Origin of the sequence: Pseudomonas sp. Nvir, from assembly GCF_963778085.1 — a bacterium.
Taxonomy (GTDB): Bacteria; Pseudomonadota; Gammaproteobacteria; order Pseudomonadales; family Pseudomonadaceae; genus Aquipseudomonas; species Aquipseudomonas juntendi.
In genome coordinates, this window is sequence record NZ_OY970405.1 from 3,807,052 (window position 1) to 3,922,394 (window position 115,343).

The window sequence follows — 115,343 nt, forward strand, 5'->3', positions numbered from 1 at the left end:
AGGTCTCCACTTCCTCTTCATTGAAACCTGGATAGAGGCTTCGAATGCGGGTACGCAACACGCGCTGGCTGAAGTTTCCCGCTGTGCCCCTGCCGCTGAGCACGTAGCCGACCCGGCCATCGGGCAGGCGCCGAACAGGGTTTGGCGGCACGCCAACGTCACTGGCACCCAGTAATTTCAACAGCGCAGCACGCCCCTGCGGTAGCCAGCGTTGCAGGGCCAGGCGCAGTGCACTGTACGCCTGGTCGCCCTGCCAACCCAGGCGTTGCCTGTCTGCCGTGGGCAGGCAGGCCAGCAGCGCTTCGTAGAATTCAAGCGGCCGCTGCGCGCTGGCCTGTAGCTCTGTACCGGCCACGTCATACAGGCGGTAGTGGCCCTCCTGCCGGACCATCACCACGTTGGCGGCGGTTTGTTCCGGCCCAGGCAGTTGCGCCAGCCGACGCCCCGCAAGCGACCCCTCACGCAGCTCCACCTGCGCTGTTGCCGGCCACTTGGCATGCTCGCGCAACAGGCTGAACACCAACTCGTCCAGGCCGGGGTGATGGCTGCCAGCCAGAAACAGCCCTTCACGCATGCGCGTCAGCCTGGCCACCTGCAACAGCTCGCGGGCCTGCTGCGCCACCGCCAACGGCAGGCGCGCCTGGGTGCGCAGTATGACCCGCTGCTCGGTCGAGATATGCCGCAGAACCTCCAACACGTAGGCGTCTGGTAAGCCCGGAAAATCGCGGCGTATGAGCCAGGCCTGGGCGTCTGCCTCCAGATAGCGGCCGCCCAGGTAGTCCAGCAGCCGTGGGCGCAGGCTGGCCGCATGCCGGGTAACCTGCACCACCTGCTCATCCCGCGGCAGGGCTTGCAGGCCGAGGGCGTCCAGGCACCATTGCCACAGCTGACCGTCCGCACTGCCCACCTGGGCGAAGAAACGCTCGATTCTTTCACCTGCAGCAAAGCGCTCCAACGTGTCACGTAACGCGACCGGCATCGGTCGCTTCTCTACCAGCAAACCGCGCAAGTGCTCCACGGATACGTCGGCAACCCTGAGCACCTGCGCAACCCGCGCCGAGCCCAATGATGATGATGCAGGCCACAGGCGCTGCAACAGCCTCTGGGCGCCTTGCCATTCCAGCGGCCGTTCGCTGGCCAGTTGCCAGGAGGCTTCAGCGTTCCACTCCAGGGCAGGGCCGAAGGCCGTATCATCGGTGACGTCCTGCAAGCGCCAAGGGCCATGCTCACCCTGCGCCCGTACCCGCCAGTAGCTACCGTCGTGGTACCACCAGTGCCGAACCCCATCGCTCAGCAGGCCATTTTCCAGTTCGCGGAGCGTTCCGCTCGGCCGCGCGCTCTGGTAACGCGTCAGGTCGTTCGACCAAAGCCGTTGCTGCCCTGCATCGTTGGTGACGGGCTCCAGGCCATCGACAAAAGTGCTGCGCACGAAGCCACGCGCCACCACCGTGGCGCCGCCGGCAACCGCGGCCGTTACCGCCAGGTTCTCCGCCACCCCCAGCAAATGCTCGATAGCCTCATGCTGATGGCCCAGGCTCCAGTGCCTGGCCCCTTCGTAAACCTCCGACAAGGTCTGCACGACCATGTCGGCAAGCAACAATGCGCCAACCGTCGGCACGAACAACCCCGCCAGGTTGAGCAGTGCCAGCCCTGCCGACGCCAACGCGTGCTCACGTGCCAGCGTCTGGCTGGAATCGGCATCAGCGGTGGGCACCGCCAGGAACCGCGCATCCTCGCGAATCCGTTGCAACTGCTGTAACGCCAGGCCTTCGAACCGTCCCTGCGGCAAGTTGGCGAAGGTCGGCTCCAGGTCAGGTTCATCATCGGCCAGCCGCTTGGCCAGGGTGGCGACGAACCTTGCCCGCTCATGCAAGGCAATGCGTTCCACCAGCGCCGCATACCGAGCGGGATCCTTGAACATCTCGACCAGCTCGAAGTTCACCACACGCCAGGAAACCAAGTGCCGGAAGGCAGCGTGGGCATCGTCCGACAGCACCAGTTGCACACTGCCGGCATACCGCTGGTTGCCGTTGGCAACCTCAACTACCAGTGCCCCGTGCACCGTGCAACCCAGCACCTGCAACGGGCCGCAGCGCACGGTGCGGCCGTTTGAAAGGGCAGTTCTGCGGCCTGCCACTATATCGCGCACTATCTGTACATCCTCTGCCGGCAGAAGCCCGCGTGTGGCGGCTATCTCCAGTTGCAAGGCCAGGGTTCGGCGCAGGCTGGTGGCCAGTGTTTGCTCAAAGGCAGGGGTGAACAACCGGTCCAGGTGTTCCTGGTAGCGTGCGCCCACATCGGTACTGCGGCAGGCCTCTACAATCCGTGCCGCATCATCGAGGGCCACCCGTTCCGGCACGTCGGTAGCGGGGTCTGCGGGGTATACCAGTGCAGTCTCCAGATAAAAGGATTCGCCGCTGGCAAAGTTTTGCATCAACCTCTGCAACGCCGGCACCCTCACGAAGTAGGACTCATCCGTGGGCAATTTTCCTGGCTCGACCTTGAACCTGCGCCGCTGCTCGCGCCATTCCAAGCGGTCAAGATCCAGCAGCGCGCCGCCTTCCCGGTGAAGGCCCTGGGTCAGCAAGCGGCGGGCAAACGCATCGATCGGCTGCAACTGCCGGAGTACAGCCGACATTTCAGCCTGGCTTGTGAGGTAGGCGCTATAGGCATCGCGCAGCGCCATGATTTGTGAGGCGCTGGCCCGCCTCAACCAATCAGGCAGTATCTGGCTGATGAAATCATCCGTCGCGCGTTCGAGCTTGGGGTGCAGGGGTGCCTGTGGCATGAAGGGGTGCTCCTTTGGCTGGAAACCCCCGACGCTGACGCATTGGCGCTGTGTGCAGCAGACGGAATCAGTTGCCAGCGTGGCGAGCCTGGACCACCGCGCGATATTGCCCCGGGTTGCAGCCAAACCACTTGCGAAAGGCCTTGTAGAACGAACTGGCATCGGCAAAACCCAGCCGTTCGGCAACTTCGCCCATGGTTGGCTCGGCGCCGACCAGCCAGGTGGTGGCAAGCTCGCGCCGCACACTGTCCTTGAGCCCCTGGTAGGTCTGCCCCTCTTCGGCCAGGCGCCTGCGCAGCGTAGAAGCAGACAGGCACAGCGTTTGCGCCAGGTGCTCCAGCGCTGGCCATTGTGCAGGTGCCTGGCGCAGCAGATCGGTACGAATGCGCCGCGCCAGGCTGGACGGGTCACGGTAACGCACCAGGATGTTGGCGGGCGCTTCGGCAAGAAAACGCTGCAATTCCTGCTCGCTGCGCCGCACTGCCAGGCCAAGGCAATCGGCGGGGATGATCATGCGCGTACGCGGGCGGCCGAACTGCAGGCTTTCGGAAAACATCACCCGGTAATCATCACAGAACGGTGGCTCGGCGCAGCGCAGGTCGATCGCCAGGATGGGGATGCGCCGCCCGGCCAGCCAGCAGGCCACGCCATGCACGATCATCCAGAAGGTGAAGTAGGTGAAGGCACGGCGCGGCTCCGCGCGCGGTTCGTTGATAACGATCTCGGCCAGGCCCGGTTGGCGCACCAGGCACGGCTGCAGGTCTTCGAGCATCAGTGCCAGAAAGCCCAGGGCCGTTTCCAGGCCCTGCCCCAGGGTTGGCTGAGCCATGCTCGCACGGCACATGAACGCCAGGCTGCCAGTGCGCAGCCCGCGAGGGTCCATGGCAAAGAACTCGTCATTGCAGCGCCGGGCCAGCAAGCGCCACAGGCGCGCATAGGATTGCGCGGCAACGCGCGCCTCGGGCAACTCGAGGCAACTGGCATCGATGCCGGCACGCGCCAGCAGGGCGACATTGGCTTCGCCCGCTGGGCAGGTCTGCATCAGCGCCTCACGCACCAGTTGCATGGAGATCGTATCTTTCGTGCTCATCGGTTGTTCCGGGCCCAGTCACCGGCCATCTTAGGCCGCTGGCGCGAAAACACCAGCCCTTGGGCACACCGCGCAACTGCCATGGCCGGCCGTCACTGCGGCAATTGCACCTGTGGCTTGGCCTCGGCGAAGATCGCCCAGCTGGACATGAACAGCGCCGCGATCAACGGCCCGATAACGAAGCCGTTGAGCCCGAACACCGTCAACCCACCCAATGTGGATACCAGGATCAGGTAGTCCGGCATGCGCGTGTCCTTGCCTACCAGAATCGGCCGGAGCAGGTTATCCACCAGGCCGATCACCAGCACCCCGAACGCGGTCAGGATGATGCCCGGCAATATCGCCCCGGTCAGCAGGAAGTAGACGGCCACGGGTGCCCAGACAATGCCCGCGCCCACCGCCGGCAGCAGCGACAGCAACGCCATCAGCACCCCCCAGACCAAAGCACTGGGAATATCCAGCACCCAGAAAATGAAGCCCCCCAATGCACCTTGGGTCACGGCCACCAGCACGTTGCCCTTGACCGTGGCCCGCACCACGCGGTTGAACTTCAGTTGCAAGCGGCGTTTCTGGTGCTCGGGCAGCGGCACTGCCAGGCGCACACGGCGGGCCACATCGGCGCCTTCACGCAGGAAGAAGAACAGCAGGTACATCATGATGCCAAAGCCGATCAGGAACTCGAACGTACCCTGGCCAAAGCTGAAGGCCTGGCTGGCCAGCACCTGGCTGCCCTGGGTCGCCCACTTGGTGATCTTGTCGCGCAAACCATCGAGGTTGCCCACGCCCAGGTGGTCCAGCCCGTTTTGCGCGAACGCCGGCAGCATGTCCTTGCCCCGTTCGACGTAACCGGCAATGTCCAGCTGCCCGCTTTCGATCCGCTGGTACAGGGTCGCGCCTTCCTGCACCAGCAGCAGGCTGGTGATGATCACCGGCAGCACCGCCACCAGCAGGCAGATCATGGTCGTGGTGATCGCTGCCAGGTTGCGCCGGCGACCAAAACGCATCACCAGGTTGCGCTGCAGCGGGGCAAACAGGATAGCCAGCACAACCGCCCAGAATATCGCGCCGTAGTACGGCAGCAGGATCCACACGAAAGCGATGGTCACCAGCGCCAGGAGTACCGCGAGGGCTTTGTTCTGTAGGGCAGTTTCGTTCATTACAGGTCCTCGAATGGCGTATGCGATATTAGTTCGCGCCGCTTGGCCAAAAGTGCCGCTACATCCGTTGATATATATCAAAACATGCATCAGCCCCGTGCCTTAGCATCCGCGCCCTTTGCCCCGGTGCGCACCATGACCCTGATCAGCAAGCCCGAACTCCTGGCCCCTGCCGGCACCCTCAAGACCATGCGCTATGCCTTTGCCTATGGCGCCGACGCGGTCTATGCCGGCCAGCCGCGCTACAGCTTGCGGGTGCGCAACAACGAGTTCGACCACACCAACCTGGCACTGGGCATTGCCCAGGCCCACGCGCTGGGCAAGCGCTTCTACGTCGTGGTCAACATCGCCCCGCACAACGCCAAGCTGAAGACATTCCTCAAGGACCTGGCACCGGTGATCGCCATGGCGCCGGACGCGCTGATCATGTCCGACCCCGGTTTGATCATGCTGGTGCGCCAGCATTTTCCGGACATGCCGGTGCACCTGTCGGTACAGGCCAACACGGTAAACTGGGCCAGCGTGCAGTTCTGGCAAGGCATGGGCCTTGGCCGGGTGATCCTGTCACGCGAGTTGTCACTGGAAGAAATCGGCGAAATCCGCCAACAGGTGCCGGGCATGGAGCTGGAAGTGTTCGTGCATGGCGCCCTGTGCATGGCCTACTCCGGCCGCTGCCTGTTGTCGGGTTACCTCAACAAGCGTGATGCCAACCAGGGCACCTGCACCAACGCCTGCCGCTGGAAGTACGATGCCACGCCCGCCACCGAGAACGCCGTGGGCGACATCGTTCGCCAAGTGCAGCCCACCCTGGGCCTGGGCGCCCCTACCGACCAGGTGTTCCTGCTTCAGGAAAGCAACCGCCCCGGTAGCGAAATGCCGGCGTTCGAAGATGAGCACGGTACCTACATCATGAATGCCAAGGACCTGCGCGCCATCCAGCACGTGGAACGCCTGGTCGGCATGGGCGTGCATTCGCTGAAGATCGAGGGCCGCACCAAGTCGCATTTCTACTGCGCCCGCGCCGTGCAGGCGTACCGCCAGGCAATCGATGACGCAGTGGCCGGGCGCCCCTTCGACCGCGCGCTGATGGACAACCTGGAGTCGCTGGCACAACGGGGCTACACCGAAGGTTTTCTGCGCCGCCACGTGCACGACGAGTACCAGAACTACCAGCGTGGCAACTCGGTGTCCGAGCGCCAGCAGTTCGTTGGCGAGCTGACCGGGGTGCGCGTCGACGGCCTGGCCGAGGTCAAGGTGAAGAACCGCTTCAGGGTGGGCGACCACCTCGAGCTGATGACCCCGCGCGGCAACTACCATTTCGACTTGCAGCGCCTGTGCAACGGTCAGCGGCAGGCCATCGAGGTCGCGCCGGGTGATGGCCACGTGGTCTACCTGCCGATTCCGGAACAGGTCGCCCTCGACCACGCGTTGCTGATGCGTGACCTTGCCCCCGAAGCAGCCACCCGCTGAGAATCCTGTACTATGGACCGGTTTGCTCTGAAGGAGTGTTGCGACATGCTGCGTAAACATCTGTTGACCCTGGGCCTGCTGGCCATGAGCGGCCTGGCCCAGGCTGGCGACACCATCGACGTGTACCGCGACCCCAACTGCGGCTGCTGCAAGGCCTGGATCAGCCACCTGCGCGATAACGGTTTCACCGTCAACGACCATGTCGAACCGAACATGAGCGCGGTCAAGCAGCGCCTGGGCGCGGCCCCACGCCTGGCTTCGTGCCATACCGGTGTGATCGACGGCAAGTTCGTCGAAGGCCACGTGCCGGCCGAACAGGTACGCCTGTTGAGCCAGCGCAACGACCTCAAGGGCCTGGCCGTGCCGGGCATGCCGATGGGCTCACCGGGCATGGAAATGGGCGACCCCAAGGATGCCTACCAAGTGATCGGGGTGACCCAGGGCGGCCAGGACACCGTGGTCGCCAACTACTGATGCTCGGCCTGTGGGCGCTGTTTTTCAGTGCCTTTGGCGCCGCCACCCTGCTGCCGCTGCAATCGGAAGCCGTGCTGGTCGGGCTGTTGCTGGGCCAGCCCGAGGCCTGGGCCACCCTGCTGCTGGTCGCCACCTTGGGCAACGTGCTCGGTTCGGTGGTGAACTGGCTGTTGGGCCGGGCCATCGAGCACCTGCGCGACAAGCGCTGGTTCCCCTTCAGCACCGCGCAGTTGGCGCGTGCGCAGCAGCGCTACCAGCGCTGGGGCCAATGGTCGCTGCTGCTCAGCTGGATGCCGGTGATTGGCGACCCCTTGACGCTGATTGCCGGGATCATGCGCGAACCGTTCTGGCGCTTCCTGCTGCTGGTGAGCGTGGCCAAAGCAGGGCGCTATGCAGTGCTCACCATGATCACCCTGGGCTGGTTTCACGCTCGGTAACACCTTTCGCCCTCTCCTTGGTCCATGGGCTGTTACAGTGCTTTTTTCCTACAAGGTTCTACAGGGAGTTCCCCCATGCTGCGCGCAACAGCTCTGGCCTTGGCGTGCCTGGCCGGCGGTTCGGCCGTCGCTGCCGAATCGCCCACCTTCGGCCCCCAGCTCGAAGGTTTCCGCTACCCGCATCCGCTCCAGCATTTCGACTTCAAGTCCCAGGGCCAGGCCCTGCAGATGGGCTACATGGACGTGCCTGCACAAGGCCAGGCCAACGGCCACAGCGTGGTGTTGATGCACGGCAAGAACTTCTGCGCCGCTACCTGGGAAACCACCATCGAGGCGCTGAGCAAGGCCGGCTACCGAGTGATCGCCGTCGACCAGGTCGGCTTCTGCACGTCCAGCAAACCGGCGCACTATCAGTACAGCTTCCAGCAGCTGGCAGACAATACCCATGCCCTGCTGGAGCGCCTGGGGGTCAAGCGTGCCAGCGTGCTCGGCCACTCAACAGGCGGCATGCTCGCCACCCGCTACGCGCTGATGTACCCGCAACAGGTCGAGCGGCTGGCGATGGTCAACCCGATCGGCCTGGAAGACTGGAAGGCGCTTGGCGTGCCCTACCGTACCGTGGACCAGTGGTATGCCCGCGAGCTGAAGCTCAATGCCGAGGGTGTACGCGAGTATGAGCGCAAAACGTATTACGCGGGCCGCTGGAAGCCGGAATACGAGCGCTGGGTGCAGATGCTGGTGGGGCTCAACCAGGGCCCCGGGCATGAAGCGGTGGCGTGGAACTCGGCATTGATCTACGACATGATTTTCACCCAGCCGGTGTACCACGAGTTCAAGGACCTGCAGATGCCCACCTTGCTGTTGATCGGCGACAAGGACAGCACGGCGATCGGCAGTGATATCGCGCCGCCGCAGGTCAAGGCCAGGCTGGGCAAGTACGCCGAACTGGGGCCGCAGGTGACCAAGCTGATCCCCAAGGGTGAGCTGATCACCTTCGAAGGCATGGGGCACGCGCCGCAGATCGAAGAGCCGGTCAGGTTCAACCGCACGCTGATCGAATGGTTGGGGCGCTGAGCGCTGAGCGGCTGTCGGGCTTAGCCCCCTCCAAACCGCTGCAGTTGCATCTCCCGTAGCCGGCTCAGGGTGCGTTGAAAAGGGAACGCCAGGTAACCCTGGGTGTAGAGGGCATCCAGCGGTACGTGCGCTTCCAGGTACAATGCCACCCGGCGGTCATAACACTCGTCGACCAGGGCAATGAACCGGCGCACCGCGTCGTCCTTGGGCGACAAGGCGGGTAGCTGACGATCGCCCGCCGCTACCCGCAGCGCCGCATCCTCGGTGCCACGGGCAATGCGCCCCGCCCGCTGTTCACCGCCCAGCGCCGGCACTGCCGATAACACAATGGCTGCAAAACGGTCGCACAAAGCCATGAAATCCACAGCTGCCAGTGGTTGCTCGCACAGGTCGGCAAAACGGCACCAGATGGCGTGGTCATTGCGGCGCACCACCTGGACTTGCCGGGTGCCGATCGGCAACGGCCGGTCGGTGCCGCCACCGTCGGGGCCAAGCTGGCGGAACACCTCGCCCAGCCGGCTGGCCTGCCCCGCCTCTACCACCCAGTAGCGCTGCTGCGCTGCGCCGGGGTGCAGGCGGTGATCCTGCCCGCCAGCCACCGGCAGCACCTGCATGTGGCGCTGGATTGCGGCGATAGCCGGCAGGAAGCGCTCGCGGTTGAAACCGTCGCTGTACAGTTGCTCGGGTGGCTGATTGGACGTGGCGACAACCACCACACCCTCGTCGAACAGCACCTGGAACAGCCGGCCAAGAATGATCGCATCGCCAATGTCATTGACGAACAGTTCGTCGAAGCACAACACCCGGATCTGGCCGGCGAGCTCCCGGGCCAGCGCTTGCAATGGGTCGGCAGTGCCGTTCAGCTGGAACAGGCGCTGGTGGACCCAAGCCATGAAATGGTGGAAATGCTGGCGTCGGCTGGGCACGGTCAGGCAGCGATGGAACTGGTCCATCAGCCAGGTCTTGCCACGGCCGACCGGCCCCCATAGGTAGATACCCTGGGCCGGGCGGCCCTGTTCAAGGGCCTGAAAACAGCCCTGCAAGGCGTCAACGGCGCGCGCCTGGGCGGGGTCGGCGACATAGCCCTGGGTAGCCAGGGCTTGCTGGTAAAGGAATTGCGGGGTCATGGCCATGCCGCATTCTACACGGCCTAGGGCGCGCCAGGTTCAGGGCTACTTGCTCAGGCCGACCTTGAGCAGCGCGCCATCCTTGTCATCGGTGAGTACGTACACATACCCATCCGGCCCCACCCGTACATCGCGGATGCGCGCTTTCAGATCACCGAGCAGGCGCTCTTCATGCACCACCTTGTCACCCTTCAATTGCAAGCGGATCAGTTCCTGCGTGGCCAGCGCACCAATGAACAGGTTGTGGTCCCACGCCTTGAAGGTGGGGCCGTCGTAGAACGCCATCCCGCTGATGCCCGGCGACTTCTCCCAGACATGGTGCGGGTCGACCATACCCTTGACATGCTTGCCCTTGGCCTCGGGAATCGGCAACAGTGAATAATTGATGCCATGGGTGGCGACCGGCCAACCGTAGTTCTTGCCGGCCTCGGGAATATTGATTTCATCACCACCGCGCGGGCCGTGTTCGTGGGTCCACAGCTTGCCAGTCCAAGGGTTGAGCGCAGCACCTTGCTGGTTGCGGTGGCCATACGACCAGATTTCCGGCCGCACATTGTCCCTGCCGACAAACGGGTTGTCCTTGGGCACCTTGCCGTCCGGCCAGATTCGCACCACCTTGCCCTGCGGTTTGTCCAGGTCCTGCGCGGTAGCGCGCTGGTTGTTCTCGCCCAGGGCGATGAACAGGTAGCCATCACGGTCGAACACAAGCCGCGAGCCGAAATGGTTACCCACCGACAGCTTGGGCTGCTGGCGGAAGATCACGTTGAAGTTCTCCAGCCGGGCGCGGTCTTCGGACAATTGCCCGCGGCCGACCGCCGTGCCGGCCTTGCCGTCACTGCCCTCCTCGGCGAAGGACAGGTAGACCGTGCGGTCTTTGGCAAAGTCTGGCGACAACGCCACATCCAGCAGGCCACCCTGGCCCTCGGCCCACACTTTCGGCACGCCATTGATGGGCGGGCCGACCTTGCCCTCGGCGTTGACCAGGCGCAGGTTGCCGGCACGCTCGGTGAGCAGCATGTCCTTGCCACCCGGCAGGAAAGCCAGTGCCCATGGGTTGCGCAGGCCATCGGCCACGGTGCTGACGGTCAGGCTGCCTTCTTCACTGGGAAACTGCTGTTCGGACGCGGCCTGGGCCAGCAGGGGCAGCAGCGCAGCGGCGGTCAGGGTGGCTAGCCAGGGTGCTCGGAGCATGCACAATTCCTTTCAAGTGGGCTTATGGCGCACGCGGGTTGTCGCGCGCTGGCCGGGACGGTTCCAGGTTCGGGGTTTGCTGCTGGCGACGCAGGTTGTCGCCATTGCCGATGCCGCGGTTGTCCAGCGTGGGCACACGCTGTTGCGGCTCGGTAGACGGGCCGCGCACCGGCGGGGTGGCCGGCAGGCTGCCTTGGCGGCTGTTGGGGTTGGCGCGCTGAATCGGACTGTTGTACGAGTTGCGGTAGTCGGCAGCGAGCTGCAACGGTGGCTGCGGAGCCGCGTGCACGGGCAGGCACAAGGCCAGGCCAAGGGCCAGCGTGGGCAATGTCGGACTCATGCTTCACCTCCTGTACGAAAACGCGGCGCCTGCTGGCTTTGATAGCCTGAGGCGCCAGGGGTTCGCGGCCAGATGTGTGAAAGCATGTGGAGTTGCATCCTGATGTTTCAGCAGGCGCCGTGGGGGCCGCTGGCGGCCCCGCCCTCATTGGCCGGTATCGACCTTGTGCCGCGCGGCATACAGGCACAGCATCTCCATCGCCAGGGTTGCCCCGGCCAGGGCGGTAATGTCGGCATGGTCGTAAGCCGGTGCCACTTCCACCAAGTCCATGCCTACCAGGTTGATGCCGCGCAGCCCGCCGAGAATCTCCAGTGCCTGCACCGTGCTCAAGCCACCACACACCGGCGTGCCGGTGCCAGGCGCGTAGGCCGGGTCCAGGCAGTCGATATCGAAGGTCAGGTACACCGGGCGCTCGCCCACGCGCTGGCGAATCGCCGCAATGACCGCCTCGGTGCCCTGCCGGTGCACCTGCCTGGCGTCCAGGATGGCGAAGCCCTGGCTGTCGTCGTTGGTGGTCCGCAGGCCGATCTGCACCGAGTGGGCGGGATCGACCAGGCCTTCACGGGCGGCATGCCAGAACATGGTGCCATGGTCGATGCGTTTGCCCTCCTCGTCCGGCCAGGTGTCGCTGTGCGCATCGAAATGCACCAGCGCCAGCGGGCCATGGTGGCGGGCATGGGCCTTCAACAGTGGGTAACTGATGAAATGGTCGCCGCCCAGGGTGAGCATCGCGCAGCCGGCTTGCAGAATGTGTTCGGCATGGGCTTCGATGCTATTGGGTACCGACTGCGGCGTGCCGCTGTCGAAGGCGCAGTCGCCATAGTCGATCACCGCCAGGTGGTCGAAGGGGTCGAACGCCCACGGCCAGTGGCGGGCCCACGCCTGCTGCACCGAGGCGGCACGAATGGCCCTGGGGCCGAAGCGTGCGCCGGGCCGGTTACTGGTGGCGGTATCGAAAGGTACGCCGCTGACCACCACATCCACCCCATGCAGGTCGCGGCTGTAGCGGCGGCGAGCAAAACTGGTGATGCCGGCATAGGTACTTTCGGCGGCAGTGCCATACAGGCTGTCGCGGGTAATGGCCTGGTCGTTGTTCAAGGCTTGCTCCACGGTCGGGCTCCTCGGTCTGCAGGGTTATTGGCGGCTGCGAAAGGCGGTCCACAGGCGGTTGCGCTGGCGCAGGTCGGCCAGGGCCATGCTGCGGTCGGCGAACAGCCGCTGACGAACTTCGGCCGGTGGGTAGATATCCGGGTCGTTGCGCACGGCTTCATCCACCAGCGGCGTGGCGGCCTGGTTGGCGTTGGCGAAAAACAGCGTGTTGGTCAGCGCCGCCACCGACTCGGGCTTAAGCATGAAGGCGATGAACGCCCGCGCCGCCTCCGGGTGAGGTGCATCCTTGGGGATCGCCAGGTTGTCTTGCCACACCAGCGTGCCCTCGCGGGGGATGCGGTAGATCAGCTCGAACGGCTTGCCGGCACGCCGGGCCTGGTCGGCGGCCATGGCGGCATCGCCGTTGTAGGTCAGCGCCAGGCACACGCTGCCGTTGGCCAGGTCGCTGATCTGCCGGCCATTGGCAACGTAGCTGATCGACGGCTGCAATTGGCCCAGCAGCTTCTGGGCAGCTGCCAGGTCATCCTTGCTCTGGCTGTACGGGTCCTTGCCCAGGTAGTTCAGGGCCACGCCGATCACTTCCTGCGGCGAGTCCGGCATGGCGATACCGCAGTCTTTCAGGCGGCTGGCGTACTCGGGCTTGAACAGCAGGTCGAGGCTGTCCAGCGGTACCTCGCCCAGGCGCTGGCGCACCGCCTGTACGTTCACCCCCAGGCCCAGCGTGCCCCAGGTGTAAGGCACCGCGTAACGGTTGCCGGGGTCGGCCTCGGCGAGCTTGGCCAGCAGGTCGCGGTCGAGGTTGGCATAGCCGGGCATGGCCTGGGCCTGCAACGGCTGCAGGGCATTGGCCTTCAGCGCCCGCGCCAGCACCGTGGCGGACGGCACGACAACGTCGTAACCGCTGCCCCCGGTAAGCAGCTTGGTTTCCAGCACTTCGGTGGTATCGAAGGTGTCGTAGCGGACCTTGTAGCCGGTCTCCTGCTCGAAGCGCTGGAGGGTCTGCGGGGCGACATAGTCCGCCCAGCTGTAAAGGTTCACGACTTTCTCTTCGGCTTGCAGCGGCAAGGCCAGTACCAGCGACAACAGGCACAACGATGAACGCATGACAGACACCTCGGCAAATGGGTGGATGCCGCGAGCATGTCAGCCGGGTTACATTGAAGAAATGGCAAGTTTGCAAAGCTGACATTCACCAGGAGCAATGCAATGCTCGGACAAGTGCATGACCCCGACCTGCACCTACTGCGGCTGTTCGTCACTGTAGCCGAGGCCGGTGGTTTCAGCGCTGCACAGGGGCTGCTGGGCTTGAGCCAGCCCACCATCAGCCAACGCATGGCCCAGCTGGAAACACGCCTGGGCTACCGCCTGTGCAGCCGGGGCAAGGGTGGTTTCCGGCTGACCGAGAAAGGCCGGATGCTGTTGGAAGCCACGCGCGCGCTGCTGCTGAACATCGAGCAGTTCCGCCAGCAGGCCAACGGTGTTGCCGGGCGACTGCTGGGCACCGTGCGCATCGGCCTGGCGGAAAACCAGGACAAGCAGGTGAGCCTCAAGCTGGCGGCGGCGATCGCGGCATTTCGCCGCCGCGTCGAGTCGGTGCAACTGGAACTGATCAGTGCTCCACCGGCGGAGCTGGAGCGGTTGTTGCTGGAGCAGCGGCTGGACTACGCCATCAGCTATTTTTCCGGTAAACAGGCGGCGTTCGACTACCAGCCCTTGTTCGAGGAACGGCAGCGGCTGTATTGCGGCAAAGGGCATCCCTTGTTCGGCGTGCCGCAGGTGCCGCGCCAGCGTTTGCTGGAGCAGGACCAAGTGCGCCACCCGTACCGTTTCATCGAAGGCGACGAGCCGTTCCAGAGCAGGCACGGCATGGCGGTGGCGGAACAGATCGAGAGCGTGCTGACGTTCATTCTTTCGGGCAGGCACATTGGTTATCTGCCGTGTCACAGCGCCCTGGCCTGGGAGGCCGAAGGGCAGCTGTGGGCACTGGACCCGGGGCTGGATTTTGTCGTGCCGTTTACCCTGGCCCGGCACCGGGCGCAGGTGGCCGGCGAGGCACAGCAGGCATTTGCCGAAGATGTATTGGCGGCCTTCGCCTGAAAGCCAAGCACGGTGCCTGTAGGAGCGGCCTTGCGTCGCGAAGGGCCGCAAAGCGGCCCCGGCAACCCATACTGAATGCTCAACCCAAAGGGTCCCAGGCACCCCTGCCCTGCGCCCAGGCTCAGTAAGCCAAGCTCCAGGTCAGCGTATAGGTGCGCCCGCGCCCCTGGTAGTCGTACAGGTACGCCGGCCCGTAGGTCGGCGAATAGAACAGCGTCGCGCGCTGCCCCCAGACCGTACTGTACTGCTTGTCCAGCAGGTTCTGGATACCCGCGCTGAAAGTGCCGAAACCGGTGTCCTGGCTGGCCAGCAGGTCGAAGGTGGTGTAGCCGTCGATCTCATGGTCGGCGTCGTCCTTCAGGCTGAAAGCGTGGTTGGCCTGCAGCCGCGCGCTGCGGCCGTCACCCTTCCAGCCAACGAAACCGGTGGCCTTCGACAACGACGCATAGCGGGCATCGCGTTTGATCCAGCCGCCGTCGACCGCCTCTTCCTCGGAGCGGGTCAGGTGCAGCGTGCCGCCTGCTTCCCAACCACTCTGGAAGTGGCGGGTCAATGCCCCTTCAAAGCCGAAGTCACGGCTCTTCTGCTCTTCGACATTGATGGTCAGCGTTTGCGAGTCGACGTTGATGATCTTGTCCGACCAGATGTAGTACAGCGCTGCCTGGGCGTCCCAGTCCAGGTCGGCATAGCGCCAGCCCAGCTCCACCTGACGGCTCTTGATCCCGGCCAGGGGGTTGTCTGCCACGCTCAGGCCCGGCTTGCCGTAGTACTTGGCCGGGTCTGGCAGGTCGAAGCCTTCGCCATAGTTGGCCCACGCCTGATGGCCATTCTTGAAGTCGTAAATGGCGCCGACGTTGAACAGGTTGACCTGGTAATCGTTACTGCCGCCGGGCACGCCCTTGAAGTCGCTGACATCCACGTCCATCTGCTGGCGCCGGGCGCCGCCAGACAAGGTCAGGTTGTCGGTGGCGCGCCAGTCCAGCTGGCCATACAGCGAAACGCCATCCACCCGATAGCTCGGGTAACGTGCGGCCTTGCTCTCCTTCTCCAGGTCCAGGCCACCGGATTCGGACGAGGTCTGTGCGTTGAAGGTGGTCTGCTCGGCACTGAAGCGCTCGCGGTCCAGGTCCACACCATAGGTCAGCTTGAGCGTGTCCCATTGCTTGGCGAACAACCCCTTGAGGCTGGAAACCTCGAAGTTCTGCTGCGAGGCAGCAAAATACACCCCCCGCGAGCCTGTAGGGGTGGCCCGGTTGTAGTACGGGAACGGGTAGAAGTTGTCGTCTTCCTTGCGGTACGACGCTTGCAGGTAGAAGTCCTGGCCGAGCACGTCGCTGTGGTGGTAGTTGGCGTTGAGCAGCAGGCGCCGGGTGCGCGGCTCCAGGCCGGCTGAATAACCGCTGCGCAGCTCGGCGTCTTCCAGGTCGGAGGGCGCGTTGTAGTTCAGGTTGGGGAAGTAGATACCGGTGCTGCCGTGGTTGCCCGAGTCGTAATACTGGGCCAGCAGGTCAAGGCTTTGCTGCTCGTTCAACTGCATGCCCAAGCTGCCGAGCACATCGACCGTGCGGTTGTACTGCAGGTCGGTCTGGGTGTTGTCGATGAATATCTGCTCGCCGGCCCCGTCGTAGAACGCTTCGTTCTGCTCGCCGGAGATACCCAGGCGGGCATTGACCCGCTCGTTGCCGCCGCTGATCGACTGGGCAAAGCGGGTGGCCAGGTCGTCGCTGTTGTTGAAGCCGCTGCTGGCACCCAACTGGGTCTCGAAACGGGCCGGCCCGGGTTCGCCCTTCTTGGTGACGATGTTGATGATACCGCCGGTGGCGCCCCCGCCGTAGATGGCGCTGGCACCAGACAGCACTTCGACGCGCTCGATATTGAACGGCGAAATGCTGTCGAACTGGCGTGACAGCCCCCGCGAGCTGTTCTGGCTGACCCCGTCGATCATCACCAGCACATTGCGCCCACGCATGTTCTGGCCGTAGTTGGTGCGCCCTTCCGGTGCCAGGTCCAGGCCCGGCACCAGCTTGCCGATGGCTTCCTTCAGGCTGACGCCACTGTCGATCTGTTCGCGCAGTTGCTGTTGGTCGACCACCCACACGGTCCCGGGGATTTCGCTGATTGCCGTACTGGTACGCGAAGCCACACTGACTTCGATCGGCTTGAGGTTGACCGCCTGCGGCGCAGCTTCGGCCTTGCGCAGGGTCACCGTGCGGGCATCGCTGAATTGCCAGCCCATGCCACTACCGGCCAGCAATTGTTGCAGCGCCTGCTCGACACTGTAGCTGCCGCGCAGGGCCGGGCCGGCCAGGCCGGCGACATCGCCGGTGGTGTACAGCAAGTGCAGGCCGGCCTGGTCGGCAAACGAGGTCAGGGCTTGGTCCAGCGGCTGCGCAGGCAGGTCGAGCTGAACCTGCCGGGCCTGCAGCTGGGCGTTTTCGGCGGTGGTCGAAGCAGCCGCCTGCAGCGGGCCGGTCAGCATGGCCAGGGCACTGCAAGACAACAGGGCATGGTGAAGTGAACCGCGGCGGCGGAGCAAAGGCTTGAGCATCAGAGACACGTAGGCGCTTCCTGGCAAGTCGTAAATGAGAATGAGTTGCTGATCAGTCCCACTACGACGATCTGGCTTGCAGGAACTTGCAGTGGCCACTGCAAATTTTTTCTGCGCTGGCCGCTCAATGCACCACGGCCAACCAAGGCAGGTAGGTCACCTTCAGCCCATACCGCTGCTCCAGGGTGCGCAACAGCGCCTGCGGCTCATCCAGGTCGAAGACCCCACTCACCTCCATCGCCGCCAGCTTGCTGTCGGACAGCACGATGCGCCCGTGCCGGTAACGCTCCAGCTCTTGCAGCACCTGCCCCAACGGCTTGCCATTGAAGATCAGCTTGCCGCGCTGCCAGGCCAACTGGGCACCGGCATCCGCCGCTACTGCCAACGGCTGCTCGCCGACCTTGGCCTCGCCCCGTGCCAGTACCACGCGCCCATCACGGCGCACGCTGAAGGTGGCGGCACGGCCCTGCACCGCTGCACCGGCCGTGTCCACCACGAACGGCCGGGCATCATCGGCCATTTCGAACAGTGCCTCACCTGCAGCCAGCACCACGCGCCGCTCATGCTCGCTGAATACCACACGCAAGGCGCTGGCACTGTTCAGGGTGACCCGCGTGCCATCGGCCAACGTCACGACCTGCCGCTCACCCACGCCAGTGTGGTAATCGGCCAACAACACCGGCGCCTGCTGCCAGGCGACCAGGGCAGTGACCAGCAATACCCCGCAGGCCGCTACGCCCGCCTGCTGCAGCCACCGGCGGCAATGGCGCAGGGCCTGGCCAATGTACTTGGCCACCATGCTTTCCGACACGCCAAGGCGTTGTGCGACCTGCTTCTGGGTCAGGCCGTCGACGCGGTTCAGCAACAAGGCCTGGCGGGCCTTGCAGGGCAACTGCAAAAGCGCCTGATCGAGCAGTTGCAGGCGCTCACGCGCCAGCAACACCGCCTCGGGCGCTGGCGCTGGGCAGGCTAGCTCGCCTGCCCCGTCGCAATCATCGTGGCTGGCCGCGATGCGTTGCTCGCGGCGCAGGGCGTCGATGGCCAGGTTACCCGCCACGCGGAAGATGAAACTGCGCGCGTGCAGCACCGGCAACGCCTGCTCGTCGATGTTCACCAGCTTGAGGTAGGTTTCCTGCGCGACGTCGGCGGCACGCTGGCGGTCGCTCATGCGCCGGGTCAGGAACTGCAGCAAGTCGTCGTAGTGCTCCTGGAAACTCGCCAGCAGGCCCGACACAGGTGAAGTCAGCATGGGTTTGGGAACGACCAGTAAGAGAAGTTATCGACTGTTAATGAGAAACAGTATCTTTCATCTGACCCAACACTTTCAACGCCGGCGCGCATTTGCCACACTGACGGCTCGTTCACTTAGGCAAGGTCGTACCCATGGTTGCCCGACTGCACCGCTACACCCGCCTGCTCATCGCCCTGTGCCTGACCAGCAGCCTGGCGGCCTGCGCGCTCCTGCAGCCACGCGACCCGCTGAACATCAGCGTGATCGGCATCGAACCGCTGCCGGGGCAGGAACTGGAGCTGCGCATGGCCGTGAAAATGCGGGTGCAGAACCCCAACGAAGAGGCAATCGACTACAACGGCATCGCCCTCGACCTGGAGGTGAACGGCCAGCCACTGGCTGCCGGGGTCAGTGACCAGCAGGGGCACATTGGCCGCTACGACGAGGCGGTGATCGTGGTGCCGGTGAGCATCACGGCGTTCTCTTTCCTGCGCCAGGCCTACGGGCTGGGCCAGGTGGGTACCCTGCAGGGCCTGCCCTACAAGCTACGCGGCAAGCTGGCCAGCGGGCCACTGGGCACCGTGCGCTTCACCGACGAGGGCAAGCTGGACCTGCCCAAAGGGACCACCTGGTAAACAGCGGGCGCTCAGCGGTTGGCGCTGGCTGCTGCCATCAGCTTGTTGACTTCGCTGCGGACCATGCTGGCGTATTCGGGCGGCGACATGCCCTCCAGCTCAGCGCGTACCCACTCGGCCCACTTGCCTTTGCGCCGTGGCTTCTCGGCGATCAGCCGGGCGGCTTCGCCCTTGGCCTTGCCCAGGTTGGTCTGCCACATTTCGAACAGCCGGGCCTTCTCTGCCTCGATCTGCGCCCGTTCCTCGAAGCTCATGTTGGCCAGATTGAAACTCATGCATCACCTGCTAGACCGTAAATGGCGGCTATCTTACACCAACGCGCCAACCTCACGCCGACGCAACTTTTCCGGCGCGTAAGTATCCATTGTTCAAACCACCCATCGACGAGGACACTTTAATGGCCCGGAAAAAAGCCACGCTGGCCGACAGCGATCAAATCAAGGACCAGGTCTTCAGTGAGTTGCAGGCGCTGATCGAAGAATCGGAGAAGCTGCTCAACGACAGCGCTGACCTGGTTGGCGAAGAAGCCGACAGCCTGCGCGCGCAGGTCAGCCTGAAGCTGAAACAGGCACGCCAGGCCGCCGCAAACATGCGTGACAAGGCGCAGCCCATGGTCAACGCCACGCAGGACTACATCGGTGGCCACCCGTGGCAAACCGTGGCCATTTCCGCCGGCCTCGGCCTGGTGGTGGGCCTGCTGCTGGGCCGGCGCAACTGACCGAGCGGCCGCGCCGGCGGCACGCTTCAGGCGGCTTGCGCCAGCGGAATCCCGCTGTGGAAGCGCAGCTCCTGGTCGGGTGACTGGATAAGCTCCGCTTCCGCCGCGCGCACCAGTTCAATGCGGCGGGCAATGTCCGCCGCATCCCCATAGTGGTGCGCCAGTTTCAGGTAGCCTTGGTAATGGCGCGCCTCGCTTTTCAGCAGGCCATGGTAGAAACGGCCCAGCTCTTCATCCAGGTGCGGCACCAACGCGGCAAAGCGCTCGCAGCTGCGCGCTTCGATGAACGCCCCGACCACCAGCGTATCCACCAGCTTGACCGGCTCATGGGCGCGCACCAGCCGGCGCAGCCCCGATGCGTAGCGCCCCGCCGACACCGGCCGCAGCGGTACGCCACGGCGTTTCATCAGGCGCAGCACCTGCTCGTGGTGCACCAGCTCCTCGCGCGCCAGGCGCGACATCATGTTGATCAGGTCAAGGTGGGTGTTGTACTTGGCGATCAGGCTCAGGGCTGTGCTGGCGGCCTTGAATTCGCAGTTCTTGTGGTCGATCAGCAAGGTTTCCTGGTCGGCCAGTGCTGCTTCGATCCAGGCGTCTGGCGTCGGGCAGCCCAGGAAGGCATCGATTTCGGGGGTCAGGGACATGAGCATGCAACCACACGGAACAGGCAGGGCTGGCGATTATACCGGCGGTGGCGGTCGGCGCCAGTGGCTATGCTTGATGTGTATCAAGCACCCGCGCGGGCAGCGGGGACTATAGTCAGGCATTGGTCGCCCCCCTTTGACTGGAGTTAACGCCCATGCAAGCCATCCGCAGCATTCTCGTGGTGCTCGACCCCGAACACGCCCACAGCCGGGCACTGACCCGGGCCAAGCTGATTGCAGGCGTCACCGGCGCGCGCCTGCACCTGCTGATGTGCGACAAACGGCATGACCACAGCGCGCTGTTGAGCGTGCTGAGCCGCCAACTGCACGACGACGGTTATGACAATGTCTCCCACGAAGAGGCCTGGCGCGATAACCTGCACGACACCATCATCTACGTGCAGCAGGCCGAAGGCTGTGAGCTGGTAATCAAGGAACACCGCCCCGACAACCCGCTGAAAAAGGCCCTGCTCACCCCCGATGACTGGAAACTGCTGCGCCAATGCCCGTGTGCCGTGCTGATGGTCAAGAGCGAGCGGCCGTGGACTGGCGGCAGGATTCTGGCCGCGGTGGACGTGGGCAACCAGGACGAGGATCACCGCCGCCTGCACGCCAGCATCATCGACCATGGCCATGACATCGCCGCGCTGGCCAAGGGCGAGCTGCATGTCATCAGCGCGCACCCGTCGCCCATGCTGTCGGCGGCCGACCCGGTCTACCAGTTGAGCGAAACCATCGAGGCACGCTACCGTAAAGCGTGCGAGGCGTTCCAGGCCGAGTACGGCATCAGCGAGGAACGCCTGCACGTGGCTGAAGGACCGGCAGATGTGCTTATCCCCCATACCGAGCAGCGGTTGGATGCGGTGGTGACCGTGATCGGTACGGTGTGCCGCACAGGGATTACCGGGGCGTTGATTGGCAATACTGCAGAGGTGGTACTCGATGAGCTGAAGGGCGACGTGCTGGTGCTCAAGCTTGAAGAAACCAGCACCAAGCTGGCCGAACGGGTCCGGGGTTGACGCCCCCTGCAGGCGCGCCACAGCGGCGCGCCTGCACAAGGCCGCAGGTACCCGTCAGCCCAATGCTTCACGCACCTTCGGGTCCAGCCCCTCCCCGTCGTTGGCTGCAATCCACTCCAGCAGTTGCCTGCGCATGGCCGGCGTCCAGAAGCTTTGCAGATGCTGGCGTACCCCTTGCACGGCCAGCGCTCGGTTAGGCTCGCTGTCGAAGTAATGGGCAATCTGGTTGGCCATCTTGACCAGGCTGGCGCTGCTCATTGGCGTACCTCGGCTTTCTCCGCTGTGCGGCGCTCCTGCAGCAGGCGCCGCTGTTCATCACTGAAGTCCTGATAGCGCTGCTGCCATTGCGAAGGCTGGAACACTTTGACCACCTCCACCGCCGTGACCTTGTACTCAGGGCAGTTGGTAGCCCAGTCGGAGTTGTCGGTGGTGATCACGTTGGCCCCCGACTCGGGGAAGTGGAACGTGGTGTACACCACCCCCGCGGCCACCCGCGCACTGACCTTGGCGCGCAGCACCGTCTGCCCGGCACGGCTGCCAATGCCGACCCAGTCGCCGTCCTGGATACCCCGGCTTTCGGCATCGGTGGGGTGGATTTCCAGGCGGTCGGCGTCGTGCCAGGCCACGTTGCCGGTGCGCCGCGTCTGCGCGCCGACGTTGTACTGGCTGAGGATGCGCCCGGTGGTCAGCAACAGCGGGTAGCGGCTGTTGACCTTTTCGTCAGTCGGCACATAGCCGGTGAGCATGAAGCGGCCCTTGCCCCGTACGAACTGGTCGATGTGCATGGTTGGCGTGCCATCCGGCGCGGCCTCGTTGCAGGGCCATTGCAGGCTGCCATGGCGTTCGATTTCGGCGTAGCTGACCCGGCGGAAGGTCGGGGTCAGGCGGGCGATTTCATCCATGATCTCGGACGGGTGGCGGTAGTGCATCGGGTAGCCCAGGGCGTCGGCCAGGGCGATGGTAGCTTCCCAGTCAGCCTTGCCGGCCAGCGGTTCCATGACTTTGCGCACCCGTGAAATTCGCCGCTCGGCGTTGGTGAAGGTGCCGTCTTTTTCCAGGAACGAACTGCCCGGCAGGAACACGTGGGCGAACTTGGCGGTTTCGTTGAGGAAGATGTCCTGGACCACCACGCACTCCATCGCGAGCAAGGCAGCGGTAACGTGCTGGGTGTTGGGGTCACTTTGGGCAATGTCTTCACCCTGGCAGTACAGCGCCTTGAAGCTGCCGTCCAGCGCTGCCTCGAACATGTTGGGAATACGCAGGCCCGGGTCGGGCTGCAAGGTCACGCCCCAGGCCTGCTCGAACTCTTCACGCACCGCCTGGTTGGAAATATGCCGGTAACCGGGCAACTCATGGGGGAACGAACCCATGTCGCACGAACCCTGCACGTTGTTCTGGCCGCGCAGTGGGTTGACCCCTACCCCTTCACGGCCGATGTTGCCGGTGGCCATGGCCAGGTTGGCGATGGCCATCACCGCGGTGCTGCCCTGGCTGTGCTCGGTCACCCCAAGGCCGTAATAGATGGCCGCATTACCGCCGGTGGCGTACAGCCGGGCGGCGGCGCGGATCTGCTCTGGCGCTACGCCACACACCGGGCCAAGCACTTGCGGGGCGTTCTCGGCACGGCTGACGAAGTCGCGCCAGCGGGCGAAGTCTTCGGTTTCGCAGCGGGCATCGATGAAGCCCTGGTCCAGCAGGCCCTCGGTGACAATCACATGGGCCAAGGCGTTGAGCATGGCCACGTTGGTACCAGGGCGCAGTTGCAGGTGCAGCTCGGCACGGGCGTGCGGCGCGTCGACCAGGTCGATACGTCGTGGGTCGATCACGATCAGCCGCGCGCCCTGGCGCAGGCGGCGCTTGAGCTGCGAGCCGAACACCGGGTGGGCGTCGGTAGGGTTGGCACCGATCACCAGTATCACGTCGGCCTGCATCACCGAGTCGAAGCTTTGCGTACCTGCCGACTCGCCGAGGGTCTGCTTCAGGCCATAACCGGTCGGTGAATGGCAGACCCGGGCACAGGTGTCGACGTTGTTGTTGCCGAACGCCGTACGCACCAGCTTCTGCACCAGGTACGCCTCTTCGTTGGTGCAGCGGCTGGAGGTAATGCCGCCAATGGAGTCACGCCCATACTTGAGCTGGATACGGCGCAATTCGCTGGCGGCGTAGTTCACCGCCTCGTCCCAGCTGACCTCTTGCCACGGGTCCTCCAGGCGCTTGCGGATCATCGGTTTGGTGATGCGGTCCGGGTGGGTCGCGTAGCCCCAGGCGAAACGCCCTTTGACGCAGGCGTGGCCATGGTTGGCGCCGCCGTTCTTGTCCGGGACCATGCGCACCAGCTTGTCCCCTTTCATTTCTGCGCGGAACGAGCAACCCACACCGCAGTAGGCACAGGTGGTGACCACCGAACGCTCGGGCTGGCCCAGTTGCACCAGGCTTTTTTCCGTCAGGGTCGCGGTTGGGCAGGCCTGCACACAGGCGCCGCACGACACGCACTCCGAAGCCAGGAAATTGTCTCCGCCGGCCGCCGCCACCCGCGACTCGAAACCACGCCCGGTGATGGTCAGGGCGAAGGTGCCCTGGATGTCCTCGCAGGCGCGCACGCAGCGGCTGCAGACAATGCACTTGCTCGGTTCATAGTCGAAATACGGGTTGGAAACGTCCTTTTTCTCAGCCAGGTGGTTGGCGCCGTCATAGCCATAGCGCACCTCGCGCAGGCCAACCTGCCCGGCCACGGTCTGCAGCTCGCAGTTGCCGTTGGCCGAACAGGTCAGGCAGTCCAGCGGGTGGTCGGAGATGTACAGTTCCATCACGTTGCGGCGCAAGCCGGCCAGGCGCGGGGTTTCGGTGCGCACCACCATGCCTTCGCTGACCGGCGTGGTGCACGATGCCGGGTAGCCGCGCATGCCTTCGATTTCCACCATGCACATGCGGCACGAGCCAAAGGCTTCAAGGCTGTCGGTGGCACACAGTTTGGGGATGCTGGTGCCGAGCATGGCCGCGGCGCGCATCACCGAGGTGCCGGCCGGCACGCTGATGGCACGGCCATCGATGCTCAGGCTGACCTGCACGTCGCTGTCGCGAGCCGGGGTGCCCAGGTCGGTTTGCGGGTCGAAGAAGTTGATCACTGTGCGGCCTCCGTGGTGGTCAGCCCGAAATCGGCGGGGAAGTACTTGAGGGCGCTGGCGACCGGGTAGGCGGTCATGCCACCCATGGCGCACAGCGAACCGTACTGCATGGTGTCGCACAGGTCGCGCAGCAACAGGGCGTGGTCATGGCGCTCGCCCGTTTCGCTGCTGGCGATCAAGCGGTCGACCACCTCCATGCCCCGTGTCGAGCCGATGCGGCACGGGGTGCACTTGCCGCACGACTCCTCGGCGCAGAACTGCAGGGCAAAACGCGCCATGCTGGCCATGTTCAGGGTGTCGTCGGCGACCACCACACCGCCATGGCCAAGCATCGCGCCCATGGCGGCGAAGGCTTCATAGTCCAGCGGCGTGTCGAAGTGGCTGGGTGGCACCCAGGCGCCAAGCGGGCCGCCGACCTGCGCAGCTTTCAGCGGCCGGCCACTGGCCGTGCCGCCCCCGTAGCCCTCTACCAGCTCGCGCAGGGTCAGGCCAAAAGCCCGCTCCACCAGGCCGCCGTGGCGCACATTGCCGGCCAGCTGGAACGGCATGGTCCCCAGTGAGCGGCCCATGCCGAAGTCACGGTAGAACGCGGCGCCCTTGGCCAGGATGATCGGCACCGAGGCCAGGGTGAGCACGTTGTGGACCAATGTCGGCAAGCCGAACAGGCCTTGCAGCGCGGGCAGTGGCGGCTTGGCGCGGACGATGCCGCGCTTGCCCTCGATCGATTCGAGCAGTGCGGTTTCTTCACCACAGATGTAGGCGCCGGCCCCCACCCGTACCTGCAGCTCGAAAGCCCGGCCGCTACCAGCCACGTTGACCCCCAGGTAACCGGCCGCACGGGCGATGGCAAACGCCTGCTCGAGCACACGGATGGCATCGGGGTATTCCGAGCGCACATAGATGTAGCCCATGTCGGCGCCCACGGCGAGGCCGGCAATGATCATGCCTTCGATCAGCAGGAACGGGTCGCCCTCCATCAGCATGCGGTCGGCAAAGGTGCCGGAGTCGCCCTCGTCGGCATTGCACACCACGTACTTCTGGCCTGCGCCAGCGTCCCGCACGGTGCGCCACTTGATACCCGCCGGGAAGGCCGCACCACCGCGGCCGCGCAAGCCAGAGTCCAGCACGGCAGCGACCACTTCGGCGCCGTCCAGCGCTACCGCGGCTTCAAGGCCGGCGAAACCGCCGTGCGCCCGGTAGTCGTCCAGCGACAACGGGCGGGTAATGCCGGCGCGGGCAAACAGCAGCCGTTGCTGGGTCTTGAGGTAGGGGATCGCCTCGACCGGCCCAAGCGCCAGCGGGTGCTCGGCGGGCTCACCGGCCAGGGCATCGAGCAGCGCCGGCACGTCTTGTGCGGTGACCGGGCCAAAGCCGCGGCGGCCTTGCGCACTGTCGCACTCGACCAGCGGCTCCAGCCAGTACAGCCCACGCGAGCTGGTGCGCTGGCTCTCCAGCGGCAACTGGCGCCGCTCGGCTTCGCGCTGGAAGGCCTCGGCGACCTGGTCGGCGCCCACGGCGCGGGCGACCGAATCACAGGCAATGAACAGCTTCAGCATGCTGCATCCTCCTGGCAGGCATTGACCAAGGCGCGCAAGCGCTCGGGGGTGAGCCGTGCATGCACCTGGCCGTCGAGTTCCAGCGCGGGTGAGCAGGCGCAGGCGCCCAGGCAATACACCGGGCGCAGGCTGATGGCGCCGTCGGCACTGGTGCCATGGTCGTCGAGTGCCAGCTGTTCACGCAGCTGCGCCGCGAGTGCCTCGGCGCCACGGCTCTGGCACGACTCGGCGCGGCACAGGCGCAAGGTATGGCGTGCCGGCGGCGCAGTGCGGAAGTCATGATAGAAACTGATTACCCCACGCACCTCGGCCAGGCTGAGGTTGAGGGCATGGGCCAGTTCGGGAACGGCGGCATCGGGGATGTAGCCCAGGTCATGCTGGATAGCATGCAGCATCGGCAACAGGGCGCCGGGGGTGTCTTTGTCGCGCGCCAGAATGCGCTGGATAACGGGCAGGTGGAGCAATTCATCAGGCATACAGCGGACCTCGGCATCACGGACCCTGCCTGTGTTGTTGTAATGGCAGGTATCCAGCGTGTTCTGCTGCGGCACGCCGGCAACGTCACGGTTGCGCGATGGCGGCGGCCTCCTCGCCGACGGCCGCGCATCTGCGTGCGCTGGTCCGACGGCATCCTGCAAGCATGGCACTTATGCCGCCGAAGGGTTGCGTACGAGCGACCAGGCGCATCCTGAAACCGACGCTGGTCAGCCCTGGCCGTGGGCCTTGAGCTTGAGTTTCTCGGTATCGACGCGGACGAACACCGAGTCCGCCGTCACGGTCAGCACGTCGCCAGCCCAGACTTCACAGATCACCCGGCTTTTGCGCCCTACTTCGCCTTCTACCCGGGCCTTGAGCAGCAATTCGAAGCCCATCGGGGTGGGCTTCAGGTAGGTCAGGTTGAGCGTACCGGTCACGCAGTCGATGCGCGGCAAGCTGCCCGGCGCGCGGCCTTCGTGCCGGTAGTGGTAGGCCATGGCGGTCCAGTTGGAATGGCAATCCACCAGCATCGCCAGCAGGCCGCCGTACACCAGGCCTGGCCAACCGCTGAAGGTGCTGTCCGGGGCATGCCTGCAGACCAGGTGGATACCATCGGCATGCCAATGGCTTTGCAGGTGCAACCCGCTGGGGTGGGAGCAACCGCAGCCGTAGCAGGTACCGTCTGGTGCCGCCATGGCCTGGAGTGAAAGGGGCTGGTCGTTCATACGCTTCCTGTGCTGATGAAAAAGGGGGCGCGCAACGCCCCCATTAAAGCAGAAACATCAGGCGGCCTGCGCAACCACGCGGCCACGCCGCTGGGTCAACGACACCAGCAGGATGAACACGGTCACCGCGGCGGTCATCAGTGTTTCGTAGCGGTAGGCATCGCTGAACAGCATGTAGCCCAGCACCATGACAATGGTGCCGATCACCAGCCAGGTTAGGTAAGGGAACAGCCACATTTTCAGCTCCAGCGGGCGCCCTTCGCGTTCAGCGCGCGCCCGCATGCGCAGTTGCGACACGGCGATCACCAGGTACACCAGCAACGCGATGGCACCGGTGGTAGACAACAGGAAGCCAAACACCTTGCCAGGGAACACATAGTTGACCAGGCAACCGGCGAAGCCTGCCAAGGTGGAGAACAGCACGGCCACGGTCGGCACCCCAGAGCCGGAAATGCGCTTGGTCATGCTCAGCGCCTGACCACGCGCGCCCAGCGAATAGAGCATGCGCGAGGCTGTGTACAGGCCCGAGTTCATGCAGCTGGTCACTGCCACCAGCACCACCAGGTCGACCAGCAGCTTGGCCCCCGGCACGTTCAGCACTTCCAGCACCCGCTGGAACGAACCCACCGCTTTCAATGCCGGGTCGTTCCAGGCCACCAGCGATACCACCAGGAAGATCGAGGCCAGGTAGAAGATGGCGATGCGGTAGACCACCAGGTTGGTGGCACGGCGGATCTTGTCTTTCGGGTTGGCGGTTTCGTCAGCGGCGATGGTGACGATTTCGGCACCGAAGAACGAGAAGATGGTGATCAGCACGCCACCCAGTACGGTGCCGAAGCCGTTGGGCATGAAGCCGCCGTGGTCCCACAGGCGGCTGACCCCGGACACCTCGGCCAGCGGCCAGAAACCGAACACCGCCAACCCGCTGACCACGATGAACGCAATGATCGCCACCACCTTGACCAAGGCGAACCAGTACTCGAACGCACCGAAGTTCTTCACGCTGACCAGGTTGGTGCCCGCCAGCACCAGCATGATCAGGAAGGCGAACAGCCACGAGGGCACGCCCGGGAAGTAGGCATGCAGGATGTCGGCGCCGGCGATGGCTTCGACCGGAATGATCAGTACCCAGAACCACCAGTACAGCCAGCCGATGGTAAACCCGGCCCACGGGCCGATGGCCTCGCTGGCATAGGTCGAGAACGAGCCGCTGTTGGGGTTGGCGATGGCCATTTCACCCAGCATGCGCATGACCAGCAGCACCAGCAGGCCGGTCATGGCGTAGGAGATGAGGATCGCCGGGCCAGCGGTGGCAATGGCATTGGACGAGCCGATGAACAGGCCGGCGCCGATGATGCCGGCGATGGAAATCATGGACACCTGGCGCGAGGTCAGGCCGTGCTGCAAGGAGCGCTGTTTCTTGTTGTCGTGAGAAGCCATGAAGAACCCTCGAATGGGTCGGCCGCGGCATGGCGGCTGAAGGTCGGAGCAGAATTCTTTTAAATTTCTGATGCGCGTTGTTGTTGTTTTGCAAAGACCAAAAGCGGGTTAACGACCTCCTCTTTACATGACCGGTTGTCATTGTTGATCCAGGTCAGTATTAATCTATAGGCCGGGGTCAACAAACGACCTTTTCGAAACACATGATTCCGTTTTGGAATGAACTCCTTACTTTTTTGCTCGGTATTCGCCCGTCATGTCCAAACGCCTGATGCCCTCGACCACCGCCCTTCAGTGTTTCGAAGCGGCCGCCCGCCATCTCAGCTTCACCCGTGCGGCGCAAGAGCTGCACCTGACCCAAAGCGCCGTCAGCAAGCAGGTGGCGCAGCTTGAAGACATGCTCTCGCACTCGCTGTTCCAGCGTATTCGCCGGCGCCTGCACCTGACCCCGGCCGGCGCCCTGTACCTCACCGAAGTGAACAAGATCCTCACCCAGATCGATATTTCCAGCCGCTACATCCTCAGCTATGGCGACGAAACCGAAGTGCTGCGCATCGCTACCCAGCCCACCTTCGGCGCGCGCTGGCTGGTGCCCAGGCTCAAGGGCTTCGGCGACCGCTACCCGCGTATTCACCTGGACATACGCAACGAGCTGGAGCCGTTCGACCTGGTCCAGGCCAAGGCCGACATCGCCTTTTTCTTCGGCCAGGGCACCTGGCCCGGGGCAACCTGCATCGAATTGTTCAGTGAAGAGGTCGTGCCGGTGTGCAGCCCGCAGCTAGTGGCCAGCCACCCTTTCGACAGTGCCCAGGCGCTGACCGAGCACCGCCTGTTGCAGTGCGTGTCGCGGCCCGAAGCCTGGCATGAGTGGTTCCTGGGGCTGGGCTTGCACAGCCAGAACAGCTACCACGGGCCGCGTTTCGACACCTTCTACCTGTGCATCCGCGCGGCCATCGCCGGTTGTGGCATCGCCCTGATCCCGCGCTACCTGGTGGCCGAGGAATTGAGCGAAGGCAAGCTGGTGGTGGCCTGGGACCACCCGGTGCCGAGCAATGGCCGGCACTTCATCGCGCATGCCGAACATGCCGCCGAAGTGCCCAAGATAAGGGCTTTTGTGCAGTGGATACGGGAGCGGGTAGCTGAGGGGGATTGATTTGAATGGCGAAGTATCGGCCAGATCACGAATCCATGGAATGACCGCAATCGAATAATTCGTTTGCGGAATAACCTGCGAACACGTTTGGATAATAAGAAACTCGAACAAGGTCCGCGTGCGTCATGAACCAGGAAAGTATCAGCCAGTCGATTGCCATCGTTCACCCAATCACACTTTCCCATGGCCGCAATGCCGAAGTCTGGGACACTGACGGCAAACGTTACATCGACTTTGTCGGCGGTATCGGCGTGCTCAACCTGGGCCACTGCAACCCGGCCGTGGTCGAGGCTATCCAGGCCCAGGCCACCCGCCTCACTCACTATGCCTTCAACGCCGCCCCCCATGGTCCGTACCTGGCGCTGATGGAGCAACTGAGCCAGTTCGTACCGGTCAGCTACCCGCTGGCCGGCATGCTCACCAACAGCGGCGCGGAAGCCGCGGAAAACGCCCTGAAAGTGGCCCGTGGCGCCACCGGTAAACGGGCCATCATCGCCTTCGACGGGGGCTTCCACGGCCGCACCCTGGCTACCCTGAACCTCAACGGCAAGGTCGCCCCGTACAAGCAACGGGTCGGCGAGCTGCCCGGGCCGGTCTACCACCTGCCCTACCCGAGCGCCGACACCGGGGTCACCTGCGAACAGGCACTCAAGGCCATGGACCGCCTGTTCAGCGTCGAGTTGGCCGTGGAAGACGTGGCGGCGTTCATTTTTGAGCCAGTGCAGGGAGAAGGTGGTTTCCTGGCCCTCGACCCGGCCTTCGCCCAGGCCCTGCGCCGCTTCTGCGACCAGCACGGCATCCTGATCATCATCGACGAGATCCAGTCAGGCTTTGGCCGCACCGGCCAGCGCTTCGCCTTCCCGCGCCTGGGGCTCGAGCCCGACCTGCTGTTGCTGGCCAAGAGCATTGCCGGCGGCATGCCCTTGGGTGCGGTGGTCGGGCGCAAGGACCTGATGGGGTCATTACCCAAGGGCGGCCTCGGCGGCACCTACTCGGGCAACCCCATTGCCTGTGCGGCAGCACTGGCCAGCCTGGCGCAGATGACCGACGAGAACGTGGCTACCTGGGGTGAGCGCCAGGAGCAGGCCATCGTCAGCCGCCACCAGCGTTGGACGGCCTCGGGCCTGTACCCGTTCATCGGGCGCCTGACCGGGGTGGGCGCCATGCGCGGCATTGAATTCGTCAATGCAGACGGCAGCCCGGCGCCGGCGCAACTGGCCAAGGTGCTGGACGCGGCGCGCGCCAAAGGCCTGCTGCTGATGCCCAGCGGCAAGGCGCGGCACATCATCCGCCTGCTGGCACCGCTGACCATCGAGGCCGAGGTGCTCGAAGAAGGGCTGGATATCCTCGAGCAGTGCCTGGCGGAGTTGAACTGAGCGTTACAGGCCCAGTTCTGCCGGGGTGAGCATGTCGGACTCGAACGCGATCCAGCCGCCTTCGAGTTCGGCATGGCCATTGACGATCGGGCCGTAGTAGGTCAGGCCGTTCTCCAGGGTGACGCAAATGTGCGTGGCATTCTTTTCAGGCGCCGCGAGCGTACCGACGAAATGCACCTTTTTCAGGGTTTCGGTCACCGCCTCCAGGCCAACGCGCATACCGGGGTTTTCCGATGCCTCGGTATCGCCCCCACGGTCCTCGGCGCTGATGGTGACGGTGGCGATGTACGGGTACTGGGTGCTCAAGCGGGGTTACCTCAATGGGTGGGTAGGCGTATGGGCGCGTAGAGTACGGCAGGCGTTGCCTGTTGTCTCTACCGGCCTCATCGCTGGCAAGCCAGCGCCCACAGGTATACAACCCTTGAATACGCTGCAGCCCCTGTAGGAGCGGGTTCACCTGCGAACAGGCCAGCCCTGCAACAGGTGATCTGGCTGCCCCGATCTGTTAGGGTGCCCGCCGATGCACGCCACACCACACGAGGATCCCGAGTGAGCGCCGAAGAACCCCTGATCGCCGACCTGTTCGATGTCGACAAACGTCTGTCCCTCAAGCCGGTGGTGGACTTCAACAGCTACCTGCGCAACGCTTTCGGCGAGGGCCCGTGCCGCTGCCACCGCTGCGTCGAAGGTGCCGACCCCAGCACCTATAGCCACGCGCACACCTTCACCTTCGACGGCCGCCCGTGGCACCGCCGTTTCGCCAGCACCGCCGGCAGCGATGTGGCCCAGGTGCTGAAGAAAGCCTGGCTGTCCTATACCAAGGCCGACCTGAACCTGATCGGCGCGCTGGACCTGGCCACGCTCAAGACCTTCACCGAAGCCGGCCTGCACCCACGCTTGCTGGCTTTGCTACCGGCGTGTGGCCTGGCTCGCGAAGTGGATGGCCAGTGGCTGCTGCAGGCCCAGGCCGACTGACAGCCCGGCGGCACGGCAGGATTCCACGGGTCTGCTAACGTGGTGGAATCCGCCCAGCCGCAGGTAGTCCGCCATGGCCCGCACAACGCCCATCGAGCTGTACCGCAACATCGGCATCGTCGCCCACGTCGACGCCGGCAAGACCACGACTACCGAGCGGATCCTGTTCTACACCGGGGTCAACCACAAGATGGGCGAGGTGCACGATGGCGCCGCGACCATGGACTGGATGGCCCAGGAGCAAGAGCGCGGCATCACCATCACCTCGGCGGCGACCACGGCCTTCTGGCAAGGCTCGACCAAGCAGTTCGCCGACAAGTACCGGTTCAACATCATCGACACCCCCGGCCACGTCGACTTCACCATCGAAGTGGAACGCTCGCTGCGCGTACTCGATGGTGCCGTGGTGGTCTTCAGCGGCGCCGACGGGGTCGAGCCCCAGTCCGAAACGGTCTGGCGCCAGGCCAACAAGTACCATGTGCCGCGCCTGGCCTACATCAACAAGATGGATCGCCAGGGCGCCGACTTCCTGCGGGTGGTCAAACAGATCGACCAGCGCCTGGGCCACCACCCGGTACCGATCCAGCTGGCCATTGGCAGTGAAGAGCATTTCATCGGCCAGATCGACCTGGTGAAGATGAAAGCTATCTACTGGAACGATGCCGATAACGGCACCAGCTATCGCGAAGAAGAGATACCTGCCGAGCTCAAGGCGCTGGCCGATGAATGGCGCGCGAAGATGGTGGAGGCCGCGGCTGAGGCCGATGACGAACTGACCGAGAAGTTTCTTGAGGGCGAAGAACTGAGCATCGAAGAAATCAAGGCCGGCCTGCGCAAACGCACCCTGAACAACGAAATCGTACCCACCATCCTCGGTTCCTCGTTCAAGAACAAGGGCGTGCCGCTGATGCTCGATGCGGTGATCGATTACCTGCCTGCCCCGTCGGAAATCCCGGCAATCAAGGGCACCGACCCCGACGACGAAAACAAGCACCTGGAACGCCACGCCGACGACAAGGAGCCGTTCTCGGCCCTGGCCTTCAAGATCGCCACCGACCCGTTCGTCGGCACCCTGACCTTCGCCCGGGTGTACTCCGGGGTGCTCAGCTCCGGCAATGCCGTGCTCAACTCGGTCAAGGGCAAGAAAGAGCGCATCGGCCGCATGGTGCAGATGCATGCCAACCAGCGCGCGGAGATCAAGGACGTATGCGCCGGTGACATCGCTGCCCTCATCGGCATGAAGGACGTGACCACCGGCGACACCCTGTGCGACATGGACAAGCCAATCATCCTGGAACGCATGGACTTCCCCGACCCGGTGATTTCCGTGGCCGTGGAACCGAAAACCAAGGCCGACCAGGAAAAAATGGGCATCGCCCTGGGCAAACTGGCCCAGGAAGACCCGTCATTCCGCGTGCGCACCGACGAAGAAACCGGCCAGACCATCATCTCCGGCATGGGCGAGTTGCACCTGGACATCATCGTCGACCGCATGCGCCGTGAATTCAACGTCGAGGCCAATATCGGCAAGCCGCAGGTGGCCTACCGCGAGAAAATCCGCAACACCTGCGAGATCGAGGGCCGCTTCGTCCGCCAGTCCGGCGGCCGCGGCCAGTACGGGCATTGCTGGATCCGCTTCGCCCCCGGTGACGAAGGCAAGGAAGGCCTGGAGTTCGTCAACGAGATCGTCGGCGGCGTGGTGCCACGCGAATACATCCCGGCTATCCAGAAAGGTATCGAAGAACAGATGAAGAACGGCGTGCTGGCCGGCTACCCGCTGATCAACCTGAAGGCAGCGGTGTATGACGGCTCGTACCACGATGTGGACTCCAACGAGATGGCCTACAAGATCGCAGCGTCGATGGCCACCAAGCAACTGTCGCAAAAAGGCGGCGCGGTACTGCTGGAGCCGGTGATGAAGGTGGAGGTGGTCACCCCCGAGGAATACCAGGGCGACATCCTGGGCGACCTGAGCCGGCGCCGGGGCATGATCCAGGACGGCGACGAAACCCCGGCAGGCAAGGTGATCCGCGCCGAGGTGCCGTTGGGCGAAATGTTCGGCTACGCCACCTCGATGCGCTCGATGACCCAGGGCCGGGCCAGCTTCTCGATGGAGTTCACCCGCTATGCCGAGGCCCCAGCCAGCATCGCCGATGGCATCGTCAAGAAGAACCGCGGGGAGTGATTCATTCGCCTGTACCGGCCTCTTCGCGGGCACGCCCGCTCCCACTGGGGCAGCGCCTGCGCCATTCCTGTGGGAGCGGGCGAGCCCGCGAAGAGGCCAGCACAGACAATAACCTTTCTCAGTGCTGCTCCCCTGCCCGCTTCAACAGCTTCTTGCACCGCTCCGACAGATGCACCACGCGCAGGTGCTTGCCCGCCTTGGCATAACGCTCGCGCAAGGTCTGCAGTGCGGCAACCGCCGAGTAATCGACAAAGCTCAGGTGCTGGCAGTCCAGCGTGACCTGGGCCGGGTCGCTGGCGGCATCGAACTGGTCGAGAAATGAAGTGGTCGAGGCGAAGAACAGCGTGCCATGGACCTGATAGTGTTTGCCGCCATCGGCGTCTTCATGGCTGTCGGCGTACAACTCCCGGGCATGCTGCCAGGCAAAGTTCAGCGCCGCGATCACGATGCCGAATAGCACTGCCATGGCCAGGTCGGTAAACACCGTGACCACGGTCACCGCGATGATCGCCAGCACATCGTTGACCGGCACCTTGTGCAACACCCGCAAGGACGCCCAGGCAAAGGTCTGCTGGGCCACCACGAACATCACGCCAACCAGCGCCGCCAGGGGAATACGCTCGATCAAAGGCGACAGGAACAACACGAACAGCAGAATCATCACCCCGGCTACCACACCCGACAGCCGGCCACGGCCATTGGAGCTCAGGTTGATCACCGTTTGCCCGATCATCGCGCAACCCCCCATGCCACCGCACAGGCCCGACACCATGTTCGCGGCGCCCAATGCCACGCACTCGCGGTCCGGGTAGCCGCGGCTTTCGGTGATTTCGTCGGTCAGGTTCAGCGTGAGTAGGGTTTCCAGCAGGCCGACCATGGCCATCAGCACCGCGTAGGGGGCGATGATCTTGAGGGTTTCCAGGTTCCACGGCACATCCGGCAGCGCCAGCCCCGGCAAGCCGCCAGCGATGTGCGCCATGTCACCCAAGGTGCGGGTGGGCAAGCCGAGCAGGTACACCAGCAAGCCAACGCCAAGAATCGCCACCAGTGCCGGCGGTACGGCGCGGGTGAGCTTCGGCAAGAGGTAGACCACCGCCATGGTCAGCGCCACCAGGCCAATCATCAGGTACAGCGGCGTACCACTGAGCCAGTGCTCACCGTTTTTGAAATGCTCCAGCTGGGCCATGGCAATGACAATGGCCAGGCCGTTGACGAAGCCCAGCATGACCGGGTACGGCACCAGGCGCACCAGCTTGCCCAGGCGCAGCAGGCCGAACAGAATCATCACCACCCCGCCCAGCAGCACCGTTGCCAGCAGGTATTGCGCGCCGTGCTGCACCACCAGCGCCACGATCACCACCGCCATCGAGCCGGCAGCCCCGGAAATCATGCCCGGCCGACCGCCGAACAGTGCGGTCAAGGTGCAAATGATGAACGCACCGTACAGGCCCATCAGCGGGTTAAGGTGGGCCACCAGGGCAAAGGCGATGCACTCGGGCACCAAGGCGAACGAAGTGGTCAGGCCGGCGAGCAGGTCGGCGCGTAGTCGGGTGTGTTTCATGGGCATCCTGTAATTAGCCGGACAACAGCTGGGGCACCTGTACGGCCTTTAGAGCGGGCAAAAATCGAAGGCGGGATGTTACGGAATTTGTCTGAAAGCAGCCACCGCGCAATGTAGCCGAAGGGCTCTCAGGCTCCCTGGCAAGGCCTGTGGAGGGCGATTATCTGCAATTATCTGGCTGACTATAATTTATAGTTTCCTGGATAAAGCCAGGATAAAAGGCAGTTTTTGATGTGCATCCAGCACAGGCAGGACGCCTTTGCCATCATGGCAACCCCACCTGCGGAGATCATGGACATGCCGCTACGCCCCCTATGCGCCGCCCTGCTGCTGGCCGCCAGCCTCACCGCCCAGGCCGCCACCGAGGTATTGCCGCTGCAGCACCGCAGCAGTGCCGAACTGCTGCCTGCCGCACAGGCATTCATCGCCAAAGACGGCACGGTCAGCGCCTTCGAGAACAAGCTGATCGTCAACGCCAGCCCCGAGCGCATCGACGACCTGCGTGCCTTGCTGCAGCAGCTGGATACCGCGCCCAAGCGCCTGCTGATCAGCGTTGACAACAACGACAGCAACTTCCAGGACAACCGGGGCAACGGCCAGGTCATTCGCTACGGCACCAGCAACCGCGACGGTGGCATGCAGCAAGTTCAGGCCAGCGAAGGCCAGCCAGCACTCATCCAGGTTGGCCAGAGCATCCCGGTTACCAGCACCAGCACCGACGGCTACGGGCGCCTCCAGAGCAACACCGAATACCGCAACGTGACCCAAGGTTTTTATGTAACCCCAAGCGTGAGCGGCGATACGGTCCGCCTGCAAATCAGCAGCAATAATGACCGCATGAGCAACGAACGTGCAGATGTAGTGAAAGTGCAAAGCACCGACACAACTATCACCGGCAAGCTCGGCGAGTGGCTCACACTAGCAGGCTACAACCAGCAGAGCCAAGCCGACCGCAGCCCCGCTAACCGCAGTTACAGCACCCAGCGCGGGGAAAACATGACTGTGCGGGTAAAAGTCGACGTAATGGACTGATCCCAGGCAGTTCAAGGCCTCGACCAAAGGCCTTGAAACTGACTGACAAGTCGTATTAGACCAAAGATGTAGTAAGCACAAAAAACCACTACAAAACATTTGACAGGGTGTTTTTCCCAAGGGCATGATGGCCTCGCTCCCGCTAATCAGGGGCCCTGGCAAGGGCCTTCGAGGCGCGCTCCTCCCACCCCCGGAGGCGCCTTGTGTCTATACGGCCCACAAGGCGGTTCGACGGGATTGCGACTGCAACGAAGAAGTTGTCCCGAGGGACGGAAGCGCATCACCGCAGTACTGGCAATCGCGTAGCACCGCAGTTAGGCATCCACGAGCCGACCTGCCGGGGCGCCTCTGCCTGGCCTGCACTCTCCTTCCCCTTCGAGCCTTCGCGTTCGCCGCCGCACACCTGCGAACAGGACAGCCGCCAGGCACCTGATCTGCTCCGAGCATCAGCACAATTAACTCAAGATCGATGCGACGAGGTTTATTTCCATGGCACTGACACGCGAACAGCAAATTGCAGCCCTCGAGAAAGACTGGGCCGAGAACCCGCGCTGGAAAGGCGTGACCCGTACCTACACCGCCGCTGATGTCGTTCGCCTGCGTGGCTCCGTGCAACCCGAGCACACCTTTGCCCGCCAGGGTGCAGAGAAACTGTGGAAGCTGGTCACCGAAGGTGCCCACCCGTCCTTCCGCCCTGAGAAAGACTTCGTCAACTGCATGGGCGCCCTGACTGGCGGCCAGGCAGTCCAGCAGGTAAAAGCCGGCATCCAGGCCATCTACCTGTCCGGCTGGCAGGTTGCCGCCGACAACAACTCGGCCGAGTCCATGTACCCGGACCAGTCGCTGTACCCGGTCGACTCGGTACCGACCGTGGTCAAGCGCATCAACAATGCGTTCCGCCGCGCTGACCAGATCCAGTGGAAAGCGGGCAAGAACCCGGGCGACGAAGGCTACATCGACTACTTCGCGCCGATCGTGGCTGACGCTGAAGGCGGTTTCGGCGGCGTACTGAACGCCTACGAGCTGATGAAGAACATGATCGAAGCAGGCGCCGCCGGCGTGCACTTCGAAGACCAGCTGGCCTCGGTGAAAAAGTGCGGCCACATGGGTGGCAAGGTACTGGTACCGACCCAGGAAGCCGTGCAGAAGCTGGTGGCCGCGCGCCTGGCTGCTGACGTGTCGGGTGTGCCGACCATTATCCTGGCCCGTACCGACGCCAACGCCGCCGACTTGCTGACCAGCGACTGCGACCCGTACGACCAGCCGTTCGTGATTGGCGAGCGCACCCGCGAAGGCTTCTACAAGGTACGCGCCGGCCTCGACCAGGCCATCGCCCGCGGCCTGGCCTACGCGCCGTATGCCGACCTGATCTGGTGCGAGACTGCCAAACCGGACCTGGACGAAGCCCGCCGCTTCGCCGAAGCGATCAAGAAGGAGTACCCGGACCAGATCCTGTCGTACAACTGCTCGCCTTCCTTCAACTGGAAGAAGAACCTGGACGACGCCACCATTGCCAAGTTCCAGCGCGAACTGTCGGCCATGGGCTACAAACACCAGTTCATCACCCTGGCCGGCATCCACAACATGTGGCACGGCATGTTCAACCTGGCGCACGACTACGCCCGCAACGACATGACCGCCTATGTGAAGCTGCAGGAGCAGGAATTCGCTGACGCCAGCAAGGGCTACACCTTCGTGGCGCACCAGCAGGAAGTGGGTACTGGCTACTTCGACGACATGACCACTGTGATTCAGGGTGGGGCTTCGTCGGTGACTGCACTGACGGGTTCGACCGAAGAAGAGCAATTCCACTGATAGTGGCTTGCGGTTGAAAGAAGGCCCGGCGCTTGTAAAAGCGCCGGGCCTTTGTTTTTGCCGGTACCGGCCCTTTCGCGGATGAACCCTGTAGGAGCGGCCTTGTGTCGCGAAAGGGGTGCGTAGCGCCCCCGGGATCTGTGCGCCACCGCAAAATTGCCGGGGCCGCTCTGCGGCCCTTTCGCGACACAAGGCCGCTCCTACAGACGAATCGTGCCTATCAGGGGTGCCTCTGTGCTGCATGCCAGTTCAGCTTGCCGGCTCCCACATCTGTTTCGGGCCAGTCCATCCTGGGCCAGCGCAGGCGACCGCCTAGCACATACGGCGCGGTATCGAGCCATGCGCCAGAGGGGGCGCGCGCAAATCACACAGGCATCATTGGCTCGAAACAGATGTGGGAGCCGGCTTGCCGGCGATGCGCCGCGCGGGCGGCGCTCGATCTCACAGGCGCTGCATTCCTTTCGCCATACTAATGGCAGCCCTCACGCGACCCACACCAGCCCAACAAACCCCACAATCACGTCTATGCTTGTGGCAGCACCGCACCCAGGGCAGCACTGGCCGGCCGCTTCATCAGCCAGTCATGACCCAACCACTAAAGTATTGACCCAGAGCGGTGCAACCGCCGCGCAAAGCTGCTAGAACACGGCCCTTTCGCATTTACAAGTAGGGGGACTCGCCAGATGAACTTTACAAGGCTCAGAACAGCCCAATTAAATGGCATCAGGTCAAATGATATTAATTATCATTACGAAACTTGTAATTCGTTACCACTCGCAAGAAACATAATTAACAAAAGCGCACGCAATGCCCGAATTTCAAGGCTTTCAGCCATTTACGCGCTGCTGTTGCACTAAATCCTACGGATAAATTTGCTACAGAAATTTTACTTGCACCAGGTTTACCCATAAAATCAGCGCGATTGATTCAGCTGCGACATTTGGTCACTGCATGTGCGACACCAGGTCGCCGCTCTACACTTATTTCAGACTGCAGAGCTGGGTCTCTGTATAAGGATTTCTAGCATGTCCGATTCGGCAGGACTCATCGCCCACAACTGGGGCTTTGCCATCTTCCTCCTGGGTGTCGTCGGCCTGTGCGCCTTCATGCTCGGCCTGTCCAGCCTGCTCGGTAGCAAGGCATGGGGCCGCGCCAAGAACGAACCCTTCGAATCCGGCATGCTGCCCGTCGGCAGCGCCCGCCTGCGCCTGTCCGCCAAATTCTATCTGGTCGCGATGCTGTTCGTGATCTTCGATATCGAAGCCCTCTTTCTCTTTGCATGGTCTGTGTCCGTCCGCGAAAGCGGCTGGACCGGGTTCGTCGAAGCACTCGTTTTCATAGCAATTCTGTTGGCAGGTCTTGTCTACCTATGGCGCGTCGGGGCACTTGATTGGGCTCCCGAAGGTCGCCGCAAGCGGCAAGCGAAGCTGAAACAATGAGGCTTTGGCATGCAATACAATCTCACCAGAATCGATCCGGATGCGCCCAACGAGCAGTACCCGGTCGGTGAACGGGAAACCGTCACCGATCAGCTGCTGGAGGACCAGGTCCACAAGAACATCTTCATGGGCAAGCTCGAAGATGTGCTGCGTGGCGCGGTCAACTGGGGTCGCAAGAACTCACTGTGGCCGTACAACTTCGGCCTGTCCTGCTGCTACGTGGAAATGACCACGGCCTTCACGGCACCCCACGACATCGCCCGCTTCGGCGCCGAAGTCATCAGGGCTTCGCCGCGTCAGGCCGACTTCATGGTCATTGCCGGTACCTGCTTCGTGAAAATGGCGCCGATCATCCAGCGCCTGTACGAGCAGATGCTCGAGCCCAAGTGGGTGATCTCCATGGGGTCGTGCGCCAACTCCGGTGGCATGTACGACATCTACTCGGTCGTTCAGGGGGTCGACAAGTTCCTCCCCGTGGACGTCTATGTGCCTGGCTGCCCGCCACGCCCTGAGGCTTTCCTGCAAGGCTTGATGCTGCTGCAGGAGTCGATCGGCCAAGAACGACGCCCGCTTTCCTGGGTTGTTGGTGATCAAGGTATTTACCGTGCCGAGATGCCAGCCCAGAAAGACTTGCGTCGTGAGCAGCGCATTGCCGTAACCAACCTGCGCAGCCCCGACGAAGTCTGATCCAGCGACCTGCCGCCCGCTCCCCATGGAGCCGGCGGCCTGGCTTCATTCTTAACGTTGACCCAAAGCGACCGAGACCATGACAGCGGACAACGCTATTTTCATTCCGCCCTACAAGGCTGACGACCAGGATGTGGTCGTCGAACTGCACAACCGTTTTGGCGCCGAAGCATTCGTCGCCCAGGAAACCCGCACCGGCATGCCCGTGCTGTGGGTCAAGCGCGCCCAACTCAAGGAAGTGCTGAGCTTCCTGCGTGGCGTGGCCAAGCCGTACAGCATGCTGTACGACCTGCACGGCGTCGACGAACGCCTGCGTACCCAGCGCCGCGGCCTGCCAGCCGCCGACTTCAGCGTGTTCTACCACCTGCTGTCGGTCGAGCGTAACAGCGACGTGATGATCAAGGTGTCGCTCAGCGAAGGCGACCTCAACCTGCCGTCGGTGACCAGCATCTGGCCGAACGCCAACTGGTACGAGCGCGAAGTCTGGGACATGTTCGGCATCGACTTTGCCGGCCACCCGCACCTCAGCCGCATCATGATGCCCCCCACCTGGGAAGGCCACCCGCTGCGCAAGGACTACCCGGCGCGTGCCACCGAGTTCGACCCGTACAGCCTGACCCTGGCCAAGCAGCAGCTCGAAGAGGAATCGGCGCGCTTCAACCCCGAAGCCTGGGGCATGAAGCGTCAGGGCGCCAACGAGGACTACATGTTCCTCAACCTCGGCCCCAACCACCCTTCGGCGCACGGTGCATTCCGTATCGTGCTGCAGCTGGACGGTGAAGAGATCGTCGACTGCGTACCGGACATTGGCTACCACCACCGTGGCGCCGAGAAAATGGCCGAGCGCCAGTCCTGGCACAGCTTCATCCCCTACACCGACCGTATCGACTACCTCGGCGGGGTGATGAACAACCTGCCGTACGTGCTCGCGGTGGAGAAGCTGGCCGGCATCCAGGTGCCGCAGAAGGTCGACGTGATCCGCATCATGCTCGCCGAGTTCTTCCGCATCACCAGCCACCTGCTGTTCCTGGGCACCTATATTCAGGACGTGGGTGCCATGACCCCGGTGTTCTTCACCTTCACCGACCGCCAGCGCGCCTACACCGTGATCGAGGCGATCACCGGTTTCCGCCTGCACCCGGCCTGGTACCGTATCGGTGGCGTCGCCCACGACCTGCCGCGCGGCTGGGACAAGCTGGTCAAGGACTTCGTCGAATGGCTGCCCAAGCGCCTCGACGAGTACACCAAGGCGGCCTTGCAGAACAGCATCCTCAAGGGCCGTACCATCGGCGTCGCTGCCTACAACACCAAGGAAGCACTGGCCTGGGGCACCACCGGTGCCGGCCTGCGCGCCACCGGTTGCGACTTCGACCTGCGCAAATCCCGCCCTTACTCCGGCTACGAGAACTTCGAGTTCGAAGTACCGCTGGCCCACAACGGCGATGCCTACGATCGCTGCATGGTCCGTGTCGAGGAGATGCGCCAGAGTATCCGCATCATCGACCAGTGCCTGCGCAACATGCCGGAAGGCCCGTACAAGGCGGATCACCCGCTGACCACGCCGCCGCCGAAAGAGCGCACCCTGCAGCACATCGAAACCCTGATCACGCACTTCCTGCAAGTCTCGTGGGGCCCGGTGATGCCGGCCAACGAGTCGTTCCAGATGATCGAGGCGACCAAGGGCATCAACAGTTACTACCTGACGAGCGATGGCGGCACCATGAGCTACCGCACCCGGATCCGTACCCCGAGCTACCCGCACCTGCAGCAGATCCCATCGGTGATCAAAGGCAGCATGGTCGCCGACCTCATTGCGTACCTGGGCAGTATCGACTTCGTTATGGCTGACGTGGACCGCTAAGCATGAACAGCACGCTTATCCAGACAGACCGTTTCGCCCTGAGCGAAACCGAGCGCTCGGCCATCGAGCACGAAATGCACCACTACGAGGACCCGCGCGCGGCGTCCATCGAAGCCCTGAAGATCGTTCAGAAGGAACGCGGCTGGGTGCCGGACGGCGCCATTCACGCCATCGGCGAAGTGCTGGGCATTCCGGCCAGCGACGTCGAAGGTGTAGCCACCTTCTACAGCCAGATTTTCCGCCAGCCAGTCGGCCGCCACATCATCCGCGTGTGCGACAGCATGGTCTGCTACATCGGCGGCCACGAATCGGTGGTCAGCCAGATCCAGAGCGAACTGGGCATCGGCCTTGGCCAGACTACCGCAGACGGCCGCTTCACCCTGCTGCCGGTATGCTGCCTGGGCAACTGCGACAAAGCCCCGGCGCTGATGATCGACGACGACACCTTCGGTGACGTGCAGCCGGCTGGCGTTTCCAAACTGCTGGAGGGTTACGTATGACCATTACTTCCTTCGGCCCGGCCAATCGCATCGCGCGCACGGCCGAAACCCACCCGCTGACCTGGCGCCTGCGTGACGACGGCGAACCGGTATGGCTGGCCGAGTATGAATCGAAGAACGGCTACGCCGCCGCGCGCAAGGCGCTGGCAGACATGTCCGCCGACGATATCGTGCAAAGCGTCAAGGACTCCGGCCTCAAGGGCCGTGGTGGCGCCGGCTTCCCCACCGGGGTGAAGTGGGGCCTGATGCCCAAAGACGAATCCATGAACATCCGCTACCTGCTGTGCAACGCGGACGAAATGGAGCCCAACACCTGGAAGGACCGCATGCTGATGGAGCAACAGCCCCATCTGCTGGTGGAGGGCATGCTGATCAGCGCCCGCGCCCTGAAGGCCTACCGCGGCTACATCTTCCTGCGCGGCGAATACACTACCGCCGCGAAGAATCTCAACCGCGCCATCGATGAAGCCAAGGCCGCAGGCCTTTTGGGCAAGAACATCCTGGGCAGCGGTTTCGATTTCGAGCTGTTCGTGCACACCGGTGCCGGGCGCTACATCTGCGGTGAAGAAACCGCGCTGATCAACTCGCTGGAAGGCCGCCGCGCCAACCCGCGCTCCAAACCGCCCTTCCCTGCTGCCGTGGGTGTATGGGGCAAACCGACCTGCGTGAACAACGTCGAAACCCTGTGCAACGTGCCAGCCATCGTCGCCAACGGCAACGACTGGTACAAGTCGCTGGCCCGTGAAGGCAGCGAAGACCACGGCACCAAGCTGATGGGCTTCTCCGGCAAGGTCAAGAACCCGGGCCTGTGGGAGCTGCCGTTCGGCGTTACCGCCCGCGAGCTGTTCGAGGACTACGCCGGTGGCATGCGTGACGGCTTCAAGCTCAAGTGCTGGCAGCCAGGCGGCGCCGGTACCGGCTTCCTGCTGCCCGAGCACCTCGACGCGCAGATGTACGCCGGTGGCATCGCCAAGGTCGGCACCCGCATGGGTACGGGCCTGGCCATGGCGGTAGACGACAGCGTCAACATGGTGTCGCTGCTGCGCAACATGGAAGAGTTCTTCGCCCGCGAGTCGTGTGGCTGGTGCACCCCTTGCCGTGACGGCCTGCCGTGGAGCGTGAAAATGCTGCGCGCACTGGAAAACGGCCAGGGCCGCGCCGAAGACATCGAGACGCTGCTGGGGCTGGTCAACTTCCTCGGCCCAGGCCGTACCTTCTGTGCTCACGCACCGGGTGCCGTCGAGCCATTGGGCAGTGCCATCAAATACTTCCGTTCGGAGTTCGAGGCCGGTGTGGCGCCTGAAAGCGCTGGCACCCTGCGCCCGAACCTGGCGAAGCCGATTGTGGTCGGCGCATAAAAAGATAGAACGCGGGTGGTCCGTGCCACCCGCCAGCCCGCCGGCAGGCCCGAATGACTCGTGGCGTGCCGCAGGCTCACCGATTTCCATTAGCCACGCCCGCTCACGCGGGCCAACGAAGAACTTTGAACAATGGCCACTATCCACGTAGACGGCAAAGCGCTCGAAGTCAACGGTGCTGACAACCTGTTACAGGCGTGTCTGTCACTCGGCCTCGACATCCCTTATTTCTGCTGGCACCCCGCGCTTGGTAGCGTGGGTGCCTGCCGGCAGTGCGCGGTCAAGCAGTACACCGACGAGAACGACACCCGTGGTCGTATCGTTATGTCCTGCATGACCCCTGCTTCCGACGGCACCTGGATCTCCATCGACGATGAAGAGTCCAAGGCGTTCCGCGCCAGCGTCGTCGAATGGCTGATGACCAACCACCCGCACGACTGCCCGGTGTGCGAGGAAGGCGGTCACTGCCACCTGCAGGACATGACGGTAATGACCGGCCACAACGAGCGCCGCTACCGTTTCACCAAGCGTACCCACCAGAACCAGGACCTCGGCCCGTTCATCGCCCATGAGATGAACCGCTGCATCGCCTGCTATCGCTGCGTGCGCTACTACAAGGACTACGCCGGCGGGACCGACCTGGGTGTCTACGGCGCCCACGACAACGTGTACTTCGGTCGCGTCGAAGACGGCGTGCTGGAAAGCGAGTTCTCCGGCAACCTGACCGAAGTCTGCCCAACGGGCGTGTTCACCGACAAGACCCACTCCGAGCGCTACAACCGGAAGTGGGACATGCAGTTTGCCCCGAGCATCTGCCATGGCTGCTCCAGCGGCTGCAACATCAGCCCAGGCGAGCGCTATGGCGAGCTGCGCCGTATCGAAAACCGCTTCAACGGTTCGGTGAACCAGTACTTCCTGTGCGACCGCGGCCGCTTTGGCTACGGTTACGTCAACCGCACGGACCGCCCGCGCCAGCCACAACTGGCCGACGGCACCAAGCTGGGCCTGGACGCCGCCCTGGACAAGGCCGCCGACCTGCTGCGCGGCCGCACCATCGTCGGCATCGGTTCGCCACGTGCCAGCCTCGAAAGCAACTACGGCCTGCGTGAGCTGGTCGGTGCCGAGTACTTCTACTCGGGCATGGAAGCTGGCGAGCTGGCCCGGGTACGCCTGGCCCTGGACGTGCTGAACAACAGCCCGCTGCCGGTGCCGACCCTGCGCGATATCGAAGACCACGACGCCGTGTTCGTGCTGGGTGAAGACCTGACCCAGACCGCTGCCCGCGTCGCCCTGGCTGTGCGCCAGGCGACCAAGGGCAAGGCCGAGGCCATGGCCGAAGCGATGAAGGTGCAGCCTTGGCTCGACGCTGCCGTGAAGAACATCGGCCAGCACGCGCTGTACCCGCTGTTCATCGCTTCGCTGGCGCAAACCAAGCTGGACGACGTGGCGGAAGAGTGTGTACACGCAGCCCCCGCCGACCTGGCCCGCCTCGGCTTCGCCGTGGCTCACGCCATCGACCCGAGCGCCCCGGCTGTCGAAGGCCTGGACGCCGAAGCCAAAGCCCTGGCCCAGCGCATCGCCGACGCCCTGGTGGCCGCCAAGCGCCCATTGGTGGTAGCGGGCACTTCGCTGGCCGACCCGGCCCTGATCGAAGCCGCCGCCAACATCGCCAAGGCCCTGAAGCTGCGCGAGAAAAACGGCTCCCTGAGCCTGGTGGTGCCAGAGGCCAACAGCATCGGCCTGGCCATGCTCGGTGGCGAGTCGGTGGATGCCGCGCTGGACGCCGTCATCAGCGGCAAAGCCGATGCGATCGTGGTGCTGGAAAACGACCTGTACGCCCGCGTAGCGGCTGCCAAGGTCGACGCAGCCCTGGCGGCCGCCAAAGTGGTGATCGTCGCCGACCACTCGAAAACCCCGACGGTCGACCGCGCCCACCTGGTGTTGCCGGCCGCCTCGTTCGCCGAAGGCGACGGTACCCTGGTCAGCCAGGAAGGCCGTGCCCAGCGCTTCTTCCAGGTGTTCGACCCGCAGTACCTGGACAGCAGCATCCAGATCCACGAAGGCTGGCGCTGGATGCACGCCCTGCGTGCCACCCTGCTGAACAAGCCGGTCGACTGGACGCAACTGGACCACGTCACCAGCGCCTGTGCGGCTGCCGCGCCGCAACTGGCCGGCATCGTCAATGCCGCGCCAAGCGCCGCGTTCCGCATCAAGGGCATGAAGCTGGCCCGCGAGCCGCTGCGCTACTCCGGCCGTACCGCCATGCGCGCCAACATCAGCGTGCACGAGCCACGTACCCCGCAAGACAAGGACACCGCGTTCGCCTTCTCCATGGAAGGCTACTCGGGTTCGGCCGAACCGCGCCAGCAGGTGCCGTTCGCCTGGTCGCCGGGCTGGAACTCGCCGCAAGCCTGGAACAAGTTCCAGGACGAGGTCGGTGGCCACCTGCGTGCTGGTGACCCGGGCGTGCGCCTGATCGAGTCGCAAGGCGACCGCCTGAACTGGTTCAGCGCCATTCCGGGCGCCTTCAACCCGGCCCGTGGCACCTGGACGACGGTGCCGTTCTTCCACCTGTTCGGCAGTGAAGAAAGCTCCTCGCGCGCCGCCCCGGTGCAACAGCGTATTCCGGCGGCCTACGTGGCCCTGGCCAAGTCCGAGGCCGACCGCCTGGGCGTCAACGAAGGTGCGCTGCTGAGCCTGACCGTTGCCGGTGTGGCCCTGCGCCTGCCGCTGCGTATCAATGAAGAGCTGGGCGCTGGCCTGGTCGCGCTGCCGAAAGGCCTGGCCGGCATTCCGCCTGCCATCTTCGGTGCACCCGTCGAAGGTCTGCAGGAGGCAGCACAATGAGCTGGTTCACCCCCGAAGTGATCGATGTGATCATCCAGGTCGTCAAGGCTATCGTGGTGCTGTTGGCCGTGGTGGTCTGCGGCGCGCTGCTCAGCTTCGTCGAACGCCGCTTGCTGGGCTGGTGGCAGGACCGCTACGGTCCGAACCGTGTCGGCCCGTTCGGCATGTTCCAGATCGCAGCCGACATGCTGAAGATGTTCTTCAAGGAAGACTGGAACCCGCCCTTCGTCGACAAGATGATCTTCACCCTGGCGCCAGTCGTGGCCATGAGCGCCCTGCTGATCGGCTTCTCGATCATCCCGATCACCCCGGGCTGGGGCGTCGCCGACCTGAACATCGGCCTGCTGTTCTTCTTCGCCATGGCCGGCCTGTCGGTCTACGCGGTGCTGTTTGCCGGCTGGTCGTCGAACAACAAGTACGCCCTGTTGGGCAGCTTGCGGGCTTCGGCACAGACCGTGTCGTACGAAGTGTTCCTGGGCCTGGCGCTGATGGGCGTGGTGGTGCAGGTGGGTTCGTTCAACATGCGCGACATCGTCGAGTACCAGGCGCAGAACCTGTGGTTCATCATTCCGCAGTTCTTCGGCTTCTGCACCTTCTTCATCGCTGGCGTGGCCGTGACTCACCGTCACCCGTTCGACCAGCCGGAAGCGGAACAGGAACTGGCCGACGGCTACCACATCGAGTATGCCGGCATGAAGTGGGGCATGTTCTTCGTCGGTGAGTACATCGGCATCATCCTCATCTCGGCGCTGCTGGTAACCCTGTTCTTCGGCGGCTGGCACGGCCCGTTCGGCATCCTGCCGCAACTGCCGTTCCTGTGGTTCGCATTGAAGACCGCGTTCTTCATCATGCTGTTCATCCTGCTGCGCGCCTCGATCCCGCGCCCACGCTATGACCAGGTGATGGACTTCAGCTGGAAGTTCTGCCTGCCGCTGACCCTGATCAATTTGCTGGTGACCGCTGCGCTCGTGCTCTACAACACGCCAGCCGTCGCGGCCCAGTGAGGATTTGACCCATGTTCAAGTATATCGGCGACATCGTTAAAGGCACCGGCACCCAGCTGCGCAGCCTGGCCATGGTGTTCTCCCACGGGTTTCGCAAACGCGACACCCTGCAGTACCCCGAAGAGCCCGTGTACCTGCCGCCGCGCTACCGCGGCCGCATCGTGCTCACCCGCGACCCCGACGGCGAGGAGCGCTGCGTAGCGTGCAACCTCTGCGCGGTGGCCTGCCCGGTCGGCTGCATCTCGCTGCAGAAAGCCGAAACCGAGGACGGCCGCTGGTACCCGGAGTTCTTCCGCATCAACTTCTCACGCTGCATCTTCTGCGGCCTGTGTGAAGAAGCGTGCCCGACCACCGCGATCCAGCTGACTCCGGATTTCGAAATGGCCGAGTTCAAGCGTCAGGACCTGGTGTACGAGAAAGAAGATCTGCTGATCTCCGGCCCCGGCAAGAACCCTGACTACAACTTCTACCGTGTTGCGGGTATGGCCATCGCTGGCAAGCCGAAAGGCGCTGCACAGAACGAAGCCGAGCCGATCAACGTGAAGAGCTTGCTCCCATAAGGACAGAAAGATGGAATTCGCTTTCTACTTCGCATCCGGGATCGCCGTGGTGTCCACCCTTCGGGTGGTGACCGGCACCAACCCCGTGCACGCCTTGCTTTACCTGATCATTTCGCTGATTTCCGTGGCCATGATCTTCTTCTCCCTGGGTGCACCGTTCGCCGGTGCCCTGGAAGTGATCGCCTACGCCGGCGCCATCATGGTGCTGTTCGTGTTCGTGGTGATGATGCTCAACCTCGGGCCGGCTTCGGTGGCCCAGGAGCGCGGCTGGCTCAAGCCCGGCATCTGGGCCGGGCCGGTCATCCTTGGCGCCCTGCTGCTGGCAGAGCTGCTGTACGTGCTGTTCGTCACCCCGAGCGGCGCCGGCATCAGCGGTACCACCGTGGGCCCGAAAGCCGTGGGGGTCAGCCTGTTCGGCCCCTACCTGCTGGTGGTCGAACTGGCGTCGATGCTGCTGCTGGCGGCAGCTGTGACCGCCTTCCACCTGGGCCGCAACGAGGCGAAGGAGTAAATCATGGGTGCTATCCCTCTCGAACATGGCCTGGCAGTCGCCGGCATCCTGTTCTGCTTAGGTCTGGTTGGCCTGATGGTCCGCCGCAACATCCTCTTCGTGCTCATGAGCCTGGAAGTCATGATGAACGCCTCTGCCCTGGCGTTCGTCGTCGCCGGGGCCCGTTGGGTCCAGCCCGACGGCCAGGTGATGTTCATTCTGGTGATCAGCCTGGCAGCTGCCGAGGCCAGCATTGGCCTGGCCATCCTGCTGCAGCTGTACCGCCGGTTCCACACTCTCGACATCGATGCTGCCAGTGAGATGCGCGGATGAACCTTCTCTTCCTGACTTTCGTCTTTCCCCTCATCGGCTTCCTGCTGCTGTCGTTCTCGCGCGGACGGTTCTCGGAGAACCTGTCCGCGCTGATCGGCGTCGGCTCGGTAGGCCTGTCGGCGGCCACGGCCGCCTACGTCATCTGGCAATTCAACGTCGCCCCACCTGAAGGCGGCGCTTACAGCCAGTTGCTGTGGCAATGGATGTCGGTGGACGGCTTCGCGCCGAACTTCACCCTGTACCTGGACGGCCTGTCGGTCACCATGCTCGGCGTGGTCACCGGTGTCGGCTTCCTGATCCACCTGTTCGCCTCCTGGTACATGCGTGGCGAAGCCGGCTACTCGCGCTTCTTCTCGTACACCAACCTGTTCATCGCCAGCATGCTGTTCCTGATCCTTGGCGATAACCTGCTGTTCATCTACTTCGGCTGGGAAGGCGTGGGCCTGTGCTCGTACCTGTTGATCGGCTTCTACTACAGCAACCGCAACAACGGTAATGCCGCGCTCAAGGCATTCATCGTCACCCGCATCGGCGACGTGTTCATGGCCATCGGCCTGTTCATCCTGTTCGCCCAGCTGGGTACCTTGAACGTGCAGGAGCTGCTGGTGCTGGCACCACAGAAATTCCAGGCGGGCGACACCTGGATGGTGCTGGCAACGCTGATGCTGCTGGGCGGTGCGGTGGGTAAATCGGCCCAGCTGCCACTGCAGACCTGGCTGGCGGACGCGATGGCCGGCCCGACCCCGGTTTCGGCACTGATCCACGCCGCGACCATGGTGACTGCGGGCGTGTACCTGATCGCCCGTACCAACGGCCTGTTCCTGCTGGCACCCGACATCCTGCACCTGGTAGGCGTAGTCGGTGGCGTGACCCTGGTACTGGCCGGCTTCGCTGCGCTGGTGCAAACCGACATCAAGCGTATCCTCGCCTACTCGACCATGAGCCAGATCGGCTACATGTTCCTGGCCCTGGGCGTCGGTGCCTGGGACGCCGCGATCTTCCACCTGATGACCCACGCGTTCTTCAAGGCACTGCTGTTCCTGGCCTCCGGTGCGGTGATCGTGGCCTGCCACCACGAGCAGAACATCTTCAAGATGGGCGGCCTGTGGAAGAAACTGCCCCTGGCCTATGCCAGCTTCGTGGTCGGTGGCGCCGCCCTGGCCGCCCTGCCGATCGTGACGGTAGGCTTCTACTCCAAGGACGAGATCCTCTGGGAAGCCTTCGCCAGTGGCAACACCGGCCTGCTGTACGCCGGCCTGGTGGGCGCGTTCATGACCTCGCTGTACACCTTCCGCCTGATCTTCATCGCCTTCCACGGCGAAGCCAAGACCGAAGCGCATGCCGGCCACGGCATCAGCCACTGGCTGCCGCTGGGCGTACTGATCGTGCTGTCGACCTTCATCGGTGCCTGGATCACCCCACCGCTGGCCGGCGTGCTGCCTGAAAGCGCCGGCCATGCCGGTGGCGCCGCCAAGCACGCGCTGGAAATCACCTCGGGGTCGATCGCCATTGCCGGTATCCTGCTGGCAGCCCTGCTGTTCCTGGGCAAGCGCAGCTTCGTCAGTGCGGTGGCCAACAGCAGCATCGGCCGCGTGCTTTCGGCCTGGTGGTTCGCTGCCTGGGGCTTCGACTGGATCTACGACAAGCTGTTCGTCAAACCTTACCTGCTGATCAGCCACATGCTGCGCAAGGATCCGGTTGACCGCGGCATTGCCCTCATCCCTCGCCTGGCTCGCGGCGGCCACGTCGCCATGAGCAAGACCGAGACAGGCCAACTGCGCTGGTACACCGCCTCGATCGCCGTTGGCGCAGTGCTGGTACTCGGCGCTGTGGTAGTGGCTGCGGTATGACCATGAACTTTGCGAACCTTGCGACCCTGCAAAAGGAAACGAACCCGTCATGATTTTGCCTTGGCTGATCCTGATCCCCTTCATCGGCGGCTTCCTGTGCTGGCTGGGTGAGCGCTTCGGCGCCACCCTGCCGCGCTGGATCGCGCTGCTGACCATGTCCCTGCTGCTAGGCATCGGCCTGTGGCTGTGGGCTCACGGCGATTACACCCTCGCCCCCGCACCTGGCGCCGAACCGGCCTGGGCCCTGGAATACAAAGTCCAGTGGATCCAGCGCTTCGGCATCAGCATCCACCTGGCCCTCGATGGCCTCTCGCTGCTGATGATCCTGCTTACCGGCCTGCTCGGTGTGCTGTCGGTCCTGTGCTCGTGGAAAGAAATCCAGCGTCACGTCGGCTTCTTCCACCTCAACCTGATGTGGATCCTGGGCGGCGTGGTCGGTGTGTTCCTGGCACTGGACCTGTTCCTGTTCTTCTTCTTCTGGGAAATGATGCTGGTGCCGATGTACTTCCTCATCGCGCTCTGGGGTCACAGCTCGGCAGATGGCAAGAAGACCCGGATCTACGCGGCGACCAAGTTCTTCATCTTCACCCAGGCCAGCGGCCTGATCATGCTGGTGGCGATCCTTGGCCTGGTCCTGGTCAACTACAACACCACCGGCGTGCTCACCTTCAACTACAGCGACCTGCTCAAGGCCCAGTTGCCTGCGGGCGTGGAATACCTGCTGATGCTGGGCTTCTTCATCGCCTTTGCGGTGAAGCTGCCGGTGGTGCCGTTCCACTCCTGGTTGCCTGACGCTCACGCCCAGGCGCCCACTGCAGGTTCCGTGGACCTGGCCGGTATCCTGCTGAAGACTGCGGCCTATGGCCTGCTGCGCTTCGCCCTGCCGCTGTTCCCGAACGCCTCGGCCGAGTTCGCGCCGATTGCCATGACCCTGGGCCTGATCGGCATCTTCTACGGTGCGTTCCTGGCCTTCGCGCAAACCGACATCAAGCGCCTGATCGCCTTCTCCAGCGTCTCGCACATGGGCTTCGTGCTGATCGGTATCTACTCCGGCAGCCAGCAGGCCCTGCAAGGCGCGGTAATCCAGATGCTGGCCCACGGCCTGTCGGCTGCCGCGCTGTTCATCCTGTCGGGCCAGCTGTACGAGCGCCTGCACACCCGTGACATGCGCCAGATGGGCGGCCTGTGGCACCGTATCGCCTACCTGCCCGCCATCAGCCTGTTCTTCGCCGCTGCCTCGCTGGGCCTGCCCGGCACCGGCAACTTCGTCGGCGAGTTCCTGATCCTGCTCGGCAGCTTCGTGCATGTACCGTGGATCACCGTGATCGCCACCACCGGCCTGGTATTTGGCTCGGTGTACTCGCTGATCATGATCCACCGCGCCTACTTCGGCCCGGCCAAGAGCGACACCGTACTGGCCGGCATGGACGGTCGCGAGCTGATCATGGTGCTGGGCCTGGCGGTCCTGCTGATCCTGCTGGGCGTGTATCCGCAGCCATTCCTCGACACCTCTGCCGCCACCATGAGTGGTGTGCAGCAGTGGCTCGGCTCCGCTTTCACTCAACTCGCTTCGGCCCGGTAAGAGCGCTATGGAATTCACCACTCAACACTTCATCGCATTGGCGCCGATGCTGATCACCACCATCACCACGGTGGTGGTGATGCTGGCGATCGCCTGGAAGCGCAACCACTCGCAAACCTTCCTGCTGTCCACCGTGGGCCTGAACCTGGCGCTGCTGTCGATCCTGCCGGTGCTGAAGGTGGCACCGTTGGCGGTCACCCCGCTGCTGACCATCGACAAGTTCGCCTGCCTGTACATGGCGATCATCCTGGTGGCCACGCTGGCTTGCGTCACCCTGGCCCACGCCTACCTGGGCGAAGGCTCCAAAGGCTTCCCGGGCAACCGTGAAGAGCTCTACCTGCTGCTGCTGATGTCGGCACTCGGTGGCCTGGTGCTGGTCAGCGCCAACCACCTGGCGGGGCTGTTCATCGGCCTGGAGCTGCTGTCGGTGCCGGTCTACGGCCTGGTGGCCTATGCGTTCTTCAACAAGCGCTCGCTGGAAGCCGGTATCAAGTACATGGTGCTGTCGGCCGCCGGTTCAGCGTTCCTGCTGTTCGGCATGGCCTTGCTGTACGCCGACGCCGGCAGCCTGAGCTTCGACCAGATTGGCAAGGCCCTGGCGGCTACCAGCATGCCAAGCCTGGTGGCCCAACTGGGCCTGGGCATGATGCTGGTCGGCCTGGCCTTCAAGCTGTCGCTGGTACCTTTCCACCTGTGGACCCCGGACGTGTACGAAGGCGCCCCGGCGCCGGTTGCCGCATTCCTGGCAACCGCAAGCAAGGTCGCGGTGTTCGCCGTGGTCGTGCGCCTGTTCATGCTCTCCCCTGCTGCCAGCAGCGGCGTGCTGAGCACCGTACTGGCGGTCATCGCCGTTGCCTCCATCCTGGTCGGTAACCTGCTGGCGCTGACCCAGAGCAACCTCAAGCGCCTGCTTGGTTACTCGTCCATCGCCCACTTCGGTTACCTGCTCATCGCCCTGATCGCCAGCAAGGGCCTGGCCCTGGAAGCCATGGGCGTGTACCTGGTCACCTACGTGATCACCAGCCTGGGCGCCTTCGGGGTCATCACCCTGATGTCCTCGCCCTATGGCGGCCGTGACGCCGATGCCCTGTACGAATACCGCGGCCTGTTCTGGCGCCGCCCGTACCTGACTGCAGTGCTGACCGTGATGATGCTGTCGCTGGCGGGCATCCCGCTGACCGCCGGTTTCATCGGCAAGTTCTACATCATCGCCACCGGTGTCGAGTCGCACCTGTGGTGGCTGGTTGGTGCCCTGGTGATCGGCAGCGCCATCGGCGTGTACTACTACCTGCGTGTCATGGTCACCCTGTACCTGGTCGAGCCGAACCTGCGTCGCCACGACGCACCGCTGAAGTGGGAGCAGCGCACCGGTGGCGTCATGCTGCTGGCCATCGCCATTCTTGCTTTCGTACTGGGTGTATACCCGCAACCCCTGCTGGAAATGGTCCAGCAAGCCGGCCTGCAACTGATCGGCTGATTACCCTGGCAATGAAAACACCCCGCTGATGCGGGGTGTTTTTTTATGTGCGCGTTTTATGTCGCTGAGCATGCCAGCTCATTCACCAGGGCTACCCAGCCCTGCGCCCGGCAGGGCCGCCTTGCGCAAATCACCATTGGCAGAAGGCAGGTAGACTTCCGGGTTGGGCATGCCGCTGGGCGACAGTTCATGGGTCATTTCGAATTCGGCACGTACCGACCAGCCACAGGCCTCGGTTGTGCATTGCAAATAAGCAATGCGCAGGAAAATATGGCGACCTTCACTGGTGCGGATGCGCATCCTGCTGTGGCAGTGCGGGCAGACAAGCTTGTAAGTACTCACGGCAAGTACCTGCAAGCACTGTTCAGGTTCAACTTCAGTGAGAATGCTCGCCGGAGTGTGTCAGTATTGGCCACAAAATCGGGACTATTCTTCAGTTTGGTGTTTCTCATTGCAGAAATGCTCCTTAAAACGCAGGGCTGTATTCATAACGAGTAGTTTAAGCCCATGGAATATCATTAAACCAGTCATGGATATTTGTTATGAGTACTCACGTACTGGCTGCGGTGCTCACGCGGCTCAAGCTTCTAACTGGCGCGCAGTCCGACGCCGATCTTTCGCGCGCACTGTCGGTGAGCCCGCAGACGCTCAGCAGCTGGAAGGTGCGCGATAGCATTCCCTATTCCCTTTGCATCGAGATCGCCAGGCAACATGCCTGCTCGCTGGACTGGCTTCTGCTCGGCCATGGCGAGCAGGCCCCGGCAAGCCGGGGCCTGACGGGTTGGGAAGCCGATGTGCTCGAGCGCCTGCGCACCTTGTCCCCCAGCGACCGCCAAGCCATCTTGCTGTTCATCGAAGACAAGCAGCGAATCCGGCAACTGGAACAGCGGTTGAGCGAGCTGGCGGGTTAACCCCGCTTACGCCAGCGCTGGATCAGTTCACGCGGGTCGAGGGTGTCGACCAGCACCATGACCTTCAGGCTGACCGGAATGACGATTACCGCTGCCACAAAACCGGCCATGCCACGTGACAGCAAGGGCACCGACTCCGAAATCAGCGGCTCGAACAAATGGCCCACGCCTACGGTGACAAACACCAGCAAGAGTTTCTTGGCCAGTGTCAGCCGCTTGGCGGTGTTGGTGATCAACCGGTCGCGTGCGGCACTGACCAGCAACGCCCCCAGCAACGCGGCGAACAACACATTGCCATCCACCCCCAGCATCTGCGCCAGGGTTGAACCCAAGTGGTCGCAGAACCATTGTTCAGGCATGTTTCAGCCCTCGTCGCGGTCCAGCAAGGCAAGGCGCGGAACCCAAGGTATGCAGGATCGCGGCTTCGACAAAACGGGTGTAACACACGTGCAAGGCGCGCCCATGGTCATGCCCGGCCACGTCCTCGAGGCGTTGGTAGCCCCGCTCACGCAGCGCAGCTCGCCAGCGGGCGAACTCGCTTGCCGCGGCAATCACGGCACAGCGCGCGGCCACCTCCAGCGCCGCATCACTGACTGGCTGCTGCAGCTTCAGCCGTTCATGCAACCTGCCCAAGTCCACCCGCGGCCAGAACGGGTCGTGGCTATCGGCAATGCGTGGTAGGCGATCGGTACTCATGCGTCACCTCCTCATTGCTCGGCCAGCATGCCGTAACGAATAGCCTTGATCACTGCAGCTACCCGGGTGGGCACATCGAATTTGCGCAGGATGTTGGACACGTGGAAATTCACGGTCGACTCCTTGCACGCCAGGATCTGCCCGATTTCCCAGGAACTCTTGCCATAGGCGCACCACAGCAGCACCTGCTGTTCACGTGGTGTCAGGCGCACCGGGGCGTCCGCCAGAGGGTGCTGCGAATGTCGAGCGTTGTCGGTCATGTTTGAACTCCACGGGTGAGTGAGCACGGCACGCTTGCCGATCTGCGTTCACCTTACGAAGCCCGGGCGGCAGCCTCCATCGCCGCCGCTTGTAAAGAACTTTCGTACAAAAGCGTCTGACGAAAGCAGCGGGAAAATGAGTGCTTTTCTTCGTGCTCCCGGCGGCATTTCGCTCGTCTCAACGCCGTTGTCCATTCGCTTTTCGCCTGGAGTCGTACAATGCGTCGCGTTATGCCCCTGTCATCCTGCCTGGGCCTGCTGGCTGCCATGGGCGCCACCCAGCCCGTCGTGGCGGCACCCTCGGTCGAGCTCGACCAGGTTCTGATCACCGACGAGGAGCAGACCGAACTGACGGCCGCCACCCAGCGCCTGCGCGAAATACCGGGCGCCAGCAACCTGGTGGACATGCAACGCGTCGGCCAAGGCCGGGTGGCCAGCAACCAGGACGTGCTGGCCTACCAGCCCGGTGTGTTCGCACAATCGGCAGGCAACGACGGGATCAAGTTGTCGATCCGCGGCTCAGGCCTCAATCGTGCCCCGGGGGCACATGGCTCTGGCATCTACACGATGTTCGACGGGCTGCCATTGACCGGCCCGGGGGGTACCCCCTACGAGCTGTTCGAACCCTTGTGGCTAAGCCGCGCCGAGGTGTTGCGCGGCGCCAACGGCTTCGATCAGGGCGCGCTGGCACTGGGTGGCGCGATCAACTACGTCACCCACACCGGCTATGACGCTGCACCGCTGCAGGTACGCTATGAGGTGGGCAGCCGCGGCTACCAGCATCGGCATATCAGCTCGGGCCAGGTGCTGGGCAACCTCGACTACTACGTCGCGTTGACCGATGCCGAATACGACGGTTACCAGGCTCACAGCAGCGGCAGTGCCAAGGGCGTGGCTGCCAATGTCGGCTACCGCTTCAACCCCAACCTCGAAACGCGCTTCTACCTGCGCTACCGGGAAACCGAGAACGAACTGGCCGGGCGCCTGACCAAGGACCAGATCAAGCACCACCCTCGGGCGGCCAACCCGGCCTACCTGGCCCGTGACGATAGCCGCCCGCAACCGGGCAGCACCCGGGTAGGCAACAAGACTACCTTCTACCTCGACGATGACGCGCGGGTGGAAGCCGGCCTGGTCTACCACGACTACCCCATGGACCTACGCGAAGGGCCGATGCGCTTGAAGGTGGCCTATACCGACGTCAGCGGCACGCTCAACTATTCGCGCCGCGACAGCCTGTACGGCCACGAGAGCAAGACCACCCTCGGCTGGCGCACCACCAAACACCTGCCCAACAGCGGCGCCTCGCAGTTCGCCCGCACTGGCGACGTGTTCGGTGCAAGAACGCGGGACTTCACCTACCAGGGCTCCGATACCGTGCTGCATGCCGGCAATGACCTGGAACTGGTGCCCAACCTGTGGCTGACCACCGGCCTGGCCATGATCTACACCCGGCGTGAAAGCGACGTCACCTACCCTGCCGAGGGCGGCAAAGTGAGCATGCATGACTGGGATTACGCCCCCCGTGTGGGCTTGCGCTACGACCTTCGGCCGGACCTGCAGGTGTATGGCAACCTCAGCCGTTCGGTGGAGCCGCCACACCCCTGGTCGCTGATCTGGAGCGCACCGAGTACTGGCGGCAAACAGATCCAGCCGATCGAAATGCAGAACCAGACTGCAACCACCCTGGAAGTGGGCGCACGTGGCGATTCGGCCATCGGCCGCTGGGACCTGGCCTGGTACTACGCACAGGTGCGCCACGAACTGCTCGCCGTGGAAGTGGTGCCGAACTTCACCTCCGAGTTCAATGCCAGCACCACAGTGCACCAAGGTGTGGAAGCCGGCCTCGTCAGCACCTTGTGGGAACGCGCAGGCACGGGCAAGTTGAGCCTGCGCCAGGCCTATACATTCAGTGATTTCCACTACCGCGATGACGAGGCGTTCGGTGACAATCGCCTGCCTGGCATCCCCATGCACTATTACCAGGCCGAGCTGCGCTACGACTGGTCGAACGGTTTCCATGCCGGGGTGAATACCCAGCTGGCATCCAAGGTTCAGGTGGACTACGCCAACAGCTACCACGCTGATGAATATGCCCTGCTCGGCGCGCGTATCGGTTGGGATTCACCCCGCCAGGACTGGCAAACCTGGCTGGACCTGCGCAACCTCACCAACCAGCGTTATGCAGCGACGGTGACGCCCGCCTACAACGATGCCGGTAATGACAATGCGCGCTCCACCCCGGGCGAAGGCTTTAGCGTATACGCCGGGGTTTCCTACAGCTTCCGCTAACGCATGGCGCCCCTTGCAGCAGCGGGCCAGGCCACTGCGGCAAGGGGCATCCCACGAGTGGGTTGGCGGTTCAGACCGACCGGTTCAGCTTCACCCATGAAGCAAACTTGTCGATGAAGGCCTGCAGGAATGGCCGGGTCTTGTCGTTGAGCTTGCCCGACTCGTCGAACAGGTTGGCGGCACCGCCAATGTAGGCTTCGGGCATCTGCATGCACGGCATGTCCAGAAATACCAGCGCCTGGCGCACGGCATGGTTGGCACCAAAGCCGCCGATAGCCCCTGGCGAAACGCTCACCACCGCAGTGGGCTTGCCGCTCCAGGCACTGTGCCCGTAAGGCCGCGAGCCAACGTCAATGGCGTTCTTCAGGCAGCCGGGGACCGAGCGGTTGTATTCAGGGGTGACGAACAGCACGGCATCGCTACGGCGGATCTCCTCGCGAAACCGTGTCCAGGACTGAGGAGCGCCTTCGGCCTCGACATCCTCGTTGTACAGCGGCAGATCGCCAATTTCGACGATTTTCAGGGCAAGACTGGACGACGCCAGCTCCGCAAGCGCGCGGGCGACCTTACGGTTGTAGGACTCCTTGCGCAAGCTACCTACAACAACCGCAACCGAATACACCTGGCTCATGGCAATTTCCTACCTATACGGGTTAAAGGACGTTGTAGTTATAGATGACCGTTTCTCGCCGCTTTGGTTTTTTTTCATCGACGCGAAAACTTCCAGCCCTCCTGCACGGTCTATGACTACAGACATTTCCTACGTATTTCAGAGGTTTCCACCCAAATGGCAGCAGTAATGGTCGGCCAATTCCACGCCCGTGACGCCGAAGGCCGCATCTACCCCGTGCACGAGTTCCAGGAGTCGACCCTGCAACTTGACGGCAGCACACTGGGCGCCCCCATCACCACCTACCGCCTGGCCATCGGCGACAAGGTCAATTACCTGGGTGAAAACCGCTTCGAGCTGGCCCGCAGCGGTGTCGAGCTCATTCGCATTCCGTGAAGCAAGCCGTGGCGCATGGCCGGTGATGGATGACCGGCAGCAGAAAGACAGATAGCCACAATCAGCCGGCAGATGCCTCGGTCAGCAGCTGCCACATCGAAGGCCCGCCTGCCGATTTGGCTATGGCTGCCAACCGCTCGGCATGCGCTTCCAGCTCTTGGGCATTGGCCATGATCACGCGCCCCGGCGCTCGCCCGGTGATCCGGCGGATTTCGCTGCCGCCGCCAGCCTGCCCGTCACCCTCGGCATCCGCCCCATGACCGGCCAGCGACAGGCTGGTCTGGCCACCGGTCATCGCCAGGTAGACGTCGGCCAGCAGTTCCGAGTCGAGCAGTGCGCCGTGCAGCTCGCGGCCCGAGTTGTCGATATCGTAGCGTTTGCACAGCGCATCGAGGCTGTTGCGCTGCCCCGGGTGGCGCGAACGCGCCAGCAACAAGGTGTCGAGAACGGTGCAGTACTGCGACACGTCCGCGCGATGCTGCTGGCCCAGCAAGGCGAATTCGTTGTTGATGAAGCCTACGTCGAACGCCGCGTTGTGGATGACCAGCGTGGCGCCCTGGATGAACTCGAAGAATTCATCGGCCACATCGGCGAAGCGCGGCTTGCCGACCAGAAACGCGTCGGTGATGCCGTGGACGTTGATCGCCCCCTCGTCACTTTCGCGGTCCGGCTGCAGGTAGACATGGAAGTGCCGCCCGGTCAGCCGCCGGCCGATCACCTCGACACAGCCGATTTCGATGATCCGGTGACCTTCGCCAACCGGCATACCCGTGGTCTCGGTATCGAGAATCACGTACCGTTTATCTTGCTGCTGCTCCACGCCGGGCGCTCCAACTTGCATCAGTTACAAAGCGGCGATTGTACCCCAGCTCAACGCTGGGCGCGCACCTCATCGACCCCACGGTTGGCCAACTGGTCGGCCCGTTCGTTGCCGGGGTGGCCGATGTGCCCGCGTACCCACTTCCAGGTGACCTTGTGGCGGTTGACCTGCTCATCGAGCAGTTGCCACAGGTCGGCGTTTTTTACCGGCTCCTTGGCCGCGGTTTTCCAGCCGCGCTTCTTCCAGTTGACCATCCACTCGTTGATGCCCTTCATCACATATTGCGAGTCGGTGGTCAGCACGACTTCGCATTCACGCTTGAGCGACATCAGCCCCTGGATCGCCGCCATCAGCTCCATGCGGTTGTTGGTGGTTTCACGTTCGCCGCCCCACAGTTCCTTCTCGACGCCCTTGTAGATCATCAGCACCCCCCAACCACCCGGGCCAGGGTTGCCCTTGCAGGCACCATCGGTAAACATTTCGACGCTATCGCTCATGTACCACTCTTGAATTCAGTGCTTGTCAGTTTCAGGGTTGGCTGCCGTGCGGTTGACCTTGGCCAGCGGCAGCGGCAGCAGCTTGCCCATGGGCTCGCGACGCTGCTGACGCAGGGGCCGCAGCCCGACAACCATCTTGCGCGCCACCAGCAGGTAGACCCCACCACCGGCACCTTGCCAGCCGCCGGCCAGCCGCTCCCAGCCTTGCAGGCGCTGCTGCCAGGCCGGTGAGGCAAGCGGCGGACGATAGCACCCGAAGCGGCGTTTCTCCAGCGCGAAGCCCAGCAGGTTGAGCCAGTCGCCAACCCGCGACGGCGAGATGCAGCGCGCCTTGCGCAAGGCGCCATGGCTGAAGAAATGGCGCATGCCCCAACTGCTCCACGGGTTGATGCCCACGATCAGCAAATGCCCGCCCGGGCGCACGGCACTGGCTGCCTCGCGCAGCAGGCCATGCGGCGACAGGCAGAAGTCCAGGCCATGCTGCAGCACCACCACGTCGGCAGCATGCTCGCTCAGCGGCCAGGCCTGTTCCTCGCAGACAATTTCAACCCCAGGCAACGGCGCACCAAGGCGCACATTGCGCTGCACCTGGGGTGCCTGGGGCGGTGCTTCGGCGCAGGGCCCGTAATGCACCAGGTAACCGCCAAAAAAGCGCCCCAGCTCTTCCTCCAGCAGTTGGTCTTCTTCCTTGAGCATCAGTTGGCCGAGTGGGCCATTGAACCACTCACGGGCCAGGCTGATCAGCTCGACCCAGTCCGGATCGGCCTGGGCAAAGGCTTGGTCGGTCATTGCGCTCTCCCTCGAAGGTTCTCCCGCCGCGCCATCGCGGCTAAGATGCCTTCATGTGCCACGCTAGGTGAATCGGATCCGCACCATGATACAGATCGATGCTCTTCCCGCTTTCTCCGACAACTACATCTGGTTGTTACAGGATACTGCCAAACGCCGTTGTGCGGTGGTCGACCCCGGCGACGCCGGCCCGGTGGAGCGTTGGCTGGCCGCCAACCCCGGCTGGGCGCTGAGCGACATCCTCATTACCCACCACCACACCGACCACGTCGGCGGCGTGGCACGGCTCAAGCAACTGACCGGCGCGCGGGTCTGTGGCCCGGCCAACGAGCAGATTCCCTGCCGTGACCTGGCGCTGGACGAGGGCGCCGAGGTCGAAGTGCTGGGCGTGGTGTTCCAGGTGCTGGCGGTGCCCGGCCACACCCTGGGCCATATCGCTTTCTTCAGTGACCAGCCGTCGGAAACCCCGCTCCTGTTCAGCGGCGATACCCTGTTCGCGGCCGGTTGCGGGCGCATGTTCGAGGGCACGCCCGAGCAGATGCAACCCGCCTTGGCCCGCCTGGCGGCCCTGCCCGCGCACACCCAGGTGTACTGCGCCCACGAATACACGCTTGCCAACCTGCGCTTCGCCAAGGCCGTCGAGCCCGACAACCCGCATGTGCAGCAGCGCTTCGACGAGGTGACCCGGTTGCGCGCCGACCAGCGCATCACATTGCCGTCGACAATTGGCCTGGAGCGCCTGACCAACCCTTTTTTGCGCACCTCTGAAACATTAGTTAAACAAAAAGCAGACGAATGGAAGGGACATTCAAACGCTACGCATGTCGCTGTTTTTGCTGCCTTGAGGTCTTGGAAAGACACCTTCTGATAACCGCAAGATATATCGCAATCTGTGCTCAACGGTTGACCCGGCCCGGAGCGGTTTCTAGAATCGCCGAAATTTTTTGCCCGGATACCTGTCTCAGCCGATGTCTTCCCGTAGCCGCAGAACCTCTCATTCAGTCGCCCTGACGCGCCTGGCCCAAATCAGTGCGCTGGCTCTGGCCGCCACTCTGGTGGGTTGCCAGAGCAACCGTCAGCTCGACGAATCCGATAGCGTTCGCGCGCACAACTACCAGGCGCGGATCAAGCACAAGCCCGCGCCGCTGCTGGTCAAGCCGGCCGAGCAGGCGCCACAGGACGTGTGGGAGCGAATGCGCCAGGGCTTTGCCCTGCAGGACAGCATCGACGTCAACCCGCGCATCGAGCAACAGCGTTTGTGGTTCGCCAGCAACCCCACCTTCATCGAAAGCGCTGGCGAGCGCGGCAGCCTGTACCTGCACTACATCGTCGAGCGCCTCGAGGAGCGTGACATGCCCCTGGAGCTGGCGCTGCTGCCAGCCATCGAAAGCGCCTACAACCCGATGGCGTATTCGCGGGCCAGCGCCGCAGGCATGTGGCAGTTCATGCCGGCAACCGGTCGCCACTTCAACCTGCGCCAGACCAATTTCTATGACGGCCGCCGCGACATTACGGCCTCGACCAATGCTGCGCTGGACTACCTGACCCGCCTGCATGACATGTTCAACGGCGACTGGCTGCTGGCGCTGGCCGCCTACAACGCCGGCGAAGGCACGGTCAGCCGCGCCATCGAGCGCAACGAGAAGCTTGGCCTGCCGACCGACTACTGGAACCTGCCACTGCCGCAGGAAACCCGTGACTACGTACCCAAGTTGCTGGCGCTGTCGCAGGTGGTGTCCACGCCTGAAGCCTATGGCGTCAATCTCACCCCGATCGCCAACGAACCGTACTTCGAAGCAGTGGCGATCAACGAACGCTTGGACCTGACCCGGGTTGCCGCCTTCGCCAACATCGACGAGGACGAGCTGATCCAGCTCAACCCGGCGTTCAAGAAACGCATGACCGTCGATGGCCCGAAACAGCTGCTGGTGCCAACCGCCAAAGCACAGCTGCTCAGTGCCAGCCTGTCCAACCTCAACCCCGAGCAACTGGTCAGCCTGCAACCGCCAAAAGCCGCATTCGCCCGCGCCGTGGCCGAAGCCAAGGCACCGGTGGCCACGCGTAGCTACCGGGTCAAGCGGGGTGACAACCTCGGTGCCATCGCCAAGGCCAACCGCGTATCGATCAAGGACATCAAGCGCTGGAACCGCCTGTCCGGCAACAACCTGCGCGCTGGCCAGGTCCTGGCCCTGCGCGGCGGCAACGCCCCGAGCGCCGCCGGCAATCGCGTAGCGGCGTCGGCGCAGCGCTCTACCCAGTACAAGGTGCGCAAGGGTGACTCGCTGTACCTGGTGGCCAAGCGCTTCAACGTGGAAATGAAGCACCTCAAGCGCTGGAACCCGCGCAGCGGTCATGCCCTCAAGCCCGGGCAGACCCTGACCGTCTACGTCGGGCATTGAAAGTCGCAAGCTGCAAGCTGCAAGAAAAAAGCAATTCGCGTACACCGCCGCTTTTTCTTGAAGCTTGAAGCTTGCCGCTCTCTTTTTCCCACCCCCCCAAGCTGTTACTGTACGCCGACAAAAGCCCAACGTCTCTGGATCGGATGCCGACTTGATACGTCCCCTCCTGCTGTCAATCAGCCTGGCCTTGAGCTTTCCCGCAGTCGCGATGGTGAGCGAAAGCCACGGATACGCGCAGTTCGGCACGCTCAAGTACCCAGCCACGTTCACCCACTTCGACTGGGTCAACCCGCAAGCGCCCAAAGGCGGCACGTTGCGGGCAATGGCCTTTGGCACCTTCGACACCCTCAACCCCTATACCTTCAAGGGGTCGAGCCCGGTTACCACGCCCAACTTCCAGCAGTACGGTATCAGCGAGCTCAACGAGCCGCTGATGGTCGGTACCGGCCAATACGACCCGTCCGGCGACGAGCCCACCTCCAGCTACGGCCTGATTGCCCGCTCGGTGGAGTACAGCGAGGACCGTAGCTGGGTGGTGTTCAACCTGCGCCCGGAAGCCCGCTGGCATGACGGCAAGCCGATCACCTCGGCAGACGTGGCCTTCTCCTACCGCACGTTGCTCAAGGACGGCCACCCGATCTACCGCACCAACCTGCAGGAGGTGCAGCGGGTCGATATCCTCGGCCCGCTGCGCATCCGCTTCGTGTTCAAGCGCGCTGGCAACCCACTGCTCATCCTGCGCCTGGGCGAGATGCCAGTGCTGCCCAAGCACTACTGGCAGCACCGTGACTTCAAGGCCACTACCTTCGAGCCGCCATTGGGCAGTGGCCCGTACCGCATCACCGAGGTGCAGCCGGGGCGCCGGCTGGTGTTCGAGCGCGTCAAGCGTTACTGGGGCAAGGACCTCGCCGTCAACCGAGGCAAGTACAACTTCGATCGCGTGGAGTACGAATTCTACCGTGATGCCACCGTGGCCTTCGAAGCGTTCAAGGCCGGTGAATTCGACATCTATATCGAACACCAGGCGAAGAACTGGGCCAACGGCTACAACTTCCCGGCCGTGCGCCGTGGCGAGGTGATCAAGGCGCAGATCCCGCACCGCATCCCCACGCAAACCCAGGGCCTGTTCATGAACAGCCGCCGGGCGACCTTCAGCGACCCGCGGGTACGCCAGGCACTGGGGCTGATGCTCGACTTCGAGTGGACCAACCGCGCCCTGTTCAGCAACGCCTACCGGCGCTCGACCAGCTACTACCCCAACAGTGATTTCGCCGCCAGTGGTGTGCCCACCGGCAAGGAATGGCTGCTGCTGGCCCCATTCCGTGACCAGTTACCCGCCAAACTGTTCAGCGAACCGTACCAGGTCAGCCACACCGCCGGCCGTGGCGTCAGCCGCGAAACCTTGCGCCAGGCACTGGCCCTGCTCGCCGAGGCGGGGTGGAAGCTGAACGGCCAGCGCCTGGTCGACAGCAAAGGCCAGCAGTTGCGCATGGAGCTGTTGCTGGTAAACCCCAACCTTGAACGCATCCTGCAACCTTATGTCGAAAATCTGTCCAGCATCGGTATCGATGCGCGCTTGCGCACCGTGGACCGTGCCCAGTACAAACAACGCCTGGACCAGTTCGATTTCGACATGATTCTGATGACCCTCAATCAGACCCTGAGCCCCGGCCTGGAGCAGTGGTTGTACTTCCATTCGAGCCAGGCCGGCACCAAGGGCAGCAAGAACTATGCAGGGGTCAAGGACCCGGTGGTCGACCACCTGCTCGACACCCTGTTGGCCGCACGCACCCGCGACGACCAGGTGGCTGCCGCCCGCGCCCTGGACCGCGTCCTCTCATGGCAGTACTACATGATCCCCAACTGGTACCTGGACAACCATCGCCTGGCCTACCGCAACCGGTTCGCCTTCGTCACCACACCGCCCTATACCCTTGGGCTGAACAGCTGGTGGATAAAGACTTCGGAGAAAGCCCAATGATGCCAACGCACCGCCTGCGCCGGCTGGCTGGCAGCCTGTTGCTCGCCTGCCTGAGCCTTCCCGCCCTGGCCGCACCGCAACATGCGCTCACCCTGTACGACGAGCCGCCCAAATACCCTGCCGACTTCAAGCACTTCGACTACGTGAACCCCGAGGCGCCCAAGGGTGGCACCTTCCGCCAGTCCAGTTTCGGCGGGTTCGACAGCCTCAACCCGTTCATCAACAAGGGCGTGCCGGCCGAAAACATCAGCATCATCTACGACACCCTGATGCGCCAGAGCCAGGACGAACCCTTCACCGAATATGGCCTGGTCGCCGGCAAGATCGAGAAAGCCCCGGACAACAGCTGGGTGCGCTTCTACCTGCGCCCCGAAGCACGTTTCCACGATGGCCACCCCATGCGTGCCGACGACGTGGTGTTTACCTTCAACGCCCTGATCAAGGATGGTGCGCCGCTGTATCGTCAGTACTATGCCGACGTCGCCGAGGTGGTCGCCGAAGACCCGTTGAAAGTGCTGTTCAAGTTCAAGCACCGGAACAACCGTGAACTGCCGCTGATCCTCGGGCAGTTGCCCGTGTTGCCCAAGCACTGGTACGAGAACCGCGACTTCAACCGCGGCAACCTGGAAATTCCGCTGGGCAGCGGCCCGTACAAGGTGGCCGAGGTCAAGGCCGGGCGCTCGGTACGCTACGAGCGGGTCAAGGACTACTGGGCCAAGGACCTGCCGATCAACCGTGGGTTCTACAACTTCGATGTCATGACCTTCGACGCCTACCGTGACACCACCGTAGCCCTGCAAGCACTCAAGGCCGGCGCGTTCGACTATGGCCTGGAAGTCAGCGCGAAAAACTGGGCCACCGCCTACGACGTGCCCGCCGTGCGCGAAGGCAGGCTGATCAAGGAAGAGCTGCCCAACGGCAACCCCACTGGCATGCAGGGCTTCATTTTCAACATCCGCCGGCCGGTATTCCAGGATGTGCGCGTACGCCACGCCTTGAGCCTGCTGCTGGACTATGAATGGACCAACAAGCAACTGTTCAACGGTGCCTACACCCGTACCGGCAGTTACTTCGAAAACTCGGAAATGGCCGCCCGTGGCTTGCCCAGCGCCAGCGAACTGAAGATCCTCGAGCCGCTGCGCGGCAAAGTACCCGACCAGGTGTTCACCGAGGCCTTCCACAACCCGGTCAGCGACGGCAGCGGCATGATCCGCGAGCAGCAGCGCCAGGCCTACAAGCTGCTGCAGGAGGCCGGCTGGAAAATCGTCGACGACAAGATGGTCGATGCCCAGGGCAAACCGGTAAGCATCGAGTTCCTGCTGGCGCAGACCGAGTTCGAACGCATCCTGCTGCCGTTCAAGCGCAACCTGGCTGACCTGGGTATCGAGCTGAACATCCGCCGGGTCGATGTTTCGCAGTACATCACCCGCCTGCGCTCACGCGATTTCGACATGATCGTCGGCGGCTATCCGCAGTCCAACTCGCCCGGCAACGAGCAGCGCGAATTCTGGTCCAGTGCCGCCGCCGACAACCCCGGCAGCCGCAACTTCATCGGCCTGCGCGACCCGGCCATCGACCAGCTGGTCGACCAGCTGATCAATGCCGACTCGCGCCAAAGCCTGATCGACCATTGCCGCGCCCTCGACCGGGTATTGCTGTGGGGCTATTACGTGATCCCCAACTGGCACATCAAGACCTGGCGGGTCGCCTACTGGAACCACATCGGGCACCCGAAGGTGTCGCCCAAGTACGACATCGGCATCGACACCTGGTGGATCAAGCCCGGGGTAAGCCCGGCCGTCAGCGCAGCCCCTGCGGACGAGGCCAACTGAGATGCTGGCCTACATCCTGCGCCGCCTGCTGCTGATCATCCCGACCCTGTTCGGCATCCTCATCATCAACTTCATCATCGTCCAGGCTGCCCCCGGTGGCCCGGTCGAACAGATGATCGCCAAGCTCGAAGGCTTCGAGGGTGCCACCAGCCGCATTGCCGGTGGCGGTGCCGAGGTGTCCGTGGCGGGCTCCAACTACCGTGGCGCCCAAGGCCTGGACCCGGCGCTGATCGCCGAAATCGAGCGCATGTACGGGTTCGACAAATCGCCGCCCGAACGCCTGTGGATCATGATCAAGAACTACGCCCGACTGGATTTCGGCGACAGCTTCTTCCGCGATGCCAAGGTCATCGACCTGATCATCGAAAAGATGCCGGTGTCGATCTCGCTGGGGCTGTGGAGCACCCTGATCATGTACCTGGTGTCGATCCCGCTGGGCATCGCCAAGGCGGTACGCCATGGCAGCCACTTCGACGTGTGGACCAGTTCGGCGATCATCGTCGGCTATGCGATCCCCGCCTTCCTGTTCGCCATTCTGCTGATCGTGCTGTTCGCCGGCGGCAGCTACTTCGACTGGTTCCCGCTGCGCGGCCTCACCTCCAACAACTTCGATGAGCTGAGCACCACCGGCAAGGTGCTGGACTACTTCTGGCACCTGGTGCTGCCAATCACCGCGCTGGTCATCGGCAACTTCGCAACCATGACCCTGCTGACCAAGAACAGCTTCCTCGACGAAATCAACAAACAATACGTGGTGACCGCCAAGGCCAAAGGCCTGAGCCGGCCACGGGTGCTGTATGGCCATGTGTTCCGCAACGCCATGCTGCTGGTGATTGCCGGCTTCCCTTCGGCGTTCATCGGTATCTTCTTCACCGGCTCCCTGCTGATCGAGGTGATCTTCAGCCTCGACGGCCTGGGCCTGATGAGCTTCGAGGCGGCCATCAACCGCGACTACCCGGTGGTCTTCGGCACCCTGTTCATCTTCACCCTGCTGGGGCTGGTGGTGAAACTGATCGGCGACCTGACCTACACCCTGGTCGATCCACGCATCGACTTTGCCAGCCGGGAGCACTGACATGGCCTTGTCCCCCCTCAACCGACGGCGCTTCGAGCGCTTCAAGGCCAACCGCCGTGGCTGGTGGTCGCTGTGGTTGTTCCTGATCCTGTTCGGCCTCAGCCTGGGTGCCGAACTGATCGCCAACGACAAACCGATTGCAGTGCGCTACGACGGCCAGTGGTACTTCCCCGCCTTCAAGCGCTACCCGGAAACCACGTTCGGCGGCGAGTTCCCGCTGGAAGCCAACTACAAGAGCCCCTACATCCGCGAGCTGCTGGCCAAGAAAGACAGCTTCGTGCTGTGGGCGCCGATCCCGTTCAGCTACCAGAGCATCAACTACGACCTGCGTGTTCCGGCCCCGGCACCGCCCTCGGCGGACAACTGGCTAGGCACCGACGACCAAGGCCGCGACGTGCTGGCGCGGGTAATCTACGGCTTCCGCATATCGGTGCTGTTCGCCCTGACCCTGACCGTGGCCAGCTCCATCATCGGCGTCCTCGCGGGGGCCTTGCAGGGGTTTTATGGCGGTTGGGTCGACCTGGCCGGGCAACGCTTTCTGGAAATCTGGTCGGGGCTGCCGGTGCTGTACCTGCTGATCATTCTTGCCAGTTTCGTGCAGCCGAACTTCTGGTGGCTGCTGGGCATCATGCTGCTGTTTTCCTGGATGAGCCTGGTCGACGTGGTGCGCGCCGAGTTCCTGCGCGGCCGCAACCTGGAGTACGTGCGTGCCGCCCGAGCCCTGGGCATGCGCAACGGCGCAATCATGTACCGGCACATCCTGCCCAACGCCATGATCTCGACCATGACCTTCATGCCGTTCATTCTCACCGGCGCCATCGGTACCCTCACGGCCCTGGACTTCCTCGGCTTCGGCCTGCCCGCCGGTTCGCCCTCGCTGGGCGAGCTGGTGGCCCAGGGCAAGTCCAACCTGCAGGCACCCTGGCTGGGCATCAGCGCCTTCGCGGTACTGGCGCTGATGCTGAGCCTGCTGGTATTCATCGGCGAATCCGCCCGCGACGCCTTCGACCCGAGGAAGTGACATGAGTGAACAGAACCTGATCGAAGTGCGCGACCTGGTCGTCGAGTTTGTAACCGGCGACCAGGTCAACCGGGTGGTGGATGGCATCAGTTTCGACATCCGCAAAGGCGAGACGCTGGCGCTGGTCGGTGAAAGCGGCTCGGGCAAGTCGGTGACTGCGCACTCGATCCTGCGCCTGCTGCCCTACCCCTTGGCCCAGCACCCCCGCGGCAGCATCCGCCATGAAGGCAAGGACTTGCTGCAGCAGAACGAAAAAACCCTGCAGCGCATTCGCGGCAACCGCATTGCGATGATCTTCCAGGAGCCGATGACGTCGCTGAACCCGCTGCACTGCATCGAAAAGCAGATCAATGAAATCCTTCTGCTGCACAAGGGCCTGACCGGCAAGCAAGCCACTGCGCGCACCCTGGAGCTGCTGGAAATGGTCGGCATCCCGGAGCCGCGCAAACGCCTCAAGGCCCTGCCCCACGAGCTGTCCGGCGGGCAACGCCAGCGGGTGATGATCGCCATGGCCCTGGCCAACGAGCCGGAACTGCTGATTGCCGACGAACCGACCACGGCGCTGGATGTGACCGTGCAGCTGAAAATTCTCGACCTGCTCAAGGAACTGCAGGCACGCCTGGGCATGGCGCTGCTGCTGATCAGCCATGACCTGAACCTGGTGCGGCGCATTGCCCACCGCGTGTGCGTGATGCAGCGCGGGCAGATTGTCGAGCAGGCGGACTGCGCGGCCCTGTTCAGCGCGCCGCAACACCCCTACACGCAGATGCTGATCAATGCCGAGCCCAGCGGGCTGCCGGCGCATAACCCGGTAGGCGCGCCGCTGCTGCAAGTCGATGAGCTGAAGGTCTGGTTCCCGATCAAGAAGGGCCTGCTGCGGCGTACTGTCGACCATGTCAAGGCGGTGAACGGGGTCAACTTCAGTTTGCCGCAGGGGCAAACGCTGGGCATCGTCGGGGAGTCCGGGTCGGGCAAGTCGACATTGGGCCTGGCGATCCTGCGGCTGATTGCCAGCCAGGGGGGTATCCGCTTCCACGGGCAAGACCTGCAGGGGATGAACCAGAAAGCCGTGCGCCCGTTACGGCGCGGGATGCAGGTGGTGTTCCAGGACCCCTTCGGCAGCCTCAGCCCGCGCATGTGCGTGGCAGACATCGTTGGGGAAGGCTTGCGCATTCACGGTATCGGCAATGCCCAGGAGCAGGAAGCGGCCATCATTGCGGCGCTGGAGGAGGTAGGGCTCGACCCGGGCACCCGGCACCGCTACCCGCATGAGTTTTCGGGTGGGCAGCGCCAGCGCATTGCCATCGCCCGGGCGCTGGTGCTCAAGCCGGCGCTGATTCTGCTGGATGAGCCGACCTCGGCACTGGACCGCACGGTGCAGCGCCAGGTGGTCGAGTTGCTGCGTAATCTGCAGCAAAAATACAACCTCACTTACCTGTTCATCAGCCATGACCTGGCGGTGGTCAGGGCACTGAGCCATCAGTTGATGGTGATCAAGCATGGGCAGGTGGTTGAACAGGGGGATGCGCAGGCAATCTTCCATGCACCGCAACATCCGTATACCCGGCAGCTACTGGAGGCGGCGTTTCTGGAGGTGGAGCCTTCGTGAAGCCGCGCCCGGGCAGTTTGCTGGGGTGATGCGAGCCTGGGCGGCGCGTTGCCCGCTGCCTGGCTACAGGTCTTCGCTCACCCGGCCAACGGCCGCCACCACTTGCCTGGCACCGGCCTGAATACCGCCTATGGCCGTACTCGCCTGGGTAACGAAATCCACCGCATTGGCCGCTTCCTGGCGGCTGCGCTCGACCTCGCTGACCGCCTGGTTGGCCAGCAGATGATTGTGCGCGACCACCGCATCGATCTCGGCCGTGGCGGTGCTGGTGCGCCCCGCCAGCTTGCGCACTTCATCGGCCACCACGGCGAAGCCCCGCCCCTGGTCGCCGGCGCGCGCAGCTTCGATCGCGGCATTCAGGGCCAGCAGGTTGGTCTGCGACGCAATGGCCCCAATGGTCTGCACGATCGTACTGATGACCGTCGACTGCTGGCCCAGGGCAGCAATGGTATCGCCGGCGCAGTGTAATTGGCTCGCCACGTTCTGCATGGCCTGCTGCATGCCCTGGATCACCGTGACACCATCGCTGGCACTGGCGTCCGTGCGCCGGGAAATATCCAGCGCCATGTTGGCCGCCTGCCTTACCGCCTGTTCACGCTCGACCTGGGCGGTCACCACCGTGGCGAACTTGACCACTTTCACCAGCTTGCCACTGGCATCATGGACCGGGTTGTAGCTGGCCTCCAGCCAGATCTCGCGCCCTTGGCTGTCAATACGCCGGAATCGCCCGGTCACGTACCGGCCAGCATTGAGCGTGCGCCAGAACGCCGTGTACTCGGCACTGGCGGTTTCCTTGGCATCACAGAAAATTCGATGGTGCTGGCCGATCAGTTGCTCCAGGCGGTAGCCCATGGCGGCGAGAAACATCGGGTTGGCAGCTTGCACCCTGCCGTCCAGGCCAAACTGGATCATCGCCGTGGAACGCAGCAAGGCCTCGAGCAACGCCTGGCTTTCCAGCCCAGGCGCGGCCAGCCACTGTTGCAGGGGCATGCCCACGACATCGCCCGGCGCGGCGCCGAGTGCCTGGGCAAAACCCGAGGTGCACTCCGCGATACGGTTCTGCCCGTCCAGGCGCAGCATGGCACCCTGCTCGAGTTCGGCCAGCCGCTGACGCAGTTGTACGAGCTCGGCCTGTTGCGCTGCCAAGGCAGTTTTAAGGTGGCGATTAAACATCAATAAGACCTGCGATGTTATGCATCATGATGGGAAGTCAGACAACAGACACTTTCTGTTGAGTGTCGTGAAACCACTCCTTGAAAACGGCTGCAGGCATCGGTCTGGCGATGAAATAGCCCTGCGCTTCAACACAGCCCCAGGCGCAGGCCTGGACCAACTGTTCGGCGGTTTCGATCCCTTCGGCGGCCACTTGATAACCGAGTTCGTTGGCCAGCCCTACCACCGACTGCACCAACAATGCTTCACGCGTGCCCGAGGCGGCACGGTGCACCAGCGACCTGTCGAGCTTGACGATGCTGGCGGGGATTTGCGTCAGGTAAACCCAGTTGCTGTAGCCCGTGCCGAAGTCATCGATGGCAATGGCGATGCCTGCCTGGTGCGCACGCAGCAGTTGCTGCAGCACTTCTTCGGGCTGTTCAATCAAGACACTCTCGGTGAATTCGAGCTGTACCCGCTGCGGCTCGATGGCCTGGGCCTGCAAGCTGTGCAGCAGCGCATCCATGAACCCTGCGCTTTCCAGATCGCGCGCGGTGACGTTGAAGCTGAGACTGAAATCCAGGTCCCGGGTACAGGCCAGCACCCGCAAGGCTGCGCGCATCACCCAAAGGCTGAGGCTGGCCATGAGCGCCGTTTTTTCAGCCAAAGGGATGAACTCCGCCGGGGCGACATCGCCCAGTAGCGGGTGGCGCCAGCGCAGCAAGGCTTCGGCAGAACCGCATCGGCCCGAAGGCAGCTCAATCCGCGGTTGCAGGTGCAGGCTCAGTTCATCGTCGCTCTGCAGCGCCTGGGCCAACGAGGCCAGCAACAGGAACGCACGGCGTTGCGCAGCGTCCACGTCCGGCTCGTACCACCCATGCCGGCCAGGCCTGCGCCGCGCGGTATCCGCTGCCGCGACTGCCCGGCGCATCCACTCCATGCCCTCACGGTCTTCGCACTGCTGCGTGATGGGGGCGATGCCGATACCGGCGTCCAGCAACACCGGAATCTGGTGGCATTGCGCAGGCGCCTGCAGGGCGTCGACAATCCGCTCGCACAAAGGCTGTACGTCGGCTGCGTCTTCCAGCAGCACACCGAAGCGGGTCGGGCTGATCTTGTACAACGACAATCCGTTATCCAGCTGGCTGGCGATGCGCGCCTTGGCCTGCAGCGTCAGGTCGTGGGCAAAGTTGTAACCCAGGCCGCGGATGATATCGCTGAGGGCCTCGGCGGCCATGATGTCCACCGCCAACAGGGTCAGCGACTTACCCCGGTCCAGGCCCGCCACCACATCACATTCGAGCTTCAGGCGGTTGAACAGGCCGGTGGCCTGGTCGTGAAAATTGTTGCGGCGCATGCCGGCGATGATGTGCATGGCCATTTCGCTGAAGGACGTCAGCATCGACCGTTGCGCCTCATCCAGGGCGGGCCGTGGTGCAGTATCGATGATGCAGAAGCTGCCGATGGCCACCTGGCTGTCTACCAGCAGCGGGGCCCCGCAGTAATAGCGGATGCCAGGCTCACCCGTGACCAGGGGGTTGTCGGCAAAGCGCGGGTCCAGGGCAGCGTCCAGCACTTCCAGTGGCTGTGCCTGGAGAATGGTGTGGGCACAGAATGAAACATCCCGGGGGGTGGCATCAGCGGCCAGCCCGCCCTTGGCCATGAACCATTGCTCGCACTCCCCTACGATCGAAACCAGGCAGATCGGCATGGAAAAGTAGCGGCGGGCCATCTCGACCAGCGCAGTCAGTTCGCTGCTCTGCGGCTGATGCAGCACGCACCATTCGGCGATCTTCGCCAAACGGTCGGGTTCATTGGGCGGAACGGGGGCAACTTTCATGGCATCTCACCTGTCCCACGCGGACCCAAGCATAGAGTAATAGCACTACGCTACATCAATACTTGTACAGAGAGAAATTTTTGTACAACTTTTCGCATTAAATTTCGACAGACGGTGATGCAACATCACCTGCCTAGTAAGAGATCGGCCCACGAAGGAAGTTCACCAACCCCCGGTTTCACGGGCACACACGTACCGTTTCAGTGTGTAACAGCCACTGCACCAGTCATCAGAAAATCTGATGACGATCGTCTTTAGTCATCAGCCAGGTAGGGCATAAAGTCGCTTCGTCCACCCGCCTCAACGGTAGAGCCCATGTCCAGTCACCCCCAAACTGCCTCCCCTGCCCTCCACGCGCTGGTCCAGCGTTCCAGCTTGCCAGGCCCTGTGCTCAGCGCCCCCCAGGCGCAAGGCCTGCTGCAGGCCCACTACGGCCTCACCGGTGAGTTGTCGGCCTTGGGCAGCCAGCAGGACCTGAACCTGCGTGTGGTCGCGCCGCAAGGCAGCTTCGTGCTCAAGGCATGCCATGGCAGCTACGCCCAGGTCGAACTGGAGGCCCAGCATGCGGCCCTCGCCTACCTGTGCGAGCATGGCCTGCCCGTGCCAGGCGTGCGCCCGGCACTCAGTGGCGAAGCCTTGCTGGCCCTGGACGTCGCAGACCAGCCATTGCGGGTACGCCTGCTGGAATACATCGAGGGGCAACCGCTGACGCGCCTTCCTCACCTCCCGGCGCAACTGATGGCCGAACTGGGCGGGCTTTGCGCAAAGCTTGATCGGGCCTTGGCCGGTTTCGACCACCCTGGCCTCGAGCGCACCCTGCAATGGGACCCCAAGCATGCGCAAACGCTGATAGAGCACCTGCTCCCTGTGCTGCACGATGCCGACCAGCGCCGCCGCATCACACAGGCTACCGCGGTCGCTGCCCACCACCTGGCACCCCTGATCGGCAGCCTGCCAAGCCAAGCCGTGCACCTGGACATCACCGACGACAACACCGTGTGGGCGCGCGACGACCAGCGCCAATGGCAATTGCGAGGGCTGATCGACTTCGGCGACCTGCTACGTACCTGGCGCATCGCCGACCTGTCGGTAACCTGTGCGGCGCTGCTGCACCACGCCGAAGGCGACCCGCTGCGGATCCTCCCGGCGATCCGCGCCTACCAGGCCCACAACCCACTCACGGAGGCAGAGCTACGGGCCTTGTGGCCACTGGTGCTGAACCGCGCCGCAGTACTGGTGCTGAGCAGCGCACAGCAGTTGGCGGTGGACCCAGGCAACCAGTACACCCGCGACAATGTCGCCCATGAGTGGGAAATTTTCGACACCGCCACCGCCGTGCCCTTCGCCTTGATGCAGGCAGCGATCCTGCGGGCTGCGGGGTTGCCGGTCGCCACGCCAGACATGAGCGGCTGCGCGCCGCTGCTTCCCGAACTGCAAGGGCAGACGGTGCACCGGCTCGACCTCGGCGTGCTCAGTGCGCACTATGAGGCGGGCAACTGGGAGCAACCTGGCTTCGACCAGCACCTGCTCACCCGGCAACCTGCCCCGGCCTGCACCCTGTACGGGCAGTATCGCCTGTCGCAAACCCATATCGACCGCGCCGCAGAACCGGCCACTTGCGCCCTCGGCGTTGAACTGCATGTGCCGCACGCAAGCCTGCTCCAGGCACCGGCGGCCGGCACCTGGCAGCGCCATGGCGATGCTGGCGGTTGTCTGCGTACTGCGCACTGGGCCCTGTGGCTACAGGGGCTGCAGGATGCGCCAGTCGATGGCCAGGCCGTGGCCCAGGGCCAGGCGCTGGGCCGTAGTTGCGGCGTGCTTCGCGTGCAAGTGTACCTAGGCACCGACACCCAGCCACCGTTCTTCGCCACCCCTTCCCATGCCGATGCCTGGCTGGCCCTGTGCCCTTCCCCCGCGCCGCTGCTGGGCCTGGACTGCGATGCCGAGCCACTGCCTGACCCACAGGCCCTGTTGGCGCGTCGCGACGCCAGCTTCGCGCGCTCGCAGAAACACTACTACGCGCAGCCACCCCACATCGAACGTGGCTGGCGCAACTACCTGTTCGACATGCAAGGCCGCGCTTACCTCGACATGCTCAACAACGTTGCGGTACTGGGCCATGGCCACCCGCGCATGGTCGCCGAGTCGGCGCGGCAGTGGTCGTTGCTCAATACCAACTCGCGCTTTCACTACGCAGCCGTCACCGAGTTCTCCGAGCGTTTGCTGAAGCTGGTACCCGAAGGCTTCGACCGGGTATTCATGGTCAACAGCGGTACCGAAGCCAACGACCTGGCGATACGGCTGGCCTGGGCCTACAGCGGCGGGCGCGACCTGCTCAGCGTGCTGGAGGCCTACCACGGCTGGTCGGTGGCCACCGATGCCATCTCCACGTCGATCGCCGACAACCCGCAGGCGTTGCACACCCGCCCGGACTGGGTGCACCCGGTCGAGGCGCCGAATACCTTCCGCGGCCGCTACCGTGGCGCCGACAGCGCAGCAGACTACCTGCGCGATGTCGACACCAAGCTGGCCGACCTCGATGCCCGTGGCCGACAGCTGGCCGGCATCATCTGCGAACCGGTGTACGGCAATGCCGGTGGCATCGCGCTGCCAGCGGGGTACCTGCGCGAGGCCTATGCCAAGGTCCGGGCCAGGGGCGGCGTGTGCATCGCCGACGAGGTCCAGGTCGGTTACGGCCGCCTGGGTGAATACTTCTGGGGCTTCGAGCAGCAAGGCGTGGTGCCCGACATCATCACCATGGCCAAGGGCATGGGTAACGGCCAGCCGCTGGGGGTGGTCATTACCCGCCGCGACATTGCCGAAGCACTGGAGGCCGAGGGTTATTTCTTCTCCTCTGCCGGTGGCAGCCCGGTCAGTTGCCGCATTGGCATGGCAGTACTGGACGTGATGCAGGAAGAAGGCCTGTGGGACAACGCCCGCGACACCGGGCGCTATTTCAAGGCGCGCTTGCAGGCGCTGGTCGACAAGCACCCGCTGGCCGGCGCCGCGCATGGCTCGGGCTTCTACCTGGGCCTGGAACTGGTGCGTGACCGCGAAACACTGGAGCCCGCGACGCAGGAAACCCAGCTGCTCTGCGACAGGCTGCGGGAATTGGGCATCTTCATGCAACCCACAGGGGATCACCTGAACATTCTCAAGATCAAGCCGCCAATGTGCACCAGCCGGGCCAGCGTGGATTACTTCGTCGACAGCATCGACCGGGTGCTGGGTGAAGGGCTGTAGCGGCTCACCTTCTGCCAGATCGAGCGCCGCGCGAGCGGCGCTTCGCGGATAAACCCCGCGCCCACCCACGGCCCTTTTTCGGGCGAGCACAAGCGCACCAACATGGCGCATGCCCTCCATCGCGCCACAAAAAGGCGCGGCATCAGCACGCAATTACCCACCCCGCTTCATGCTTGTTCACATCCACTCACAAACGCCAACGTTTGCGTCTAGCCCGCATGCTCTCAAATGTGACCAGTGGGTCACCTTTTCTGCCTTTTCTCTCCTACACTCGGTTTTCGGCCCGCGATTTGCTCAATGGAAGAGTGACGAAAATAAGTCGAACTTTACGGAACGCGGGCAGGTCAGGAACTAAGTAGGCCAAACGCAACGGGATCTCCCAGCTTCGGCCACCACCCCTACCCGCTCAAACGCCTTCGGCCGGAACGCCGAGAGCGCGGTGCCTGCGCGCACGACCTTGGGGCATGGAAAGCAGTACGTATTCAGCAAGCAGAGAGAACCAGTACGAAACAACGCCACGGGTGCCAGCACCCGGCAAGCATAGGGACGGAGAGAAGTATGATCAGTGCCGCTGTCGAGCCACACGTAAACACGTTCACCACCGAGAAGCGCGAACCGCTCACCCCAGATTTCGCCACGACAGCCAAGGCACCCGGCGCCCAGCGCCAGCACAACCCCAACAAGCGCAAGATTCTGTTCGTGACCTCGGAAATCGCCGACCTGGTCAAGACAGGCGGCCTGGGTGACGTGTCTGCAGCCCTGCCGCGCGCCCTGGCGCACTTGCACGATGTTCGGGTATTGATCCCGGGCTACCCGCAGGTGGTCGAAAGCGACAACCCGATCCATATCGTCGGCGAACTGGGCGGCCACGCAGCCCTGCCGCCATGCAAGATCGGCCGCATGGACATGCCCGACGGCCTGGTCATCTATGTGCTCATCTGCCCCGAACTGTACCAGCGCGACGGCACCCCCTATGGCGCCAACAACGGTCGCGACTGGCCAGACAACCACATCCGTTTCGCTCGCCTGGGCCTGGCCGCGGCGGAAATCGCAGCCGGCGAAGGCATGATCCACTGGAAGCCCGAAGTGGTGCATGCGCATGACTGGCCGGCCGGCCTGGCGCCAGCCTACATGCACTGGCGCGGCCTCAACACGCCAACCCTGTTCACCATCCACAACCTGGCCTACCAAGGTGTGTACAGCCGTGGGTGCAGCCCCGAACTGGCCATCCCGGAACACGCCATGCAGCAGGAAGGCATGGAGTTCTACGGCAAGCTGTCGTTCCTCAAGGCGGGCCTTGCCTATTCCAGCCACATCACCACGGTCAGCGCCACCTATGCCCGGGAAATCACCACCCCGGAATTCGGCTGCGGCCTGGATGGTTTCCTCGCCAGCAAAGCCCAGCAAGGCCTGCTTGGCGGCATCCCCAACGGTATCGACGAAAGCTGGGACTCGGCCACCGACAAGCACCTGCAGCACAACTTCAGCATCAATGACTGGGAAGGCAAGGCACGCAATACCCACGAAGTACGCCAACTGTTCGGCCTGGACGACTCCGAAGGCCCACTGTTCGCAGTGGTTTCGCGCCTGGTTTACCAGAAAGGCCTGGATTTGACCTTGGCCGTGGCCGACTACATCGTCGAACAAGGCGGGCAGATCGCGATCATCGGCCGTGGCGAGCCTGAGGAAGAACAGGCCATGCGCGAACTGGCGCTGCGCCACCCAGGCCGTATCGGGGTACGCATCGGCTTCAACGAAACCGACGCCCGGCGCATGTTCGCCGGCAGTGATTTCCTGCTGATGCCCTCGCGCTACGAGCCCTGCGGGCTCAGCCAGATGTATGCCCAGCGCTTTGGCTCGCTGCCAGTGGCGCGCAATACCGGCGGCCTGGCCGACACCATCGAGTGCGGGGTCACGGGCTTCCTGTTCAACGAGTCGACCGTCGACAGCTACCGCGAAGCGCTTGGCCGCGCCTTCTACGTTTATGGCAAGAAGGACCTGCTCAACGCCATGCGCTGCCTGTCGATGACCCAACCGTTCAACTGGTGCCAGGCAGTGGAACCCTACGCCCGGCTGTACGAAGACCTGGTCAAGCAAGCACAACTGAGCCACTACTGAGCGAGGGCAGTAAGATGCACAGGCATGGCGCACACTTGCTGGACGCCACGTCGGCGCGCTTCGCCCTCTGGGCACCCGATGCGCGCAGCGTGAGCGTGGAACTGGAGCAGCAGCCGGCTATCGCCCTGCAGCCCGATGAAGACGGTTGGTTCAGCGGCGTGGCGCCCTGCCGGGCCGGCGACCGTTACCACTTTCGAATTGATGATGAACTGCAGGTGGCCGACCCGGCGTCGCGCTACCAGCCTACTGGCGTGCACGGCCCCAGCCAGGTGGTGGATGTGGCCAGCTACCCCTGGCAGCACCCGTGGCTAGGCCGCCCCTGGCACGAGGCGGTCATTCAGGAGCTGCATGTAGGGCTGCTCGATGGCTACCAGGGCGTAGCCCGGCAACTGCCGAAGCTGGCCGCGCTGGGTATCAGCGCAATAGAGCTGATGCCCCTGGGGCAGTTCCCCGGCGAGCGCAACTGGGGCTACGACGGTGTACTGCCCTACGCCCCGCAGCACACCTACGGCAGCCCTGAGCAACTGTGCGCGTTGGTCGACCAGGCCCATGGTGAAAAGCTGATGGTGCTGGTAGACGTGGTGTACAACCACTTCGGCCCCGACGGCAATTACCTGCACCAGTATGCCAGCCCGTTCTTCCGGGAAGACCGGCAGACGCCCTGGGGCGCGGCCATCGACTTTCGCCGCCCGCAGGTGCGCGAATACTTTATCCAGAACGCACTGATGTGGCTGTGCGACTACCGCTGCGACGGCCTGCGCCTGGATGCCGTACATGCCATCGACCAACCCGATTTTCTGGTGGAACTGGCCGAGCGCGTGCGTGCCGCAGTGGAGCCCGGGCGCCACGTGTGGCTGGTGCTGGAGAACGAGCACAACCAGGCCACCCTGTTGCAACAGGGTTTCGACGCGCAGTGGAACGATGACGGCCACAACGCCCTGCATGTGCTGCTCACCGGCGAGACCGAAGGCTATTATGCCGACTACAAGGACCGCCCCATCGACCAGCTGGCACGCTGCCTGGCCGAAGGCTTCGTGTTCCAGGGCCAGGCCAACCGCCACGGAACGCCGCGCGGCGAACCCAGTGCGCATCTGCCACCCAGTGCCTTCGTACTGTTCTTGCAGAACCACGATCAGGTTGGTAACCGCGCACTGGGCGAGCGCCTGACCCGCCTGTGCCCACCGCCGGCGCTGCGCGCTGCCACCACCTTGCTCCTGATGGCACCGATGATCCCCCTGCTGTTCATGGGTGACGAAGAAGGCAGTTGCCAGCCCTTCCTGTTCTTTACCGACTTCCACGACGAACTGGCCGATGCAGTGCGCGAAGGCCGCCGTGGCGAGTTCGCCCATTTCAAGGCCTTCGCTGACCCCGAACAGCGCGAGCACATCCCCGACCCCAACGCCGAACAGACCTATGCCGCATCGCGCCCTTACAGCAAGCAGGTGCTGGCCGGCTGGCATGGCCTGTATCAGCAGTTGCTCGACCTGCGCCGCCACCATGTGATCCCGCACCTGCCTGGCAGCTGTGCACTGGGCGCCGAGGTGCACGGTGACAAGGCAGTCACCGCACGCTGGCAGCTGGGCAATGGCAACACCTTGCGCATCGACCTGAACCTGGCCGACAGCCCGCAGCCGGTCGAGCTGCCGCCACCGCCCTTGCGGTTGTTCGACAGCGGCGATGCTCGCCACCCCGACAGCCAACTGGCGGCGTACAGCTGCGTGGTCAGCCTGCTTCCCCCTGCCCAGGAGCGCCCATGAGCGAAACCGCCCTGCACCGCTTGGCGAACCGCGTCGGGCTTAGCCGCGACTGGATCGACGCCAATGACCGCCCTCAGCGCGTGAGCGACCACGTGCTGCGCAACCTGCTCGAAAGCCTGGGCCACCCGGCCGGCGACGATGCGGCAATCGCCGCAAGCCTGCAGGCCCTGGAGACCGCTGACGACAGTGAGCACCTACCGCCTTTGTTGACGGCCGACCAGGGCCAGCCGCTGGACCTGTCACGCTATTTCAGCGCGGCCAGCGTCGCCCGTTGCACCCTCGAGGACAGCACCACGCGTGTGCTGGAACTTGACCGGCAGGCCCGCTTGCCCGGTGAACTGCCTGTCGGCTACCACCAGGTCGAAATCGACAGCCGCCGTTTCACGGTGGCCGTAGCGCCGCCCCGTTGCCATAGCCTTGAAGACAGCCTTGAGCACAGCGCGCAGCAACCACCCGCGCGCTGCTGGGGGCTGGCGGTTCAGCTGTACAGCCTGCGCCGCCCTGGCGACGGCGGTTATGGCGACTGCCTGGCCCTTGAACAACTGGCCCGCTCGGCCGCAGAGCGCGGCGCCGATGCCTTGGCCATCAGCCCGATTCATGCCCTGTCGGCCATCGACCAGGAACATTACAGCCCCTACTCGCCCTCCAGCCGCCTGCTGCTCAATACCTTGTACGCCAGCCCCGCCGCCCTGCTGGGTGAACGGGAAGTGCGCATGGCCATCGAAGCCTGCGGCCTGGAGCAACAGCTGGAAGAACTGCAGCAGCGCCCGCTGGTTGACTGGCCACGTGCCGCCAGCGCTCAGCTGCGTGTGCTGGAGGCGCTGTACCAGGGGTTCAGCCAAGGCAGCCACCCGCTGCGCGAAGACTTCTACAGCTTCCGCGAAGCCGCCGGTGAAGCGCTGGAGCATCATTGCCGCTTCGAAGTGCTGCAGGCTCATGCCGTGGAGCACGGCCTGGGCGCCGACTGGCGGCACTGGCCCACGCCCTGGCAAGACCCCTGTCACCCGCAAGTCCAGGCCATCGCCGAGGCCTACCCGGCCAAGGTGGAGTTCCACGCGTTCTGCCAATGGCTCACCGAGCGTGGCCTGCAACGCGCCCACGAGGCCGCCCGCGGCAACGGCATGAGGGTGGGCCTGATCGCCGACTTGGCAGTTGGCGCCGACGGTGCCGGCAGCCAGGCCTGGAGCCGCCAGGACGAATTGCTGTCGGGCCTGAATGTGGGCGCACCGCCCGACATTCTCAACCGGGCCGGACAGAACTGGGGGATTTGCGCCTTTTCGCCCGAAGGCCTCAAGCGCAACGGCTACCGTGCGTTCATCGAAATGTTGCGGGCCAACCTGGCGCATGCCGGCGGCCTGCGCATCGACCACGTCATGGGCCTGCGCCGGCTGTGGCTGATACCGCAAGGCGCCGAGCCCAGCGAAGGTGCCTACCTCAACTACCCGCTGGAGGACCTGCTGCGGCTGCTGGCGCTGGAATCGAACCGCCACCAGGCCATCATCCTTGGCGAAGACCTGGGCACGGTGCCCGCCGGCCTGCGCGAAGCCCTGGCCGAGAAAGCCGTGCTGGGCATGCGCGTGCTGCCTTTCGAGCAGCGCCAGCCTGGGCAGTTCACGCCGATACTCGACTGGCCCGATAACGCCCTGGCCACTACCGGTACACACGACCTGGCGCCCTTGGCCGGCTGGCTGAAAAACCGCGATATCGACTGGAGCCACCGCTTGCAACTCATTGACGCTGCCACCGAACTGCACTGGCGCCACGACCGCCAGAAACAACACGACGGCCTGCGCCGCACCTTGCAAGCCAACTATGGCGTGCTCAACGACGATGACGCCGTGATCGATGCCGCCATCCGCTACGTGGGCCATACCCGGGCGCCACTGGTGCTGGTACCGCTTGAAGACCTGTTGGGCTGCGACGAGCAACCCAACCTGCCAGGCACCACCACCGGCCACCCCAACTGGCGCCGGCGCTTCGCCCGCCCGGTGCATGAACTGCTCAATGACGACGATGCCGCGCGGCGCCTGGAGCTGCTTGTCCAAGCCCGCGAACAAGCCTGGGAGCGTGACCGATGAAGCCCTTGAGCGCCACCTTGCGCCTGCAGTTCCACAGTGACTTCACCCTCGACCACGCCGTGTCGCTGGTGCCCTACTTCGCCCAACTGGGCATCAGCCACCTGTATGCCTCACCCATCCTCAAGGCCCGTGCCGGTTCACGCCACGGCTACGACGTGGTCGACCCGACCCAGGTCAACCCCGAGCTGGGCGGCGAGGCGGCGTTGCAGCGCCTGGTCGCGGCCTTGCGCCAGCATGGCATGGGGCTGATCCTCGACACCGTGTCCAACCACATGGCCGTAGGCGGCGCGGACAACCCGTGGTGGCAATGCCTGCTGGCCTGGGGCCGGCGTAGCCCGTACGCAGAATTCTTCGACATCCAGTGGCATTCCAGCGATCCGCTGTTGGCCGGGCAATTGCTGTTGCCGTTCCTGGGCAATGACTATGGCGTGTGCTTGAAAAACGGCGAACTCCCGCTGGAGTTCGACAAGGAACGGGGCGTGCTGCAAGTCGCCCACTACCAACACCGTTTCCCGATTTGCCCGATCGACTACGGCTGGATCCTGGCCCTGAGCCCGGACCCCGCCTTGCAGGCCCTGGCAGAGCATTTCACGGCGCTGGGCGAAGCGGCCACGCCATTGGCTGACGCCCTGCCCCTGCAGGCCGAACTGGCGCGCCTGGTGCAGCAGGGTGCCGACCTCGAATCGGCCCTGGTGGCGTTCGACAGCCGTGCCGAAAGCGGCTTCAAGCGCCTGCACCTGCTGCTGGAGCGCCAGACTTACCGGCTGGCCAGCTGGCGCACCGCCGCCGACGACATCAACTGGCGGCGCTTCTTCGACATCAACGAACTGGGTGGCCTGCGGGTCGAGCGCGCGGTGGTGTTCGAGGCGACCCACGCCAAGCTCTTCGAGCTGATCGAACGCGGCCTGGTGGACGGCCTGCGCATTGACCATATCGACGGCCTGGCCGACCCGCGCGGCTATTGCCGCAAGCTGCGCCGGCGCGTCGACGGCCTGCTGGCCAGTCGGCCGCTGAACGCCGCGGTCGAACACTTCCCGATCTACGTGGAAAAGATTCTCGGCAGCGGCGAACACCTGCACCTCGACTGGCACACCGACGGCACCACTGGCTACGAGTTCATGAACCAGGTATCGCTGCTGCAGCACGACCCGGCCGGCGAAGCACCGCTGACCGAGTTGTGGGCCAACGTCAGCGAGCGCCCGGCCTTTGCTGAAGAAGTGCGCCAGGCGCGCCACTTGGTGCTCAACGCCAGCCTGGCAGGCGACTGCGAGTCGGTAGCCCAGGCGCTGTTGCAGGTCGCCCGCAACGACCTGATGACCCGCGACCTGACCTTGGGCGCCATCCGCCGTGCCTTGCAGGCGCTGGTGGCACACTATCCGGTCTACCGCACCTACTTCAATGCTTGCGGGCGCCCGGCTGAAGACGAAGTGTTTTTCCAGCAAGCCCTGACCAATGCCCGCCAGGACCTGGCCGAAGCCGACTGGCCGTTGCTCGACCAGCTGGAACAGTGGCTGGGTGGCCAAGGCTGGCGGCAATTGCCGCCGGGGCGCGCGCGCAAGCAGTTGCGCCATGCCTGCGTACGCTTCCAGCAACTGACCGCGCCCAGTGCCGCCAAGGCGATGGAGGACACGGCCTTCTACCGCAGCGCGCGGCTGCTGTCGCGCAACGATGTGGGCTTCGAGGCCGAGCGCTTCAGTGCCCCGCTGGCGCACTTCCACAACGAAGCGCAACGGCGCCTGCGCGACTTCCCCGACAACCTGCTGGCCACCGCCACCCATGACCACAAGCGTGGCGAAGACACGCGCGCCCGCCTGGCCGTGCTCAGCGAGCGGGGGCCGTGGCTGGCCAGCCGCGTGGAGCACTGGCGCGAGCTGGCGGCGCCGCTGCGTGCGCCGCTGGAGGACGGCCTGGCGCCCAGCCCCGGCGACGAGCTGATGCTGTTGCAGACGCTGCTCGGCAGTTGGCCGCTGGACCTTGACCTGCACGACGCCAACGCCTTGCGCGAATACGCCGAACGCGTGCGCCAGTGGCAGCAGAAGGCCCTGCGCGAGGCCAAGCTGCGCAGCAGCTGGAACGCACCGAACGAAGCCTACGAGGCGGCCTGTGCCCGCTACCTGGACGGTTTGCTGCTGGGCAGTGAAAACCAGCAATTGCGCCAATCGGTGGCCGATGCCGCACAACTGCTCGCCTGCCCCGGCGCCCTCAATGGCCTGGTGCAGGCCCTGCTGCGCATGACCACCCCGGGCGTGCCCGACCTGTACCAGGGCAACGAGTACTGGGACCTGAGCCTGGTGGACCCGGACAACCGCCGCGCCGTGGACTACGCTTTGCGGCGTGCCACCCTGGAAAGCGCCACCCCCGTGGCCGAGCTGCTGTCGCACTGGCGCGACGGCCGCCTCAAGCAGGCCTTGGTCGGCCGTGTACTGGACTGCCGCCAGGCACATGCCGAGCTGTTCCGCCGCGGTGCCTACCTGCCGCTGACGGTACAGGGCCGGCATGCCGACAAGGTCATCGCCTTTGCCCGGCTGGGTGAAGGCGAACGCGCCATCGTCGTGGCCCCGCGCCTGGCCAGCAGCCTGCTCGGCAGCGCGCCAACACCGTTGATCCCGGCACAGAACTGGGACGACACCCGGCTGGTTTTACCGTTTGCCGTATCACCTGCCAATTCGACGGGACTTTTCCCATGCGCGGCGGTCAGCTCATCAAGGGAGCTGATGTTGAGCGCCGTGCTGGCGGAGTTTCCGGTCAACCTGTTGATCCAACAATCTTGAGCATCAGGAGCGTTTCGATGAGTGTCGATGAAAAGCGTATTCGCGAATTTGCCTACCAGATCTGGGAGTCAGAAGGTAAACCCGCCGGCCAGGAAGACCGCCACTGGGAAATGGCTCGCAAGCTGGCCGAGGCCGAGGCCCTGGCACCCAAAGCCGCACCGCGCAAGCGGGCCCCTGCCAAACCCAAGCCGGCAGCCGAGCCCAAGCCGCCGGCCGAACCCAAGGTAGCGGCACTGCCGGGGGTTAAACCCGCGGCGGCGAAGAAACCAAGGGCGGTCAAAAAGCCAACTGCCGGTTAAACCGGTTTCGGCCACTTCGCGGCCTGCCCGCTCCCCCATGATCGCCACACGGCTGGCGGTCGTGGTTGCTTCACGGGACCGGGCGCCACCGATAGGGCACCTGGGCAGCACTGCATCACTTCCATACCTTCCACCACGGCCATTTGAGGATTGCCATGAGCCCCCGTACCCCAAAGAAAACCCGCTCGGTTGCCCCAACCCGCATCCGCGAAGGCCAACCCTTTCCCCTCGGCGCCACCTGGGATGGGCTGGGCGTCAACTTCGCCCTGTTTTCGGCCAATGCCACCAAGGTCGAGCTGTGCCTGTTCGACGCCACCGGCGAGCATGAGCTCGAACGCATCGAGCTGCCCGAATACACGGACGAGATCTACCATGGCTACCTGCCCGATGCGCACCCTGGCCTGGTGTATGGCTACCGCGTCTATGGCCCGTACGAGCCGCAAAACGGTCACCGCTTCAACCCCAACAAACTGCTGATAGACCCTTATGCCAAGCAGCTGGTCGGCGAACTCAAGTGGTCAGAGGCACTGTTTGGCTACACCATCGGCCACCCCGACGACGACCTGTCGTTCGATGAACGTGACAGCGCCCCCTTCGTGCCCAAGTGCAAGGTGATCGACCCGGCCTTCACCTGGGGCCGTGACGAGCGCGTTCAAGTACCTTGGGAGCGCACCATCCTCTACGAGGCGCACACCCGCGGCATCAGCATGCGCCACCCCGCCGTGCCGGAGGAGCTGCGCGGTACCTTCGCCGGCTTGGCCAACGACGAATTGCTCAAGCACATCAAGGACCTGGGTGTTTCCAGTATAGAGTTGCTGCCGATTCACGCGTTCGTCAACGACCAGCACCTGCTGGACAAGGGCCTGAACAACTACTGGGGCTACAACAGCATCGCCTTTTTCGCGCCCCACCCGCGCTACCTGGCCAGCGGCAAGATCGCCGAGTTCAAGGAGATGGTCGCGCACCTGCACGACGCCGGGCTGGAGGTGATTCTCGATGTGGTCTACAACCACACCGCCGAGGGCAATGAACGCGGCCCGACCCTGTCGATGCGCGGTATCGACAACGCCTCGTACTACCGCCTGATGCCCGATGACAAGCGCTACTACATCAACGACTCCGGCACCGGCAACACCCTCGACCTGAGCCACCCCTGCGTGCTGCAACTGGTCACCGATTCGCTGCGCTACTGGGCTGGCGAAATGCACGTGGACGGCTTCCGCTTCGACCTGGCGACCATCCTTGGCCGGTACCATGACGGCTATAGCGAGCGCCACGGCTTCCTCGTGGCCTGCCGCCAGGACCCGATGCTGAGCCAGGTCAAACTGATTGCCGAGCCGTGGGACTGCGGGCCGGGCGGCTACCAGGTGGGCAACTTCGCCCCCGGCTGGGCCGAATGGAACGACCGCTTCCGTGACACCGTGCGCGCCTTCTGGAAAGGCGATGAAGGCCAGCTGGCCGACTTTGCCGCGCGCATGACGGCCTCGGGCGACATGTTCAACAACCGCGGCCGCCGGCCGTACTCCTCGGTCAACTTCATCACCGCGCACGACGGTTTTACCTTGCGCGACCTGGTGTCGTACAACCACAAGCACAACGAAGACAACGACGAAAACAACCAGGACGGTACCGACAACAACCTGTCGTGGAACTGCGGCGCCGAAGGGCCGACCGAAGACCCGGCCGTGAACGCCCTGCGCATGCGCCAGATGCGCAACTTCTTCGCCACTTTGCTGCTGGCCCAGGGCACGCCGATGATCGTGGCGGGCGACGAGTTCAGCCGCACCCAGCACGGCAACAACAACGCCTACTGCCAGGACAGTGAGATCGGCTGGATCAACTGGGACCTCGACGAGGAAGGCAAAGAGCTGCTGGCCTTCGTCAAGCGCCTGACTCGCCTGCGCCTCACCTACCCGGTACTGCGCCGCTCGAGGTTCCTGGTCGGCGATTACAACGAAGCGATCGGGGTCAAGGACGTGACCTGGCTGGCACCGGATGGCGGCGAGATGACCGTGGAACAGTGGGAAGACCCGCACGGCCGCTGCCTGGGCATGCTGATCGATGGCCGCGCGCAGGTCAGCGGTATTGCCCGGCCCGGTGCCGAGGCAACCGTGCTGCTGATCGTCAACTCGCACCATGATGTGGTGCCGTTCAAGCTGCCGACAGTACCGGATGGCGATCACTGGAACTGCCTGATCGACACTGACCGGCCCGAACTGCGCAAGGGCCAGCACCTGCAGTTCGACAGCACCTTCGAGGTGAAGGGGCGCTCGATGGTGTTAATGGTGTTGCAACGCGAAGACGAGTGAACCGGGCAGGCGCGGTGGGCAGGTGCCCGCCGCGGCCTCTTCAGTGCCTGTGAGATCGAACGCCGCCACTGTCAAAGCGTGGCGCTAGCAATCATTCTTCATAGCGCCCGTGCGGGAAATAGCAAACGCCGCTATAGCCGCACGGTTTTTCTTTTGAATCAGCGCCTTGGTCACCCCCACAAAAGGTGAACGGGCCTTTCACGTTTTCTTGACGCAAGCCCTCCCCTCTCCTTAGCTGAAGATTACCGAGCAGTAAAAATCTCGCGCCGAGCCTCTAGCGCGCGCCTTTGGGCGCGTATGCCGAAGCGGGCGTGCTGGTTTGGGTCGCCCTCTGTTTTGCCGTACAGCCTGTGACAACAGACCAGGTCCTCAAGCTGTACTTCACAAGAGAAAAGGAGACCCGCCATGAAAACCACTTCGAGCCCCGTGCGCATCGACCGTCTTTTCTACGCGGTTTCCACGTCGCTGCTTCTGGCAACCCCGGTGGAAACGTTCGCGTATGAGAGGTCCCAGCTTTATCCGCCTCTAGCCCGCAACGGCACGCAAGCGCCCGAACCGTTCGCAGCGCCCGACCTGCAGCTGATGACCGGCCCCGAGTTGTTCGTACGTGCAACGCCAGCAGGCGATGTGCAACGCGCCGGGAGGGTGGTCGGCCACAACAACCTGCAAAGCAGCTTCAATGGCATGCGCCCGCTGTTGGGCGACAAGCCGCGCAATACCGCGCAACTGAGCGGGGAAAGCCAGGGCATGTACTGGAGCATGGCCCACGCGCAGGGCTGGCACCTGGATGCCGTGGCCGTGGGTTCGCGCATCGAGGTGGATGGCGGGGGTGACACCGGCCAACGGCCGGGCGACAGCGGCCACGCGATGACCTTCTCGGTGGAGGGCGGCTATCCGATCCCACTGGCTGGCAGTTGGGTGATCGAACCCCAGGCGCAATTGATGAACCAGCAGTACTTCCCCGGCAGCCAAGGGCAGCACGCAACCCGGCAGGCCTTCGACAGCCAGCCCAGCTGGAGCGGCCGCGTCGGCGCCACATTGTCCGGGCGCTATGAAATGCGCGGCATGCCTCTGGAGCCTTATGTGCGGACCAACGTGTGGTATGACTTCAGCAACCCTGACGAAGTGAAGCTGGAACAGGTCGACAAGATCTCCAGTTCGCGCTTTTCGACAACGGTGGAACTGGGCCTGGGGCTGGTGGCGCGGGTAACGCCCTCGGTGGCCATGTTCGTCAGTGCCGACTACAGCAGCGATGTGGATGGCAATGACCTCAATGGGCTGATTGGCAGCCTTGGGGTGCGCATGCGGTGGTAGCCTGCGCTGGCCCTGGCGCCGGCAAACCAGCGGCAGGGCCAGCACAGCAGGTGCATCAGGCGGGCTTCATCACCAGCACACCCAGCGGGGGCAGGTTCAGGGCCAGCGACTGCGGCTGGCCGTGGCTGGCGATGTCTTCGCTGTGCACCAGCCCAAGGTTGCCGACATTGGAGCCGGCGTACATCTCGGCATCGCTGTTCAACAGCTCCTGCCAGCGCTCGCCGAACGGCACGCCAATGCGGTAACCCTCACGCGGAACCGGGGTGAAGTTGGCGACCACCAGCACGGGTTCGCCACTGCTGCTCCAGCGCAGCCAGGCAAACACGCTGTTCTGCGCATCGTCACCGATCAGCCACTGGAAGCCCTGTGGCTGGCAGTCCTGCTCATGCAACGCAGGCACCTCGCGGTACAGCCGGTTGAGGTCACTCACCAGGCGCTGCACGCCTTGGTGCTCAGGGTACTGCAGCAGGTACCAGTCCAGCTGGCTATCGTGGTTCCACTCCCGCCACTGGCCAAATTCGCAGCCCATGAACAGCAGCTTCTTGCCGGGGTGGGCCCACATGAAGGCCAGATAAGCGCGCAGGTTGGCGAACTTCTGCCAGCGGTCGCCGGGCATCTTGTCGATCAGCGAGTGCTTGCCGTGTACCACTTCGTCGTGGGAAATGGGCAGGATGAAATGCTCGGAGTAGGCATACACTAGGCCAAAGCTCATCTCGTTGTGGTGGTGGGCACGGTGGACCGGGTCGTTCTGGATATAGTGCAGGGTGTCGTGCATCCAGCCCATGTTCCATTTGTAGGCAAAGCCCAGCCCGCCCTGCTCGATCGGCTGGCTGACCCCGGGCCAGGCGGTGGACTCCTCGGCGATGATCAACGCCCCCGGCGCCTCATGGGCCGCCACACCGTTGAGGTGGCGAATGAAGTCGATGGCCTCGAGGTTTTCGCGCCCGCCGTGGCGGTTGGGCACCCACTCGCCGGCCTTGCGCGAATAGTCTCGGTACAGCATCGAGGCCACCGCATCGACGCGCAGCCCGTCGATGTGGAAATGCTTCAACCAATGCAGCGCAGAGGCCATCATGAACCCGCGCACCTCATTGCGGCCCAGGTTGTAGATCAGCGTGTTCCAGTCCTGGTGGTAGCCTTCCAGCGGGTTGTCGTACTCGTACAGGGCCGTACCGTCGAAACGCGCCAGGCCATGTTCGTCTGTGGGGAAGTGCGCCGGTACCCAGTCGAGCAATACCCCAATGCCGCCCTGGTGGCAGGCATCGATGAACGCGGCGAAGTCCTCGGCACTGCCGTAGCGCGAGGTGGGGGCGAACATCGACAGTGGCTGGTAGCCCCAGGAACCGCCGAACGGGTGTTCCATGATCGGCAGCAGTTCAATATGGGTGAAGCCCAGCGCCTGCACATACGGCACCAGGCGCTCGGCCAGTTCCCGCCAGTTGTAGTAGCGCCCGACCTCGCCGGCCTCGTCCATTTCGCAGCGCCAGGAGCCGGGGTGCAGCTCATAGATCGACAATGGCGCGTTGTACGCATGGCGCTGCGCCCGTTGCGCCATCCAGTCGTGGTCTTGCCAGGCATGGCCCAGCTCACCCGCTACCTTGGACGCCGTGCTCGGCGGCAATTCGGTGGCGCGGGCCAGGGGGTCGGCCTTCAACGGCAGGATGCCATCCTTGCCGAGCACTTCGAACTTGTAGGTTTCACCCACGCCCAGCCGTGGGATGAACAGCTCCCACACCCCGGCACCATGGCGCAGGCGCATCAGGTGGCGGCGCCCATCCCAGTTGTTGAAGTCGCCCACCACCGATACCCGCCGGGCGTTGGGGGCCCACACCGAAAAGCACACCCCGTCGACGCCCTCGACCTGCACCGGCTGCGCGCCGAAACGCCCGGACAGGTCGCGGTGGTTGCCCTCGGCAAACAGGTGCAGGTCCATGTCGCCCAGTTGCGGACCGAAGCTATACGGGTCCTCGGTCACCTGCTCGCCACCGGCCCAGCCGATCTGCAGCAGGTAAGGCTGTGCTGTATCGAGGTGCGCGGTGAACAAGCCTGGCAGGCTGCCCTGCGCCATTTCGGTGAGGAGGCGCCCGTCTTTGCGGGCAAGAATGCGCACATTCAGGGCGCCGGGGAGGAAGGCGTTGACCACCTGCCCGCCTGCGCCGTCGTCATGGGGGCCGAGTACCGCAAATGGATCGGCGTGTTCGGCGCGGGCCAGGGCATCGAGGTCCCGTTGCCGAAGGCCGCCGTTTTCACGCGTTGTTACGTTCATTCTGACTCTCCCCAGGTACTGATCAGTCCATGCAGGCCATGCAAAGGCACGGCCAGCCAACTCGGCCGATTCTCGGCTTCATAAGTAATTTCGTAGGCGGCCTTTTCCAGGCAGAAAAGCTCCAGTGCAGCGCGCTCGCCTTCCGCCTGCTGCCAGGCGTGGGGCATGGCAGCGGTGGCCAGGCCGTACGCCTCGACAAAGGCATGCCGCGACTGGTGCAGGTACTGCCGGGCCACCCGTTGCCGGGCTTGCCGTGCCGCGTCGGAAAGGTCCACCGTAGACGCGCTGCGCAAGATCATCGCAGCAGCATAGTCGAACGACCGCAATACGCCGCTGACATCTTTGTAGGGGCTGTGTTTGGCCCTACGTTCTTCCAGGGGTCGGGCCGGCTCACCCTCGAAATCGATCAGGTAGGCATCACCCTGCACCACCAGCACCTGGCCCAGGTGCAAGTCACCGTGCACGCGCATCAGCAAGCCGCCCTCGGCCTGCTCGGCCAACTGGCGAACATGCTCGACCAGGCCGTCACGCTGTTGCTGCAGGTCGTCGACCAGCGCCTGGCTGTCGTGGTCCAGGTGGTCGCGGTGCTGCGCCAGCAGGTCGAGGGCATGGGTCAACTCGGCACTGATCTGGGTCACCCAGCGTTCGCGGTCGTGGGCATCGCTGGGCCGCGGCTGGAAGGCCGGGGCATCGGTGGGTGCTGCCAGCAACACGTGCATCTCGCCCAGGCGCTGGCCGAACAAGGCGGCGAAGGCTGTGAGTTCGGCGAGGGCGTCGGTATGTGCCTCGGTATCCGAACGGGTGGGCTCCATCTGGTCACGGATGGCGCGCTCCAGGGTGTTCTGGGTCCAGGCCCAGGCGTCGCCCTGGTTGCTCAGGTAGCCTTGGGCGATCATCAGCAGGTGCGGGGCTGCCTGCGCATCTACGCGGCTGACCCAGGCCAGCAGTGGTGAAATATTGGCAAAGCCGGCAGCGGTCAGGTAGGCGCTCATTTCAAGCTCCGGGTGAATGCCCGGGTTGACCCGGCGGATCAACTTGAGCACCACGCGGTCGCCGATGACCACCGAGCTGTTGGACTGTTCGGCGCTGAGGTAGCGCACCTCGCTTTCTTCATTCAGCCCCAGGCCGGCCAGTTGCTCGGTGCTGTCGAAACGCAGCTCGCCGTCAGCGTCGCCGCACGCCAGCCGCGTGCTTTCCTGGCACGCACGCAATACGGCGCGGATGAACGGCTCAAGCACGAACGCATCGGTAATCAGACCCACCTGATGGGCCCGGCGCACCCGGGACAACGCCAGTTGCTGTGGCAGCGCACTGTTGATCTGCTCCTCGGGCAGCAGCCCGAACGGCAATTGATAACGGGTGGCCACGCCGTCACTGAGCACTTCGAGCTCGCTGAGTAATACCGGCGTAGTGGCGGTGCCGAAACGCACGCCATAACACAGCCGTACCTGGTCTATGGGCCCTTCCTTGCCCGCGAACCAGCGCCGTTTCGGCAGGTACTGGGGCAGGATGTTGGTTTGCAGGGTGTCGCTGGCAGGCGCCGCCAGCAGTTCTTCCATGCGTTTGCGCAATACCAGCGTAATCAATTCGGGTAACCCCTCGGTGGGCTGGGCGTGCCAGCTGGGCATACGGTCGTGCGAAGCCAGCAGGAACCAGTAAAAGCCATAAGGTGGCAAAGTCAGCAGGAACGGCAGCTGACCGATCGGCGGGAACGCACTGCCGCCGAGCATCTCCACCGGTACTTTGTCGGCGTACTGTGACAATTCCAGTTCTGCCGCCTGGGCGGCGCGGGAAACGTTGGCCACGCACAGGATGACCTCGGTGTTGCCATCGGCATCGGTGTATTCGCGAATGTAGGCCAGGATGCGCCGGTTGCTGGGGCTCAGCGTGCGCAGCGTGCCACGGCCGAAAGCCTTCTGCTGCTTGCGCACCGCCAGCATGCGCCGGGTCCAGTTGAGCAGCGAGTGCGGGTCGTGGCTTTGTGCCTCGACGTTGACCGTCTGGTAGCCATACAACGGGTCCATCACCGGGGGCAGCACCAGGCGCTGTGGGTCGGCGCGGGAAAAACCGCCATTGCGGTCCGGCGACCATTGCATCGGCGTGCGCACGCCATCGCGGTCGCCCAGGTAGATGTTGTCGCCCATGCCCAGCTCGTCACCGTAGTACAGCGTGGGCGTGCCGGGCATCGACAGCAGCAGGCTGGTGAGCAGTTCGATGCGCCGGCGGTCACGCTGCAGCAAGGGCGCCAGGCGCCGACGGATGCCCAGGTTGATGCGCGCGCGGCGGTCTTCTGCGTAGTAGTTCCACAGGTAGTCGCGCTCGCGGTCGGTGACCATTTCCAGGGTCAGCTCGTCGTGGTTGCGCAGAAAGATCGCCCATTGGCAGTTGGCCGGGATCTCCGGGGTCTGGCGCAAGATGTCGGTGATCGGGAAACGGTCCTCCATGGCCAAGGCCATGTACATGCGCGGCATCAGCGGGAAATGAAAGGCCATGTGGCATTCGTCGCCGTCGCCTTCGCCGAAGTACGGGCGGGTGTCCTCCGGCCACTGGTTGGCTTCGGCAAGCAGCATGCGGTCTGGGTAGTTGGCATCGATCTCGGCGCGAATGGCCCTGAGCACCCCGTGGGTTTCAGCGAGGTTTTCGTTGTTGGTGCCATCGCGTTCGATCAGGTAAGGGATGGCGTCCAGGCGCAGCCCGTCCACGCCCAGGTCGAGCCAGAAGCGCATCACCCCGATTACCGCCTTGAGCACCTGCGGGTTGTCGAAGTTGAGGTCTGGCTGGTGCGAGTAGAAGCGGTGCCAGAAATACTGGCCTGCCACCGGGTCCCAGGTCCAGTTGGACTTTTCGGTGTCGAGGAAAATGATGCGGGTGCCATCGTACTTCTGGTCGTCATCGGACCATACGTAAAAGTCGCGCGCCTTGCTGCCGCGTTTGGCGTGGCGGGCGCGCTGGAACCAAGGGTGCTGGTCGCTGGTGTGGTTGATGACCAGCTCGGTGATAACCCGCAGGCCACGCTTGTGCGCCTCGGCGATGAAGCGCCGGGCATCGGCCATGCTGCCGTAGTCGGGGTGCACGGCCTTGTACTCGGCGATGTCGTAGCCGTCGTCGCGCCGCGGCGAAGGATAGAACGGCAGCAACCACAGGGTGTTGACGCCCAGCTCGGCGATGTAGTCCAGCTTGCTGATCAGGCCGGCGAAATCACCGATGCCATCGTTGTTCGAGTCGAAGAACGACTTGATGTGCAACTGGTAGATGACAGCGTCCTTGTACCACAGCGGGTCGTCGATGAAGGCTGCCGGGCGGGAACGCTTGGCCATGGGTGACTCCTTGCATGTCTGTGGACCGTGTTGGCTGGCGTTGCGGCTGCCGTGCAGCCTATTTGCCGGCGATGGGCCGCGAGGCGGCCCGGTACCTATGCCCTAACCGGCCTTTTCGATACGCCAGATGCCGAATGGTTGGTGCCAAGGTTCGATGCGCATGAACTGGGTCTTGCCGTACCACGACCAGCGGTGGCCATTCATCAGGTCTTCACCCTGGGTTTGGGCGTTGTCATCGAGCCCCAGCTCCCACAGCGGCAGCTCGAAGTGCGCCTCCTGGGCGTTGTGCGGGTCTAGGCTGATTGCCACGAGGATGTAGTTGTCGCGCTCGGGCGTACGCTTGGCGAAGTACAGGATGTTGTCGTTCCAGCAATTGAAGAACGCGACGCCGAGGTGGGTTTGCAAGGCCGGGTTCTGCCGGCGGATGCGATTGAGCTGGGCGATCTCGGCAATGATGTTGCCGGGCTGGCTGAAGTCGCGCGGGCGCAGCTGGTATTTCTCCGAGTCCAGGTATTCCTCCTTGCCTGGCAACGCGGCGCTTTCGCACAGTTCGAAACCGGAATACATGCCCCACAACCCTGAGCCCATGGTCGCCAATGCCGCACGAATGAGGAAACCGGCACGGCCGGAGGTGTGCAGGAAGAACGGGTTGATGTCGGGGGTATTGACGAAGAAATTGGGGCGGTAGCACTGGCTCCATGGCGGCTGGTTGAGTTGCTCGAAAAATTCGCGCAGCTCTTGCTTGGTGTTGCGCCAGGTGAAGTAGGTGTAGCTTTGCGCATAGCCGACCTTGCCCAGGCGCGCCATCATGGCAGGCTTGGTGAACGCCTCTGCAAGGAAGATGACCTCCGGGTACTGGCTGCGCACATTGGCGATCAGCCATTGCCAGAACGGCAGCGGCTTGGTGTGCGGGTTATCGACGCGGAACGTCTTCACGCCTTCCTCGACCCAGCCCACCACCACATCGCGCAGCGCCAACCAGAGGCTGGGTACTGCTTCGGGAGCATAGAAGTCGACGTTGACGATGTCCTGGTATTTTTTTGGCGGGTTCTCGGCATAGCGGATGGTGCCGTCCGGGCGCCAACTGAACCAGCCCGGGTGCTGCTTGAGCCAGGGGTGGTCCTGGGAGCACTGGATGGCGAAGTCGAGGGCAATTTCCAGGCCGTGCTCGGCAGCAGCAGCCACCAGGCGGCGGAAGTCTTCGCGGCTGCCCAACTGCGGGTGAATCGCTTCGTGGCCACCCTCTGCACTGCCGATGGCATACGGGCTGCCCGGGTCACCCGGCTCGGCCGTGAGCGCATTGTTGCGCCCCTTGCGGTGCTGCAGGCCAATAGGGTGAATGGGCGGGAAGTACAGCACGTCGAAGCCCATGTCACGGATCATCGGCAGCCGCTGGTGCACATCGTTGAAGGTGCCATGGCGCTGCGGGTCGTCGGTGATCGAGCGCGGGAACAGTTCGTACCAGCTGGCGAACTGCGCAGCCGGGCGGTCCACATCGAGCGGGAATTCGCGGCTGCGGGCCAGGTAGCTGCGGTGCTCGGCCTCGGCCATCAGCCGGGCGGTGCGCGGGTCCAGCAGCAGCGCCACCTGGTCATCACTGCCCACCTCCGCCAGGCGCTGCAGCACGGCCTCAAGCTCGTTGCGCACGGCGCCATCGCACAGGGCAATGCCCTGGCCGAGCATCAGCCGCCCCTCTTCCAGCTCCAGCCTGACCTCGACGCCGGCGTGGTACTTTTTTTCCAGGTCGTGGCAGTACGTGGCGAACGGGTCTATCCAGGCCTGAATGCCGAACAGGTGCGGCCCCAGCTCGGTGGGGGTGAACTCGGCCAGCCACAGGTCGTTGCCCGCCGACTGCATCGGCACCGAGTGCCAGCGCTGGCTGTGCGCCGGGCGCCAGTTGAGCACCACGGCCAGGCGGTCGTGGCCATCGCTGTAGACCTTGGTGCTGACGGCAACCGGTTGACCGCTGATGGCCTTGGCGGCGAAGGTGCCGGCGTCGAGCACCGGCTGGGTGTCCTCGATCACGATGCGTGGGGCCAGCAGCGCCTGGGCCAGGCTGATGGCCTGGTCAGGGTGATCGTTGGCCATTGGCACGCTTTCAAAAAGCTCGTTTCGTGACATCGACCTTGCTCCCTCAGGCTGGTGGCGGTAAGGGTTCAGAGCCGGGCGCGGGCGTGAGGGTTCAAAAAAAACTGAGCGAATCGCAGCTGGCCGAAGTCTAAGCCTGCAGTACCTCTTCAAACCACCCACGCGAGGTCAGGCCATGAACATTCCAACACCACCGGAAACCCCCGATCCGAACATCGACGACCCGAGCTTGCCGCCGCCCGTGCCGGAGCAAGACCCGGACGAGTTGCCGGTCAAGCCAACCGAACCGCCGACGGTGGGCGACCCGCCGAACCAGGAACCACCGGTGAAAGCCTAAGGGTAGACCAGGTTACCGACCTTGCCGCCCGCAAGGTCGGTGCAGGCGGGCAACTGCCGGTGCGGGTAAACCGGGCAGCCTGGTCCGTCAACCCGCGCCATCGGCACCGAGTTCGGCGATGCTGATCTCGCGCATGCGAAACTTCTGCACCTTACCGGTTACCGTCATCGGGTATTCGTCCACGAAACGGATATGCCGCGGCACCTTGTAGTGGGCTATGCGTGCGTTGCACCAGCATTGCAGTTCTTCGGCGGTGGCCGTGTGGCCAGGGTGCAACTTGACCCATGCGACGATCTGCTCGCCATAACGGCTGCACGGAATACCGATCACCTGGGCGTCCGCCACTGCCGGGTGGGTATAGAAGAATTCTTCCAGCTCGCGCGGGTAGATGTTCTCGCCACCGCGAATGATCATGTCCTTGTTGCGCCCCACGATCCGCACGTAGCCGTGTTCGTCCATCACCGCCAGGTCACCCGAGTGCATCCAGCCGGCCGGGTCGATGGCTGCCGCGGTACCCTCGGGGTTGTCCCAGTAGCCGAGCATCACGCTGTAGCCGCGCGTGCACAGTTCGCCGATCTCGCCGCGCGGAACGATACAGCCGTCAGCGTCCACCAGCTTGTTTTCCAGCTGTGGCTGCGTGCGGCCAACGGTGGTAACCCGTAGCTCCAGCTCATCCTCTGGCCCGGTTTGCAGCGAAACCGGGCTGCTTTCGGTCATGCCATAGGCGATTTGCACCTCGGCCATGTGCAACTGGTCGATCACCCGGCGCATCACCTCGATCGGGCAGGTGGCCCCTGCCATGATGCCGCTGCGCAGGCTGGAAAGGTCCACCTGGGCGCGTAGCGGGTGGTCGAGCATGGCGATGAACATGGTAGGCACGCCATAGAGAATGCTGGCACGCTCCTCGGCCACGGCACGCAGGGTGAGTTCGGCATCGAAGGCATCGTTGGGGTAGATCATGGTGCTGCCGTGGGTGATGCAACCCAGGTTGGCCATGACCATGCCAAAGCAGTGGTACAGGGGCACCGGGATCACCATGCGGTCGCGCTCGCCCAGGCCCAGGCTTTCGCCGACCATGAAGCCGTTGTTGAGGATGTTGTAGTGGCTCAGGGTGGCGCCCTTGGGTGCACCGGTAGTGCCGGAGGTGTACTGGATATTCACCGGTTGGTCGAACTGCAGCCCGCTTTGGCGGGCCAGGTAGGCTTCGCTCGAGGTTTGCCCGGCCAGCCCGGCCAGGGCTTGCCATGCCAGGAAACCGGCCGGCGGGTTGGCTGCCAGGCTGATGACCCCGCGCAGCTCGGGTAGGCGCTGGCTGGCCAGTGCGCCCGCGGGAGCGCTCGCCAGCTCTGGCACCAGCGCCTGAACCATGGCGTGATAATCGGAGCCTTTGAAAGCATCGGCGCAGACCAGCCAACGGCACCCGGCCTGGCGCAACACGTATTCCAACTCACCCACCCGGTAGGCCGGGTTGATGTTGACCAGAATCGCCCCGACCTTGGCGCTGGCCAGTTGCAACACGCACCATTCGGCGCAGTTGGGTGACCAGATGCCCAACCGGTCGCCGCAGTTCAGGCCCAGCGCCATCAAGGCGCGGGCACACGCGTCGACCTGTTCGGCTAGTTGCCGCCAGCTGTAGCGCACGCCCTGGTGGCGCGAAACCAGGGCTTGGCCATCGGCGCAACGCGCCACGGTGGCGTCGAAGGCCTGGCCGATGGTCTGGGTCAGCAACGGCTGGTCCTGGCGGCCGCGGGTATAGCTTGGTTGACTCATGGGTGTCCCTTCTTGTGGTTGTTCTGGGCACGGCTGAAGCAAGCGGAGATACTCTGGCGCAGATTTACGTTTACGTAAAGGTGACGATCAGATTGACACCCGGCCTAAGCCAGGTTTACGTTAACGTAAAGGTGATGAACAACGCCGATCCTCAGGCGTGAAGCCGAACCCTGTAGGAGCGGCGACAGCTCCATGAGCTACGGTGTAACCCATTTCAAGAACAACAAGGTGCCCCTGCATGCATTACCCCACCCTGAACTTCGCCCTGGGCGAAACCATCGACATGCTCCGTGACCAGGTGCGCACCTTCGTCGCCGCCGAGCTGGCCCCGCGTGCCGCGCAAATCGACCATGACAACCTGTTCCCTGCCGATATGTGGCGCAAGTTCGGCGACATGGGCCTGTTGGGCATCACCGTGTCGGAAGAATATGGCGGCGCCGGCCTCGGCTACCTGGCCCACGTGGTGTCCATGGAGGAAATCAGCCGGGCCTCGGCGTCGGTGGCACTGTCCTACGGTGCCCACTCCAACCTGTGCGTCAACCAGATCAACCGCAACGGCAGCCACGCACAGAAACTCAAGTACCTGCCCAAGCTGATCAGCGGCGAGCACATCGGCGCGCTGGCCATGAGCGAGCCCAATGCCGGCTCCGACGTGGTGTCAATGAAGCTGCGCGCAGAAAAGCGCGGCGACCGCTACGTACTCAATGGCAGCAAGACCTGGATCACCAACGGCCCCGACGCCAATACCTACGTGATCTATGCCAAGACCGACCTGGACAAGGGTGCCCACGGCATCACCGCGTTCATCGTCGAGCGCGACTGGCCAGGCTTCAGCCGCAGCAACAAGTTCGACAAGCTGGGCATGCGCGGCTCCAACACCTGCGAGCTGTTCTTCGACAACGTCGAAGTACCGGAAGAAAACATGCTCGGCCAGCTGAACGGCGGCGTACGCGTGTTGATGAGCGGCCTGGACTACGAGCGCGTGGTGTTGTCGGGCGGGCCGACCGGCATCATGCAAAGCTGTATGGACCTGGTGGTGCCGTACATTCACGACCGCAAGCAGTTCGGCCAGAGCATCGGCGAGTTCCAGCTGATCCAGGGCAAGATCGCCGACATGTACACCCAGCTCAATGCCAGCCGCGCCTACCTGTATGCCGTGGCCCAGGCCTGTGACCGTGGCGAGACCACGCGCAAGGACGCTGCCGGGGTCATCCTGTACACCGCCGAGCGTGCTACGCAAATGGCCCTGGAAGCCATCCAGATCCTTGGCGGCAACGGCTATATCAATGAATTCCCGGCTGGCCGCCTGCTGCGCGATGCCAAGCTCTACGAGATCGGTGCCGGCACCAGCGAAATCCGTCGGATGCTGATCGGCCGCGAACTGTTCAACGAGACGCGCTGATCTGCGCCAGGGGTCATGATGATTCTCAAGTCACAGCTCAACACCAATGCGGCGGATTATGCCCACAGCCATGCCGCCATGGCCGCCCAGGTCCAGGCCCTGCGCGGCCTGCTGGCCCAGGTCGCCCAGGGCGGCGGGCCCAAGGCTCAGGAACGGCACACCTCCCGCGGCAAACTGCTACCACGCGAGCGCATCGACCGCCTTCTGGACCCGGGCTCGCCGTTCCTCGAGATCGGCCAGCTGGCGGCCCACGAGGTCTACGGCGAGGACGTGCCGGCTGCCGGGGTGATCGCCGGCATCGGCCGCGTAGAAGGCGTGGAATGCATGGTCGTGGCCAACGACGCTACGGTCAAAGGTGGCTCGTACTACCCGCTGACGGTGAAAAAGCACCTGCGTGCGCAGACCATCGCCCAGCAAAACCGCTTGCCGTGCATCTACCTGGTGGACTCGGGCGGTGCCAACCTGCCCCGCCAGGACGAGGTCTTCCCTGACCGCGAGCACTTCGGTCGGATCTTCTTCAACCAGGCCAACATGAGCGCCCAGGGCATCCCGCAGATCGCCGTGGTGATGGGCTCGTGCACTGCCGGTGGCGCCTACGTGCCGGCGATGGCCGACGAAGCGATCATGGTGCGCCAGCAGGCGACCATTTTCCTCGCCGGCCCGCCGCTGGTCAAAGCCGCCACGGGCGAAGTGGTCAGTGCCGAGGACCTGGGCGGGGCCGATGTGCACTGCCGTACCAGCGGCGTGGCCGACCATTACGCCGACAACGACGAACACGCCCTGGCCATTGCCCGGCGCTGCGTGGCCAACCTCAACTGGCACAAGCTGGGCAAGCTGCAACGCCTGGCCCCGGTGGCACCGCTGTACGCCGCCGACGAGCTGTATGGCGTGGTGCCCGCCGATGCCAAGCAGCCGTTCGATGTGCGCGAAGTGATCGCCCGGCTGGTAGACGGCTCGCTGTTCGACGAATTCAAGGCGTTGTTCGGTACCACCCTGGTCTGCGGCTTTGCCCACCTGCATGGCTACCCGGTGGCGATCCTGGCCAACAACGGCATCCTGTTCGCCGAAGCGGCGCAAAAAGGCGCGCACTTCATTGAGCTGGCCTGCCAGCGCGGTATCCCGCTGCTGTTCCTGCAGAACATCACCGGGTTCATGGTGGGCAAGAAGTACGAGGAAGGCGGTATCGCCAAGCATGGCGCCAAGCTGGTGACCGCCGTGGCCTGCGCCCAGGTGCCGAAATTCACGGTGATCATCGGCGGCAGCTTCGGTGCCGGCAACTATGGCATGTGCGGCCGTGCCTACGACCCACGCTTTTTGTGGATGTGGCCGAACGCGCGGATCGGTGTGATGGGCGCCGAGCAGGCCGCCGGTGTGCTGGCCCAGGTCAAGCGCGAGCAAAGCGAGCGCAGTGGCCAGCCGTTCAGTGCTGAAGACGAAGCCAGGCTCAAGCAGCCGATTCTCGACCAGTACGAACAGCAGGGCCACCCCTACTACTCCAGTGCCCGGCTATGGGACGACGGCGTCATCGACCCGGCGCAAACCCGCGACATACTGGGCCTGGCACTGTCCGTTGCGCTGAACGCGCCGATCGAAGCGAGCCGCTTCGGCATTTTCCGGATGTGACCCATGAGCGATTTCAGCACCCTCGAAGTGATTCGCGACCCCCGCGGCTTCGCCACCCTGTGGCTTAGCCGCGAGGACAAGAACAACGCGTTCAACGCGCAGATGATCCGCGAGCTGATCGTCGCCATCGATCGGCTGGCCGACGATACCGGCTTGCGCTTCGTACTGTTGCGCGGGCGTGGCCGGCACTTCAGCGCCGGTGCCGACCTGGCCTGGATGCAGCAGTCGGCGCAGCTGGATTTCAACACCAACCTGGATGACGCCCATGAACTGGGCGAACTGATGTACGCCCTGCACCGGCTCAAGGTACCGACCCTGGCCGTGGTCCAAGGTGCGGCGTTTGGCGGGGCACTGGGCCTGATCAGTTGCTGTGACATGGCCATTGGCGCCGAAGACGCCCAGTTGTGCCTGTCGGAAGTGCGCATCGGCCTGGCCCCGGCGGTGATCAGCCCGTTCGTGGTCAAGGCCATCGGCGAGCGTGCCGCGCGCCGCTATGCCCTGACTGCCGAGCGCTTCAGCGGTATACGGGCCCGCGAACTGGGCCTGCTGGCCGAGGTATACCCCGCCACTGAGCTGGACGCACAGGTGGCGCTATGGGTGAACAACTTGCTGCAGAACGCCCCGCTGGCCCTGCGTGCCACCAAAGAGCTGCTGCGTGAAGTGGACGACGGCGAACTCAGCCCGGCGCTGCGCCGCTACTGCGAGAACACCATCGCCCGTATCCGCGTCAGCGCCGAAGGCCAGGAGGGCCTGCGCGCCTTCCTGGAGAAACGCCCACCCGCCTGGCAAACCGCTGAGACCAAGGAGCCGCGCCCATGAGCCGCCCCGCTTTGACCACCCTGCTGGTCGCCAACCGCGGCGAAATCGCCTGCCGGGTGATGCGCACCGCCAAGGCCATGGGCCTGACCACCGTCGCCGTGCATAGCGCCATCGACCGTGACGCGCGGCATAGCCGCGAGGCAGATATCCGCGTGGACCTGGGCGGCACCAAGGCCGCCGACAGCTACCTGCTGGTCGACAAGCTGCTGGCTGCAGCCAAGGCCAGCGGTGCCCAGGCCATTCACCCAGGCTACGGTTTCCTGTCCGAGAACGCAGGCTTCGCCCGCGCCATCGAGCAGGCGGGGCTGATTTTCCTCGGCCCACCGGCCAGCGCCATCGACGCCATGGGCAGCAAGTCGGCGGCCAAGGCGTTGATGGAGGCCGCCGGGGTGCCCCTGGTGCCCGGTTACCACGGCGAAGCCCAGGACCTCGACACCTTCCGCGACGCGGCCAGGCGCATCGGCTACCCGGTGCTGCTCAAAGCCAGCGCTGGCGGTGGGGGCAAGGGCATGAAGGTGGTCGAGGAGGAAAGCCAGCTGGCCGATGCCCTGGCGTCGGCCCAGCGTGAGGCGCAGGCGTCGTTCGGCGATGCACGTATGCTGGTGGAGAAGTACGTGCTCAAGCCGCGCCATGTGGAAATCCAGGTGTTCGCCGACCAGCACGGCCATTGCCTGTACCTCAACGAGCGCGATTGCTCGATCCAGCGCCGCCACCAGAAGGTGGTCGAAGAAGCCCCCGCCCCCGGCCTGTCGGCCGAACTGCGCCAGGCCATGGGCGAGGCGGCGGTACGGGCGGCGCAAGCGATTGGCTATGTCGGTGCCGGTACGGTGGAATTCCTGCTCGACGCCCGTGGCGCGTTCTTCTTCATGGAAATGAATACCCGCCTGCAGGTGGAGCACCCGGTCACCGAGGCCATTACCGGCCTGGATCTGGTGGCCTGGCAAATTCGTGTGGCGTGCGGCGAGGCCCTGCCGATCACCCAGGACCAGGTGCCGCTGATCGGCCATGCCATTGAAGTTCGCCTGTACGCCGAGGACCCGGCCAACGAGTTTCTGCCGGCGACCGGCACGCTGGCGCTGTACCGTGAATCGGCAGCTGGCGAAGGCCGGCGGGTGGACAGTGGCGTGAGCGAAGGCGATGCGGTGTCGCCGTTCTACGACCCGATGCTGGGCAAGCTGATTGCCTGGGGCGACAACCGCGAACAGGCACGCCTGCGCTTGCTGGCGATGCTCGACGAATTCGCCATTGGTGGGGTGAAGACCAACCTCGCGTTTCTGCGGCGCATTCTGGCGCACCCGGCGTTCGCCGCGGCGCAGGTGGATACCGGCTTCATTGCGCGGCACCAGGCCGCGTTGCTGCCGGCACCACAGCCGCTGCCGGTCAGTTTCTGGGAGGCCGCAGCCGAAGCCTGGCGGCAGGGCCTGGCCGGGCAGCAGCGCGAAGATGACCCCGGTTCGCCATGGGCCGAGCGCAGCGGCCTGCGCCTGGGCCTGCCCGCGCGCAGTAGCCTGCACTTGGTCAGTGCTGGCCAGGACCACGCTGTGGGCCTGGAGCACAGTGCGGCGCCCACCTGGCAGTTACTGGGCGAGCAGTTGGTGCATGACCACGACGGCGTGCGTCGCCAGCACCTGGCGATGCGCCGGGGGGCTACGTTGTACTTGCAGTGGGGCGGCGAGATGCATGCTATCGAAGCCTTCGACCCGATCGCCGAGGCCGAGGCCAGCCACGGTCACCAGGGCGGCTTGGGCGCCCCCATGAACGGCAGTATCGTGCGGGTGCTGGTGGCGCCGGGGCAGCGGGTGGAAGCCGGTACCGCGCTGGTGGTGTTGGAGGCCATGAAAATGGAGCACAGCATTCGCGCGCCTCATGATGGCACGGTGAACGCGTTGTTCTGCCAGGAAGGGGATATGGTCAGCGAAGGGACGGTGCTGGTCGAATTGGCGGAGTGAGTTGGCTGGGGGTTGAGTGTTCGCCATACCCTTTGCAGCGCCTGTGAGACCGAGCGCCGCCCGCGCGGCGCATCGCGAGCTGCGCTCGCTCCTACGTTTGTTTCGGGCCAGTTATGCCTGGGGGATTTGCGCGCGCCCCCTTTGGGCATGGCACGATATCGCGCCGTACGAACAAGGCGGTCGCGCGCGCCTGTCACAGGCCATACTGGCCTGAAACAAACGTAGGAGCGAGCGCAGCTCGCGATGCGCCGCGCGGGCGGCGCTCGATTTCACAGGCGCCATACTGATCAAGCCCTACGCTCACCAGCCGCACAACCACCCCCAGAAATTCACAACCGGTCGCATGCGCTGGCCCAGGGCAGCCTGGCCCGAAACAGATGTGGGAGCCGGCTTGCCGGCGATGCTTTGCAGCGCCTGCGAGACCGAGCGCCGCCCGCGCGGCGCATCGCGAGCTGCGCTCGCTCCTACGTTTGTTTCGGGCCAGTTATGCCTGGGGGATTTGCGCGCGCCCCCTTGGGGCATGGCACGATACCGCGCCGTACGAACAAGGCGGTCGCGCGCGCCTGTCACAGGCCATACTGGCCTGAAACAAAAGTAGGAGCGAGCGCAGCTCGCGATGCGCCGCGCGGGCGGCGCTCGATTTCACAGGCGCCATACTGATCAAGCCCTACGCTCACCAGCCTCACAACAACCTCAAAACACCTAGAATGAGCCATGCACCCGCACAACCACCCCCAAGAACTCGCAGCCTTCCTCGCACAACAAGGCCGGGTAATTACTGTTCAATGCCTTGAGATACCGCTGCCCACCCTCCTCGGCCAATTCACGAAAAATCGCCGGTTTACCTGGCTGACGCGCAATCACCAGACGCCCAGGTACAGCTTGCGCCCCAGGGTCCACCAGCATTCGCATGCCCTGCGGCACACTGCGGCCACTGATAGCACTCATCGCATCATTTTCCACCGTCAGCCAGAACGCCTTCCCCTGAGCCAGGTAATCGGTCTGCTCGAACTCAGCAGGCTCCGCGATCTGGGCACCACCTAGCTGATCCCAACTCAACACCGGATAGCGGAAACATACGATGTATTGCATCAGGTCCAGGTCATCATCATCGTCATCCACCTCGTAGGTACCGCGCTCCTCGCCAACCTGGCCCTGAACGCGCAACTGCAAGCTGACGTGGTAATGAGGCATGCCAATCTCGACGAACGTGCGGTTCATCGACTCGATCTTCGGCTGACGCCTTTTGTTCACCCAATGCCCCACGCTGCCTTGAGACACGCCAACGCGCTCGGCAAGCTGCTCTTGGGTAAGCCCTAGCTCCTCCATCCGGTCACGGACGAGGGCAATCCATTTATCCATATTCATCGCTGGCACGATACGGACTGCCTTCTGGCGCTCAATAAACATTCAGTATTATTTCTTGGTGGCAATTCAAATACTCCAGGTATTAGTATCGGCCTGATCCCTTTCCTTACTGGCATTAGCAGGTATCAGGATGAAACTACCGAAAAACGACGAAACAGATCTCGACAGCGAAGCCGCCCGCCGCGCCCTCGACTACTACCTCAACCCCAACCCGCCACGCCCGACGCTGGACAACAAGATCTGGACCCTGCACGAAGGCGTGACCAGCGAGCAGGCCCAGGAACACGCCATCGCCCTGCTGCGCTGCGCTGCCGCCACCGCACAGGAAACCGCCACGCACCAGCACGGCAGCCAGCGCGAGCTGACCTTCGCGCTGATGCACATGATGGACATGGCACGCGCGCTGCTGGAGCACAAGCAACGTGAAGACCGGGGTTTGTAAACGGAAGGGAGAGCACGTGATGGCCGCGTAACGGCAAAGGCCCCGATTGCCGGGACAAGGAAGCGCACCGGTAAAACTTTTTTACCGGAATGATGAAAATTCATTTGACTGGCAAATGATAACGATTATTATTGCACTCAGCTGATCGCGAGATCTGCTGGATAACCTGAAAGCTTAGGTCGCTTTCAGATTATCTCCTCATCAGGCTAATCACGGTTTTTGACCCGGCTTTTTGCCGGGTCTTTTTTTTGGCTCTTCAGGCTAATGAAGATCGTGATGGCGCGCATGGTAGCAAATGTGTTTCAGGGCGTGAACGCTCATTACAAAACTATGCGCAATCAGCACTTGAGAATCAATCTCGTTTCGCCTACGCTGACCACGCATCACGGAAGATGCCCCCACCCCTTCCCCTTTGTAGCGCAAGGAGCCGGTCATGACCCGTCTGCTGCTGCCCGTCGAACACCCCACCGCGGTCAATGAGCCTGATGCCGACAATGCCCTGCTGCACGCGCTGAAGCGGCTGCCACGCCGGGTGCAGCAAGTGATGCTGCTGAGCCGCCTCGACCAGCTGGACTTCGCCAGCATTGCCACCCGCCTTGACCTGCCACTGGCCACTGTCGAACGCAACATGGACCAGGCCCTGATGGCCGGGCGCCCGCGCCGGGACGTGCTGGCAAGCGTGGCCAGCCAATGGTACGTGCGCTTGCAGAGCCCCCAGGTGACCGCATGCGAGCGCATCGACTTCCGCCGCTGGCTGGACGCAGATGCCGCGAACTTGCAGGCGTTTCACCAAACGGAATTACGCTGGCGCAGCCTGCTGGGGCCGGCGCGCCAGCTTGGCCAGGATGGTTGGTACCGGCAAGGCCGGGCGGCGCTGTCGCTAGGCGGCTGCTCGGTGGCGGTCGGGGCTGGGCTGGCGGCGTTACTGGTGTGGGCATGGTGCAGCTGATGCCCGCTGCCGGTTCACTTCAGGCCCGCCGCCGCAGCCCCTCTGAAGCCTGCCCCCTCAGCCCATTACGCTGCCAATGAAATTCGCCAGCTCCGCCGTACGCGGCGCGGCGAATACATCACGTGGGTGACCGGTTTCGTGAACCTTGCCGTGGTGCATGAACACCAGCTTGTCACCCACTTCCCGGGCAAAGCGCATTTCATGGGTCACCATGATCAAGGTCATGCCTTCCTTGGCCAATTGCCGCACAACGCCGAGCACTTCGTTGACCAGTTCCGGGTCGAGCGCCGAGGTGATCTCGTCGCACAGCAAAACCTTGGGCGACATCGCCAGGGCGCGGGCGATAGCCACCCGTTGCTGCTGCCCGCCAGAAAGGCGGTCCGGGTAGGCGTCGAACTTGTCGCCCAGGCCAACCCTGGCCAGCATTTGCTCAGCCAGTTGGCGGGCCTGGGCCTTGCTCGTCTTCTTCACCACCTGCGGCGCGAGCATGACGTTCTCGCCGACCGTCAGGTGCGGGAACAGGTTGAACTGCTGGAACACCATGCCGACTTTCTGCCGCAGCGTGCGCAGGTCGGCGCGCGCGGCATCCAGGTACTCGCCATCCACTTCGATCACGCCGTCACTGATCGACTCCAGGCCGTTGAGCGTACGCAGAAAGGTACTTTTGCCGGAACCGCTACGGCCGATGATGGCGACCACTTCACCCTCTTCGATGCTCAGGTCTACGCCCTTGAGCACGTGGTTGTCGCCATAGTACTTGTGCAACGCAGACACTCTAAGCAGGGGCATGCAGCCTCCTTTCCAGGTAACGGGCGCTCAGCGAGAGCGGGTAGCAGAGCATGAAATAACCCACGGCCACCAAGCCGTAGATCAGGAAGGGCTCGAAGGTGGCGTTGGCGAGCATGCCGCCGGTCTTGGTCAGCTCGGTAAAGCCGATGATCGAAGTGACCGCCGTGCCTTTGACCACTTGCACCGAGAAGCCAACGGTAGGTGCCACGGCAATCCGCAGCGCCTGGGGCAGGATCACGTAACGCATCTGCTCCAGCCGGGTCATGGCCAGGCTGCCGGAGGCTTCCCACTGGCCACGTGGAATAGCCTCGACGCAGCCGCGCCAGGTTTCAGCGAGAAAGGCACTGGTGAACAATGTCAAGGCGATGGCCGCCGCCATCCAGGCCGAAATATCGACGCCGAACAGGGCAATGCCGAAAAACACCATGAACAACTGCATCAGCAGTGGCGTGCCCTGAAACAGCTCGATATAGCCCTTGGCGGCCCCGCGCAGCACGAAGTTGTCAGAGAGGCGCGCCAGCAGCACCAGCAGGCCGGCGACGCCACCGCAGATGAACGCCACCAGCGACAGCAGCAGGGTCCACTGCATGCCAACCAGCAAGTTGCGGACGATGTCCCATAAGGTGAACTCCATTCATCGTCTCCCCATCAGAAAGCGCTGCCCGAACCACAGCAGCAGCTGGCGCACCGCGATGGCCATGATCAGGTACAGGCCCGTGGTCAGCAGGTAAGTCTCGAACGCCCGGAAATTGCGCGACTGGATGAAATTGGCTGCAAACGACAACTCTTCGGTGGCAATCTGCGAACAAACCGCCGAGCCCAGCATGACGATCACGATCTGGCTCGACAGGGCCGGCCAGACTTTGGCCAGCGCCGGTTGCAGGACCACATGGCGAAACGCCTCGGCGCGGCTCATGGCCAGTGCCGCCGCAGCCTCCAGTTGCCCTTTGGGAATGGCCTGGATACCGGCGCGGATGATTTCGGTGGAATAGGCCCCCAGGTTGATCACCATGGCCAGCACCGCGGCTTGCCATTCCGTCAGGCGCACCCCCAACGCGGGCAAGCCAAAGAAGATGAAGAACAGCTGCACGATGAAGGGCGTGTTACGGATCAGTTCCACGTACACGCCGAACAGCACATCGAACGGTTTGAGCCGCCAGGCACGCGCCACAGCGCCAAGTACGCCCAGAGCTACCCCGAACAGGGTGCCCACTGCGGTCAGCTGGAGCGTGAACAACGCCCCCTTGAGCAGCAGGTCGCCTTGGGCCAACACGGGCGCGAAATCGAATTGATAGGCCATCAGTCAGCGAATCCAGGGGCAGTTCAGAGGTCGGCCGGCAAAGGTTGCTTCAACCATTTTTCAGCATTGCGGTTGAGGCTGCCGTCTGCCTTGGCGGCATCGAGGGTGGCATTGACCTTGGCCAGCAAGGCAGGCTCCTGCTTGGCCAGCCCGACGTACACGGGCGAGTCCTTGAGCTTGACCTTCATCACCGGCACCTTGGCCGGGTTCTTCTCGGCGATGACAGCCATCACCACGCTGCCGCTGGCAATCAGTTCAACCTGGCCAGACAGGTACGCTGCGATGGTGGAGTTATTGTCCTCGAACCGCTTGATGACCGCGCCTTTGGGGGCAACCGCTGTCAGTTCCATGTCCTCGATCGAGCCGCGGGTCACACTGATGGTCTTGCCGGCAATGGCACCGATGTCGCTGATCGACGTCTGCTCCGGGCCGAACACGGCCAGGTAGAACGGCGCATAAGGGCGGGAGAAATCGATCACGGCTTCGCGCTCGGCATTCTTGCCCAGGCTGGAGATCACCAGGTCGACCTTGCCCGTGGTGAGGAACGGGATGCGGTTGGTGCTGTTGACGGGCGTGAGGGCCAGCTTGACGCCCAGCTTGTCCGCCAACAACTGCGCCGTGTCGATGTCCAGGCCGCGGGGCTTGAGGTCGGGGCCGACCGAGCCGAACGGTGGAAAGTCCTGAGGCACGGCCACTTTGAGCACACCACGGGCAGTGATGTCGGCCAGGGCGTCGGCCTGGGCCTGGGCAGCGCCCAGTGCGCCACCACACAGCAGCGTCGCCAGCAACAGGGAGCGGATGTTTTTCATGGGAAAGCCTCGGGGTATGCAGAAGGTCGTTAGCGCTGAAACTGCACAGCCCGTGCCAGCATTGGCGCCTGGCCCCGGAAAAGCCCGGGGCATGCGGCTCTTCGCGGTCTTACTGGTCTGAACAGTCAGCCCGCCAGCGATGGCCGTGCCCCGCTTTCGTGCAGCCTGCCCTGCACTTGCGCCAGCACGGAGCGAGGCTTGCCAGACACCCGGTAAAGCCTTTACAAAGCGCAGACCGCTTCCCAACTGGTCTGAACAGATGCTCGACACGCTCCCCCGCGCCGTTCCGGAAATAGCCTTGCAGGCCATTCGCAAGCTGATCGAGGCAGGCGACTATCAACCCGGCGATGCCCTACCCTCGCAACGCGACCTGGCCGAGCAGTTGGGCATCAGCCGTGCGTCACTGCGCGAAGCGCTGTCGTCGTTGAGTGCGCTGGGGCTGGTGAGCGTGCAACCGGGCAAGGGCGTTTTCGTGCAGGCGCCCTCCGCCCCCCCGGCGGCCACGTTCTCATGGCCATACGCCGAACAGGTATCGGCGGTGGACACCTTCCAGTTGCGCTATGCCTTGGAGGGGTTCGCGGCAGGCCTGGCTGCCCTGTACCTGACCGGTGCGGATATCGATGCGCTGGAGGCGAATGTCGAGGCGATGCGCCAGGAGCTGCGTGCCGGCCGTTTCGACGCCGCCGCCCGCCTCGACTACGCCTTCCACCGGCGCCTGCTGGAGGCCAGCGGCAACCTGGCGATGCTGCAGGTGATCACCGCCAGCCAGGACATTTTCCTGGAAAGCCAGAAACTGCCCTTCATTCGCCCCGAGCGGGCCATGGAAACCTGGCAAGAACACCGCAAGATCCTGCGCCAGCTGGCCCGTGGCAACCAGGCCGGTGCACAGCGTGCCATGCAGGAGCATATCCGCAATGCGGCTGCCCGTACCGGTGTGGTATTTGCGGCCTGAAACCCGGCCACTGCCCTATTCCGGGCGGCTGCCCAACTCGCCATTGTGCAGGGCGATCTTGATCGCCTGAGCCGTGGTTGCCACACCCAGCCGCCGCCGCGCCGCACGCAGGTGGTTCTCGACGGTGCGTTCCGACAAGCCAAGGGTTGCAGCTATATCGGCTTGCCGGCTTCCGGCAGCGGTCCAGCGCAGTACTTCCCGCTCCCGCGCCGAAAGTTGCGTGGCACTCGCCGCCAGGGCCACCTGCATCGCCACTTCGGCTACGCCGCAGGTCATCGCCCGGACGTTTCTTTCAACAAGGCGGCCGCGGCCAGCTTGCCAAGGTTGTTGCCCGCAAGCGGGCTGTCGCCGGTGAGCAACTTGCGGTCCTGGTACACCTTGCCAGTAATGTCCTGGTTGATGATCTCTACCCCCAAGGCCCGCAGCTTTTCACCAAACTTCCAGGTCAGGTGCCCCGGCATGTAGCCGATATCCGGGGTTTGCGCATCCAGCGCGTCAGGGAACGCACAGATCTTGTAGCCGCTGAACCTGTAGTTTTCCGCCGTTTTATCCACGCCCGCGGCCAACAGTGCCGCGGGGCCATGGCACAGCGAAATGATGAATTTATCGTGGTCGGCCGCCCACTCCAGCACCTGTTTGACCTCGCTGCTTTCCGGCAAGCCGATCAGCGCACCGTGCCCCCCGGGAATGAACACGCCGATGTAGTCGGAGTCATCACCCAAGCCCTTGACGACCTCTGCCAGCTTCAGCGGCTGCCTGAATGACGCCTGGTACTTGCGGTAAAACGCTTGTACCTCCTGGTCTTCCGAGGGCATGGCCCAGAATTCGAACTTGACCGGGTTGCCCGACACCGTGGCGATATCGAAAGCGAAGCCCGCCTTGTCCATGTGGTACATGGGCAACAAGGTTTCTACCGGGTGGTTGCCTGTCGAGAAGAGGGTGCCATTGGCAGTTTGCAGGTAGCGCTCATCGGCACCGATGACCAGAACCTTCCAGCGGCCACCTTTGTACGCACCAGGGTACTCGGCATCGCTCAGGTCAGAGGTGGGCGAAGTGTATTGGTTCAACGAATACGGTGAGGGGAAAAACGCGCCCACCTCAGCAGGGTCTGGGGTTGGGCGTTTGTCTTCGGCTGCAGTGGTCATCGCGTACTCCTCGATAAAGGTTGACGTCGATGACCATCCTAGGCCCCGCCCCACGTTCCAGCAATGCGGGTTTTCCCTTAATGGCGCGCTACCTCAGGCCGGGTCAGAGCTGAAACCGGCGTACCTGCCCCTGCAGTGAATTGCCCAAACCGGCCAACTCCAGGCTGGCCGTGCTGGTCTGTTCGCTGGCGGTTTGCGCCTGTTCGGTAATGTCGCGTACGTTCAGCACATTACGATTGATTTCTTCGGCGACGGCACCCTGCTGTTCGGCAGCCGCCGCGATTTGCTGGGTCATGCCCTGAATGCCGCCGATGCTGTGGGTGATGTTCTCCAGCGCAATACCTGCATCGCGGGCCAGTTGCACGCTCTCGCCGGTCAGGCCGCGGCTGGTTTCCATGCGCTGCACGGCTTGCAGCGTGCCCGCGCGCAGGGCTGCGATCAGTTGTTCGATGTCTTCGGTTGAGCGCTGGGTGCGCTGCGCCAGGGCACGCACTTCGTCCGCTACCACGGCAAAGCCACGGCCGGCCTCGCCTGCACGCGCGGCCTCGATCGCCGCGTTCAATGCCAGCAGGTTGGTTTGTTCGGCCACCGCCTTGATCACGTCGAGCATACTGCCAATGCGCCCGCTTTCTTCAGCCAGCGTGCTCACCGCTGCGCTGGTCAGCTCCACCTCGGCAGACAGGTTTTCGATGCGCGCAATTGCGCTTTTGACGATGTCGCCGCCACTGACAGCATCCTGCGCCGCCTGGTTGACCGAGCGCGCGGTTTCGACCGCGTTGCGGGCCACATCCTGCACCGAGGTGGTCATTTCGTGCATGGCCGCAGCCACCTGCTCGGTTTCCTGCATCTGCTCGGTAGCGCCTGCCTGCGTCTGCCGGGTAATCGCCGACAGCTCTTCGGTGGCGCTGGCGATCTGCGTCGCCCCATCACCGATATGCCCAACCAGTTGTCGCAAGCTGCCGGTCATGTGCTGCAAGCCATCTTGCAACTCGCCGATTTCGTCTTTGCGCGAGCCCGTGGGGAAGACGCTGAGGTCACCCTCGGCAATGCGCCGCACCCGGGCCAACGCTTCGCGCAGGGGTGGCACGATCTGCCGCGTGATCAACACGGCCGCCAGCCCGCCCAGCAGCAGCGCCAGCACCAGGCAACTGATCAGCGTCCACGCCGCATCACGGGTATCGTCCTGGCGCATCTGCATCTGCTGGTCGTACAGGTCCTGGCTGGTCTGCAGCAATGCATCACCCTGCTTCTGGATGTCCTTGAGCAGGGTGTCGATGCGGGTCAACGCCGCGCGGTGAGTGTCCAGCGAGGCCCGGTAGGCGGTAACGGATTGCGTCAGCTCATTGAGCAGGCTTGCACGCGAGCCCTGCAGAACATCCCCCAGGGTTTGC

Annotated in this window: 94 protein-coding genes and 3 pseudogenes (2 of these 97 only partly in view); 53 read left to right on the top strand and 44 right to left on the bottom strand. The window is 63.9% G+C overall.

Annotated elements, in window-relative coordinates; translation table 11 throughout:
* The 3 genes from AACG97_RS18475 to AACG97_RS18485 all read right to left on the bottom strand — a co-directional run.
* On the bottom strand, positions 1-2,788 hold the 5' portion of the coding sequence (locus AACG97_RS18475; RefSeq protein ID WP_225786091.1) for an NEL-type E3 ubiquitin ligase domain-containing protein. 1,712 nt of this gene lie to the left of the window's left edge; only the first 2,788 of its 4,500 coding nucleotides appear in the window; the start codon lies at positions 2,786-2,788; the stop codon falls past the left edge of the window.
* A gap of 67 nt (positions 2,789-2,855) precedes the next feature.
* Positions 2,856-3,878 (bottom strand): AraC family transcriptional regulator, encoded by a 1,023-nt coding sequence (locus tag AACG97_RS18480; protein WP_197885185.1) that lies wholly within the window; start codon positions 3,876-3,878, stop codon positions 2,856-2,858.
* A 92-nt stretch (positions 3,879-3,970) separates the two neighbouring features.
* Positions 3,971-5,035 carry an AI-2E family transporter gene (locus AACG97_RS18485; RefSeq protein WP_009684185.1) on the bottom strand — a complete coding sequence of 355 codons (1,065 nt, stop codon included), beginning with the start codon at positions 5,033-5,035 and terminating at the stop codon, positions 3,971-3,973.
* 135 nt (positions 5,036-5,170) lie between these two features.
* On the opposite strand from AACG97_RS18485, the gene trhP reads away from it, so the two are divergent.
* The 4 genes from trhP to AACG97_RS18505 all read left to right on the top strand — a co-directional run bounded on the left by trhP (position 5,171) and on the right by AACG97_RS18505 (position 8,490).
* The gene (gene trhP / locus AACG97_RS18490) at positions 5,171-6,505 is read left to right on the top strand and encodes a prephenate-dependent tRNA uridine(34) hydroxylase TrhP (RefSeq protein ID WP_115294405.1); all 1,335 of its coding nucleotides are present in this window, start codon (positions 5,171-5,173) and stop codon (positions 6,503-6,505) included.
* A 45-nt stretch (positions 6,506-6,550) separates the two neighbouring features.
* A complete protein-coding gene (locus AACG97_RS18495) occupies positions 6,551-6,979 on the top strand; it encodes a DUF411 domain-containing protein (RefSeq protein WP_197885186.1) in 429 nt (142 codons plus the stop codon).
* Positions 6,979-7,416 (top strand): YqaA family protein, encoded by a 438-nt coding sequence (locus AACG97_RS18500; RefSeq protein ID WP_009684188.1) that lies wholly within the window; start codon positions 6,979-6,981, stop codon positions 7,414-7,416. Before AACG97_RS18495 ends, AACG97_RS18500 begins: the two co-directional genes overlap by 1 nt.
* A gap of 75 nt (positions 7,417-7,491) precedes the next feature.
* Positions 7,492-8,490 (top strand): alpha/beta fold hydrolase, encoded by a 999-nt coding sequence (locus tag AACG97_RS18505; protein WP_009684189.1) that lies wholly within the window; start codon positions 7,492-7,494, stop codon positions 8,488-8,490.
* A 20-nt stretch (positions 8,491-8,510) separates the two neighbouring features.
* Here the strand turns inward: AACG97_RS18505 and zapE are convergent, their stop codons facing one another.
* The 5 genes from zapE to AACG97_RS18530 all read right to left on the bottom strand — a co-directional run bounded on the left by zapE (position 8,511) and on the right by AACG97_RS18530 (position 13,362).
* Positions 8,511-9,623 carry a cell division protein ZapE gene (zapE, locus tag AACG97_RS18510; RefSeq protein ID WP_197885187.1) on the bottom strand — a complete coding sequence of 371 codons (1,113 nt, stop codon included), beginning with the start codon at positions 9,621-9,623 and terminating at the stop codon, positions 8,511-8,513.
* 39 nt (positions 9,624-9,662) lie between these two features.
* On the bottom strand, positions 9,663-10,808 hold the full coding sequence (locus AACG97_RS18515) for a PQQ-dependent sugar dehydrogenase (RefSeq protein WP_232555014.1): 1,146 nt from the start codon (positions 10,806-10,808) through the stop codon (positions 9,663-9,665).
* Positions 10,809-10,830: 22 nt separating this feature from the next.
* The gene (locus AACG97_RS18520) at positions 10,831-11,148 is read right to left on the bottom strand and encodes a hypothetical protein (RefSeq protein WP_197885189.1); all 318 of its coding nucleotides are present in this window, start codon (positions 11,146-11,148) and stop codon (positions 10,831-10,833) included.
* Positions 11,149-11,292: 144 nt separating this feature from the next.
* Positions 11,293-12,258, bottom strand: a complete 966-nt coding sequence (speB, locus tag AACG97_RS18525) for an agmatinase (RefSeq protein WP_144188677.1) — start codon at positions 12,256-12,258, stop codon at positions 11,293-11,295.
* A gap of 24 nt (positions 12,259-12,282) precedes the next feature.
* The gene (locus tag AACG97_RS18530) at positions 12,283-13,362 is read right to left on the bottom strand and encodes an extracellular solute-binding protein (protein WP_182364713.1); all 1,080 of its coding nucleotides are present in this window, start codon (positions 13,360-13,362) and stop codon (positions 12,283-12,285) included.
* A gap of 102 nt (positions 13,363-13,464) precedes the next feature.
* Between AACG97_RS18530 and AACG97_RS18535 the strand changes: the two genes are divergently transcribed.
* Complete coding sequence (locus AACG97_RS18535) at positions 13,465-14,355, top strand: LysR family transcriptional regulator (protein ID WP_047149845.1); 891 nt, start codon at positions 13,465-13,467, stop codon at positions 14,353-14,355.
* Positions 14,356-14,476: 121 nt separating this feature from the next.
* Here AACG97_RS18535 and AACG97_RS18540 read toward each other — a convergent pair whose 3' ends face one another.
* Both AACG97_RS18540 and AACG97_RS18545 read right to left on the bottom strand, forming a co-directional pair.
* The gene (locus tag AACG97_RS18540) at positions 14,477-16,903 is read right to left on the bottom strand and encodes a TonB-dependent receptor (RefSeq protein ID WP_009684198.1); all 2,427 of its coding nucleotides are present in this window, start codon (positions 16,901-16,903) and stop codon (positions 14,477-14,479) included.
* A gap of 124 nt (positions 16,904-17,027) precedes the next feature.
* On the bottom strand, positions 17,028-18,152 hold the full coding sequence (locus tag AACG97_RS18545) for a sigma-70 family RNA polymerase sigma factor (protein ID WP_009684199.1): 1,125 nt from the start codon (positions 18,150-18,152) through the stop codon (positions 17,028-17,030).
* Positions 18,153-18,286: 134 nt separating this feature from the next.
* On the opposite strand from AACG97_RS18545, the gene AACG97_RS18550 reads away from it, so the two are divergent.
* Positions 18,287-18,769 carry an LEA type 2 family protein gene (locus AACG97_RS18550; protein ID WP_009684200.1) on the top strand — a complete coding sequence of 161 codons (483 nt, stop codon included), beginning with the start codon at positions 18,287-18,289 and terminating at the stop codon, positions 18,767-18,769.
* Between the two features lie 11 nt (positions 18,770-18,780).
* Here the strand turns inward: AACG97_RS18550 and AACG97_RS18555 are convergent, their stop codons facing one another.
* A complete protein-coding gene (locus tag AACG97_RS18555; protein WP_009684201.1) occupies positions 18,781-19,044 on the bottom strand; it encodes a hypothetical protein in 264 nt (87 codons plus the stop codon).
* A 122-nt stretch (positions 19,045-19,166) separates the two neighbouring features.
* Here AACG97_RS18555 and AACG97_RS18560 point away from each other — a divergent pair, with 122 nt between their 5' ends.
* Complete coding sequence (locus AACG97_RS18560) at positions 19,167-19,487, top strand: DUF883 family protein (protein WP_197885192.1); 321 nt, start codon at positions 19,167-19,169, stop codon at positions 19,485-19,487.
* A gap of 26 nt (positions 19,488-19,513) precedes the next feature.
* On the opposite strand, the gene AACG97_RS18565 is transcribed toward AACG97_RS18560, so the two are convergent.
* Entirely contained in the window at positions 19,514-20,131 is a 618-nt protein-coding gene (locus tag AACG97_RS18565; RefSeq protein ID WP_009684203.1) for a tRNA-(ms[2]io[6]A)-hydroxylase, read from the bottom strand.
* A 155-nt stretch (positions 20,132-20,286) separates the two neighbouring features.
* On the opposite strand from AACG97_RS18565, the gene AACG97_RS18570 reads away from it, so the two are divergent.
* Positions 20,287-21,150, top strand: a complete 864-nt coding sequence (locus AACG97_RS18570) for a universal stress protein (protein ID WP_047149847.1) — start codon at positions 20,287-20,289, stop codon at positions 21,148-21,150.
* Positions 21,151-21,204: 54 nt separating this feature from the next.
* Here the strand turns inward: AACG97_RS18570 and AACG97_RS18575 are convergent, their stop codons facing one another.
* The 6 genes from AACG97_RS18575 to AACG97_RS18600 form a co-directional block, all read right to left on the bottom strand.
* Positions 21,205-21,408, bottom strand: coding sequence for a formate dehydrogenase subunit delta (locus tag AACG97_RS18575; RefSeq protein WP_009684206.1), 204 nt, complete (start codon positions 21,406-21,408; stop codon positions 21,205-21,207).
* On the bottom strand, positions 21,405-24,275 hold the full coding sequence (gene fdhF, locus AACG97_RS18580; RefSeq protein ID WP_225786089.1) for a formate dehydrogenase subunit alpha: 2,871 nt from the start codon (positions 24,273-24,275) through the stop codon (positions 21,405-21,407). The genes AACG97_RS18575 and fdhF overlap by 4 nt, the downstream gene beginning before the upstream one ends.
* On the bottom strand, positions 24,272-25,831 hold the full coding sequence (locus AACG97_RS18585; protein ID WP_225786088.1) for a formate dehydrogenase beta subunit: 1,560 nt from the start codon (positions 25,829-25,831) through the stop codon (positions 24,272-24,274). The genes fdhF and AACG97_RS18585 overlap by 4 nt, the downstream gene beginning before the upstream one ends.
* Positions 25,825-26,307, bottom strand: a complete 483-nt coding sequence (locus AACG97_RS18590) for a formate dehydrogenase subunit gamma (protein ID WP_029885286.1) — start codon at positions 26,305-26,307, stop codon at positions 25,825-25,827. Before AACG97_RS18590 ends, AACG97_RS18585 begins: the two co-directional genes overlap by 7 nt.
* 228 nt (positions 26,308-26,535) lie before the next feature.
* Positions 26,536-27,033, bottom strand: a complete 498-nt coding sequence (locus tag AACG97_RS18595) for a PaaI family thioesterase (RefSeq protein ID WP_144188691.1) — start codon at positions 27,031-27,033, stop codon at positions 26,536-26,538.
* A gap of 57 nt (positions 27,034-27,090) precedes the next feature.
* A complete protein-coding gene (locus tag AACG97_RS18600) occupies positions 27,091-28,473 on the bottom strand; it encodes an amino acid permease (protein ID WP_009684211.1) in 1,383 nt (460 codons plus the stop codon).
* A 256-nt stretch (positions 28,474-28,729) separates the two neighbouring features.
* Here AACG97_RS18600 and gcvA point away from each other — a divergent pair, with 256 nt between their 5' ends.
* Both gcvA and AACG97_RS18610 read left to right on the top strand, forming a co-directional pair.
* Complete coding sequence (gcvA, locus tag AACG97_RS18605; RefSeq protein WP_029885289.1) at positions 28,730-29,626, top strand: transcriptional regulator GcvA; 897 nt, start codon at positions 28,730-28,732, stop codon at positions 29,624-29,626.
* A gap of 125 nt (positions 29,627-29,751) precedes the next feature.
* Positions 29,752-31,002 carry a 2-aminoadipate transaminase gene (locus tag AACG97_RS18610; RefSeq protein WP_029885290.1) on the top strand — a complete coding sequence of 417 codons (1,251 nt, stop codon included), beginning with the start codon at positions 29,752-29,754 and terminating at the stop codon, positions 31,000-31,002.
* A gap of 3 nt (positions 31,003-31,005) precedes the next feature.
* Here the strand turns inward: AACG97_RS18610 and AACG97_RS18615 are convergent, their stop codons facing one another.
* Positions 31,006-31,308, bottom strand: a complete 303-nt coding sequence (locus AACG97_RS18615; RefSeq protein WP_029885291.1) for a hypothetical protein — start codon at positions 31,306-31,308, stop codon at positions 31,006-31,008.
* A 243-nt stretch (positions 31,309-31,551) separates the two neighbouring features.
* On the opposite strand from AACG97_RS18615, the gene AACG97_RS18620 reads away from it, so the two are divergent.
* The gene (locus AACG97_RS18620) at positions 31,552-31,977 is read left to right on the top strand and encodes a hypothetical protein (protein ID WP_009684215.1); all 426 of its coding nucleotides are present in this window, start codon (positions 31,552-31,554) and stop codon (positions 31,975-31,977) included.
* 73 nt (positions 31,978-32,050) lie between these two features.
* Positions 32,051-34,162, top strand: a complete 2,112-nt coding sequence (gene fusA, locus AACG97_RS18625; protein ID WP_029885292.1) for an elongation factor G — start codon at positions 32,051-32,053, stop codon at positions 34,160-34,162.
* Between the two features lie 118 nt (positions 34,163-34,280).
* Here fusA and AACG97_RS18630 read toward each other — a convergent pair whose 3' ends face one another.
* The gene (locus AACG97_RS18630) at positions 34,281-35,723 is read right to left on the bottom strand and encodes a SulP family inorganic anion transporter (RefSeq protein ID WP_009684217.1); all 1,443 of its coding nucleotides are present in this window, start codon (positions 35,721-35,723) and stop codon (positions 34,281-34,283) included.
* 267 nt (positions 35,724-35,990) lie between these two features.
* Here AACG97_RS18630 and AACG97_RS18635 point away from each other — a divergent pair, with 267 nt between their 5' ends.
* The 15 genes from AACG97_RS18635 to nuoN all read left to right on the top strand — a co-directional run bounded on the left by AACG97_RS18635 (position 35,991) and on the right by nuoN (position 54,558).
* On the top strand, positions 35,991-36,755 hold the full coding sequence (locus tag AACG97_RS18635) for a secretin N-terminal domain-containing protein (protein WP_197886666.1): 765 nt from the start codon (positions 35,991-35,993) through the stop codon (positions 36,753-36,755).
* A 489-nt stretch (positions 36,756-37,244) separates the two neighbouring features.
* Positions 37,245-38,570: an isocitrate lyase gene (gene aceA, locus AACG97_RS18640; RefSeq protein WP_232555015.1), complete on the top strand. Its 1,326-nt coding sequence runs from the start codon at positions 37,245-37,247 to the stop codon at positions 38,568-38,570.
* Between the two features lie 1,025 nt (positions 38,571-39,595).
* On the top strand, positions 39,596-40,009 hold the full coding sequence (locus tag AACG97_RS18645; RefSeq protein ID WP_003251427.1) for an NADH-quinone oxidoreductase subunit A: 414 nt from the start codon (positions 39,596-39,598) through the stop codon (positions 40,007-40,009).
* A gap of 9 nt (positions 40,010-40,018) precedes the next feature.
* Entirely contained in the window at positions 40,019-40,696 is a 678-nt protein-coding gene (locus tag AACG97_RS18650; protein ID WP_003251429.1) for a NuoB/complex I 20 kDa subunit family protein, read from the top strand.
* A gap of 79 nt (positions 40,697-40,775) precedes the next feature.
* Positions 40,776-42,557: an NADH-quinone oxidoreductase subunit C/D gene (nuoC, locus tag AACG97_RS18655; protein ID WP_197886286.1), complete on the top strand. Its 1,782-nt coding sequence runs from the start codon at positions 40,776-40,778 to the stop codon at positions 42,555-42,557.
* Between the two features lie 2 nt (positions 42,558-42,559).
* Complete coding sequence (nuoE, locus tag AACG97_RS18660; RefSeq protein WP_003251433.1) at positions 42,560-43,057, top strand: NADH-quinone oxidoreductase subunit NuoE; 498 nt, start codon at positions 42,560-42,562, stop codon at positions 43,055-43,057.
* Positions 43,054-44,415, top strand: a complete 1,362-nt coding sequence (nuoF, locus tag AACG97_RS18665) for an NADH-quinone oxidoreductase subunit NuoF (protein ID WP_009686424.1) — start codon at positions 43,054-43,056, stop codon at positions 44,413-44,415. The genes nuoE and nuoF overlap by 4 nt, the downstream gene beginning before the upstream one ends.
* A gap of 132 nt (positions 44,416-44,547) precedes the next feature.
* Entirely contained in the window at positions 44,548-47,262 is a 2,715-nt protein-coding gene (gene nuoG, locus AACG97_RS18670; protein WP_225786087.1) for an NADH-quinone oxidoreductase subunit NuoG, read from the top strand.
* The gene (nuoH, locus tag AACG97_RS18675) at positions 47,259-48,266 is read left to right on the top strand and encodes an NADH-quinone oxidoreductase subunit NuoH (protein WP_029886631.1); all 1,008 of its coding nucleotides are present in this window, start codon (positions 47,259-47,261) and stop codon (positions 48,264-48,266) included. Before nuoG ends, nuoH begins: the two co-directional genes overlap by 4 nt.
* Before the next feature lie 11 nt (positions 48,267-48,277).
* Positions 48,278-48,826, top strand: a complete 549-nt coding sequence (gene nuoI, locus AACG97_RS18680) for an NADH-quinone oxidoreductase subunit NuoI (protein WP_016488223.1) — start codon at positions 48,278-48,280, stop codon at positions 48,824-48,826.
* Positions 48,827-48,836: 10 nt separating this feature from the next.
* Positions 48,837-49,337, top strand: a complete 501-nt coding sequence (gene nuoJ, locus AACG97_RS18685; protein ID WP_009686420.1) for an NADH-quinone oxidoreductase subunit J — start codon at positions 48,837-48,839, stop codon at positions 49,335-49,337.
* Between the two features lie 3 nt (positions 49,338-49,340).
* Positions 49,341-49,649, top strand: a complete 309-nt coding sequence (gene nuoK, locus AACG97_RS18690) for an NADH-quinone oxidoreductase subunit NuoK (RefSeq protein WP_003251446.1) — start codon at positions 49,341-49,343, stop codon at positions 49,647-49,649.
* Positions 49,646-51,499: an NADH-quinone oxidoreductase subunit L gene (gene nuoL, locus AACG97_RS18695; RefSeq protein ID WP_054904800.1), complete on the top strand. Its 1,854-nt coding sequence runs from the start codon at positions 49,646-49,648 to the stop codon at positions 51,497-51,499. The genes nuoK and nuoL overlap by 4 nt, the downstream gene beginning before the upstream one ends.
* A 49-nt stretch (positions 51,500-51,548) precedes the next feature.
* Positions 51,549-53,081 carry an NADH-quinone oxidoreductase subunit M gene (nuoM, locus tag AACG97_RS18700; RefSeq protein ID WP_029886633.1) on the top strand — a complete coding sequence of 511 codons (1,533 nt, stop codon included), beginning with the start codon at positions 51,549-51,551 and terminating at the stop codon, positions 53,079-53,081.
* Between the two features lie 7 nt (positions 53,082-53,088).
* Complete coding sequence (nuoN, locus tag AACG97_RS18705) at positions 53,089-54,558, top strand: NADH-quinone oxidoreductase subunit NuoN (protein ID WP_009686417.1); 1,470 nt, start codon at positions 53,089-53,091, stop codon at positions 54,556-54,558.
* Positions 54,559-54,636: 78 nt separating this feature from the next.
* On the opposite strand, the gene AACG97_RS18710 is transcribed toward nuoN, so the two are convergent.
* Positions 54,637-54,900 carry an ogr/Delta-like zinc finger family protein gene (locus tag AACG97_RS18710; protein ID WP_110676793.1) on the bottom strand — a complete coding sequence of 88 codons (264 nt, stop codon included), beginning with the start codon at positions 54,898-54,900 and terminating at the stop codon, positions 54,637-54,639.
* Positions 54,901-55,100: 200 nt separating this feature from the next.
* Between AACG97_RS18710 and AACG97_RS18715 the strand changes: the two genes are divergently transcribed.
* On the top strand, positions 55,101-55,469 hold the full coding sequence (locus tag AACG97_RS18715) for a helix-turn-helix domain-containing protein (protein ID WP_029886636.1): 369 nt from the start codon (positions 55,101-55,103) through the stop codon (positions 55,467-55,469).
* Here the strand turns inward: AACG97_RS18715 and AACG97_RS18720 are convergent.
* The 3 genes from AACG97_RS18720 to AACG97_RS18730 are packed head-to-tail and all read right to left on the bottom strand — an operon-like array spanning position 55,466 to position 56,425.
* Complete coding sequence (locus AACG97_RS18720; protein ID WP_009686414.1) at positions 55,466-55,828, bottom strand: hypothetical protein; 363 nt, start codon at positions 55,826-55,828, stop codon at positions 55,466-55,468. The two genes, AACG97_RS18715 and AACG97_RS18720, sit on opposite strands and share 4 nt — an antisense overlap.
* Positions 55,821-56,165, bottom strand: a complete 345-nt coding sequence (locus tag AACG97_RS18725) for a head completion/stabilization protein (RefSeq protein ID WP_009686413.1) — start codon at positions 56,163-56,165, stop codon at positions 55,821-55,823. The genes AACG97_RS18720 and AACG97_RS18725 overlap by 8 nt, the downstream gene beginning before the upstream one ends.
* A gap of 11 nt (positions 56,166-56,176) precedes the next feature.
* The gene (locus AACG97_RS18730; RefSeq protein ID WP_009686412.1) at positions 56,177-56,425 is read right to left on the bottom strand and encodes a helix-turn-helix domain-containing protein; all 249 of its coding nucleotides are present in this window, start codon (positions 56,423-56,425) and stop codon (positions 56,177-56,179) included.
* Positions 56,426-56,644: 219 nt separating this feature from the next.
* On the opposite strand from AACG97_RS18730, the gene AACG97_RS18735 reads away from it, so the two are divergent.
* Positions 56,645-58,717, top strand: coding sequence for a TonB-dependent receptor family protein (locus AACG97_RS18735; protein WP_197885771.1), 2,073 nt, complete (start codon positions 56,645-56,647; stop codon positions 58,715-58,717).
* A 70-nt stretch (positions 58,718-58,787) separates the two neighbouring features.
* Here the strand turns inward: AACG97_RS18735 and AACG97_RS18740 are convergent, their stop codons facing one another.
* Positions 58,788-59,348 carry an NADPH-dependent FMN reductase gene (locus tag AACG97_RS18740; protein WP_054904804.1) on the bottom strand — a complete coding sequence of 187 codons (561 nt, stop codon included), beginning with the start codon at positions 59,346-59,348 and terminating at the stop codon, positions 58,788-58,790.
* 156 nt (positions 59,349-59,504) lie between these two features.
* On the opposite strand from AACG97_RS18740, the gene AACG97_RS18745 reads away from it, so the two are divergent.
* A complete protein-coding gene (locus AACG97_RS18745) occupies positions 59,505-59,723 on the top strand; it encodes a hypothetical protein (RefSeq protein ID WP_009686408.1) in 219 nt (72 codons plus the stop codon).
* Positions 59,724-59,784: 61 nt separating this feature from the next.
* Here the strand turns inward: AACG97_RS18745 and dnaQ are convergent, their stop codons facing one another.
* Genes dnaQ through AACG97_RS18760 form a run of 3 tightly spaced genes read right to left on the bottom strand, consistent with a single transcriptional unit; the run spans position 59,785 to position 61,829 of the window.
* Positions 59,785-60,543: a DNA polymerase III subunit epsilon gene (dnaQ, locus tag AACG97_RS18750; RefSeq protein WP_197885770.1), complete on the bottom strand. Its 759-nt coding sequence runs from the start codon at positions 60,541-60,543 to the stop codon at positions 59,785-59,787.
* A gap of 50 nt (positions 60,544-60,593) precedes the next feature.
* On the bottom strand, positions 60,594-61,040 hold the full coding sequence (rnhA, locus tag AACG97_RS18755) for a ribonuclease HI (protein ID WP_029886642.1): 447 nt from the start codon (positions 61,038-61,040) through the stop codon (positions 60,594-60,596).
* A gap of 15 nt (positions 61,041-61,055) precedes the next feature.
* Positions 61,056-61,829: a class I SAM-dependent methyltransferase gene (locus AACG97_RS18760; protein ID WP_029886643.1), complete on the bottom strand. Its 774-nt coding sequence runs from the start codon at positions 61,827-61,829 to the stop codon at positions 61,056-61,058.
* 85 nt (positions 61,830-61,914) lie between these two features.
* Here AACG97_RS18760 and gloB point away from each other — a divergent pair, with 85 nt between their 5' ends.
* From gloB to AACG97_RS18795, 7 genes are all read left to right on the top strand, one after another.
* Positions 61,915-62,697, top strand: a complete 783-nt coding sequence (gene gloB / locus AACG97_RS18765) for a hydroxyacylglutathione hydrolase (protein WP_115294425.1) — start codon at positions 61,915-61,917, stop codon at positions 62,695-62,697.
* Positions 62,698-62,797: 100 nt separating this feature from the next.
* Positions 62,798-64,228, top strand: a complete 1,431-nt coding sequence (locus AACG97_RS18770) for a lytic transglycosylase domain-containing protein (RefSeq protein ID WP_115294426.1) — start codon at positions 62,798-62,800, stop codon at positions 64,226-64,228.
* Between the two features lie 151 nt (positions 64,229-64,379).
* On the top strand, positions 64,380-66,209 hold the full coding sequence (locus AACG97_RS18775) for an extracellular solute-binding protein (RefSeq protein WP_218567472.1): 1,830 nt from the start codon (positions 64,380-64,382) through the stop codon (positions 66,207-66,209).
* Positions 66,206-68,041, top strand: coding sequence for an extracellular solute-binding protein (locus AACG97_RS18780; protein ID WP_047149855.1), 1,836 nt, complete (start codon positions 66,206-66,208; stop codon positions 68,039-68,041). Before AACG97_RS18775 ends, AACG97_RS18780 begins: the two co-directional genes overlap by 4 nt.
* A gap of 1 nt (position 68,042) precedes the next feature.
* A complete protein-coding gene (locus tag AACG97_RS18785) occupies positions 68,043-69,116 on the top strand; it encodes a microcin C ABC transporter permease YejB (protein WP_009686399.1) in 1,074 nt (357 codons plus the stop codon).
* 1 nt (position 69,117) lies between these two features.
* Positions 69,118-70,137, top strand: a complete 1,020-nt coding sequence (locus AACG97_RS18790; protein ID WP_029886648.1) for an ABC transporter permease — start codon at positions 69,118-69,120, stop codon at positions 70,135-70,137.
* 1 nt (position 70,138) lies between these two features.
* Complete coding sequence (locus AACG97_RS18795) at positions 70,139-71,746, top strand: ABC transporter ATP-binding protein (protein ID WP_115294428.1); 1,608 nt, start codon at positions 70,139-70,141, stop codon at positions 71,744-71,746.
* Positions 71,747-71,809: 63 nt separating this feature from the next.
* Here the strand turns inward: AACG97_RS18795 and AACG97_RS28105 are convergent, their stop codons facing one another.
* The 3 genes and pseudogenes from AACG97_RS28105 to AACG97_RS18805 all read right to left on the bottom strand — a co-directional run bounded on the left by AACG97_RS28105 (position 71,810) and on the right by AACG97_RS18805 (position 74,738).
* Positions 71,810-72,313 carry a methyl-accepting chemotaxis protein gene (locus AACG97_RS28105; RefSeq protein ID WP_225786112.1) on the bottom strand — a complete coding sequence of 168 codons (504 nt, stop codon included), beginning with the start codon at positions 72,311-72,313 and terminating at the stop codon, positions 71,810-71,812.
* Positions 72,314-72,343: 30 nt separating this feature from the next.
* A pseudogene (locus AACG97_RS28110) lies at positions 72,344-72,919 on the bottom strand (PAS domain-containing protein); the annotation flags it as partial.
* Between the two features lie 37 nt (positions 72,920-72,956).
* Positions 72,957-74,738: a sensor domain-containing diguanylate cyclase gene (locus AACG97_RS18805; protein ID WP_115294430.1), complete on the bottom strand. Its 1,782-nt coding sequence runs from the start codon at positions 74,736-74,738 to the stop codon at positions 72,957-72,959.
* A gap of 315 nt (positions 74,739-75,053) precedes the next feature.
* On the opposite strand from AACG97_RS18805, the gene AACG97_RS18810 reads away from it, so the two are divergent.
* The 8 genes from AACG97_RS18810 (at position 75,054) to AACG97_RS18845 (ending at position 90,627) form a co-directional block, all read left to right on the top strand.
* Positions 75,054-77,981: an aminotransferase gene (locus tag AACG97_RS18810; protein ID WP_115294431.1), complete on the top strand. Its 2,928-nt coding sequence runs from the start codon at positions 75,054-75,056 to the stop codon at positions 77,979-77,981.
* Positions 77,982-78,539: 558 nt separating this feature from the next.
* A complete protein-coding gene (gene glgA, locus AACG97_RS18815) occupies positions 78,540-80,099 on the top strand; it encodes a glycogen synthase GlgA (RefSeq protein ID WP_029886653.1) in 1,560 nt (519 codons plus the stop codon).
* Positions 80,100-80,113: 14 nt separating this feature from the next.
* Positions 80,114-81,856 carry a malto-oligosyltrehalose trehalohydrolase gene (gene treZ, locus AACG97_RS18820; RefSeq protein WP_115294432.1) on the top strand — a complete coding sequence of 581 codons (1,743 nt, stop codon included), beginning with the start codon at positions 80,114-80,116 and terminating at the stop codon, positions 81,854-81,856.
* Positions 81,853-83,934, top strand: a complete 2,082-nt coding sequence (gene malQ / locus AACG97_RS18825; protein WP_225786086.1) for a 4-alpha-glucanotransferase — start codon at positions 81,853-81,855, stop codon at positions 83,932-83,934. Before treZ ends, malQ begins: the two co-directional genes overlap by 4 nt.
* A complete protein-coding gene (locus tag AACG97_RS18830) occupies positions 83,931-86,705 on the top strand; it encodes a malto-oligosyltrehalose synthase (protein ID WP_225786085.1) in 2,775 nt (924 codons plus the stop codon). Before malQ ends, AACG97_RS18830 begins: the two co-directional genes overlap by 4 nt.
* 17 nt (positions 86,706-86,722) lie before the next feature.
* A complete protein-coding gene (locus tag AACG97_RS18835) occupies positions 86,723-87,004 on the top strand; it encodes a DUF2934 domain-containing protein (RefSeq protein ID WP_029886657.1) in 282 nt (93 codons plus the stop codon).
* Positions 87,005-87,159: 155 nt separating this feature from the next.
* A complete protein-coding gene (glgX, locus tag AACG97_RS18840) occupies positions 87,160-89,313 on the top strand; it encodes a glycogen debranching protein GlgX (protein ID WP_054904818.1) in 2,154 nt (717 codons plus the stop codon).
* Between the two features lie 405 nt (positions 89,314-89,718).
* A complete protein-coding gene (locus AACG97_RS18845) occupies positions 89,719-90,627 on the top strand; it encodes an autotransporter domain-containing protein (RefSeq protein WP_197885763.1) in 909 nt (302 codons plus the stop codon).
* Positions 90,628-90,682: 55 nt separating this feature from the next.
* Here AACG97_RS18845 and glgB read toward each other — a convergent pair whose 3' ends face one another.
* The 3 genes from glgB to AACG97_RS18860 form a co-directional block, all read right to left on the bottom strand.
* Positions 90,683-92,893 carry a 1,4-alpha-glucan branching protein GlgB gene (gene glgB, locus AACG97_RS18850; protein ID WP_009686378.1) on the bottom strand — a complete coding sequence of 737 codons (2,211 nt, stop codon included), beginning with the start codon at positions 92,891-92,893 and terminating at the stop codon, positions 90,683-90,685.
* Positions 92,890-96,210, bottom strand: a complete 3,321-nt coding sequence (gene treS, locus AACG97_RS18855) for a maltose alpha-D-glucosyltransferase (RefSeq protein WP_125854705.1) — start codon at positions 96,208-96,210, stop codon at positions 92,890-92,892. The genes glgB and treS overlap by 4 nt, the downstream gene beginning before the upstream one ends.
* 102 nt (positions 96,211-96,312) lie before the next feature.
* Positions 96,313-98,331 (bottom strand): alpha-1,4-glucan--maltose-1-phosphate maltosyltransferase, encoded by a 2,019-nt coding sequence (locus tag AACG97_RS18860; protein WP_033691098.1) that lies wholly within the window; start codon positions 98,329-98,331, stop codon positions 96,313-96,315.
* A gap of 142 nt (positions 98,332-98,473) precedes the next feature.
* On the opposite strand from AACG97_RS18860, the gene AACG97_RS18865 reads away from it, so the two are divergent.
* Positions 98,474-98,635, top strand: a complete 162-nt coding sequence (locus AACG97_RS18865; RefSeq protein ID WP_009686375.1) for a hypothetical protein — start codon at positions 98,474-98,476, stop codon at positions 98,633-98,635.
* 87 nt (positions 98,636-98,722) lie between these two features.
* Here AACG97_RS18865 and AACG97_RS18870 read toward each other — a convergent pair whose 3' ends face one another.
* Positions 98,723-100,405, bottom strand: coding sequence for an AMP-binding protein (locus tag AACG97_RS18870; protein WP_197885428.1), 1,683 nt, complete (start codon positions 100,403-100,405; stop codon positions 98,723-98,725).
* A 238-nt stretch (positions 100,406-100,643) separates the two neighbouring features.
* Between AACG97_RS18870 and AACG97_RS18875 the strand changes: the two genes are divergently transcribed.
* The 4 genes from AACG97_RS18875 to AACG97_RS18890 are packed head-to-tail and all read left to right on the top strand — an operon-like array spanning position 100,644 to position 106,198.
* A complete protein-coding gene (locus AACG97_RS18875) occupies positions 100,644-101,807 on the top strand; it encodes an isovaleryl-CoA dehydrogenase (protein WP_009686373.1) in 1,164 nt (387 codons plus the stop codon).
* 15 nt (positions 101,808-101,822) lie between these two features.
* Positions 101,823-103,430, top strand: coding sequence for a carboxyl transferase domain-containing protein (locus tag AACG97_RS18880; protein ID WP_009686372.1), 1,608 nt, complete (start codon positions 101,823-101,825; stop codon positions 103,428-103,430).
* Between the two features lie 3 nt (positions 103,431-103,433).
* Complete coding sequence (locus AACG97_RS18885; RefSeq protein WP_009686371.1) at positions 103,434-104,249, top strand: gamma-carboxygeranoyl-CoA hydratase; 816 nt, start codon at positions 103,434-103,436, stop codon at positions 104,247-104,249.
* On the top strand, positions 104,246-106,198 hold the full coding sequence (locus tag AACG97_RS18890) for an acetyl/propionyl/methylcrotonyl-CoA carboxylase subunit alpha (protein WP_225786083.1): 1,953 nt from the start codon (positions 104,246-104,248) through the stop codon (positions 106,196-106,198). The genes AACG97_RS18885 and AACG97_RS18890 overlap by 4 nt, the downstream gene beginning before the upstream one ends.
* A gap of 702 nt (positions 106,199-106,900) precedes the next feature.
* Here the strand turns inward: AACG97_RS18890 and AACG97_RS18895 are convergent.
* Positions 106,901-107,608 carry a LexA family transcriptional regulator gene (locus AACG97_RS18895; protein ID WP_009686369.1) on the bottom strand — a complete coding sequence of 236 codons (708 nt, stop codon included), beginning with the start codon at positions 107,606-107,608 and terminating at the stop codon, positions 106,901-106,903.
* A gap of 88 nt (positions 107,609-107,696) precedes the next feature.
* On the opposite strand from AACG97_RS18895, the gene AACG97_RS18900 reads away from it, so the two are divergent.
* Together AACG97_RS18900 and AACG97_RS18905 are read left to right on the top strand one after the other, a co-directional pair.
* Positions 107,697-108,008, top strand: a complete 312-nt coding sequence (locus AACG97_RS18900) for a DUF6124 family protein (protein WP_009686368.1) — start codon at positions 107,697-107,699, stop codon at positions 108,006-108,008.
* Positions 108,009-108,441: 433 nt separating this feature from the next.
* Positions 108,442-108,957: a DUF4880 domain-containing protein gene (locus AACG97_RS18905; protein ID WP_054881748.1), complete on the top strand. Its 516-nt coding sequence runs from the start codon at positions 108,442-108,444 to the stop codon at positions 108,955-108,957.
* 57 nt (positions 108,958-109,014) lie between these two features.
* Here AACG97_RS18905 and AACG97_RS18910 read toward each other — a convergent pair whose 3' ends face one another.
* The 4 genes from AACG97_RS18910 to AACG97_RS18925 are packed head-to-tail and all read right to left on the bottom strand — an operon-like array spanning position 109,015 to position 111,855.
* Positions 109,015-109,746, bottom strand: coding sequence for an amino acid ABC transporter ATP-binding protein (locus tag AACG97_RS18910; RefSeq protein WP_009686366.1), 732 nt, complete (start codon positions 109,744-109,746; stop codon positions 109,015-109,017).
* Positions 109,733-110,380: an amino acid ABC transporter permease gene (locus AACG97_RS18915; RefSeq protein ID WP_009686365.1), complete on the bottom strand. Its 648-nt coding sequence runs from the start codon at positions 110,378-110,380 to the stop codon at positions 109,733-109,735. The genes AACG97_RS18910 and AACG97_RS18915 overlap by 14 nt, the downstream gene beginning before the upstream one ends.
* A complete protein-coding gene (locus AACG97_RS18920; RefSeq protein WP_009686364.1) occupies positions 110,381-111,046 on the bottom strand; it encodes an amino acid ABC transporter permease in 666 nt (221 codons plus the stop codon).
* Positions 111,047-111,069: 23 nt separating this feature from the next.
* Positions 111,070-111,855, bottom strand: coding sequence for a transporter substrate-binding domain-containing protein (locus AACG97_RS18925; RefSeq protein ID WP_009686363.1), 786 nt, complete (start codon positions 111,853-111,855; stop codon positions 111,070-111,072).
* Positions 111,856-112,114: 259 nt separating this feature from the next.
* Here AACG97_RS18925 and AACG97_RS18930 point away from each other — a divergent pair, with 259 nt between their 5' ends.
* Complete coding sequence (locus AACG97_RS18930; protein WP_029887434.1) at positions 112,115-112,807, top strand: FadR/GntR family transcriptional regulator; 693 nt, start codon at positions 112,115-112,117, stop codon at positions 112,805-112,807.
* Positions 112,808-112,822: 15 nt separating this feature from the next.
* Here the strand turns inward: AACG97_RS18930 and AACG97_RS18935 are convergent.
* The 4 genes and pseudogenes from AACG97_RS18935 to AACG97_RS28120 all read right to left on the bottom strand — a co-directional run.
* Positions 112,823-113,041: pseudogene (locus tag AACG97_RS18935) on the bottom strand (LuxR C-terminal-related transcriptional regulator); the annotation flags it as partial.
* 38 nt (positions 113,042-113,079) lie between these two features.
* Positions 113,080-113,952: a glyoxalase III HchA gene (gene hchA, locus AACG97_RS18940; RefSeq protein ID WP_144188723.1), complete on the bottom strand. Its 873-nt coding sequence runs from the start codon at positions 113,950-113,952 to the stop codon at positions 113,080-113,082.
* A gap of 103 nt (positions 113,953-114,055) precedes the next feature.
* Complete coding sequence (locus AACG97_RS28115) at positions 114,056-114,919, bottom strand: methyl-accepting chemotaxis protein (protein ID WP_370738668.1); 864 nt, start codon at positions 114,917-114,919, stop codon at positions 114,056-114,058.
* Positions 114,911-115,343, bottom strand: a pseudogene (locus AACG97_RS28120) (methyl-accepting chemotaxis protein); its annotated part runs 629 nt beyond the window's last position; the annotation flags it as partial. The pseudogene AACG97_RS28120 and the gene AACG97_RS28115, both read right to left, overlap by 9 nt.

Excerpts from the sequence above, each read along its gene's own strand:
- AACG97_RS18480 (WP_197885185.1), bottom strand. The coding sequence starts at position 3,878 with ATGAGCACGAAAGATACGATCTCCATGCAACTGGTGCGTGAGGCGCTG.
- AACG97_RS18485 (WP_009684185.1), bottom strand. The coding sequence starts at position 5,035 with ATGAACGAAACTGCCCTACAGAACAAAGCCCTCGCGGTACTCCTGGCG.
- trhP (WP_115294405.1), top strand. The coding sequence starts at position 5,171 with ATGACCCTGATCAGCAAGCCCGAACTCCTGGCCCCTGCCGGCACCCTC.
- AACG97_RS18495 (WP_197885186.1), top strand. The coding sequence starts at position 6,551 with ATGCTGCGTAAACATCTGTTGACCCTGGGCCTGCTGGCCATGAGCGGC.
- AACG97_RS18500 (WP_009684188.1), top strand. The coding sequence starts at position 6,979 with ATGCTCGGCCTGTGGGCGCTGTTTTTCAGTGCCTTTGGCGCCGCCACC.
- AACG97_RS18505 (WP_009684189.1), top strand. The coding sequence starts at position 7,492 with ATGCTGCGCGCAACAGCTCTGGCCTTGGCGTGCCTGGCCGGCGGTTCG.
- zapE (WP_197885187.1), bottom strand. The coding sequence starts at position 9,623 with ATGGCCATGACCCCGCAATTCCTTTACCAGCAAGCCCTGGCTACCCAG.
- AACG97_RS18515 (WP_232555014.1), bottom strand. The coding sequence starts at position 10,808 with ATGCTCCGAGCACCCTGGCTAGCCACCCTGACCGCCGCTGCGCTGCTG.
- AACG97_RS18520 (WP_197885189.1), bottom strand. The coding sequence starts at position 11,148 with ATGAGTCCGACATTGCCCACGCTGGCCCTTGGCCTGGCCTTGTGCCTG.
- AACG97_RS18530 (WP_182364713.1), bottom strand. The coding sequence starts at position 13,362 with ATGCGTTCATCGTTGTGCCTGTTGTCGCTGGTACTGGCCTTGCCGCTG.
- AACG97_RS18535 (WP_047149845.1), top strand. The coding sequence starts at position 13,465 with ATGCTCGGACAAGTGCATGACCCCGACCTGCACCTACTGCGGCTGTTC.
- AACG97_RS18540 (WP_009684198.1), bottom strand. The coding sequence starts at position 16,903 with ATGCTCAAGCCTTTGCTCCGCCGCCGCGGTTCACTTCACCATGCCCTG.
- AACG97_RS18545 (WP_009684199.1), bottom strand. The coding sequence starts at position 18,152 with ATGCTGACTTCACCTGTGTCGGGCCTGCTGGCGAGTTTCCAGGAGCAC.
- AACG97_RS18550 (WP_009684200.1), top strand. The coding sequence starts at position 18,287 with ATGGTTGCCCGACTGCACCGCTACACCCGCCTGCTCATCGCCCTGTGC.
- AACG97_RS18555 (WP_009684201.1), bottom strand. The coding sequence starts at position 19,044 with ATGAGTTTCAATCTGGCCAACATGAGCTTCGAGGAACGGGCGCAGATC.
- AACG97_RS18560 (WP_197885192.1), top strand. The coding sequence starts at position 19,167 with ATGGCCCGGAAAAAAGCCACGCTGGCCGACAGCGATCAAATCAAGGAC.
- AACG97_RS18565 (WP_009684203.1), bottom strand. The coding sequence starts at position 20,131 with ATGTCCCTGACCCCCGAAATCGATGCCTTCCTGGGCTGCCCGACGCCA.
- AACG97_RS18570 (WP_047149847.1), top strand. The coding sequence starts at position 20,287 with ATGCAAGCCATCCGCAGCATTCTCGTGGTGCTCGACCCCGAACACGCC.
- AACG97_RS18575 (WP_009684206.1), bottom strand. The coding sequence starts at position 21,408 with ATGAGCAGCGCCAGCCTGGTCAAGATGGCCAACCAGATTGCCCATTAC.
- AACG97_RS18585 (WP_225786088.1), bottom strand. The coding sequence starts at position 25,831 with ATGCTGAAGCTGTTCATTGCCTGTGATTCGGTCGCCCGCGCCGTGGGC.
- AACG97_RS18590 (WP_029885286.1), bottom strand. The coding sequence starts at position 26,307 with ATGCCTGATGAATTGCTCCACCTGCCCGTTATCCAGCGCATTCTGGCG.
- AACG97_RS18595 (WP_144188691.1), bottom strand. The coding sequence starts at position 27,033 with ATGAACGACCAGCCCCTTTCACTCCAGGCCATGGCGGCACCAGACGGT.
- AACG97_RS18600 (WP_009684211.1), bottom strand. The coding sequence starts at position 28,473 with ATGGCTTCTCACGACAACAAGAAACAGCGCTCCTTGCAGCACGGCCTG.
- gcvA (WP_029885289.1), top strand. The coding sequence starts at position 28,730 with ATGTCCAAACGCCTGATGCCCTCGACCACCGCCCTTCAGTGTTTCGAA.
- AACG97_RS18610 (WP_029885290.1), top strand. The coding sequence starts at position 29,752 with ATGAACCAGGAAAGTATCAGCCAGTCGATTGCCATCGTTCACCCAATC.
- fusA (WP_029885292.1), top strand. The coding sequence starts at position 32,051 with ATGGCCCGCACAACGCCCATCGAGCTGTACCGCAACATCGGCATCGTC.
- AACG97_RS18630 (WP_009684217.1), bottom strand. The coding sequence starts at position 35,723 with ATGAAACACACCCGACTACGCGCCGACCTGCTCGCCGGCCTGACCACT.
- AACG97_RS18635 (WP_197886666.1), top strand. The coding sequence starts at position 35,991 with ATGGCAACCCCACCTGCGGAGATCATGGACATGCCGCTACGCCCCCTA.
- aceA (WP_232555015.1), top strand. The coding sequence starts at position 37,245 with ATGGCACTGACACGCGAACAGCAAATTGCAGCCCTCGAGAAAGACTGG.
- AACG97_RS18645 (WP_003251427.1), top strand. The coding sequence starts at position 39,596 with ATGTCCGATTCGGCAGGACTCATCGCCCACAACTGGGGCTTTGCCATC.
- AACG97_RS18650 (WP_003251429.1), top strand. The coding sequence starts at position 40,019 with ATGCAATACAATCTCACCAGAATCGATCCGGATGCGCCCAACGAGCAG.
- nuoC (WP_197886286.1), top strand. The coding sequence starts at position 40,776 with ATGACAGCGGACAACGCTATTTTCATTCCGCCCTACAAGGCTGACGAC.
- nuoE (WP_003251433.1), top strand. The coding sequence starts at position 42,560 with ATGAACAGCACGCTTATCCAGACAGACCGTTTCGCCCTGAGCGAAACC.
- nuoF (WP_009686424.1), top strand. The coding sequence starts at position 43,054 with ATGACCATTACTTCCTTCGGCCCGGCCAATCGCATCGCGCGCACGGCC.
- nuoG (WP_225786087.1), top strand. The coding sequence starts at position 44,548 with ATGGCCACTATCCACGTAGACGGCAAAGCGCTCGAAGTCAACGGTGCT.
- nuoH (WP_029886631.1), top strand. The coding sequence starts at position 47,259 with ATGAGCTGGTTCACCCCCGAAGTGATCGATGTGATCATCCAGGTCGTC.
- nuoI (WP_016488223.1), top strand. The coding sequence starts at position 48,278 with ATGTTCAAGTATATCGGCGACATCGTTAAAGGCACCGGCACCCAGCTG.
- nuoJ (WP_009686420.1), top strand. The coding sequence starts at position 48,837 with ATGGAATTCGCTTTCTACTTCGCATCCGGGATCGCCGTGGTGTCCACC.
- nuoK (WP_003251446.1), top strand. The coding sequence starts at position 49,341 with ATGGGTGCTATCCCTCTCGAACATGGCCTGGCAGTCGCCGGCATCCTG.
- nuoL (WP_054904800.1), top strand. The coding sequence starts at position 49,646 with ATGAACCTTCTCTTCCTGACTTTCGTCTTTCCCCTCATCGGCTTCCTG.
- nuoM (WP_029886633.1), top strand. The coding sequence starts at position 51,549 with ATGATTTTGCCTTGGCTGATCCTGATCCCCTTCATCGGCGGCTTCCTG.
- nuoN (WP_009686417.1), top strand. The coding sequence starts at position 53,089 with ATGGAATTCACCACTCAACACTTCATCGCATTGGCGCCGATGCTGATC.
- AACG97_RS18715 (WP_029886636.1), top strand. The coding sequence starts at position 55,101 with ATGAGTACTCACGTACTGGCTGCGGTGCTCACGCGGCTCAAGCTTCTA.
- AACG97_RS18720 (WP_009686414.1), bottom strand. The coding sequence starts at position 55,828 with ATGCCTGAACAATGGTTCTGCGACCACTTGGGTTCAACCCTGGCGCAG.
- AACG97_RS18725 (WP_009686413.1), bottom strand. The coding sequence starts at position 56,165 with ATGAGTACCGATCGCCTACCACGCATTGCCGATAGCCACGACCCGTTC.
- AACG97_RS18730 (WP_009686412.1), bottom strand. The coding sequence starts at position 56,425 with ATGACCGACAACGCTCGACATTCGCAGCACCCTCTGGCGGACGCCCCG.
- AACG97_RS18735 (WP_197885771.1), top strand. The coding sequence starts at position 56,645 with ATGCGTCGCGTTATGCCCCTGTCATCCTGCCTGGGCCTGCTGGCTGCC.
- AACG97_RS18740 (WP_054904804.1), bottom strand. The coding sequence starts at position 59,348 with ATGAGCCAGGTGTATTCGGTTGCGGTTGTTGTAGGTAGCTTGCGCAAG.
- AACG97_RS18745 (WP_009686408.1), top strand. The coding sequence starts at position 59,505 with ATGGCAGCAGTAATGGTCGGCCAATTCCACGCCCGTGACGCCGAAGGC.
- rnhA (WP_029886642.1), bottom strand. The coding sequence starts at position 61,040 with ATGAGCGATAGCGTCGAAATGTTTACCGATGGTGCCTGCAAGGGCAAC.
- AACG97_RS18760 (WP_029886643.1), bottom strand. The coding sequence starts at position 61,829 with ATGACCGACCAAGCCTTTGCCCAGGCCGATCCGGACTGGGTCGAGCTG.
- gloB (WP_115294425.1), top strand. The coding sequence starts at position 61,915 with ATGATACAGATCGATGCTCTTCCCGCTTTCTCCGACAACTACATCTGG.
- AACG97_RS18770 (WP_115294426.1), top strand. The coding sequence starts at position 62,798 with ATGTCTTCCCGTAGCCGCAGAACCTCTCATTCAGTCGCCCTGACGCGC.
- AACG97_RS18780 (WP_047149855.1), top strand. The coding sequence starts at position 66,206 with ATGATGCCAACGCACCGCCTGCGCCGGCTGGCTGGCAGCCTGTTGCTC.
- AACG97_RS18785 (WP_009686399.1), top strand. The coding sequence starts at position 68,043 with ATGCTGGCCTACATCCTGCGCCGCCTGCTGCTGATCATCCCGACCCTG.
- AACG97_RS18790 (WP_029886648.1), top strand. The coding sequence starts at position 69,118 with ATGGCCTTGTCCCCCCTCAACCGACGGCGCTTCGAGCGCTTCAAGGCC.
- AACG97_RS18795 (WP_115294428.1), top strand. The coding sequence starts at position 70,139 with ATGAGTGAACAGAACCTGATCGAAGTGCGCGACCTGGTCGTCGAGTTT.
- AACG97_RS28105 (WP_225786112.1), bottom strand. The coding sequence starts at position 72,313 with ATGGCGCTGGATATTTCCCGGCGCACGGACGCCAGTGCCAGCGATGGT.
- AACG97_RS18805 (WP_115294430.1), bottom strand. The coding sequence starts at position 74,738 with ATGAAAGTTGCCCCCGTTCCGCCCAATGAACCCGACCGTTTGGCGAAG.
- AACG97_RS18810 (WP_115294431.1), top strand. The coding sequence starts at position 75,054 with ATGTCCAGTCACCCCCAAACTGCCTCCCCTGCCCTCCACGCGCTGGTC.
- glgA (WP_029886653.1), top strand. The coding sequence starts at position 78,540 with ATGATCAGTGCCGCTGTCGAGCCACACGTAAACACGTTCACCACCGAG.
- treZ (WP_115294432.1), top strand. The coding sequence starts at position 80,114 with ATGCACAGGCATGGCGCACACTTGCTGGACGCCACGTCGGCGCGCTTC.
- malQ (WP_225786086.1), top strand. The coding sequence starts at position 81,853 with ATGAGCGAAACCGCCCTGCACCGCTTGGCGAACCGCGTCGGGCTTAGC.
- AACG97_RS18830 (WP_225786085.1), top strand. The coding sequence starts at position 83,931 with ATGAAGCCCTTGAGCGCCACCTTGCGCCTGCAGTTCCACAGTGACTTC.
- AACG97_RS18835 (WP_029886657.1), top strand. The coding sequence starts at position 86,723 with ATGAGTGTCGATGAAAAGCGTATTCGCGAATTTGCCTACCAGATCTGG.
- glgX (WP_054904818.1), top strand. The coding sequence starts at position 87,160 with ATGAGCCCCCGTACCCCAAAGAAAACCCGCTCGGTTGCCCCAACCCGC.
- AACG97_RS18845 (WP_197885763.1), top strand. The coding sequence starts at position 89,719 with ATGAAAACCACTTCGAGCCCCGTGCGCATCGACCGTCTTTTCTACGCG.
- glgB (WP_009686378.1), bottom strand. The coding sequence starts at position 92,893 with ATGAACGTAACAACGCGTGAAAACGGCGGCCTTCGGCAACGGGACCTC.
- treS (WP_125854705.1), bottom strand. The coding sequence starts at position 96,210 with ATGGCCAAGCGTTCCCGCCCGGCAGCCTTCATCGACGACCCGCTGTGG.
- AACG97_RS18860 (WP_033691098.1), bottom strand. The coding sequence starts at position 98,331 with ATGTCACGAAACGAGCTTTTTGAAAGCGTGCCAATGGCCAACGATCAC.
- AACG97_RS18865 (WP_009686375.1), top strand. The coding sequence starts at position 98,474 with ATGAACATTCCAACACCACCGGAAACCCCCGATCCGAACATCGACGAC.
- AACG97_RS18870 (WP_197885428.1), bottom strand. The coding sequence starts at position 100,405 with ATGAGTCAACCAAGCTATACCCGCGGCCGCCAGGACCAGCCGTTGCTG.
- AACG97_RS18875 (WP_009686373.1), top strand. The coding sequence starts at position 100,644 with ATGCATTACCCCACCCTGAACTTCGCCCTGGGCGAAACCATCGACATG.
- AACG97_RS18880 (WP_009686372.1), top strand. The coding sequence starts at position 101,823 with ATGATGATTCTCAAGTCACAGCTCAACACCAATGCGGCGGATTATGCC.
- AACG97_RS18885 (WP_009686371.1), top strand. The coding sequence starts at position 103,434 with ATGAGCGATTTCAGCACCCTCGAAGTGATTCGCGACCCCCGCGGCTTC.
- AACG97_RS18890 (WP_225786083.1), top strand. The coding sequence starts at position 104,246 with ATGAGCCGCCCCGCTTTGACCACCCTGCTGGTCGCCAACCGCGGCGAA.
- AACG97_RS18895 (WP_009686369.1), bottom strand. The coding sequence starts at position 107,608 with ATGTTTATTGAGCGCCAGAAGGCAGTCCGTATCGTGCCAGCGATGAAT.
- AACG97_RS18900 (WP_009686368.1), top strand. The coding sequence starts at position 107,697 with ATGAAACTACCGAAAAACGACGAAACAGATCTCGACAGCGAAGCCGCC.
- AACG97_RS18905 (WP_054881748.1), top strand. The coding sequence starts at position 108,442 with ATGACCCGTCTGCTGCTGCCCGTCGAACACCCCACCGCGGTCAATGAG.
- AACG97_RS18910 (WP_009686366.1), bottom strand. The coding sequence starts at position 109,746 with ATGCCCCTGCTTAGAGTGTCTGCGTTGCACAAGTACTATGGCGACAAC.
- AACG97_RS18915 (WP_009686365.1), bottom strand. The coding sequence starts at position 110,380 with ATGGAGTTCACCTTATGGGACATCGTCCGCAACTTGCTGGTTGGCATG.
- AACG97_RS18920 (WP_009686364.1), bottom strand. The coding sequence starts at position 111,046 with ATGGCCTATCAATTCGATTTCGCGCCCGTGTTGGCCCAAGGCGACCTG.
- AACG97_RS18925 (WP_009686363.1), bottom strand. The coding sequence starts at position 111,855 with ATGAAAAACATCCGCTCCCTGTTGCTGGCGACGCTGCTGTGTGGTGGC.
- AACG97_RS18930 (WP_029887434.1), top strand. The coding sequence starts at position 112,115 with ATGCTCGACACGCTCCCCCGCGCCGTTCCGGAAATAGCCTTGCAGGCC.
- hchA (WP_144188723.1), bottom strand. The coding sequence starts at position 113,952 with ATGACCACTGCAGCCGAAGACAAACGCCCAACCCCAGACCCTGCTGAG.
- AACG97_RS28115 (WP_370738668.1), bottom strand. The coding sequence starts at position 114,919 with ATGACCGGCAGCTTGCGACAACTGGTTGGGCATATCGGTGATGGGGCG.